Annotated in this window: 92 protein-coding genes (2 of these 92 cut by a window edge); 39 read left to right on the top strand and 53 right to left on the bottom strand. The window is 52.1% G+C overall.

Annotated elements, in window-relative coordinates; genetic code table 11:
* The 3 genes from DFER_RS21065 to DFER_RS21075 form a co-directional block, all read left to right on the top strand.
* Window positions 1-930, top strand: the final stretch of a protein-coding gene (locus tag DFER_RS21065; RefSeq protein WP_050774710.1) for a TonB-dependent receptor. It extends 1,812 nt beyond the left edge of the window; the window shows 930 of its 2,742 coding nt (coding positions 1,813-2,742); its start codon lies off the left edge, out of view; the stop codon is at window positions 928-930.
* A gap of 41 nt (window positions 931-971) precedes the next feature.
* Window positions 972-2,303: a beta-helix domain-containing protein gene (locus DFER_RS21070; RefSeq protein ID WP_041735379.1), complete on the top strand. Its 1,332-nt coding sequence runs from the start codon at window positions 972-974 to the stop codon at window positions 2,301-2,303.
* 133 nt (window positions 2,304-2,436) lie between these two features.
* Window positions 2,437-2,817, top strand: a complete 381-nt coding sequence (locus DFER_RS21075; protein ID WP_015813676.1) for a hypothetical protein — start codon at window positions 2,437-2,439, stop codon at window positions 2,815-2,817.
* A gap of 1 nt (window position 2,818) precedes the next feature.
* On the opposite strand, the gene DFER_RS21080 is transcribed toward DFER_RS21075, so the two are convergent.
* The 6 genes from DFER_RS21080 to DFER_RS21105 all read right to left on the bottom strand — a co-directional run bounded on the left by DFER_RS21080 (window position 2,819) and on the right by DFER_RS21105 (window position 11,247).
* Complete coding sequence (locus DFER_RS21080) at window positions 2,819-4,984, bottom strand: ArnT family glycosyltransferase (protein WP_015813677.1); 2,166 nt, start codon at window positions 4,982-4,984, stop codon at window positions 2,819-2,821.
* Between the two features lie 137 nt (window positions 4,985-5,121).
* Entirely contained in the window at window positions 5,122-6,069 is a 948-nt protein-coding gene (locus DFER_RS21085) for a D-2-hydroxyacid dehydrogenase (RefSeq protein ID WP_015813678.1), read from the bottom strand.
* A 10-nt stretch (window positions 6,070-6,079) separates the two neighbouring features.
* Entirely contained in the window at window positions 6,080-6,433 is a 354-nt protein-coding gene (locus DFER_RS21090; RefSeq protein ID WP_229206072.1) for a DUF4143 domain-containing protein, read from the bottom strand.
* Window positions 6,434-6,510: 77 nt separating this feature from the next.
* On the bottom strand, window positions 6,511-8,892 hold the full coding sequence (locus DFER_RS21095) for a M1 family metallopeptidase (RefSeq protein WP_015813679.1): 2,382 nt from the start codon (window positions 8,890-8,892) through the stop codon (window positions 6,511-6,513).
* Between the two features lie 27 nt (window positions 8,893-8,919).
* Window positions 8,920-9,546, bottom strand: coding sequence for a HupE/UreJ family protein (locus DFER_RS21100; protein WP_015813680.1), 627 nt, complete (start codon window positions 9,544-9,546; stop codon window positions 8,920-8,922).
* Window positions 9,547-9,753: 207 nt separating this feature from the next.
* Window positions 9,754-11,247 carry a M14 family zinc carboxypeptidase gene (locus DFER_RS21105; protein ID WP_015813681.1) on the bottom strand — a complete coding sequence of 498 codons (1,494 nt, stop codon included), beginning with the start codon at window positions 11,245-11,247 and terminating at the stop codon, window positions 9,754-9,756.
* Between the two features lie 280 nt (window positions 11,248-11,527).
* On the opposite strand from DFER_RS21105, the gene hisH reads away from it, so the two are divergent.
* The 13 genes from hisH (at window position 11,528) to DFER_RS21170 (ending at window position 23,375) form a co-directional block, all read left to right on the top strand.
* Window positions 11,528-12,115 carry an imidazole glycerol phosphate synthase subunit HisH gene (gene hisH, locus DFER_RS21110; protein WP_015813682.1) on the top strand — a complete coding sequence of 196 codons (588 nt, stop codon included), beginning with the start codon at window positions 11,528-11,530 and terminating at the stop codon, window positions 12,113-12,115.
* A 23-nt stretch (window positions 12,116-12,138) separates the two neighbouring features.
* Window positions 12,139-12,861 (top strand): 1-(5-phosphoribosyl)-5-[(5-phosphoribosylamino)methylideneamino]imidazole-4-carboxamide isomerase, encoded by a 723-nt coding sequence (gene hisA / locus DFER_RS21115; RefSeq protein WP_015813683.1) that lies wholly within the window; start codon window positions 12,139-12,141, stop codon window positions 12,859-12,861.
* 3 nt (window positions 12,862-12,864) lie between these two features.
* Window positions 12,865-13,638: an imidazole glycerol phosphate synthase subunit HisF gene (gene hisF / locus DFER_RS21120; RefSeq protein WP_015813684.1), complete on the top strand. Its 774-nt coding sequence runs from the start codon at window positions 12,865-12,867 to the stop codon at window positions 13,636-13,638.
* Window positions 13,639-13,721: 83 nt separating this feature from the next.
* Window positions 13,722-14,363 (top strand): bifunctional phosphoribosyl-AMP cyclohydrolase/phosphoribosyl-ATP diphosphatase HisIE, encoded by a 642-nt coding sequence (gene hisIE / locus DFER_RS21125; protein ID WP_015813685.1) that lies wholly within the window; start codon window positions 13,722-13,724, stop codon window positions 14,361-14,363.
* A gap of 13 nt (window positions 14,364-14,376) precedes the next feature.
* Window positions 14,377-14,712: a phage holin family protein gene (locus DFER_RS21130; RefSeq protein ID WP_015813686.1), complete on the top strand. Its 336-nt coding sequence runs from the start codon at window positions 14,377-14,379 to the stop codon at window positions 14,710-14,712.
* Between the two features lie 60 nt (window positions 14,713-14,772).
* The gene (locus tag DFER_RS21135; protein ID WP_015813687.1) at window positions 14,773-15,111 is read left to right on the top strand and encodes a phage holin family protein; all 339 of its coding nucleotides are present in this window, start codon (window positions 14,773-14,775) and stop codon (window positions 15,109-15,111) included.
* Window positions 15,112-15,208: 97 nt separating this feature from the next.
* Window positions 15,209-15,613: a hypothetical protein gene (locus tag DFER_RS21140; protein WP_015813688.1), complete on the top strand. Its 405-nt coding sequence runs from the start codon at window positions 15,209-15,211 to the stop codon at window positions 15,611-15,613.
* A complete protein-coding gene (locus DFER_RS21145; RefSeq protein ID WP_015813689.1) occupies window positions 15,610-16,383 on the top strand; it encodes a phosphoglycerol geranylgeranyltransferase in 774 nt (257 codons plus the stop codon). Before DFER_RS21140 ends, DFER_RS21145 begins: the two co-directional genes overlap by 4 nt.
* Before the next feature lie 149 nt (window positions 16,384-16,532).
* Window positions 16,533-16,715: a hypothetical protein gene (locus tag DFER_RS21150; RefSeq protein WP_041735386.1), complete on the top strand. Its 183-nt coding sequence runs from the start codon at window positions 16,533-16,535 to the stop codon at window positions 16,713-16,715.
* 34 nt (window positions 16,716-16,749) lie between these two features.
* Window positions 16,750-17,397 (top strand): hypothetical protein, encoded by a 648-nt coding sequence (locus tag DFER_RS21155; protein WP_050774711.1) that lies wholly within the window; start codon window positions 16,750-16,752, stop codon window positions 17,395-17,397.
* Between the two features lie 25 nt (window positions 17,398-17,422).
* Window positions 17,423-20,755 (top strand): type IX secretion system sortase PorU, encoded by a 3,333-nt coding sequence (porU, locus tag DFER_RS21160; RefSeq protein WP_015813691.1) that lies wholly within the window; start codon window positions 17,423-17,425, stop codon window positions 20,753-20,755.
* Between the two features lie 104 nt (window positions 20,756-20,859).
* Window positions 20,860-22,017 carry a type IX secretion system outer membrane channel protein PorV gene (gene porV / locus DFER_RS21165; protein WP_015813692.1) on the top strand — a complete coding sequence of 386 codons (1,158 nt, stop codon included), beginning with the start codon at window positions 20,860-20,862 and terminating at the stop codon, window positions 22,015-22,017.
* Between the two features lie 77 nt (window positions 22,018-22,094).
* On the top strand, window positions 22,095-23,375 hold the full coding sequence (locus DFER_RS21170; RefSeq protein ID WP_015813693.1) for a M16 family metallopeptidase: 1,281 nt from the start codon (window positions 22,095-22,097) through the stop codon (window positions 23,373-23,375).
* Here DFER_RS21170 and DFER_RS21175 read toward each other — a convergent pair whose 3' ends face one another.
* The gene (locus tag DFER_RS21175) at window positions 23,376-24,704 is read right to left on the bottom strand and encodes a cryptochrome/photolyase family protein (RefSeq protein WP_015813694.1); all 1,329 of its coding nucleotides are present in this window, start codon (window positions 24,702-24,704) and stop codon (window positions 23,376-23,378) included.
* A gap of 181 nt (window positions 24,705-24,885) precedes the next feature.
* Here DFER_RS21175 and DFER_RS21180 point away from each other — a divergent pair, with 181 nt between their 5' ends.
* Window positions 24,886-25,749 (top strand): 3-keto-disaccharide hydrolase, encoded by an 864-nt coding sequence (locus DFER_RS21180; protein ID WP_015813695.1) that lies wholly within the window; start codon window positions 24,886-24,888, stop codon window positions 25,747-25,749.
* 408 nt (window positions 25,750-26,157) lie between these two features.
* Here DFER_RS21180 and murA read toward each other — a convergent pair whose 3' ends face one another.
* From murA to DFER_RS21205, 4 genes are read right to left on the bottom strand one after another with little or no spacing between them, the layout of a single operon-like run.
* A complete protein-coding gene (murA, locus tag DFER_RS21190; protein WP_015813697.1) occupies window positions 26,158-27,465 on the bottom strand; it encodes a UDP-N-acetylglucosamine 1-carboxyvinyltransferase in 1,308 nt (435 codons plus the stop codon).
* Between the two features lie 44 nt (window positions 27,466-27,509).
* Window positions 27,510-28,313: a DUF4290 domain-containing protein gene (locus DFER_RS21195; protein WP_015813698.1), complete on the bottom strand. Its 804-nt coding sequence runs from the start codon at window positions 28,311-28,313 to the stop codon at window positions 27,510-27,512.
* Between the two features lie 14 nt (window positions 28,314-28,327).
* Entirely contained in the window at window positions 28,328-31,108 is a 2,781-nt protein-coding gene (locus DFER_RS21200; protein ID WP_229206073.1) for a C25 family cysteine peptidase, read from the bottom strand.
* 42 nt (window positions 31,109-31,150) lie between these two features.
* Window positions 31,151-31,699, bottom strand: a complete 549-nt coding sequence (locus tag DFER_RS21205; protein ID WP_229206074.1) for a dihydrofolate reductase — start codon at window positions 31,697-31,699, stop codon at window positions 31,151-31,153.
* 196 nt (window positions 31,700-31,895) lie between these two features.
* Between DFER_RS21205 and DFER_RS21210 the strand changes: the two genes are divergently transcribed.
* The 9 genes from DFER_RS21210 to DFER_RS21250 all read left to right on the top strand — a co-directional run bounded on the left by DFER_RS21210 (window position 31,896) and on the right by DFER_RS21250 (window position 40,360).
* Window positions 31,896-32,270, top strand: coding sequence for a PadR family transcriptional regulator (locus DFER_RS21210; RefSeq protein WP_015813701.1), 375 nt, complete (start codon window positions 31,896-31,898; stop codon window positions 32,268-32,270).
* 29 nt (window positions 32,271-32,299) lie between these two features.
* Window positions 32,300-34,843 carry a PspC domain-containing protein gene (locus tag DFER_RS21215; RefSeq protein WP_015813702.1) on the top strand — a complete coding sequence of 848 codons (2,544 nt, stop codon included), beginning with the start codon at window positions 32,300-32,302 and terminating at the stop codon, window positions 34,841-34,843.
* A 69-nt stretch (window positions 34,844-34,912) separates the two neighbouring features.
* Entirely contained in the window at window positions 34,913-35,608 is a 696-nt protein-coding gene (locus tag DFER_RS21220) for a head GIN domain-containing protein (RefSeq protein WP_015813703.1), read from the top strand.
* A gap of 120 nt (window positions 35,609-35,728) precedes the next feature.
* A complete protein-coding gene (locus DFER_RS21225) occupies window positions 35,729-36,574 on the top strand; it encodes an outer membrane beta-barrel protein (protein ID WP_015813704.1) in 846 nt (281 codons plus the stop codon).
* Between the two features lie 18 nt (window positions 36,575-36,592).
* Complete coding sequence (locus DFER_RS21230; protein ID WP_015813705.1) at window positions 36,593-37,111, top strand: acyl-CoA thioesterase; 519 nt, start codon at window positions 36,593-36,595, stop codon at window positions 37,109-37,111.
* A gap of 53 nt (window positions 37,112-37,164) precedes the next feature.
* On the top strand, window positions 37,165-37,533 hold the full coding sequence (locus tag DFER_RS21235) for a Rid family detoxifying hydrolase (protein ID WP_015813706.1): 369 nt from the start codon (window positions 37,165-37,167) through the stop codon (window positions 37,531-37,533).
* Between the two features lie 83 nt (window positions 37,534-37,616).
* Window positions 37,617-39,167, top strand: a complete 1,551-nt coding sequence (gene gltX / locus DFER_RS21240) for a glutamate--tRNA ligase (protein WP_015813707.1) — start codon at window positions 37,617-37,619, stop codon at window positions 39,165-39,167.
* A 107-nt stretch (window positions 39,168-39,274) separates the two neighbouring features.
* Window positions 39,275-39,532, top strand: coding sequence for a hypothetical protein (locus tag DFER_RS21245; protein WP_015813708.1), 258 nt, complete (start codon window positions 39,275-39,277; stop codon window positions 39,530-39,532).
* 48 nt (window positions 39,533-39,580) lie between these two features.
* Complete coding sequence (locus tag DFER_RS21250; RefSeq protein ID WP_015813709.1) at window positions 39,581-40,360, top strand: TIGR00266 family protein; 780 nt, start codon at window positions 39,581-39,583, stop codon at window positions 40,358-40,360.
* Window positions 40,361-40,424: 64 nt separating this feature from the next.
* On the opposite strand, the gene DFER_RS21255 is transcribed toward DFER_RS21250, so the two are convergent.
* From DFER_RS21255 to DFER_RS21280, 6 genes are all read right to left on the bottom strand, one after another.
* A complete protein-coding gene (locus DFER_RS21255) occupies window positions 40,425-42,410 on the bottom strand; it encodes a sialate O-acetylesterase (protein WP_015813710.1) in 1,986 nt (661 codons plus the stop codon).
* 181 nt (window positions 42,411-42,591) lie between these two features.
* Window positions 42,592-44,175, bottom strand: coding sequence for a RagB/SusD family nutrient uptake outer membrane protein (locus DFER_RS21260; protein ID WP_015813711.1), 1,584 nt, complete (start codon window positions 44,173-44,175; stop codon window positions 42,592-42,594).
* 26 nt (window positions 44,176-44,201) lie between these two features.
* The gene (locus tag DFER_RS21265) at window positions 44,202-47,432 is read right to left on the bottom strand and encodes a SusC/RagA family TonB-linked outer membrane protein (RefSeq protein ID WP_015813712.1); all 3,231 of its coding nucleotides are present in this window, start codon (window positions 47,430-47,432) and stop codon (window positions 44,202-44,204) included.
* 619 nt (window positions 47,433-48,051) lie between these two features.
* Window positions 48,052-49,563 carry a RagB/SusD family nutrient uptake outer membrane protein gene (locus DFER_RS21270; protein WP_015813713.1) on the bottom strand — a complete coding sequence of 504 codons (1,512 nt, stop codon included), beginning with the start codon at window positions 49,561-49,563 and terminating at the stop codon, window positions 48,052-48,054.
* A 24-nt stretch (window positions 49,564-49,587) separates the two neighbouring features.
* A complete protein-coding gene (locus DFER_RS21275) occupies window positions 49,588-52,704 on the bottom strand; it encodes a SusC/RagA family TonB-linked outer membrane protein (RefSeq protein ID WP_015813714.1) in 3,117 nt (1,038 codons plus the stop codon).
* Window positions 52,705-52,954: 250 nt separating this feature from the next.
* Complete coding sequence (locus DFER_RS21280) at window positions 52,955-54,046, bottom strand: Gfo/Idh/MocA family protein (protein ID WP_015813715.1); 1,092 nt, start codon at window positions 54,044-54,046, stop codon at window positions 52,955-52,957.
* A 386-nt stretch (window positions 54,047-54,432) separates the two neighbouring features.
* Here DFER_RS21280 and DFER_RS21285 point away from each other — a divergent pair, with 386 nt between their 5' ends.
* From DFER_RS21285 to DFER_RS21305, 5 genes are all read left to right on the top strand, one after another.
* Entirely contained in the window at window positions 54,433-55,365 is a 933-nt protein-coding gene (locus DFER_RS21285; protein ID WP_015813716.1) for a dihydrodipicolinate synthase family protein, read from the top strand.
* Between the two features lie 291 nt (window positions 55,366-55,656).
* A complete protein-coding gene (locus tag DFER_RS21290) occupies window positions 55,657-57,126 on the top strand; it encodes an aldehyde dehydrogenase (NADP(+)) (RefSeq protein WP_015813717.1) in 1,470 nt (489 codons plus the stop codon).
* 167 nt (window positions 57,127-57,293) lie between these two features.
* Window positions 57,294-58,295, top strand: a complete 1,002-nt coding sequence (locus DFER_RS21295; RefSeq protein ID WP_015813718.1) for a 4-hydroxyproline epimerase — start codon at window positions 57,294-57,296, stop codon at window positions 58,293-58,295.
* Window positions 58,296-58,523: 228 nt separating this feature from the next.
* Complete coding sequence (locus DFER_RS21300) at window positions 58,524-59,780, top strand: NAD(P)/FAD-dependent oxidoreductase (protein ID WP_015813719.1); 1,257 nt, start codon at window positions 58,524-58,526, stop codon at window positions 59,778-59,780.
* 186 nt (window positions 59,781-59,966) lie between these two features.
* A complete protein-coding gene (locus DFER_RS21305) occupies window positions 59,967-61,391 on the top strand; it encodes an APC family permease (protein WP_015813720.1) in 1,425 nt (474 codons plus the stop codon).
* An 82-nt stretch (window positions 61,392-61,473) separates the two neighbouring features.
* Here the strand turns inward: DFER_RS21305 and DFER_RS21310 are convergent, their stop codons facing one another.
* The 14 genes from DFER_RS21310 to DFER_RS21375 all read right to left on the bottom strand — a co-directional run bounded on the left by DFER_RS21310 (window position 61,474) and on the right by DFER_RS21375 (window position 83,822).
* A complete protein-coding gene (locus DFER_RS21310; protein WP_015813721.1) occupies window positions 61,474-61,968 on the bottom strand; it encodes an SRPBCC family protein in 495 nt (164 codons plus the stop codon).
* Window positions 61,958-62,284 (bottom strand): ArsR/SmtB family transcription factor, encoded by a 327-nt coding sequence (locus tag DFER_RS21315; RefSeq protein ID WP_015813722.1) that lies wholly within the window; start codon window positions 62,282-62,284, stop codon window positions 61,958-61,960. The genes DFER_RS21310 and DFER_RS21315 overlap by 11 nt, the downstream gene beginning before the upstream one ends.
* Window positions 62,285-62,382: 98 nt before the next feature.
* The gene (locus DFER_RS21320) at window positions 62,383-62,817 is read right to left on the bottom strand and encodes a hypothetical protein (protein ID WP_143828780.1); all 435 of its coding nucleotides are present in this window, start codon (window positions 62,815-62,817) and stop codon (window positions 62,383-62,385) included.
* Window positions 62,783-63,322 (bottom strand): hypothetical protein, encoded by a 540-nt coding sequence (locus DFER_RS21325; protein ID WP_015813724.1) that lies wholly within the window; start codon window positions 63,320-63,322, stop codon window positions 62,783-62,785. The genes DFER_RS21320 and DFER_RS21325 overlap by 35 nt, the downstream gene beginning before the upstream one ends.
* Before the next feature lie 135 nt (window positions 63,323-63,457).
* On the bottom strand, window positions 63,458-65,026 hold the full coding sequence (locus DFER_RS21330; protein ID WP_015813725.1) for a glycoside hydrolase: 1,569 nt from the start codon (window positions 65,024-65,026) through the stop codon (window positions 63,458-63,460).
* 26 nt (window positions 65,027-65,052) lie between these two features.
* Window positions 65,053-66,213 carry an NRAMP family divalent metal transporter gene (locus DFER_RS21335; protein WP_015813726.1) on the bottom strand — a complete coding sequence of 387 codons (1,161 nt, stop codon included), beginning with the start codon at window positions 66,211-66,213 and terminating at the stop codon, window positions 65,053-65,055.
* Window positions 66,203-69,964, bottom strand: coding sequence for a hydantoinase B/oxoprolinase family protein (locus tag DFER_RS21340; RefSeq protein WP_015813727.1), 3,762 nt, complete (start codon window positions 69,962-69,964; stop codon window positions 66,203-66,205). The genes DFER_RS21335 and DFER_RS21340 overlap by 11 nt, the downstream gene beginning before the upstream one ends.
* 484 nt (window positions 69,965-70,448) lie before the next feature.
* Window positions 70,449-71,321: an AraC family transcriptional regulator gene (locus DFER_RS21345; protein WP_015813728.1), complete on the bottom strand. Its 873-nt coding sequence runs from the start codon at window positions 71,319-71,321 to the stop codon at window positions 70,449-70,451.
* 388 nt (window positions 71,322-71,709) lie between these two features.
* Entirely contained in the window at window positions 71,710-72,693 is a 984-nt protein-coding gene (locus tag DFER_RS21350) for an arabinan endo-1,5-alpha-L-arabinosidase (RefSeq protein WP_015813729.1), read from the bottom strand.
* Window positions 72,693-73,382 carry a DUF3823 domain-containing protein gene (locus DFER_RS21355; RefSeq protein WP_015813730.1) on the bottom strand — a complete coding sequence of 230 codons (690 nt, stop codon included), beginning with the start codon at window positions 73,380-73,382 and terminating at the stop codon, window positions 72,693-72,695. The genes DFER_RS21350 and DFER_RS21355 overlap by 1 nt, the downstream gene beginning before the upstream one ends.
* A gap of 5 nt (window positions 73,383-73,387) precedes the next feature.
* Window positions 73,388-75,271 (bottom strand): RagB/SusD family nutrient uptake outer membrane protein, encoded by a 1,884-nt coding sequence (locus DFER_RS21360; RefSeq protein ID WP_041736577.1) that lies wholly within the window; start codon window positions 75,269-75,271, stop codon window positions 73,388-73,390.
* A gap of 8 nt (window positions 75,272-75,279) precedes the next feature.
* Window positions 75,280-78,477 (bottom strand): SusC/RagA family TonB-linked outer membrane protein, encoded by a 3,198-nt coding sequence (locus DFER_RS21365; protein ID WP_015813732.1) that lies wholly within the window; start codon window positions 78,475-78,477, stop codon window positions 75,280-75,282.
* A gap of 274 nt (window positions 78,478-78,751) precedes the next feature.
* Window positions 78,752-82,504 (bottom strand): PVC-type heme-binding CxxCH protein, encoded by a 3,753-nt coding sequence (locus tag DFER_RS21370; protein ID WP_041735393.1) that lies wholly within the window; start codon window positions 82,502-82,504, stop codon window positions 78,752-78,754.
* Between the two features lie 193 nt (window positions 82,505-82,697).
* Complete coding sequence (locus tag DFER_RS21375) at window positions 82,698-83,822, bottom strand: Gfo/Idh/MocA family protein (protein ID WP_015813734.1); 1,125 nt, start codon at window positions 83,820-83,822, stop codon at window positions 82,698-82,700.
* Between the two features lie 302 nt (window positions 83,823-84,124).
* Between DFER_RS21375 and DFER_RS21380 the strand changes: the two genes are divergently transcribed.
* The 3 genes from DFER_RS21380 (at window position 84,125) to bioB (ending at window position 87,327) form a co-directional block, all read left to right on the top strand.
* Window positions 84,125-84,697 (top strand): GNAT family N-acetyltransferase, encoded by a 573-nt coding sequence (locus DFER_RS21380; RefSeq protein WP_015813735.1) that lies wholly within the window; start codon window positions 84,125-84,127, stop codon window positions 84,695-84,697.
* Between the two features lie 45 nt (window positions 84,698-84,742).
* Window positions 84,743-86,173, top strand: coding sequence for a glycoside hydrolase family 125 protein (locus tag DFER_RS21385; protein WP_015813736.1), 1,431 nt, complete (start codon window positions 84,743-84,745; stop codon window positions 86,171-86,173).
* A gap of 173 nt (window positions 86,174-86,346) precedes the next feature.
* Window positions 86,347-87,327 carry a biotin synthase BioB gene (gene bioB / locus DFER_RS21390; RefSeq protein WP_015813737.1) on the top strand — a complete coding sequence of 327 codons (981 nt, stop codon included), beginning with the start codon at window positions 86,347-86,349 and terminating at the stop codon, window positions 87,325-87,327.
* On the opposite strand, the gene DFER_RS21395 is transcribed toward bioB, so the two are convergent.
* The 8 genes from DFER_RS21395 to DFER_RS21430 form a co-directional block, all read right to left on the bottom strand.
* Window positions 87,305-87,604 (bottom strand): hypothetical protein, encoded by a 300-nt coding sequence (locus DFER_RS21395; RefSeq protein ID WP_015813738.1) that lies wholly within the window; start codon window positions 87,602-87,604, stop codon window positions 87,305-87,307. The two genes, bioB and DFER_RS21395, sit on opposite strands and share 23 nt — an antisense overlap.
* An 83-nt stretch (window positions 87,605-87,687) precedes the next feature.
* The gene (locus DFER_RS21400; protein WP_015813739.1) at window positions 87,688-87,900 is read right to left on the bottom strand and encodes a hypothetical protein; all 213 of its coding nucleotides are present in this window, start codon (window positions 87,898-87,900) and stop codon (window positions 87,688-87,690) included.
* A 64-nt stretch (window positions 87,901-87,964) separates the two neighbouring features.
* The gene (locus tag DFER_RS21405) at window positions 87,965-88,348 is read right to left on the bottom strand and encodes a transcriptional regulator (protein ID WP_015813740.1); all 384 of its coding nucleotides are present in this window, start codon (window positions 88,346-88,348) and stop codon (window positions 87,965-87,967) included.
* On the bottom strand, window positions 88,336-88,638 hold the full coding sequence (locus DFER_RS21410; RefSeq protein ID WP_015813741.1) for a type II toxin-antitoxin system HigB family toxin: 303 nt from the start codon (window positions 88,636-88,638) through the stop codon (window positions 88,336-88,338). Before DFER_RS21410 ends, DFER_RS21405 begins: the two co-directional genes overlap by 13 nt.
* A gap of 111 nt (window positions 88,639-88,749) precedes the next feature.
* Window positions 88,750-89,982 carry a PepSY-associated TM helix domain-containing protein gene (locus DFER_RS21415; protein WP_015813742.1) on the bottom strand — a complete coding sequence of 411 codons (1,233 nt, stop codon included), beginning with the start codon at window positions 89,980-89,982 and terminating at the stop codon, window positions 88,750-88,752.
* Between the two features lie 24 nt (window positions 89,983-90,006).
* Window positions 90,007-92,481 (bottom strand): TonB-dependent siderophore receptor, encoded by a 2,475-nt coding sequence (locus tag DFER_RS21420; RefSeq protein WP_015813743.1) that lies wholly within the window; start codon window positions 92,479-92,481, stop codon window positions 90,007-90,009.
* Between the two features lie 218 nt (window positions 92,482-92,699).
* On the bottom strand, window positions 92,700-93,527 hold the full coding sequence (locus tag DFER_RS21425) for a sugar phosphate isomerase/epimerase family protein (protein ID WP_015813744.1): 828 nt from the start codon (window positions 93,525-93,527) through the stop codon (window positions 92,700-92,702).
* A gap of 247 nt (window positions 93,528-93,774) precedes the next feature.
* Complete coding sequence (locus DFER_RS21430) at window positions 93,775-94,116, bottom strand: META domain-containing protein (protein ID WP_229206075.1); 342 nt, start codon at window positions 94,114-94,116, stop codon at window positions 93,775-93,777.
* Between the two features lie 345 nt (window positions 94,117-94,461).
* On the opposite strand from DFER_RS21430, the gene DFER_RS21435 reads away from it, so the two are divergent.
* Complete coding sequence (locus tag DFER_RS21435) at window positions 94,462-95,322, top strand: AraC family transcriptional regulator (RefSeq protein ID WP_015813746.1); 861 nt, start codon at window positions 94,462-94,464, stop codon at window positions 95,320-95,322.
* A 28-nt stretch (window positions 95,323-95,350) separates the two neighbouring features.
* Here the strand turns inward: DFER_RS21435 and DFER_RS21440 are convergent, their stop codons facing one another.
* The 5 genes from DFER_RS21440 to uxuA all read right to left on the bottom strand — a co-directional run bounded on the left by DFER_RS21440 (window position 95,351) and on the right by uxuA (window position 100,256).
* Window positions 95,351-95,599 carry a helix-turn-helix domain-containing protein gene (locus DFER_RS21440; RefSeq protein ID WP_374754548.1) on the bottom strand — a complete coding sequence of 83 codons (249 nt, stop codon included), beginning with the start codon at window positions 95,597-95,599 and terminating at the stop codon, window positions 95,351-95,353.
* A gap of 257 nt (window positions 95,600-95,856) precedes the next feature.
* Complete coding sequence (locus DFER_RS21445; RefSeq protein WP_015813748.1) at window positions 95,857-97,290, bottom strand: Gfo/Idh/MocA family protein; 1,434 nt, start codon at window positions 97,288-97,290, stop codon at window positions 95,857-95,859.
* 42 nt (window positions 97,291-97,332) lie between these two features.
* On the bottom strand, window positions 97,333-98,190 hold the full coding sequence (locus tag DFER_RS21450; RefSeq protein WP_015813749.1) for a ThuA domain-containing protein: 858 nt from the start codon (window positions 98,188-98,190) through the stop codon (window positions 97,333-97,335).
* A 45-nt stretch (window positions 98,191-98,235) separates the two neighbouring features.
* Complete coding sequence (locus DFER_RS21455) at window positions 98,236-99,027, bottom strand: SDR family NAD(P)-dependent oxidoreductase (RefSeq protein ID WP_050774712.1); 792 nt, start codon at window positions 99,025-99,027, stop codon at window positions 98,236-98,238.
* Window positions 99,028-99,050: 23 nt separating this feature from the next.
* Window positions 99,051-100,256, bottom strand: a complete 1,206-nt coding sequence (gene uxuA, locus DFER_RS21460; protein WP_015813751.1) for a mannonate dehydratase — start codon at window positions 100,254-100,256, stop codon at window positions 99,051-99,053.
* Between the two features lie 168 nt (window positions 100,257-100,424).
* On the opposite strand from uxuA, the gene DFER_RS21465 reads away from it, so the two are divergent.
* Together DFER_RS21465 and DFER_RS21470 are read left to right on the top strand one after the other, a co-directional pair.
* The gene (locus DFER_RS21465; protein WP_041736579.1) at window positions 100,425-101,453 is read left to right on the top strand and encodes a LacI family DNA-binding transcriptional regulator; all 1,029 of its coding nucleotides are present in this window, start codon (window positions 100,425-100,427) and stop codon (window positions 101,451-101,453) included.
* A gap of 65 nt (window positions 101,454-101,518) precedes the next feature.
* Entirely contained in the window at window positions 101,519-102,073 is a 555-nt protein-coding gene (locus DFER_RS21470; RefSeq protein ID WP_015813753.1) for a Uma2 family endonuclease, read from the top strand.
* A 14-nt stretch (window positions 102,074-102,087) separates the two neighbouring features.
* Here the strand turns inward: DFER_RS21470 and DFER_RS21475 are convergent, their stop codons facing one another.
* From DFER_RS21475 to DFER_RS21495, 5 genes are read right to left on the bottom strand one after another with little or no spacing between them, the layout of a single operon-like run.
* A complete protein-coding gene (locus DFER_RS21475; RefSeq protein WP_015813754.1) occupies window positions 102,088-103,470 on the bottom strand; it encodes a DUF3748 domain-containing protein in 1,383 nt (460 codons plus the stop codon).
* Between the two features lie 8 nt (window positions 103,471-103,478).
* Window positions 103,479-105,698, bottom strand: a complete 2,220-nt coding sequence (locus DFER_RS21480) for a ligand-binding sensor domain-containing protein (protein WP_015813755.1) — start codon at window positions 105,696-105,698, stop codon at window positions 103,479-103,481.
* A 12-nt stretch (window positions 105,699-105,710) separates the two neighbouring features.
* Window positions 105,711-106,760 (bottom strand): polysaccharide deacetylase family protein, encoded by a 1,050-nt coding sequence (locus DFER_RS21485; RefSeq protein WP_015813756.1) that lies wholly within the window; start codon window positions 106,758-106,760, stop codon window positions 105,711-105,713.
* Between the two features lie 14 nt (window positions 106,761-106,774).
* Window positions 106,775-109,018, bottom strand: coding sequence for a ligand-binding sensor domain-containing protein (locus tag DFER_RS21490; protein WP_015813757.1), 2,244 nt, complete (start codon window positions 109,016-109,018; stop codon window positions 106,775-106,777).
* Complete coding sequence (locus DFER_RS21495; RefSeq protein WP_015813758.1) at window positions 109,018-110,958, bottom strand: PfkB family carbohydrate kinase; 1,941 nt, start codon at window positions 110,956-110,958, stop codon at window positions 109,018-109,020. The genes DFER_RS21490 and DFER_RS21495 overlap by 1 nt, the downstream gene beginning before the upstream one ends.
* 581 nt (window positions 110,959-111,539) lie before the next feature.
* Here DFER_RS21495 and DFER_RS21500 point away from each other — a divergent pair.
* A complete protein-coding gene (locus DFER_RS21500; RefSeq protein ID WP_015813759.1) occupies window positions 111,540-112,079 on the top strand; it encodes an RNA polymerase sigma factor in 540 nt (179 codons plus the stop codon).
* Window positions 112,080-112,155: 76 nt separating this feature from the next.
* Here DFER_RS21500 and DFER_RS21505 read toward each other — a convergent pair whose 3' ends face one another.
* The gene (locus DFER_RS21505) at window positions 112,156-112,758 is read right to left on the bottom strand and encodes a hypothetical protein (protein WP_015813760.1); all 603 of its coding nucleotides are present in this window, start codon (window positions 112,756-112,758) and stop codon (window positions 112,156-112,158) included.
* A gap of 85 nt (window positions 112,759-112,843) precedes the next feature.
* Window positions 112,844-113,674 (bottom strand): prolipoprotein diacylglyceryl transferase, encoded by an 831-nt coding sequence (gene lgt / locus DFER_RS21510; protein WP_015813761.1) that lies wholly within the window; start codon window positions 113,672-113,674, stop codon window positions 112,844-112,846.
* A 50-nt stretch (window positions 113,675-113,724) separates the two neighbouring features.
* Between lgt and yidD the strand changes: the two genes are divergently transcribed.
* Window positions 113,725-113,934: a membrane protein insertion efficiency factor YidD gene (gene yidD / locus DFER_RS21515; RefSeq protein ID WP_015813762.1), complete on the top strand. Its 210-nt coding sequence runs from the start codon at window positions 113,725-113,727 to the stop codon at window positions 113,932-113,934.
* 1 nt (window position 113,935) lies between these two features.
* Here yidD and DFER_RS21520 read toward each other — a convergent pair whose 3' ends face one another.
* Both DFER_RS21520 and prmC read right to left on the bottom strand, forming a co-directional pair.
* The gene (locus DFER_RS21520) at window positions 113,936-114,889 is read right to left on the bottom strand and encodes an AAA family ATPase (RefSeq protein WP_015813763.1); all 954 of its coding nucleotides are present in this window, start codon (window positions 114,887-114,889) and stop codon (window positions 113,936-113,938) included.
* Between the two features lie 28 nt (window positions 114,890-114,917).
* Window positions 114,918-115,343, bottom strand: the 3' end of a protein-coding gene (gene prmC, locus DFER_RS21525) for a peptide chain release factor N(5)-glutamine methyltransferase (RefSeq protein WP_015813764.1). Its footprint extends 435 nt past the window's final position; 426 of the gene's 861 nt are visible here — the last part of the coding sequence; its start codon lies off the right edge, out of view; the stop codon is at window positions 114,918-114,920.

Below are 115,343 nucleotides of genomic sequence, written 5' to 3' on the forward strand. Positions count from 1 at the left end.
ACCGTAGGTTTCCGGGGCGAATACAACCGCCAGCAGTTGCAGGGTTTCGAACGCGGAGGTGGTATTGAGGTGAATGTGGACCGCCCGGTTTTCACACCGCTGCCTTCTGTCAACCTTACTTACAAATTCAACGAGCAGCACGCCCTGAGAGCGGCTTACAGCACAACGGTGAACAGACCGGAGTTCCGCGAGCTTTCGCCAAGCACATATTACGACTTCAACTTCGACGTGTCACGGAAAGGAAATCCTAACCTCGTGAATGCAACGATCCAGAACTACGATTTCAGATACGAGTTTTATCCTAGCAAAAGCGAGCTGATCACCCTCTCGTTGTTCAACAAGACATTCAAAAACCCGATCGAAGCGGCGATCTTCTATAACGGCAGCACGGTAGCATTTACCGTTGCCAATGCGAAAAAGGCTTACGCAAGAGGTGTGGAACTGGAAGTACGTAAAGCACTTTCCAACCCCGAAAACGCCACTTTCCTGAGCAAAATGCTCGTAACGCTGAATGCATCGGTGATTACCAGCGACGTGAAAACGAACGTTACTTCCGGCAGCAGCGACCGTTACCTGCAAGGGCAGTCGCCTTACCTCGTCAATGCAGGCTTGTTCTACAACGACGACGAGCGCGGGTTCCAGGTGAATGCATTGTACAACGTGATCGGCAAGCGGATTTTCATCATCGGCGACAACGTGATCAGCGCCAACATTTTCGAAATGCCGCGTAACGTGATCGACCTCAACATTATCAAAACCATCGGAAAACGCCTCGAACTCCGCGCAAGCATTCAGGACCTGCTCAACCAGCCATTCCGCTTGTACCAGGATACCAACCGTGACAACAAGATCGATACCAAAACGGATGGCTTGTACCAGAAATACCGCAGAGGTACTTACTCGATGATTGGACTGCGTTACACACTTTGATTATAAAAAATTACAAACAAATCAATTAAAACAACCTGTAAATGAAAAAGTTAGCAACTTGGTTATTGGCAATGCTGGTACTTTCCGCATCGTTCGTAGTTGTGTCGTGTAAAACGGATGACGATGGTGAAGATCCGGGACCAACAGATCCGGTGGGTGAAACAATTACCGTAAAAGGAACCATCTCAGCCACTACTACATGGAAGGCATCAAACAAATATATTCTCGAAGGTTTCGTGTATGTCGACAATGGCGCCGTACTGAACATCGAGCCGGGAACGATCATCAAAGGCGACAAGCTGACAAAAGGCACGCTGATCGTTAAGCCGGGCGCAAAAATCATGGCGGAAGGTAGCGCTACCAAGCCTATCGTGTTCACATCTTCGGCAGCCAAAGGTTCACGTAATTACGGCGACTGGGGTGGTTTGATCCTCCTTGGAAAAGCACCGGTGAACAAGCCAAACCCGACTATCGAAGGTGAAAACGTATCGACTTTCGGAGGTACCGACGCAGCTGATAACTCAGGTGTGCTGAAATATGTGCGTATCGAGTTCGCTGGTATCGCATTTGAAACAGATAAGGAAATTAACGGTCTTACGCTGGGTGGCGTAGGTTCAGGAACTGTGATCGACTACGTGCAGGCTTCTTACACGGGTGACGATGCTTTCGAATGGTTCGGTGGAACGGTTAATGCTAAACACCTTATCTCTTACCGCACACTGGACGACGATTTCGATACCGACTGGGGTTTCAGCGGAAATGTACAATATGCAATGGCTTTGAGAGACCCGGCTGTGGCTGACCAATGCTCTTGCTCGGATTCAAATGGTTTTGAATCGGACAACGACGCTTCGGGATCTAACGATTCGCCTCAAACATCCGCTAAATTCAGCAACGTGAGCATCTTCATCGCTCCTGGTTCGGTTAACGGAAAATACCGCTCCGCTTTCCGTATCCGCAGAAACTCGGCTATCAGCATTTACAACTCGGTTGTGTCTGGTGCATATCCTAAGGGCGGTCTTGAACTCGAAGGAACGCCTACACAAGAAAACTTCGTGAACGGCAAATCGGATTACAGAGGTTTGGTATTGACTGGCATGGCAAAAGCGATCGTAACAGGTGATTCTACCAGGTTGAAAGACGCTGCCCGCAAAAACATGTTCGGCGCTGATCTCGCTACTTTGAAACTGGATGCTGCTTACAACACTTTGGGCACAGGCTTGAAAGTGCTTCCACAAGCTGGCTCACCTTTGCTGACAGGCGGCGTTACGCTTCCGGCAGGTTTTGAAGCCAACACTTACATCGGAGCTTTCGGTACAACAGACTGGACAACCGGCTGGACCAACTTCGATCCACAAAATACAGACTATTAAAATCTTATATAATTGGTGTCAGAATTTCATAAAGGCCGGGAGCATTGCTTCCGGCTTTTTTTTGGCCCGTTCACCGGTGCAATTCACAATGGCAGCCAATAATTTGTATGGATGAACATTCTAAACATTAGTCATGATGAAGTTTTTGACTGTAATAATAGTAATGCTATGCGCACTGATGCCGGCGCACGCCCAGGTGGTCGTAAATGGCGTTGATATTAACAAGGAGAAGGTCGAAGTTGTGGAGGTACTGGTTACCGAGCGGTTTTCGGGCAAAACGGTGAATGTATTTGTCGATTACGGCCAGCGGACCAATTTCCGCGCGGGCGGCATCGACGGCAAAGATTCGGAATCCAGGATCGTCGACCCGCAAACGAAGAAGGAGATTGCCTTTGCCTCTGCCGCTGCACTGTTGAATTTTATGGAAACCAACAACTGGGAGCATTACGATTCGCTTCTGTTCCGTGAGAACCAGAGTGCGACATTCTATTTTTACTTCCGGAAAAAGAAGTAGCTCAAAACGGATATTTCTCGCAGCTGGTCTTTTTCAACTCTACCAAATGCAGCGCTTCGCTTGAATAAATGCGAGCGATGTTGCCTTGGGGGATAAACGAGTCGATGAGCGTCGGGTCGTCGGAAAGGATGTATTCGTAACAGAACTTTTTCTGTGCATTTTTCAGCGGCGAGAGTTCCTTCATGTAGCGGATGTAATCCATTTGCCCGGGGCGGGCCACCTTGTTGTCGGTAGCGCTCCAGAAGTAATAGTAACCCACGTTCCGGCGGAACATCACGCCCACGCTGCGATCGGCCGGAATGTGCGGCGCAAGCTCGCGGAAGCTCAGGTAATTGTCGGGATTGCTGAGGAAATAGGCGCGGTCGCGGTTCATGGACAGGATGTTGGAGGTCCGGTCGTTGTCGTAGTAGCCGGCTTGTTCCAGCAGTCCGAAAACCTTCCTTCTTTCCACGTAATCCGGCCATTTTTTCAATGGATGACAGTTGTCTTTCCCCGGGAATTCGTAGTACTCGCTCAGGTATTTCTCATAGATTTTCCCCGTTTGCGCGCTGCTTTCACAGATCGCGATCGGAATGTGTCCCAGTGCTTTGCGCGTTACGAAATTGATCGAAACGAGCTCTTTGCTGGGGTTTCCGTAAACGAACGGAAGCGAGAGCAGCAGCAGCGGCGCGATCAGGTACACTCCTTTCCACCGCAGCTGAATGGAATACACGCAGGCGATCAGGACCGAGCCCATCGCAAAGAGCGGCATCTGCGTACGGGTGCTCCACAGCTGGAATTTCATTAATGTACAAAACAACAGAAAACCCAGTGCCGAGCACGTCCAAAACCACTTTACATCCTTTTTGACAGGTGCAAAAAGCAGCAGAAAGCCCGCTCCCACGATCAGCCAAAAGTGAATGGTGTTCGGGATCATGTCCTCGTGAACCGAGTATTTTACCGAAAACGGGTCGATACTGAGGTCCGGATCGTCGATCGCCACGCCGATGGTTTCGTGAAACGACCGGATTTTGTCGTCCAGGGCGCGGTTAAAGCTCGTGACCGGCAAGCCGATATTCAATCCCGCATTCTTGATCACATTGGAAAGTGTGAAAAGCACCGAATGCTTATTGGCCGGCAGTTCTTCGGACGCGAACGGCGTATTCCGCAGCGGGCTCATCACATGCCCGAAAAGCGAGTAGTTGCGGTAAAAAAATGGCGAGAATGTCACGGCCATCAATGCAAGCGCCACCGCAAGCACCTTCATCGCATAGGCCAGGCGGTATTGCAGCAGGATGCGGACGCCGAAGTAGATCGCAAACGGTATGGCAAAAATCAGGATCGTGTATTTGGAAAACCCTCCGAAAGCGAGCGACTGCATCATCGCTAGCAGCGCCAGCGGCGATTTTTTTTCGAGTAATTCAAAACCGAAATAAATGAATGCGATAAAAAAGAAGCACGCGCAAAGGTCTACCTGCGTGCTGGTGCTTTCGAAAATGCCGATGGGTAATGTCAGGAAGCAGATCGAGGTGAGCAATTGGCCGTCTTTCGAAAGGCCGAATTTTTTGGCGATCAGCCCAATCCCGCAGATGGAACCGATAAACGCGCCGAACTGGATGAGGCCTGAAAACTGGTCGGAGCCGGTTAGCAGCACGGTGTCCAGCACGAGGTATTCAGCAAATACATTGAGATATAATTGCTGCAAATGCATGGTAGGGAAATGATCGAGGTTACCATTATAGATCCAGATCAGGATGCGGTTCAAATGATACATGTGCGAATCGAAGTTGTTTGGCGCTGCATAAATGGCCAGAAACAACAGCGGCAGCATATAAAGCAGCGCCACGAATGCAATGATCACCCGATGCGTAGTACCGAACCCGCGAAGCGAGAATGCGCCTTTCAGCGCGCCCAGCCTGCCCAGGTCTATTTTCCCTGAACGATGCAGGTAGTAAACCAATCCCAGCAGCCCTATTGCTTCAAAAACCCAGAAAACGAGGGCTGATGTTGCATTAATCGCGTTGAAAAAGGAGGCAATCTCATTGAAAACGAACACGATGCTGGCATTGGCAATCAGCGATAGCACGAATGACCGGCGAAGGTTGGTGTAAACGCCCGCTTCGGAAGAGCGGAGGAAGAAGATTGCAAAAATACACGCAAACGAAATCAGGAGTAAACAAATACCCATACTTAAATTGGAAACGAACTGGAAAATCAGGTTCTGGGACGTGAATTTTAGAGCTGCAAAGGTACGCGATTATTTGAGCGCAGACCAGCATTTATTAGTGTACGTGCACTCTGCACGTACATTTGGAGCCCGATTTTTTACGAAACCACATTGCGCGGATCGCCATTCTGAAAACTTGCCAGATTATCGGCGACCATTTGGAGCAACCGTTTCCGCGCCTCGAAAGTGGCCCAGGCCACATGCGGCGTGATGATGCAGTTCGGGGCCGAGAGCAGCGGGTTGTCGGCTTTCGGCGGTTCCACGGAAAGTACGTCCAGCCCCGCCGCGGCGATGGCGCCGCTGCGAAGGGCTTCGGCCAGGTCGGCTTCGTGAATGAGCGGTCCGCGGCCGGTGTTGAGGATAATGGCGCCGGGCTGCATCTGAGCAATGCTGTTCCGGTTGATAATCTCCCGCGTTTCGTCGGTAAGCGGGCAATGGAGGCTAATGACGTCGCTCCGCGTGAAAATATCATCCAGCGACACCGTTTCGATCCCGCCGGCCGGGGCCGGGTGTTTGCGGTAAGCTATGACCTTCATGCCGAACGCCAGCGCGATTTTCGCCACTTGCGAGCCGATATCGCCGAGGCCGATGAGCCCCATCGTTTTGCCTGCCAGTTCGGTAAGCGGCGTTTTCCAGTAACAGAAATCGGGCGACGCCACCCATTCTCCGCTTAAAACACTCTGGCTGTGCGTTTCCACGCGGTTAACGATCGCCAGCAGGAAGGCAAATGTCTGCTGCGCCACCGACGCAGGCCCGTAAGCCTTCACATTAGTCACCGTAATCCCGTGCTTCCTGGCCGCCTCGATATCGATATTGTTAAAACCGGTCGCCATCACGCCAATGTACTTAACCTGCGGCAGCTGCGCCAGAGTTTCTGCGGATAGCACCACCTTATTGACCAGCAACACATCCGCATTACCCGCCCGCTCCACAATTTCGCCGGCCGCCGACCGGTCATAAATGGTCACATTGCCCAGTTTTTCAATCGGCGCCCAGTCCTGATCGCCAGGGTTTAAAGTATATCCGTCTAGAATTACGATGTTCATGGTTTTGTGGTTAAATGTTTTTCCAGCCTTTTACAGTATACAGCGTCCTTGACTGGTTGGTACTACCGCCGTAAATCAAAGTCTTTTCACCCGCGCTGTTTTCCGAAATCTCGTCGAAATAGCGAAGCCCGGCGAAATGCTCGGTCATGATTGTTTGCGTGGACTTAATTTCAAAAATATCATACAAATTGCCTTTCTGGGTAAGGAGGTCGACCTCATGCCCGTTCGAATCGCGCCAGAACCAATAGTCTTGATGAAGGTAGCGATGCTCGTTTTGTTTAAGAAGTTCAGCGATGATCAGGTTCTCAAATATGTTGCCGCGCAACGGACTTTCGGAGAAAATAGCCGTATCGCGGATTTGCATAAATTTCATTTTGAATTTACATAAAAAAGCCCTTCCAAATCAGACTCGGAAGGGCTTTCAACATTATCGGTATAACGCTAATTCTTGGGATCGGTACTGATCTTGCCGGCGCCTACGCCTTGCTGCTGCATCGGGTTAGGCGCTTTTCTCAGTTGTTGCTGCTTGAATATCTGGAACCTCGTAGGCTGCGCAATGCGCGGGAACGAGTTGTTTTCCGTGTCGATGTCGGCAATTTGCTGGTAAGGATCGAGCGTCCATTGAACGACTTTTTTCTTGGTCGAAATCACCTTATTAATCTGCTTGTCGTTGAAACGCCAGATTTCGGCCGGGTACACCGCCACAGAATCGGTGCCATCCTCGAAGCCCATTTTCACGATCACAGGCATCGGTACGCCGCCTTTGTTTTTGATAGACAATGTGTAAAAGTTGGTATTCTCCTGGATCAGCCGACGTTCGTTGTCCGACAGTGTCGCCAGGTATTGCTCGTACTTCTGCTTGTCGGCGTCGGTTACCTTGAACGGATCATAGCGATTATAGAAATCGGCCATCGTCGAATCCTGCGCCACCACGGTTTCACCCTTGGTTTTGGCATCCTGGATTTTGCTCATCGTCTGTTTCTTGCGTGCGTCTTCCTGGCGTGCTATTTCTTTTTCAATAGCCGGGTTTTGCGTGTCGATGCTGAACCAATCCACCGTTACCAGGTCCTGGTCCACCGGCTCGGTACCGTAAAACCAGCCTTTCCAGAACCAGTCGAGGTCCACGCCCGACGCGTCCTCCATGGTGCGGAAGAAGTCGGCAGGAGTGGGGCTTTTGAAACGCCAGCGGGTTGCATATTCTTTAAACGCGTGGTCGAAGAGCTCGCGGCCCATGATGGTTTCGCGGAGAATGTTCAGGGCCGTTGCCGGCTTGCCGTAGGCATTCGGGCCGAGGCCGATTACATTTTCAGCGGACGCCATAATGGGGCTCAGCACCGATTTATCCGACGACATATATTCTGTGATCTGGTTGGGCTCGCCGCGGCGGGTAGGGAAGTTGTAGTCCCATTCCTTTTCGGCCAGGTATTGGCAAAATGTGTTTAAACCCTCATCCATCCATGCCCACTGACGCTCGTCGGAATTAACGATCATCGGGAAAAAGTTATGGCCGACCTCGTGAATGATCACGCCGATCATGCCGTATTTCACAGCCTCCGTGTAAGTGCCATCTTCCTCCGGCCGGCCGCCATTAAAGCTGATCATCGGGTATTCCATCCCGCCGCCTGCAACCGAATGGCAGGAGATCGCAACTGGATAAGGGTATTCGAATGTGCGTGCACCGTAAGATTTCAGCGTGTGGGCCACCGCGCGGGTCGAATATTGCTCCCAAAGCGGGTTGCCTTCTTTGGGATAAACAGACATACACCAGATCTTACGGCCGCTTTTGTATACATCGCTTTGCATGGCGTCCCAGATGAACTTCCGGCTGCTCGCAAATGCAAAGTCACGCACGTTGTCGGCCTTATAAATCCACGTTTTCTTGCCCGGGTTTTTGTTTTCGCGCTTCTCAGCCTTTTCGGCTTCGGCCTGGGTGACGATCATCACGGGCGTTTTGGAAGTTTCGGCTTGTTTGAGGCGCTGTTTCTGGGTTGCCGTGAGCACTTGCGCGTAGTTCTGGCATTCGCCGCTGGCGGCTACCACGTGGTCGGCGGGGACGGTGATAGCTACCTTATAGTTTCCAAAAATCAATGCAAACTCTCCCTGGCCGAGAAACTGCTTGTGGTTCCAGCCATTCACGTCGTCATAAGGCGCCAGGCGCGGGAACCAGTGGGCAATGAAGTAATTGGCATTGCCGTCTTTGGGAAAAAACTCATAGCCGCTGCGGCCGTAGTATTCGGTGATATTGTAGTTCCAATCCACGCTGAAAACGAATGCGGTCCCGGTCTTCATCACAATGGGCAGGTCAATGCGCATCATCGTGCCGTTGATCGTGTAGGGGAGTGCCTTTCCGGCCTTGTCCTTTACGGCCGTGATTTTGTAGCCATATTCAATTTTAGGGTCCAGCGTTGCGCCGCGGGCGCTGTTCATGTCCTGCAATTGCGTGGTGGTCATGCCTTTTTCATTCACCGTGCCGGTGCGCGAGCGGGCTGCTATGCCGTCATTTTTGAAAAGGTTCTGGTCGAGCTGCATCCAGATGTATTTCAGATCATCCGGGGAGTTGTTGAAGAACGTGATCGTTTCCGTTCCGGTAATGCGCCGGTTTTCGTCGTCGAGTTCGGCTTTAATATCGTAATCGGCACGTTGCTGCCAGTACTCTTTTCCCGGAGCGCCCGAAGCGGTGCGGTAGGTATTGGGTGTGGGCAGCACGGTGCCCAGCTGTTCAAAGCGGTCGTTGGCCTGGTAATTGGGTGAGGTTGGCAGCTGCTGTGCTTTCGTGCCAAGCGACACGAGCAGCATCAGTAACGGGAGCAGCGTTCTTTTCATAATTGGTTGGTCATAAATAGTTGTTTGTCATGAATTCACAGGCATGCCTGTAAGTGTGCGGAACAGTTCGTTGTTAAGGATCAGGGATAGCGCCATGCCAAAAATAATGCCTGACAATACCTGTATCCAGCTCAGTTTCTGAACCCTCAGCAGCTCGATCATCGCGAACGCAATGACTAATATAATAAACACGATGATGAGTTGTCCCAATTCTAGCCCGACATTAAAGCCTAGCAACGGATTGAAAATGTCGGCTTCCTGACCTAAAAGTGCCCTCAGGTAATTGGAAAAGCCCAATCCATGGATCAGCCCGAAACCCAGCGCAAGCGGATACCGGAATGCCGGATGCTTTTCTTTCGGTGCATAGGAATTCTTGGGCATGCTATGGAAAAAGTTCAGGAAAGCCGTGATAAGTATTGTAACCGGAATAAGCAGCTCGATCCAGTCGGCATTTACATTCACATAACCCAGCGTGGACAACGCCAGCGTGATCGAATGCCCCGCTGTGAAGGCGGTTACCAGGATGACCACTTTTTTCCAGTCCACCAGGGTGTAGACCGCGCAGATGGCCATAATGAACAGAATGTGATCATAGCCGTTGGAATCAGTAATGTGGCTGAATCCTAATTGGAGGTAAGCCAGAAATTCGGACATTAAACTTGGATTAGGATAGTGAGACCCGACATTTTAGTTGTCAAGACAAAAATAGATAAACCCGAAGATATTTCTTTCAGTACTGTAAACCAACTAAGTCAGTAAAAAGCGACAGCCGCGGCAAAACTACGGCTACATCCAAGCGGCAATAAAAATGCCCGGTTCCGGTGGGAACGCGGGCATTTGGTATTTGAATGCGGCGCAGATCTATTCCACAATTCCCTGTCCTTTTTCCGCATTAAAGTTGTCCAGATCATGAACAAAGCCGTTGATCACGGCATATTTCACTTTTCCGGCCTTTTTGAGAATGAATGTCGCGGTGTTGCCGAGGCCGGGCGTGCCCGAAGGCGCCGCTTGACCGCTCCGCAGAATGTGCAGGGGTGTCGTTGTGAAATACAGGCCCAGCGCACGCGTGTTCGCGTCGGGGGCGAGGCGCACGTAGGTGTAGCCTTCCCTGAGCAGGTTGAGGGCGTTCAGTTTGCTGATCTCGCTCACATTTTTGTATGCCGTTGGATAAACCTTGCCTTTTTCAATGGTATAACCTGTGGCATCGAGCTCCTGGCTGCCGTATTGCGGATGCAGGTCGCCGAAATCCTCGATTTTACTGTAATAGAAAAACTTCGTCGCATTCGAGTAGCTAACTTCGTTGCGATTTATTCCAAGGTCCGATGTAAATGATTTGCCGGCTTGCCTTACCGTCGCATTTCGTACGACGAGGTCATATACCCACCGCCCGTTTTCGGGAATGTCGTAATATTCTTCGCGTTTTTCCTTCGTTAGCGAATTGTCCGAAATCTTGTCCAGTGCGGATAAAATGGCCATAAAGTTGAGCTGGCGGATATATTGCTTTTCCGGGTCGCCCACATAGCCGCCCGATTCGATCAGGACCAGGGTAGTGCCCCATTTCTGCACATTATCCCCGAATCCGCGCGGTTCGTGGTCGTCGGCGTAGCGCGCCACCTGGCCCGGGATGTACTTTTGCAGGACCTTATTCATGCCCACGATGAGCTGCATGGAGCGCTGGCGCACGTCGTTCACAGATAGCTCGTAGTCGTAGGAAGTCGCGAGGAACGAAATCGTGGCCACTTTCGGGCTGCGGCCGGCCGAGTAGCGGGGGCTCTGGTCGTGAAGGTTGAAGCCGTAATCCGGTTTCAGGCGGTCTACGAGGCCTTTCAATATCTGTGCTTCGGGCGTCTGGCGGGCGGCGGCATCTCGGTTCATGTCGATGCCCTGCATCGTGCGGCGCTGGTAACGCTCGGCGCCGTCGGGGTTGAGCATCGGCACGAAATACAAGGTGGTATTGTCCAGCAGCTTTTTACGGAGGTCGTCGAAACCGTCGTTTTTACCTTCCAGAAAGTTGAAAATGTCAAAGCTCGCCATCGTGGCGGTAGGCTCGTCGCCGTGCATTTGCGTCCACAGGAGCACTTTCTTCTTGCCGTTCCCGATTTTGATCATCTGAATGGTGCGTCCTTCGAAGGATTCGCCCACTTTTTCGATCTGGTACATGGCGTTGCCTTGCCGCCTGGCAATCAGCGGGAGAATGTCTTTTTGCTTAAAACGGCGCTGGGTAAGGGCCTGTTCGCGGTAAGTGGGATGTATCTTGAAGAGGCGATCGGCAAGGTCTTTGTTTTGTGCCTGGGAATCAACGGTAATCAAGGTAATGAGCAGGAAAAATAGTGGCAGAAAATTTCGTTTTATCATGGTTCCGGGCCATTTGTTAAACGCAAGGTACGAAGTTTTTCTAAGCAAATTTTAATGTAATATTTACGGCAGTATAGTCCGCTTATTGTAATTTTTACTTACATTTGTGGCATGTTAACAGCTGAAACATATCATTTGCATCACGGCCTCTTGGCTTTCGGACGTCTAGGGTGATGTGTTTTTGCAAGTAGTGTTGTAATAAGGTTGAATACATAGTATCCCAGAAGCCCGATTGTTAAGATCGGGCTTTTTTGTTGTCGATTTCAAGCAAAAGATTGGTATGAAAACCGTCATTATCAAATACAATGCAGGCAATGTGCAGTCGGTCATGTACGCGCTCGACCGCATCGGCGCGAGCTACCTTTACACCGACGATGAAGCCGAAATCCGCTCCGCCGACAAGGTGATTTTTCCGGGCGTGGGCGAGGCCAGCACCACCATGAGCTACCTCCGCAATGTAGGCCTCGACAAGGTGATCCCTTCATTGAAACAGCCCGTGTTCGGGACGTGCGTGGGCATGCAGCTCATGTGCCGCTTTTCGGAAGAAAACAATACCGACTGTATGGGCATTTTCGATGTGGACGTGAAGCGTTTTCCGGCGGATGCAGGCCTGAAAGTGCCGCATATGGGTTGGAACAATATTTCCGGCTACCAGTCGCCGCTCACTGCGGGTTTGCCGGACAATGCGTACGTGTATTTCGTACACAGCTACGCGGCGCCGATTTGCGAATACACCGTAGCGAGCTGCGATTATGCGTTGCCGTTCAGTGCGATGCTGCATAAGGACAACTTTTACGCCGCCCAGTTCCACTGCGAGATCAGCGGGAATGCCGGCCAGCAAATCCTCGAAAACTTTCTCAAACTCTGATAAAACAGCCTTTCCCAAGCCCCATGATCCAAATTATCCCGGCTATCGACCTCATTGAAGGCAAATGCGTGCGCCTCACCCAGGGCGATTATGGTCAGAAGAAGATTTACAACGAAAACCCGCTGGAAGTAGCGCTGCAATTCGAAGACGCCGGGCTGAAAAGGCTGCATTTGGTGGACCTCGACGGTGCAAAGGCCAAAAAAGTCGTTAACTGGAAGGTGTTGGAAAAAATTGCTTCCAAAACTTCGCTTCACGTGGATTTCGGCGGCGGCGTGCAATCGGATGACGACCTGAAAATCACATTCGGAAGCGGCGCGAAGCAGGTTACCGGCGGCAGCATTGCCGTGAAGCAGCCCGATTTGTTCGAGCATTGGCTTAAAACGTACGGCGGCGATAAGATCATCCTCGGCGCGGATGCCAAAAACGAGAAGATCGCGGTGAGCGGCTGGGAGGAAGGTACGAGCATCTGGGTGTATGATTTTGTGGAAGAATATGTGGAAAAGGGCGTTAAATACACCATCAGCACCGATGTAGCAAAGGACGGTCTACTCCAAGGCCCTTCTTTTGATTTATATAAAAACCTCCAAGACAAATGCCCCGACCTGAACATTATCGCCAGCGGCGGCATTGCGGGTATCGAGGATGTGGAGAAACTGGCAGAAATGAATATCTACGGCGTGATCATCGGTAAAGCGATTTACGAAAACCGGATCAGCCTGGCCGATTTACAGCGTTTTTCAGTTTAAAATATGCTTACAAAACGAATCATTCCCTGTCTGGATGTAAAGGACGGCCGGACGGTCAAAGGGGTCAATTTTGTGAATTTGCGGGACGCCGGCGATGCCGTCGAACTCGGGGCAATGTACGCCGCACAGGGCGCCGACGAACTGGTATACCTCGACATTACCGCGACGGTGGATGGTCGTTCGACATTTATCGACCTCGTTCGCAGAGTAGCGCATACGATTAATATCCCTTTTACCGTCGGCGGGGGCATTTCGTCGATCGCGGACGTGTCGGCGCTCCTGCATGCGGGCGCGGACAAGGTGTCGATCAACTCGGCGGCGGTGCGCAACCCCGACCTGATCAATGAACTGTCGCTCGAATTCGGCAGCCAATGCATTGTAGTAGCCATTGATACGCGTTATATCGAAACGGCAAACGGTTTTGAACACATCGTGCACACGCACGGCGGCCGGAAAGCGACAGAAATACGCTCGATACCCTGGGCGAAGGAAGTGGAAGACCGCGGCGCTGGTGAAATCCTACTGACATCGATGGATACCGACGGGACAAAGAACGGCTTCGCGCTCGAACTGACCGCCACGATATCGGGTAATGCGAACATTCCGGTGATCGCTTCCGGCGGCGCGGGCAATATGGCGCATTTTTACGACGTATTTACATCAGGAAAAGCCGACGCCGGACTGGCAGCCAGCATTTTTCACTTCCGGGAAATCGACATTCCGGATTTGAAGGAATACCTGAAAAACAAGGACCTGCCGATCCGGATGACCCGGTAGTGGCGCGGAGTTTTATTACACCAAATGAACCGGCAGGCCCCATGCTGCGGCCCGAGCGGATGTTTTAATCGAAAGAACCAAAAATGAGCGAAACGTTTTCTTCCATTGACTTTAACAAATCGGCCGACGGACTTGTACCGGCCGTGATTCAGGACGTAAATACCGGTAAAGTGCTGATGCTCGGCTACATGAACGCCGAAGCGCTGGATGTAACCCGGCAGCAGGGCACGGTCACGTTTTTCAGCCGCAGCAAACAGCGCCTTTGGACAAAAGGGGAAACGTCCGGAAACTTCTTGTTCGTAAACGAGATTGCCGCCGATTGCGACGGCGATACGCTGCTCATTAAAGCAACGCCTGCTGGCCCGGTTTGCCACACCGGCGCGGACACTTGTTTTGGGGAAAAAAATAGCCAGCCGGAAATTGCTGACACACGTGCGGGCGAGGCTGCATTCCTGAATTATCTTCAAAAAGAAGTGATCCGTGAAAGAAAACTCAATCCTTCGGACGAGTCTTATACGAGCAGCCTGTTCAAAAGAGGAATCAATAAAATCGCGCAGAAAGTAGGGGAAGAGGCGGTGGAAGTGGTGATCGAATCGAAGGATAGCGACGACGATCTTTTCAAGAACGAGGTGTCGGATTTGCTGTTCCATTTGCTCGTTTTGCTCGAACAAAAAAACATTGACTTAGATGAGGTAATTGACGTACTTCGTAGCCGTCACCAATAAAAACCGGATCCGTATGAAGTTACTCCTACGACTTGTAATCAGTACTTTGGCGATTATCGTCGCCGCAAATTTGGTGCCCGGAGTTGTGGTTGCGAGTACGGGCACGGCTTTCATCGTCGCCATTGTGTTGGGAATTCTGAACACATTCCTCAAACCCGTCCTGCAAATTCTCGCATTGCCGATCACGATCCTGACGCTGGGCTTATTCTATTTTGTCGTCAACGTCTTCATTATTTACCTCGCTGCGTCGCTCGTAGACGGGTTCCGGGTCGATGGTTTCATTTCCGCATTATTCTTTGGTTTGATCGTTTCGGTCGTTTCGGCAATCCTTGGTATGTTTTTGGATTAATGTGGAAAACGTCTGTTGTTCAGACTTTAAAACATTTCACATGATTTGAAAATTACCGCTATGTTGAGTCAACTGGAAGAAATCAAGGAAACCCTTTTTAAATATTTCGAAACACGCATCGATCTATTTAAGATTGAGACCCGTGACAAGATCGAGCGGGCAGTTGTAATGGGGATCTATGCGGCCATACTGCTCGGTATCGGTCTCACGATCCTGATTTTGCTGGTCATATTGCTGGGAACGCTCCTGAACGAGTGGCTGGACAGCGACTACCTGGGCTTCGTCATATTGCTCGGCGTTTTCATTCTCAAACTGGCAATTATCATCATCTGGAAAGAAACTTGGATTAAACTGATCCGTAAAATTATCGTTCGTTTTGTCAGCGTGAAGGAGGAATAATGCTTTTTGGCTGCTTTATTTGGCAATAAGTTTCTCTGAATTGCTATTTTTGGATTCCTTTTGAAAAATTCTCAGGCACTATTTAAACAGATATGAAATGAGTTCTTCAATAGATTCTTCGGTTAAAATCACCAAGCCGTTTTCATCGGATACGGACAAGGACAAAGAAGGTTTGTTGCAGGACGCCGATCTGTACCGCGAAAAGCTGGAAACACAATGGAGCGGGCTGAAACAAGAGGCCACTACTTATGGCAAGCAGGCGTTGGTGATCGGCGGGGTTGTAGCGACTACTTTTGTTGTTATGAATGCATTGCTGCCAAAGGGAAAAAAGAAAAAGGAAGTTTTGGTCACGCCGGTTGAGCCTGTCGAAAAGAAGGTCGCCAAAATCAAAACCCAGTCGGCGGTCGGACAAGCCGTTCAAAGTTTAGCCTGGACATTGGCTGTGGGATGGGCGCGCCAGAAGCTGAAACATTTAATTGATGACGAACGTAAAACCGAATGAAAGCAGCGAAACATCAAATCGCAGACCTCCTTTCCGAACGTAAGGCAGAGAAAAGGAAATCGTTTGCTGTTCTCTTAGATCCCGACAAAATTAACCTTTCCACATTCCCGAAATTCCTCGAATACGCGGCTGGGCACGGCGTTGACTTTTTTTTTGTAGGCGGCAGCCTCATCACTAACTACGCCATCGACAAGCTGATCGCCGCCATTCATGAGTATACCGACATTCCTGCGATACTTTTTCCCGGCAGCAGCCTGCATATCGAGCCTTCGGCCGATGCCATTCTGCTCCTTTCGCTGATCTCCGGCCGCAATCCCGAGCTGCTCATCGGCCAGCACGTTATCGCTGCACCGTTATTGAAACGAAGCGGCCTGGAAGTGTTGCCCACGGGCTACATGCTCATCGAAAGCGGTAAGCTCACCACGGTTTCATACATTAGTAATACTACACCGCTTCCCCGCGATAAGCCGGGCATCGCAGCCTGCACCGCACTGGCGGGTGAATATCTGGGCCTCAAAAACATCTTTCTCGACGCCGGCAGTGGCGCGCAGTTTCCCGTTCCCGCCGAAACCATCGCAGCCGTCCGCGGCACGGTGGACACGCCGATCATCGTCGGCGGCGGCATCGATTCCTACGAAAAAGCCGACAATGCATTAAGGGCAGGTGCGGACGTGATCGTGGTAGGCAACGGCATTGAAGCCAACCCGGAATTGTTACCGGAAGTTGCTGCCTGTGTGCGGGCTCACAACGAAAAACTGCTAAGTGTTTAGGGGGAATGGCAGAATTAATAGGACAAATTATAGTGAATTAAGAATTTTCTAAGGAAATTTTAAGTTCTTGGAAAAATACAAACTCAAAATTTAGGAATATTCAATTCGATCATATTACCTTTGCATCGAACCTTAATTACACCCAAGAAATGAAAAAATTCTTTGCATTTGCGTTTGTTGCCGGGATGGTAGCTTTCGCTGCTTGTACTAGCAAACCTGCTGACGAATCAGCTGATACTACTGCTGTAACTGTTGAAACTCCTGCGGTTGACACTACTGCTGTTGATACTGCTGTTGTTGTTGATTCTGCTGCTGCTGATACTACTAAGTAATCAGACGTACAAGTCGAAAATCTTGAAAAGCCCTATGAAAGTAGGGCTTTTCTTTTTTTATTCGGGGATGAAAAACGTGTCTTTGGGTTCGTATGTGCCGGATGGGGCAGCTGATTATTGCCAGGAGTTGTACCGCACCCACCGGTTTGATTTTTTCCTCTCGCGCCCGCGCCGCACCCGCCTGGGCGATTTCACGGTGAAACCCGGCATGGTGCCCAGGATAACCGTCAATGTCAATCTCAATCCGTACAGTTTCCTGATTACTTACCTCCACGAGGTGGCGCATTGCGTGGTACATGAGAAATACAAAGGCCGAGGCCGCAAACGGGTGGCGCCACACGGTGCCGAATGGAAGCACGAGTTCCGCGAACTGCTCGTTCCGGTAATGCACGAAAGTATTTTCCCGGCAGACATTCTCATGCATTTGCTTCGTTATGCTCAAAACCCCGCCGCGTCCACCGGCGGCGACCAGAAACTATTTAATGCGCTCAGAAGATACGATGAGCAGGAATTGAATACCGGCAAAGTAAGCCTGTTTCAGCTGGATGAAGGCACCAACTTCGTATTCCAGAACAGGACTTTCACCCGCGGCACGCTCCGCCGTACGCGCGTACTCTGCACGGACAAAGCCTCTCAGCGACTTTACACCATCCCCGCTCATGCATTGGTTGAAGCATGCTGATGTCCGGAAGATAATACTTCGCACAATGCCGGTTTGCCTGGCATTGCTGAGTTCCTTTTTTACACATGCACAAAAATCGGTATTGGCGGAGGGCACCTGGTTCAGACTGGCTGTGACCGGGTCGGGCATTTGCCGCGTCGACGCTGAACTGCTCTCCGGAATGGGCGTCGATATCGCATCGGTGAACCCGGTGGGGATCCGTATTTACGGCAACGGCGGCGGCATGCTGCCGCAGTCGAATAAGGCGGGATATGTCAATGCATTAACGGAGAATGCGATCTGGGTGAGTGGTGAAGAGGACGGCAGATTCGACAAAGGTGACGCCGTTTACTTCTACGCAGAAGGCCCGCACGTGATAAAGTATGATGCCGCCAGCGACGAACTCCGCCATCAGATCAACTACTATTCCGATTCGAGTTTCTATTTCATCACTTTTACGTCCGACAAAGGCCTGAGGATCAAGTCGCAGCCCGCTATTGCAGCAGCGAAATCACCGATAGTCGGCACATTCGACGATTATTGGTTTTACGAAACGGAATCTTCCAATTCATTGAAATCCGGTCGCGAATGGTGGGGCGAATATCTGGCCGGCTCTTCCGGTTTCAGCACCGATGTGGATATGCCGGGTGTAGTGCCCGGCTCCGACTTCAAACTCAGAACATCCACGATCGGAGCCGCCCAGGTGCCGACGCGCTTCATCTGGCAGGTGAATGGCAGCGAAGCAGGGCAGGAGGCTATCGGTACGGTAAGCACCGGGACCTACGATGTGAAAGCATTGCGATCAGGGAATACTTATCTTATCAGGAACGCGCCGGCTTCGGGCAAATTTACCATCGGTGTAACCTATCAAAAGAATGGCCAAAGCTCGGCTGAGGCCTATCTCGACTATATCGGCTTGCAGGTGAAGCGCGAGTTACGGAATTATGGAGCGCAGCAGGTTTACCATTTCCTTCCCCAACCGACCGACACCGTTACCTACCAGTTTGCAGGTCCTTCCAACGGCGTAAATCTTTGGAATATCACCAATCCGCTTCTCCCGACTGCCATTACCGGGAAAGACGCGACAGGCGCATTCCGCTGGACGGCCCGGGGAGGCGAAAGCGTTCAGAAATACATTAGTTTTCAGTTTGAGGACGCACAGGCGCCCGTTGCAATACAACCCGTACTCAACCAAAACATTGCCGCCTCCGTCACGCCGGACCTGCTGATTATCACACCCGCTGAGTGGGTCGGTGAGGCAAACCGCCTGGCCGGATTCAGGAATAGCAATGATGGGCTGGATGTGCTCGTTGTCACAACCGACCAGGTTTACAACGAATACGCATCCGGCAGTTCAGACATCACCGCCATCCGCGATTTCGCCCGAAATCTCTACCAGAAGACACCCGGCAAGCTGAAATACCTTTTGTTGTTCGGCGATGCCACGTACGATTACCGGAATCTGCTTCGCAACCAATCTCCGGCGCAGCGCGCTGCCTGGGTGCCGGTGTACGAAAGCCGCGAATCGCTTAACCCGGTTTATACGTATTCGTCGGACGACTATTTCGGATTTATGGACGAAGCCGAGGGCGACTGGAACGAGCATGCGACAGGTGACCACACGGTGGACATTGGCGTGGGAAGACTGCCGGTAAAATCCCGGGAGGAAGCAAAGATTGTGGTGGATAAATTGATGCGCTACGAGACATCGTTCGGAATGTGGAAAAATGCGGTGAAGTTCGTGGCCGACGATGGCGACGGTAACATTCACCAGCGCCACGCCGATCAGCTTGCTAACCTGATCGGGGGCAGGATGTTTGCTACAAGGTCATTTATCGACGAAGTGCCGCAAACCACCACCGATGCCGGACAAAAGGCGCCGGCTATTAACAAGGCCATCCGCCATGCGATCGACAATGGAACGCTGATATTAAACTATACCGGTCACGGGGGCGTAAGCGGCTGGGCGGAAGAGCAGGTGCTGACCCTGGCCGACATGTTGTCGAGCCGTGGAATGAATAATCTGCCGCTGCTCATCACGGCAACCTGCGATTTTGGCCGTTACGACGATCCTGGTGTGGTATCCGGCGCTGAACTGATGGTATTGAGCCCCAAAGGCGCAGCTGTGGGCGCGATCAGCACCACACGGCCGGTATATTCAAGCACCAATTTTGCATTGAACAAAGCATTTTACGAAGCACTGCTGCACGCCAAACCGGGCGAGCGGCTGGGTGATTTTTTTCTCAAAACGAAAAACAATGCGCTGGCCGGCAGCCTAAACAGGAACTTTACGCTGCTCGCCGATCCGTCCATGACCCTGAGCCCCAGTCGAAAGGGAATTCGATGGACGTCGCAGCCCGACACATTGCGTGCATTGCAAAAGGTAACCCTGCAAGCGGAAGTATTCGATCCACGCACCGGCGCGATGGACGATGATTTTAACGGAACAGCCCGGGTGGTGGTTTACGATAAGCCCATCGAATTTCGCACGCTGGGAAATGGAGGCAGTGCCGAAACGTACACGGAGTTCCGCAGCAAGCTCTTCGACGGGCATGTGTCCGTGAAAAACGGGCGGCTGCAATGCACTTTGCAAATGCCGAAGGATATCGACTATCGCCTCGGTGCGGGGCGGATCAGCACTTACGCGGTGAATGCCGACAGTACCGATGATGCCTCCGCGCAGCTCTCCGTACTCATAGGCGGCAGCGCGGTGCAGCAAACCGACAGCATTCCGCCGAAGCTCGCGGGCTACCTCAACACGCCGGCTTTCAGGGACGGCGATACGGTGGAGCCATCGCCGGTGTTGGTGCTGAAAATGAGCGACGAAAGCGGCATCAGCATTTCGAGAGCGGGTATCGGGCATGACATAACGATGACCCTGAACGACACGCTCACGGTCGTTTTAAATGATTACTACCAGGCCGATCTGGATAATTATAAATCAGGTACGATTAACTATCCGCTGGATAACTTGCCTGCCGGAAAATATATAGTCCGTTTAAAAGTATGGGACACGTATACTAACTTTTCTGAAATAGCGTTCGGGTTTCTAGTAGGCCCTGCCAAGGGAATCCGGCTCAACACCTTTAAGATTTACCCTAACCCATTTCAGAAAGACCTTACATTGGAACTCGGGCATGACCGGGTGAATGAGGACGTAGAATTAATTTTTAATATATTGCTGGTCAACGGTCAACGTTTGGGAACATATCGAAAACTTTACTATAACAGCGAGCCGATTATTAGAGAAGAATGGGACATAACGCAATGGTTGAAAACAGTACCGTTAGCCGAAACGCTGGTTTACCAATTATCGGTCAGATCGTTAAAAGACAATTCTACCGTTCAAAAAGCCGGAAAGCTGATACGGTATCCTTAGGATAATAAAACTTATCAAATTTTTAGTAATAACTATCTTTCATTGTATTTTTGACCCTTTAAAGAAGCTGATACAAAGCACTTCCTATCGCAAATCCAATTTCTATGAGACTTTTTTTTGTTACATTATCCTCACTATTCTTTTTAACATCAGGTACGCTTTTCGCTCAGCAGGATTCTACAAGAAGAATCCCGGCATCACCACTTTCCTTTTTAACATTTGCCCCTGATGCGAGAAGTGCAGCGTTAGGAGAAGCCGGTGTAGCGCTCAGCCCGGATGCGAATGCGAGTTACTGGAATGCGGCAAAGCTTCCTTACAACACAAAAGACTTCGGCGTTTCAGCTTCTTACACGCCGTGGTTGCGCCACCTGGTGGATGATATGTGGCTCGGCTACCTCACAGCTTATAAGAAATTGGGCGACCGCCAGGCAGTAGCGCTTTCTTTCAACTACTTCAACAATGGTGAACTGGATTTGCGTAACGCGCAAGGCGATAATGTTGGTTATTTCAATTCACGCGAATTTGCGATCAACGGAACGTATTCACGTCAGCTTGGAAGAAACTTCTCCATGGGCCTTACCCTGAAATACATTTCGTCTAACCTGGCCGGAAACGCGGTGATCAATAACGTTTCACTCAGCCCTGCACGTGTTGCGGCGGGTGATATCAGCGCTTATTATAAAAAGGAATTCAAAAATGAAGACACCGGCAGCGAGTTGGTGTGGTCATTGGGTGCAGTGCTTTCCAATCTGGGTGGTAAGATCAACTACGGATCAGGCACTGAAACGGAGAACTTCATTCCAACGACTTTGAAAGTAGGTACCGGGTTGTCGTATACTGGCGACGGAAGAAACCGCTTCAACTTCATCATCGATTTCAGCAAACTGATGGTGCCAACCCCGGATGGAAAGACCAACGTGAACACCAAGCCATTGCTGAACGGTGTGTTCGGTTCATTCTCCGACGCTCCGGATGGTTTCAAGGAAGAAATTCAGGAAGTAGCCATCGCAACCGGTTTGGAATACTGGTATAACAATATCTTCGCTTTGAGAGCAGGTTATTTCGCAGAGAACAAAAACAAAGGCGACCGCCAGTTCTTCACAGCCGGTGCAGGTTTGCGCTTTGCCGACAAGTACGCGGTAGATTTCGCCTACATGTTCCCTACCAGACAGAACAGCCCGCTCGCGCAAACATTGCGCATCACCTTGTCGCTCGCACTGAACAAGGCTGAAAAGCTGGACGTGACCGACTCGGAAAACTAAGCATTAGCAGAATTTAATTTTTCAGAAACGAATGGCGTTATTGCGACGTCATTCGTTTTTTTATACTCATCATTCCCATGTCACTGGACCGCACCATTGCCCCTGATTTCAAAGTCATTCAAAGCATTCATCTGCCCGAACCGCAGAGCCATATCCTCGATAACGGGGTGGCGCTGCATGTGATCAATATCGGGGAACAACCTGTGGTGCGCCTGGAATGCATTTTCGAAGCGGGCAACTGGTACGAAAGCGAACTGGCGGCGTCGTACTTCGCCATCAAAATGCTGCCCGAGGGCGTGGAAGGAATGATGTCGCAGGAAATCAGCGAGGCGTTCGACAGGCTGGGCGCATTCACCGAAATGACCCACACGTCCGATCGCGCGGGCATCGTCGTTTATTGTTTGTCGCGCTTCCTGCCCGATGTGCTCCCGCTCGTCCAGAAGCTGATCCTCGGCGCTTCGTTTCCGGAAAAGGAGTTTAAGGAGTTGAAGAACATCACCGTTCAGAATTTGAAGGTAAACAAGGAGAAAACCGCTTACCTGGCCACGACGGAGTTCCGCGCGCTGCTGTTCGGCCTGGCACATCCTTACGGGCAAAGCCAAACCGAAGAAGGAATCGACGCATTGGAAATTGATGCCGTTTTGGAACATTACAGGCGATTTATCCGCAATGGAAAATGTACGCTGGTTCTCGCCGGACAGGTCACCGAGGCGAACGTCGCCCAGGTGAATGCGACGTTGGGCCAAACCGCCATCGCGGCCGAAACGGAACCGGTGTTGTTCCAGGCAGAGTCACCCTACCAGGGCAGCGAAGCGGTGGTGGAGCGGCCGGAGAGCGTTCAGTCGTCGATCCGCATGGGACGAGTGCTTTTCAACCGCCATCATCCCGATTATTTCAAAATGCTCGTCACAAACGAAATTCTGGGCGGTTACTTCGGGTCGCGGCTGATGAAGAATATCCGCGAAGAAAAAGGGCTAACCTACGGCATCTCGTCGCACCTGGTGACGCTGCGTAATGAGGGATATCTCATGATCGGTACGGATGTAAAGAAGGATTTTACCCAGCAGACTATCGATGAGATCAAAAAGGAAATACACCGCCTGCAAACCGAGCTGGTCGGCGCCGAAGAATTGCAGACGGTCAAGAGCTTTATGGCCGGAGAGTTCGCCGGCTCGCTGAACACCGCTTTCGAGGTCGCCGATCGCCGTAAAGTGTTGCTGTTGGACAGCCTGCCGGCCGATTTCTTCAACCAGTATATCGACCGCATCCACGCCACTACGGCCGATGACGTGATGAAAATGGCAAACCGCTATTTGCGTCCGGAAGATATGGTAACCGTAGTCGCGGGAGGCAAATAGCTACTGATTCGCTTTATCGAGCGCCGTTTTGTAGGCTTGGAGGCAACGTTCGCGTGCCTCTTTGTGATCGACCATCGGCTCAGGATATTCGTCGGTACCAAACTCGGGGACCCATTTTTTGATATACTCCATTTTCGGATCGAACTTCTCCGCCTGCGACGCAGGGTTGAATATCCGGAAGTACGGCGCTGCGTCGGTTCCTGATCCTGCCGCCCATTGCCAGCCGCCATTGTTGGCTGCAAGATCGTAATCCAGCAGTTTTTGAGCGAAATAGGCTTCCCCTAGGCGCCAGTCGATCAGCAAATGCTTGGAAAGGAAACTCGCCGTGACCATTCGCACACGGTTATGCATGAACCCGATCGCATTCAGTTGCCGCATTCCGGCATCCACCAGCGGATAACCCGTTTTTCCTTCGCACCACTTCTTAAAATCGGCCTTGTCGTAACGCCATTTGATCAAATCATAGGCCTTCCGAAATGCGTCACCTTTGCCCACGTGCGGGAAGTTGGAAAGGATTTGCTGGTAGAAATCGCGCCAGATCAGCTCGTTCAGGAACGTGTCGCTGTGCGCGCGTGCTTGCCGCGCGAGGTCGCGTATACTCACGGTGCCGAAGCGGAGGTGAACGCCGATCCGGCTTGTTGCTTCCATAGCAGGGAAATCGCGCTCTTTTGCGTAGTTTTTTAGCAACGTATCATCTACATCGGCGGGCGGAAAGTCGTAGTCGGTTTTTTCAAAACCCATTTCCCGCAATGAGGGCAATGCGCTGCCGTGCCATTGGTGAAAATGCCTGAAATACTTTTTAGTAGGGTAGGATTTGAGGTAAAAATCGTTGAGTTTCTGCTTCCAGGCGCGGCTATATGGCGTAAAAACGGTGTAGGGCGAGCCCTGGCCGCTGAGTATTTCCTGTTTTTCAAAAATGACCTGGTCCTTGCAGGTTTTGAAAACGATATCCTTCTGCTTCAATATCCGGTAAATAGCTTTGTCGCGGTCGGTAGCGTAAGGCTCATAGTCGGTGTTGGTATAAACCTCGGCGATGTCATGTCCGGCCACCAAATTCTCCCAGATTTTTTCAGGAAATCCGTATTCGACCATGATATCGGCTTCCTTTTGCCGCAATGCCTGCCGGATTTCCGAAACGGCCTTGTGAATGAACGTCAGTCGCGCGTCTGTCTTTTCTTCGAGGTCGTCGAGAATGTTCCGGTCGAAAATGAAGAGCGGAACGACCGGGTAGCCGGAGCGCAATGCGTAATAGAGCCCCGCATTGTCGTGCAGCCTGAGGTCCCGGCGAAACCAGAATATCGCAATTTTGTCTTTTGTTTTCAGACCCATATTAATATTAGCATGACTTACCTACGAAGTAAGTCCTTTTTTGGATTTGGAACCCGTTGGCGGGCGGGGTTTTTAATGATTGCCGGCGTACGAGTATGGTTTATCAAATCGTATATTTACTGCCCGTGTCGCCGGATGCAATGCAGGCACGGCGCAATGCAATCTTAACATAACCATATTCATGAAATTACAACTCACGATCCTGTTCAGCCTGATGTGCCTGATGGTTTTCGGTCAAAAGAATAATGCCGACAAGCAGGAATGGAAGCAGCTTTTCAACGGAAAAAACCTGGATGGCTGGGATATTAAAATCCGCGGCTACGAACTGAACGACAATTACAATAACACATTCCGGGTGGAAGACGGCAAAATGCTGGTTCGGTATGACAAATACGACGATTTCGCGCAGAAATACGGCCATATTTTCTACAAAGGTGATTTTTCCTACTACCGTGTGGCGGTAGAGTACCGGTTTGTAGGCGAGCAGGCGCCGAAGGGCGAAGGCTGGGCGTGGCGTAACTCGGGCGTGATGGTGCATGGGCAGCCAGCCGCGACGATGGGCAAAGATCAGGATTTCCCCGCGTCGATCGAAGTGCAGCTTTTGGGAGGCAACGACAAAACCCGCACGACCTGCAACTTGTGTACACCCGGTACCAATGTGGTGATCGATGGTAAACTGGTTACGCAGCATTGTGTCAACTCCAAATCAAAAACCTATAACGGCGACCAGTGGGTACGCGCCGAAGTGCTGGTACTGGGCGATTCGCTGATCCAGCATTTTGCCAATGGCGAAATGGTGCTGGAATACAACAAGCCGCAGCTCGGCGGCGGTAATTTGGGCGGCGCCACCGATCCGGAAGTAAAAATCGCCGGCAAGTTGCTCGATCACGGTTCCATTTCACTCCAAAGCGAAAGCCATCCCGTCGAGTTCCGCAAAGTAGAAATACTGGATTTGAAGGGATGTATGGACCCGAAAGCGACGAATTACAAGTCTTACTATGTGAAGGCGGATAATGGGAAGTGCACTTATGGGCGGAAAAAATGACGTTATTTGCCTTTCCGTTTGGTCACGTATCCGATCAACAGGGTTGTCAGCAAGCTGTAAAGTGCTAGGTTAAGAGCAGATCCAATAATTGTAACTGCGGGATGGTCACTTATCAGTTTCGAGGCTATAACAGCGATAGGAAATTGAAACAAGTAAAACACGTCCGCCACTAAGTCTAGGGCGGGCTTGTTAGCGGTAGTGCCGTCATCTTGTGCAATGGCGCAAAGCATTGAGAAGTAATACATGGTTGCAAATACTGCAAATAATATATAAAACGCCGGCCTGCTGAAATATTTGGATAACATAATTTCTGATGTAGTATCACAAGAAAAAGAGATTGCCTGTTAACGGCAATCTCTTTTTCTTAATGAATACCTTACGGCAGATATGTATTATTAAAAGGTCTATTTACAACCGCACAATCTCCGCGCCGATCGCGTTCAGGCGTGTGTCGATGTTCTGGTATCCGCGGTCGATTTGTTCGATATTGTCGATAATGCTTACGCCTTTGGCCGACATGGCTGCGATGAGCAATGCTACCCCGGCACGGATGTCCGGCGAAGTCATGCGGATGCCGCGGAGCTGTGTTTCGCGGTTATGGCCGATCACGGTTGCACGGTGCGGGTCGCAAAGGATGATTTGTGCGCCCATTTCGATCAGTTTATCCACAAAGAACAGCCGGCTTTCGAACATTTTCTGGTGAATGAGCACCGTTCCCTGCGCCTGCGTAGCCGTTACGAGCACAATGCTCAGCAAATCGGGCGTGAAGCCGGGCCACGGGGCATCGGCTACCGATAATGTGGAGCCGTCGAGGTAGTTTTCGATGCGGTAGCGTTCCTGCGCAGGGATGAAAATATCGTCGCCACGGAATTCCATTTGAATGCCCAGTCTCTTGAAAACATCGGGAATAATGCCCAGCTCTGGAATCTGGCAGTCTTTGATCGTGATTTCTGATTGCGTCATCGCCGCCAGACCGATGAAACTGCCGATTTCGATCATGTCGGGCAGCATCGTATGTTCGGTACCTTTCAACTCGCTCACGCCTTCCACAATCAGCATGTTGGAAGCAATGCCGGAAATTTTGGCGCCCATGCGGTTCAGCATTTTACAAAGCTGCTGCAAATAAGGCTCGCAGGCGGCATTGTAAATGGTAGTCGTACCTTCGGCCATTACCGCGGCCATGAGTACGTTGGCTGTACCGGTTACCGAGGCTTCGTCCAAAAGCATGAAAGTGCCTTTCAGGTTCGCGGCGTCGACGCGATAAAATCCGCCGTCTTCTTCGTCGTAGCTGAACTCCGCACCCAATTTCTCAAAACCCAAAAAGTGCGTGTCCAATCTCCTGCGGCCGATTTTATCACCGCCCGGACGAGGAATGCGACCTTTGCGGAATCGCGCCAGCATCGGACCCAGCAGCATGACCGAGCCGCGCAATGCGGCCGCTTTCTGCCGGAACGAGTCCGATTCGAGGTAATCGAGGTTGATATCGTCGGCTTCGAAACGAATGGATGATTCGCTCAAGCGGGTGCGGCGTACGCCCAGATCGCCCAACAGGTTGATCAACTGGTTCACGTCGCGGATATCCGGAATGTTATGGATCGTAACCGGCTCTTTGGTAAGCAGCACGGCGCAGATGATCTGCAATGCTTCGTTCTTGGCGCCTTGCGGCACGATTTCACCCTTGAGACGTCGATCCCCGGTAATTTTAAATGATGCCATAAAGATTTTGGGCAGTTGATACGCTATAAAGTGAAATCTGGTGATTACATGCCAGATTTTTTACGGTTGTTATTCCGGTTGTTGTTGTTATTGTTTCCGTTCCGGTTGGAGAATTTATTGTTCCGGTTACGGTTCTGATTGCCCTGGTTGTTGCCGCCCTGCCTGTCGGAGTTGTGCGACTGGGCTTTGAAGTTGTTGCCGCCGGTCTGGTTTACGCGGTTTCGCTCCTGGTTATTGTTCCGGTCTTTGGGCGCGGCATCGATAGGCCCTGATTTGCGGATGTAGTCGATTTCTTCTTTCAGGCGCCCTTTGCTAAGCTGTTCCAGCTGGCTCAGCAGCACGCTATCTTCGGGATTGTCCTTGTTCCAGGCGTTGAAGAACGAACGCATCAGGCGGAAAATGTAGGAAACGAATGCGAGGCGGTCTTCCGGATTCTCCGTCTGCGACGCTTTTTCCAGAAGCAAATCGATATTGCGGCCGTAGTGGCGGAATTGCAGGTTTTGCTGGTTGTACTCGACACGAAGCGGCTTTTTGCCGAGCGCCTCCGGCGATGGCGGAGGGAAAGGACTGTCAACGTCCAACTCGAAACCGGAAATAATGTACAGGTCGTCCCACAACTTATTGGTGTAATCCTGGTTATCCCGCATGTTGGGATGTATCTGACGCATAAGCTCGACCAGGATGTGCGCGTAGAGGGTGCGCTTAGCCTTATCCTCGATCCTGACGATGTGGTCGGCCAGTTTTTGTACGTTACTACCGTATTCTTTCAATGGGATATCTATTTTATAATGGACAAAAATAATAAGTTTTTGTGGAAACAAAATGAGGTCCAGCGGTAAAACAGGCATTCTGCGGCGCTGGCTCAGGGCGTGTAAAGCAAATGTCCCCGCATACTTTCAGCAGGCGGAGCCGTGTAGCTGCCGGCAACCGTGCTATGGATGGTGTAGTTATAAAGACCGGCCGGAATCCCGGGAGAATGAACGGGAGGCGTCCAGAAACACTCATTCCGCCCGGCAAAAACAGATAACGTTTTCCGGAAGATGGTCGTTCCCAGCGTGTTCCCGATGGTCAGTTCCAGCTCGGTAGCGGCCGGTCCGGGGTTTTGGATCGTGAACTTAAACCCCCTTCGTGACGGATTTGGCGAAACCATTGCCGTAATCGGTCCTTCGTGTTCAGGTACTTCAAAACGAATCCGGTAGGGTGCTGCGGAATGCGCGGCTTTGTCGCGGCACTGGATGGTGAGCAGGTATTTGCCGGGCATGAATACAGGGTGAAGCACGATCTCATAATGCTGCCCCGGAATGTTTTTTCCAACGGCGGCGCCGAGCGGCATTCTCACATCGGTGCAGCCTGCGCATTGTCTTTTCAGCCAAATGGCGATCATCGTCGTGTCGTTTTCGGCCTCAGGAATGCTTTCGTCGAAAATGCGGATTCGGATCGTCGGTTTTGATGAAACAATATCCCCGTTGATCAACTGCCTGCCGTCCACCGAAACCTGCATGACCGGCGGCAGGTCGTCGGATGGATTATCTGCGGTGGTATCCGTGCGCATTGACGGGAAAATGCGGATGGCCGGATCGCCGTGCAGGGTCATTTGTTGTATGGTAATGCAGTCGGGCATGCCGGGACTGCGCGCTAAGTTCCGGCGGATGGCTTCCTGCTGGATGATGCCGAAGGGCGCGTTGGTGAATGCAGGGTCGGCCAGGACTTCGTATAGGATTTCGGTGTAGCGTTTGAGTGCGGTCGACGGGCCGTTGAATGTGTGTGCCAAAAAAAGTACGGCGCCGCTTTCGGGAGCAAAAATCCAGTCGCTGCTCAATGTCTGCGTCGAATAAAAAATACTTCCCGCCGCACAGCCATTCACGATCACCGCCGGATAATGCGGGTGGTTCCGGTAATTCCGAGCCGGATCGCTGGCCCGGCCGATGTCGATGTCCGTCACATCAATGGAAGAATGCCCGAACAGCGTAACGAGCCCGACGCCCTCGTTCAAATGCCCATCAATGCGCACCGGTTCAACCGGACCGTCTGTCAGTTTTGAAATCGTAGTCACTTTGCCCGCCAGCGGTGTGTTTTCAAGTTTCTTTTCAAAAGACTGCACATAATTTTTAAACACATTCAACTCATCCCTGGACCTCCCGCCGCTTAAATGCAAAATGCGTTTGCGCCAGGCTGCTGTGGCTGATTCGGCTTCCATGGCCTTCACTTTCAGCAAGTAATGCAGCAGTTGCTGCGCATTCAATGCATTAATGCGGCCAATCGGCACGAGTGGCATCCGGGAGCCTTTGGTGGTGGCCAATGCAATATCGGAACCCGGCCAGCCAGCATTGGGTACCATGTCCGTTTGCCAGGAGTCTTTCATTTTTCGTGCCTTTTGCGGGTCTATCGACCTTCCGGCGAGCAGCACAAATTGCAGGTTGCCGTGATCACACAACCAGCGGATTGCATTCCGAATACCCTGCGGGCCTGGCTGGCCGGCATTGAACTGGTCAAAAAGTTCATAACTGTAAGCAGCCGAAGTGTGGTACCCGCCACCAGCCTCCGAAGCCCGGTACTGCGCATATTCAGCAACCACATCGAGCCCATTCACAGGTGTGCGCATGAGCGGATGCGTGATGATGAGGTATTCCGTTTGCGGATCAATGCGCTGGAACTTTACAATGCGCGGCGGCAGTGTGTTAACAGGTTCGGGCGCGACTCGCGGGCCTGCCTGCGGGTAGCGTATGCGCACGTACGAAACCGAGGCGTGCCCGCCGACGCTCATGCGCAGGAGCGTGAAAGTCAGTTGTCCCGTTTCATCAAAATCGTCAATGGATATTTGAAACCGGGTAGCCTTAGTTTCGCGGCCGGTCAGGTGTAAATCGACGATTCTTCTTCGCAGGTTTTTAGCATCACCCAGCCATAATGCAAATGCATGCGCTCCCGGCGACCAGCCTGCGAGGAGTATTTCGCAATCTATACCGGACGTTTTGCCTTTAAAAAGTCCGCTGGTTTTGAATGTAATTTCAACAGGCTTTCCCGCTGCTATTTCCGGGCCTGTCCAGCCTTCGCCTTCATCGTAGTCGGTGAGCAATGAGCCGTTTTCGTAGCTGCTTTCGGGAGGGAAAAACCGGCCGGGCAGGTAATGGGAAGTGTATAGCTGCATTGCTTCTTCCCAATGAAATGCTGCGCTGTCGGTAATGGTGCTGGGGCTGGGGAAGCGGGTCCGCAGGCCGGATTTGCCGGTTTGCCACGTCAGGAAGTAGGCGGTGGTGTCGGAGTAGAGGTTGTAGTAAGGGTGCGGCATTGCGTCGGGCGTCGCGTAGAGGGCGGTGTCAGCGTGGCCGTCATTTCTTTGGCCTGCAAATACAATGCAGCCGTCGCGGCCCAGCCTGCCCGATGGTTCTCCGCGGACTTCAACAGGCAATTCGTTTCCATGCGCGAATAGCTGAATGCCCGCTGCTACGATCGAATCTGGTGAAATGCCCGCTCGCGAAAGTTCGGCCGCGGTGATCTTGTGAAGGCCCGTCGTTACCACCGGAATCCGCAGGTAGGTCAGGTTGTAATCGATCCATTCGTTGCCGTAGTGCGCTTGGGCATGGCATGCGCCGTAAACCGCCATGCAGCAGAGGATCAGTAGGGTATGTGCAAAAATCCTTGTCATCGTTTTTTAAATCTGACGCACAAGGATGGCCTGCGGAGCGCTTTACGGCTTGCGGATATACAGGTTCATGGAAAACGCATAGGCATGATCGTCATCGGCGCCATGAAACTCTGAATCCGCCAGTTGCCAATCGTCCGAGTCGAAAGCCGGGAAAAAGGCATCGCCTTCCACCTGTGCGTGTACAATGGTCAGATACATTCTGTCGGCTAGCGGGAGCATTTGCTCGAAAACACTCGCGCCGCCTAATACGAATACGTCCGTTTCGTCGGAAAGTAACGCGATGGCGCCTGAAATATCCCGGGCATATTCCACACGCGGTTCCGCCTGCGCGGGAGGGCGCGAGGTGATGATCACATTCCGGTATTCCGAATGCAGCGCGTCGGGGGCTTCGAAGCTCTTTCTTCCCATAATGAATGCCTTGCCGGCGGTTACCTTGCGGAAATGCGCCCATTCGTCGGGCAGGTGCCACGGCAAGCTGTTGTTCAGCCCGATGACATGGTTTTCGCTCATCGCGGCGATGATGCTGAGGTGCGGTTTGGTATTCAATGTCGTCTGTTTTTGAGCGTGTACAACCGGTTCACGGACGCGCAAGATAGCAACGTGTTTGGTGCCAAAATCATTTTGAACCGGTCGGCACATTAAATCAACCATTCATCCCAACCGGAAGATCTTTTTAACATGGTACCTTGCATCACAAAGTACCTGTGTATACCTTTGTATTGTTAGAAGTTTAAATTCTATCTATTAGCCATGAACATATTCATTTAAAATTAACTCATGAAACCACATGAATATTGAAAATGCCCAAGTGCAGATGCGGAAGGGAATTTTGGAATTCTGCATCCTGCACATCATATCACGGGGCGAAGTGTATGCTTCGGATATGTTGGATGAACTGACGTCCGCACACATCATGGTGGTGGAAGGCACATTATACCCTCTTCTTACCAGGTTAAAGAACTCAGGCTGGCTGGACTATAAATGGGTGGAGTCGTCTTCGGGCCCTCCAAGGAAATATTATGTTTTGACGGATGAGGGGAAGGTATTTCTGGACGCGATGCAGGCTACGTGGTTTGAGCTCGCCGACTCGGTGCAAACCGTGATTAAACGCACAGAGGAATTGAGCAAAACGGCTTCCGGTAATCTTCCTGACCCTAACTGATCACTTAGAGACATTCGATTATTTCAATCATGAAAAAGACAATCAGCATAAATATAGGCGGCATTATCTTCCATATCGAGGAAGATGGCTACGAGAAACTGAAAGGCTACCTCGCGTCTATCCAGAAATACTTTTCGTCGTTCGCGGATAGCAAGGAGATCCTTTCGGACATTGAGGGCAGGATTGCGGAGCGGTTTTTAAACAAACAAAAAGCAGAGAACAAGCAGGTAATCTCGCTATCGGATGTCGATGAGCTGATTGCCGCGATGGGTACCGTGGCCGATTTCGAGGCGATCGAAGAAGGGGGCGAGTTCATCACCGATCCGCTCGAAGCCGCTTCCACATCCACTTCGGCACCAAAACAGGAGGCTTATACTTCCTACCAGGCACCCATTCCGCCCAAAACGGAGCCTGCAAGGCCAGCTGGCCCCAAAAAGCTCTTCCGCGATCTTCGGAGAAAACTCCTCGGGGGCGTGGCGGCCGGTCTGGCGCATTACTTCTCGGTGGACCCGATCTGGGTGCGACTTGCCTTCCTTTTCGCGGTGGTAGGCCTGCCTGCCGGTTCAGGAATGCTCGATATGCATAATGCCGATGAGGTTTTCGGACCGGTGTCGGGCTTTATGGTGCTGGTTTACATTGCCATGTGGGTTGCTTTTCCGGGTACTACTACATTGGAGGAGGATACCCATATCAAAAAATTCTACCGTGATCCGGACCGCAAGGTGGTGGGTGGCGTGGCGGCCGGTGTGGCTTCCTATTTCGGGGTCGACCTGGGTGTGGTGCGTTTCCTGTGGGTGCTGTCGATCCTGCTTTTTGGAACCGGTTTCCTGATTTACATCGTGCTGTGGGTGATCGCGCCCACGGCCAATACGCTCACCGAAAAAATGGAAATGCAGGGGGAGCCTATTACCCTCTCCAATATTGAGTCGAACATCAAGCAAAGCCTCAATTTGGAAGAAAGAGGGGGAGAAGAGCATATCGCCACCAAAATTCTACTGTTTCCGTTCCGCGCCATCGGATTGATCTTCTCGGCGGCGGGGAAGCTGCTGAAAGGGCTGGGGCCAATTGTGCGGGTTTTGATCGGCGTATTCCTGATCGGTATCTCGGCATCGGGATTGCTGGGGCTGGTGGTAGCCGCCGGGATCGCGCTCGGGCTGACGAGCGCCGGGGCATTCGATAACCTGCCGCTTCCGTTCGTGATTTACCAAGAGTTGCCTGAAATACTTATCATCTCGGGGATTTTCGTAGCAGCCATTCCATTAATTACATTCCTTTTGCTCGGTTTGACGCTCGTTTCGAACAAGCGGATCGTCGGCGGGAGCGTTTGGCTTACCCTGCTCGGCCTCTGGATCGTGGGCGTGATCGGCGCGACTGTCGGCGGTGTTTCGTACCAGCAGAACTTTGCGAAAAGAGGGGAAATCGTTGAAAACGAATATTACCAGGCACCAAGAGGAACGCTGGTGCTGAATTTCGATTATGACAACGACGAGGAGAATATCGACGTCGACCTGCGGCTGACCGGCGCTAACACCAGCGACAGCATCAGATTGGAAAAAGTCCTGAAAGCACGCGGCCGGACTCGCGAAAGTGCCGAGCAGAATGCCCGGGATATCCGTTACAGCCCGTCGCTCAAAGATTCGGTATTCACATTTACCGAAGGGCCGCTTATCGCCGGCCGCACCAAGTTCCGCGACCAGGAGATTGACCTCACATTGAGCATTCCTTATAACAAACCGTTCGTGATGACCCGCGACTTCTACTTTTTGCTGAGCGATTGGGAGCCCGAGCAACGCAACCTGAAACGTTACGATCTGGGACACAATGACGAAGTGGTTTGGAATAGTCTGATATGGGAAATGCGCCGCGATTCGGGACTGGTTTGTACGAATATTCCTTTGAAATACATCCGTAGCGAGAATTCCGGTGACGACCGCTCCGACTATGGGTTCGATTACAACGACAACAGCGGCCTGGACCTGGGCGAACGCGGCAATTACAGTAAGCAGTTCCCGGTTTCGGATTTCAAAAAAGTGGACATTGGCGGGGCTTATTCCATTATCATCCGCCAGGGGACGGAATACATGGTTACCGCCGACTCGGACAATCAGGAGAATATCGACGACATCCGGGTAGTGGTGGAAGACGGTGTGCTGCGCGTGAAACGTTCGCGTGATTTCAACCTCTTCGACGATCACGACTGGCAGCGCGTAGGCCTGGTGATTACCATGCCCACCATTGAGCACTTGTCGCTGTCGGGCGCCAATAAAACGCTCGTTACCGAGTTCAAAGACCTGCCCAAGCTGGACGTAGAGGTTTCGGGCGCATCCAAATCGGAGCTGAATGTGTTCACGGACCAACTTTCAGTGAATATCTCCGGCGCTTCCAAAGCTACGCTGCGCGGTCTGGCCAAAACGGCTAAGCTCGATGCCCACGGCGCCTGCAAGCTCACGGCCACCGAAATGAATATCCAGAATGCCGATGTGAACGCATCGGGCGCTTCGAAAGTGGAATTGAGCCATGTGCCAAACCTGAACCGGCACGCCAGCGGCGCAAGCAAGATCAATGTGCAGTAATATTTTGAATGCCGGTGCAACATCGCCGGCATTCCAGTCATCTTTCCGGAAAATCTAACTTAGTATACCATGAAAAGAACGCAACTATTCCTCATCGCGGCCCTTTTGATCACCGCATTGTCTTGCCGGGTGACGGCGCAGGAAACAAGAAAAATCCAGGTGTCGGGCTTCAACAAGCTCTCAATGGGCAGTGCATTCAAGATAGATGTGAAACAGGGAGGAAGTTATAGCGTAACGGCCACGGGCCGCGCCGAGGACCTGGATGATATGGAGTCGGCTGTGAAGGGCGGCACGCTGCATTTGGGATACAAAAACAAGGGCTGGAACAGAAACCGCAAAACGGTGGAGATCAGCATCGTGATGCCGGCGCTGGAAGCGGTTGAGTTTTCGGGCGCTTCCAAGGCGAATGTGGCGCGTTTCAGCAATGTGAAAAATATGGATATCGAGGTTTCCGGCGCGTCGCAGGTAACGATGAGCGTTGCTTCGCCGAAGGTTGCGGTGGAGGTTTCGGGCGCATCGTCGCTCACGCTCAACGGCGAGGGCGATGTGCTCACGGGCGAAGTTTCGGGCGCGTCGTCGCTCAAAGGCCGCGACTTCTCTGCTAAAACGGTCAATATCGATGCTTCGGGCGCCAGCAGTGCCGCCATCGTGGCGAGCAACACTGTAAATGCCGAAGCGAGCGGCGCGAGCAGCATCCGTTACTCGGGTGGCGCGAAAGACATCCGTTCAAATACTTCCGGTGCCAGCTCGGTAAAAAGAGATTAGCATACAATCATTTTATATTCACCATGAATTGAAAAAATGGCCTGCGATTGCGGGCCATTTTTGTTTAAATCAGTTTCTTTTACAACTTGCATCACTCAACACGCATTACTGACACCACACATGAGCCGAAAACATTTACTTTCCCTTGCATTGATCCTGACATTCGTTCACCAGCTGGCGCTGGGGCAGGGTCGTTCCAAATTCGGCGGACGCTATACGGATCCATTCGGCGTGCTGAGTGTGACGGCGGGAGTGGGCGTGGCTTACTACATGGGTGATTTGAACGACGGCGTGAACCTGAAACATCTCGGCCTCGGGCCTTCCATCTCGCTTGGAGCGCTGTATCGCCTGACGGAGCACGTGAGCGCGCGCGGCGAATTGCGGTTCTATCAGGTGTCGGCGGATCAGAAATATTCCAAGAACTATCAGAATAACCTTTCTTTCAAAACCTTCAATCCCGACATTAACCTGGGCTTGCAGGCCGATCTTTTTGCATTCAACCGGCATGCGCCCATTAATCCTTACCTTTTCGGAGGCATAGGCGTTACGCACCTCAACCCGAAAGCGAAATTCGAGGGAACATGGTACAGCCTCGCGCCGCTCACCACAGAAGGAGTAAAATACAAACGAATGCCGCTCGTATTCACCGCTGGGATCGGCGCTTCCATTAAAACCACCGAACGGCTGAGCCTCGGCCTGGAACTTTGCAATAACTTCGTCAATTCCGATTACCTCGACGATGTGAGTACGGTTTATCCCAATCCCGATCAATTGCCAAGCGACATTGCCCGCCTGCTGTCCGACCGTTCATGGGAGATCGGCGAGCCGCTGCGGCAGCCGGGTTGGAACCGCGGAAGTGCCAAAAGCAAGGACAGTTACCTGTTTTTGCAGGTCCGAGCCACCTATCTCATCGGCAACCGCGCCCAGAATAAGGAGCGCAAAAAGACCCGCTGCCCCAAGTTTTAAATCCATTTTATACCCAACATGCTGAAACCAAAAAAGCCCCATCAATCCGAAGTGACCATGACCGAAATGGTGCTTCCCAACGATACCAACACCCTTAATAACCTGATGGGAGGGCGGCTGCTGCACTGGATGGACATTTGCGCGGCTATTTCGGCACAAAAGCATTCCAACCGCATTGTGGTGACGGCCTCGGTGGATAATGTGTCGTTTACGGAGCCGATCCGCCTGGGTAACATCGTGACGATGCGCGCCAAGGTGACGCGTGCGTTCAATTCCTCGATGGAGGTGTTCCTGGAAGTGTGGGCGGAGGACATCCCGGCAGGCGTGCGGGTGAGTACCAACCGCGCATTCTACACATTCGTGGCGGTGGACCAGAACGGCCGGCCCATTGAAGTGCCGCCGCTGGAACCGGAAACCGACGAGGAGAACGAGTTGTACCTGAGTGCCCTTCGCCGCCGCCAGCTGCGCCTCGTGCTGGCCGGCCGCCTGAATGCTTCCGAAGCCACCGAATTGAAAGCGCTTTTTAAGGTAGAATAAGGCGGTGGGCACGCCATAATTTGGTAATTTTGCGGCATTAACTCTTGTCACTTATGCCCAAGCAAATCATATTTTCGGACAAAGCACCGGCCCCCATTGGTCCTTACAGCCAGGCTGTTAAAGTAAATGGCACTGTTTATGTTTCAGGGCAAATCGCTGCCGAGCTGGCGAAGTCCGGGGACATTAAGGCAGAGACCGGGATGGTCATGCAAAACATCGGGCACATCCTGGGTGCCGCCGGCCTTGGTTTTCAGAATGTCGTGAAAGCCAGCATTTTCCTCCGCGATATGAACGACTTCGCCGCTGTAAACGAAATTTACGGCAGCTTTTTCACCAAAGAACCTCCTGCCCGCGAAACGGTGCAGGTAGCACGCCTGCCGAAGGATGTTAACGTCGAAATTTCCGTTGTTGCGGTTGAGTGACGTCAGTTTTGGTCAGAAAGTAGTCATGTGTAGTCAGGTCCTGACTATACCCGACAATTCCATTGAACTTAATTTTTTGAATAATGAATAATAGACCTGTCAGGGTGCGTTTTGCGCCTAGCCCAACCGGTCCGCTGCATGCGGGCGGTGTGCGTACGGCCCTGTATAATTACCTGTTTGCGCGCCAGCAAGGCGGCCAGATGCTGCTGCGGATTGAAGATACCGACCAGAACCGCTACGTTCCGGGCGCCGAGGCGTACATTCTGGAAGCGCTGGAATGGCTGGGCATCGGCATTGACGAAGGCCCGCAGCAAGGCGGCCCGCACGCGCCCTACCGGCAATCGGAAAGAAAAGAAATGTACCGCGAATACGCGGAAAGGCTCGTTCAGGAAGGGAAGGCTTACTATGCTTTCGACACGCCCGAGCAGCTGGATGATATGCGCAAGCGCCTGGAAGCCGCAAAAGTGGCTGCCGTGCAATACAATGCGATTACCCGCACGGAAATGACCAACTCGCTGACGCTCTCGGCCGAGGAAACCCAGGCACGCCTCGATAGCGGCGACCCGTACGTGATCCGGATGAAGATCAGCCCGAAGGAGGATATCCGTTTCAACGACCTCATCCGCGGCTGGGTGGTGGTGCATTCGTCGCAGATCGACGATAAGGTGCTTCTGAAATCGGATGGCATGCCTACCTACCATTTGGCCAATATCGTGGACGACCATCTGATGGGCATTACGCACGTGATCCGCGGGGAGGAATGGCTGCCGTCGGCGCCGCTGCACGTGCTGCTCTACCGCTATCTGGGGTGGGAAAGCACCATGCCGCAGTTTGCGCACCTGCCGCTGCTCCTAAAACCGGACGGTAACGGCAAGCTCTCGAAACGTGATGCGGACCTGGGCGGCTTCCCGATCTTCCCGTTGGAATGGACCGACCCCAATACCGGCGACAAAGCCCGCGGTTTCCGCGAAGAAGGCTATCTGCCGGGCGCTACCGCCAACTTCCTGGCATTGCTGGGCTGGAATGCGGGTACCGAGCAGGAAATTTTCAGCATGGATGAGCTCATCGCATCATTCAGTTTCGATCGCGTGCACAAAGCAGGTGCGCGATTCGATATTCAGAAAGCTAATTGGTTTAACCAACAATATTTGAAACAACTGGACGATACGGCCATCACCGGGCAGCTGAAACCGTTGTACGCCGACAAAGGAATTGAGGTCAACGACGATCAGCTTGCGCAGATCGTGCATTTGCTGAAAGACCGCGTGCATTTCGTCAAGGAAATCGTTTCGGAGTCGCTCTTTTTGTTCAGCGCGCCGGAGGAGTACGATCAGGATGTGGTGATTAAGAAATGGAACGAGGAGGCGGTGAATGCGATAGGTGCTTTCAAAGATGCTTTGGCTGGCTTTGAAGGCAATTTCGTGGCACACGATATTAAAGAAGTGCTTTCCGCAACCATGGAAGCGGCGGGAATCAAAATGGGTAAAATCATGCAGGCATTGCGCCTGGCGGTGACCGGCGCAGGCGCTGGCCCGGATTTGATGATCATCATGGAGATTCTCGGCAAAGACGAAGTGGTGAAAAGGCTCGAAACAGCGCTCAACCGTTTGTCAGCGCAAATCAGGCTGGCATAAGCTCCGGCAAACCGCAGGATCATTTTGCATTGGCTCCGCCGGGATCATTGCATACTTTCGTAACAAGTGAATAACGGGCCGCACAGCGGTCCATTGGCATCAAACACATGGCTAAGAAAAAACAGTCCGAAACTTCTAAACCAGCACCCGAAAAACCGCGTGTGCACAAGGATCTGGAAGGTTTTGATATCCAGATCAACTCTTTCGGGGAAATTACGACGAGCTTTGATATGGACCGTATCAATGAATTCCTGAACAAGAATGTGGATGACAAAAAGCTCCGCGACCGCGAGGATATTCCCGGTCGGAAAACCCGTAAATCGAAGAAGAAATCTTCTGAGGAAGAGGAGGAAGAAGAGGAGTAGGACGCATTCAACCCGTTTTGACCAATCAATAAAAACCTTTTACGAAAAATGATCTCACACGAAATCGACTACAAAATCATCGGCGACGATATCCAGGTGGTGGAAATCGAGCTGGACCCAAACGAAACCGTGATTGCGGAGGCTGGCGCCATGCTTTTTATGGAGGACGGCATTCAGTTTGAAACCAAAATGGGTGACGGCTCGGAGGCGAACCAAAGCATTATGGGTAAGATTTTCCAGGCGGGCACACGCTTGCTGACCGGCGAATCACTTTTCATGACCCACTTCACGAACCGTGGCGTAGGCAAGAAAAAAGTGGCATTCTCGGCGCCTTACCCCGGAACGGTCATGCCGATCGACCTGTCGAAAATTTATGGTAACGAGCTGATCGTACAAAAGGACGGTTTCCTTTGCGCAGCCATGGGTACAAGCATGAAAATCCATTTCAACCAAAGATTCGGGTCGGGCTTGTTCGGCGGAGAAGGTTTTATCCTTCAAAAACTGAAAGGTGACGGGATGGCTTTCGTCCATGCCGGCGGCGTGGTGATGGAGAAGCAGCTGAACAATGAAACCTTGCGGATCGATACCGGCTGCGTGGTGGCATTTGAACAGTCGCTGAGCTTCGATATCCAGCGTTCGGGCGGTTTGAAATCGATGGTGTTTGGTGGGGAAGGGATGTTCCTGGCTACATTGCGCGGCACAGGCCGTTGCTGGATCCAGTCAATGCCAATTTCCAAACTCATCCAGCGGCTTTCGGTTGGAGGGCCTAACAGCCGGAAAGAAAGCGGTTCGGTAATCGGAGGTTTAGGAAACCTTTTTGAAGATTAAAATCTGAATTTTGTGCAGATAAGTAAAGGCGGGCTGTTCACGACGGCCCGCTTTTCGTTTTATATCAATAAAAAACCACACTGCGGGCGCGGCTTTGGCCCTCGGAGGTGACTTGAAGAATGTACTTTCCCGCAGGCAAAGCGTAATGCGGGCGCACGGAAATTAGCCCGACGGCCTCACGTGTGGAGGTGTGAATGGGATGTTCCCGGCCGGCCGCGTCGAAAAGGCGGCAGGTGGCGTCGGTTTCGCCGGGGGGCATTACGTAAAACTGCTGGCGCATCACCGGATTGGGGAAGATAGTCAGCGGAGCCGGGGCGCCATCCCTGAACAGCGTCACGATCGTGGAATAGGCTACGGAGCCATTGGTATACGCCATTTTGATCCGGTAAAAAACGGTACCCGTGCCGGAGCCGGTGTCGGGGTAGCCGAATACGCCCGATTCGTTGTCGGCAGGTGCTGCGAATGTTTCGAGATCCTGGTAAGTAAGGCCGTCGGTTGTTTTCTGGACGGTCATGGAAGCGAGGCCCGGCACCGGTGCTACGGCCCACACCACCTGCACATCCGCCCCATCCGTGCGCACGCCAATCGCATTCACGTATTCAATAGTCCGCAACGCACGCTCGATGTATACCGGTTGTGAAATGCTGCCGGGGCAGACCGGCCCGAGGCCCGTGAGGCGGATGCGGTACGGGCCGTCGGCCAGGTTGGAAGGAAGCTGGATATTGAGCGGGCTCACGCCGCCGGTACCTACGGCGGTCACAAACTCACCTTGCGCGTCGAGCAGTTCGGCTACGATTTCCAGGCTGCCGGGCGCATTACCGGTGACGGCGAACGGCAGGTTGAAACTTGCGCCCGGATAGGCGCGCGAGGGCGTTACGCCCGCATGCAGTGCGTAAGCGGGCTGCAAAGTGGGCGTTCTCGCCAGAGCGGTATCGGCCAGGCTCCTGTTCCAGGCCGCAGCGGCGAGGCTAAGGCCCTGAACGCCGCCGGGGACATTCTCGAAATGCGCCGAGGCGGGGCGGGGAATCTGAATGGTGTCGAGATATGGCCCCTGGAACGCATTGAAACCGGGTAATGCGATGAGCCGGTTTTGTGCATTCAAAACGGGCAGGTAAGGGTCTTTCAGCTGGTTACTGGCCGAGTTGCGCGCGATGTACCAGGGAATGTCATAGCCCGAATCCCGGCGGCTATTCTGGATGAGCGTCCGGATGCCTTCGAAATATTGCTCTTCATTAAATCCCAGCTGCGCGTCGTTTTCCCCGTGCGCCCACAGGACGGCCCTCACGCCTGTTTGCGAAGTGAGGTAGCGCATTGTATTCACGATATTGGTGTACGGCTGCCTGTTTGGCCAGAATTTCCCGACGTACAGGTTGTAGGCATCTTTTCCCGAAGCGGCGTCGCGGTAGTTTTCTGCATTGGCAGCTGCCCAGGCGGTATTGAAGAACAACACAGGCGTTTTCCACCTTTCAAACAGCATATCTCCCAACTCGCCCCAATACCAGGAAGTTTCGCCGTTTGGAAAAATATTCACATCGTTTTTCAGGACTTCAAACGAAGGCGAAGGCATGGGGCCGTCGGGGGCGACGGTGATGTTGTCGGTGTTGAGGGTTTTGTTGAGTGCATTGAAGGCAACCACATTGGAAGAAGCATCTTTCGCACCCAGGCCCGGAAGACCCATCGCATTGGAGTTGCCGGTGATCAGAAACACTTCGCCTACGCCTACGCGGTCCACCACGGCCGAGTCGGCGATGCCGTTGGCAAAGCCGGTCAGTTTGAGTTTGTACCAGCCTGTGGAGGCAGTGAAGGTGAGGTGGAGGAAGCCTTCTTTCAATTGTCGGGAATCCAGCTGCTGCCCCTGCATGCCGTTCGTATTGCCTTCGATCGGAAGCAGCGCCGCGTCGATGCGCTCGTAAGGATAATGCGCATAGGCGGTGACGGAGATCGTGGCCGTGCCGGATGCATTGCGCTGCATGACCTGGTTGTGCACGGGATTTGTAATGCCCAGCTGCCCATGAGCGCTCGCAATGCCCCAGCACAGGTAAATGAGCATTATCCGACAACAGGCAAGCCGCCCTGAGGGGGTATTAATCCTTTCCAACATCTGCAATCGCTTTGGGTACCAAGGTTGTGAATATAGTCATGGAAAATGGCTTTCGGGGAAGGATGCCGGTATAAGAACGAAAAAAGCCGGCCCTCAGATGAAGGCCGGCTTTTAAGATGCAGATAAGAAATTATGGGTTGTAACCTGGGTTCTGAGGTGTCAGGTTCGGGTTGTTTCTCATTTCCTGGATGCCGAGCGGGAACAACAGGTGTTTTTCCAGCAAAGGCGCACCACCACTTACGTTGAGGTTACGGTGACCTACGAAGTCGTCGAACTTCTTGGTTTCCTCGTTGAATACCTTACGCAGGCGTACCATGTCGAACCAGGTAATGCCTTCGTAAGCGAACTCGTGCCAGCGTTCTTTCCACACAGCCTCCTTGAAAGAAGTTGCTGTGTAGGCGCCGATCGCAGGTGTTTTCAGCTGTGCGCGGTCGCGGATTGCTTTCAGAGCGTCGTAAGCCTGCTGGGTGATGGTACCCAGTTCCGCCTGTGCTTCTGCGTACATGAGCAATACATCGGCATAGCGCATCTGGTTTACGTTCAGGTTGTTGAGGCGGGTAGGGGTAATGCCCGGGCCGCCCAGCGCTGCGATGTTGAAGTATTTGAACACATATGGAGCGCCCAGATCGAACTTCGCGCCGGTACCATCGGTATAGTAGGTCGTGTAAAACCAACCTTCCTGATCTTTGGTACGAAGGTCGCCGGTTTCATACGAGTTGTAGAACGACCGTGTAGGCACCGTGCTGCCCGTTCCGCTAGGTCCTGCATAGGTTACCGCTTTGAAGTTCGGGAAGAAGTCGTTCAGCGGGAAAGCTGCCACTACGGTGTTGTACTGGATCTGGAACAGGTGCTCCAAACGGTTTTTCAGTTTTTCATCGTGCAGCTCCTTGTAGGTCGGGAACAAGCCCACCGTTGAGGGGTTAGCCTTTGCAAAATTGATTACTTCCAGCGCTTTGTCGGCTGCCAGCTTGTAGTGCGACTGGCCTTTTTGCAACGGGAAGCCCGCCATAGTCAGGTACACTTTCGACAGGTAAGCCTTCACGGCCATTTTAGACACACGTCCGTTGGCATTGAAATCTGCAAAACCCGCAGCTTCGGCAGCCAGAAGGTCGTCCACGATCAGCTTGTACACTTCTTCCTGCGGAGCTCTTGAAGGGAAGAAATCTTCCGAGCTGGCCGTCTGAGGCTTGGTGATCAAAGGCACATCGCCCCACAGTCTCACCGCGTAAAAGTAAGCCCACGCACGGAGGAAGCGCGCTTCACCGAGCAATCTCACTTTCTGCGCCTCGCTGGCAGCAGGGAACTGAATGCCGGGGATTTTTTCAATCGCGAGGTTGGCGTTCGCGATCACGCGGTAGAGGCCGTTCCACCAGTTGCTGATGTGGCCCGTGTTGCCGTCGTAAATAAGGGCGTACAGGTTGTTCAGGTCGGAGTTCTGGCCTGTTTCGGTTGTAGCCGTACCGGTTGGCGCTTCGAGCATTTGCCAGTTGGCCGAGAAGATACCCGCACTTTCACCAAAAAAACGCATTTCCGCGTAGGTAGCAGCAATGGCCGCTTCCGCGTGGTCAGGAATGGTGTAGAAGGTATCCGGTTGAAGGTTGGACGGGTCCTGCTCATCGAGGAAGTCGGAGCAGGCGGTCGGTCCCAGCAGGATCGCTCCGCAGAGCAAAAGTTGATAGAATTTTTTGTTATTAAGTTTCATGCTGAATGTCATTTTGAATGATACAACGGTCCCGGTGATTAGAATGCAACCTGAATACCTCCCATGAAAGTGGTTGGTTTAGGATAGCTGTGCCAGATCATACCTTGCGAGAATACGTTGTCGCCATCGCCACCGCGGATAGGAGTCTGCTCGGGATCGCCGAACGGATATTTGCTGATGATGAAGAAGTTCTGAGCAGAAAGATACAGTCTCAGCTTGCTCATTTTCAGCTTGCTGGCAATTTCCGACGGGAAGTTGTAGCCCAGCAACAGGTTACGGCCACGGATGAATGAGCCGTCGAAGATCCAGCGGGTATCCACGTTGGTTACATAACCAGCCTTGGTATCGCGGATTTGAGCGATCGGCGTGTTCTGGTTTTCAGGCGTCCATGCATCCAATACGGTGGTGTAGCTGTTCGCCAATGCCTGGCGGTCTTCGCTGGCGTGCAGGTTCATGTCCATCAGGTCGTTGCCGTACGAGAATTGCAGGTCGAGGGTCAGGTCGAAGTTGCCGTAACGCAGGCTGTTCGAAAGTGATCCCCATCCTTTTGGAGAACCATTACCGATAATGCCACGGTCGGCATCGGTGATCGCCTTGTCGCCGTTCACGTCTTTGTACTTCACATCACCTGGCAGCATGGTCAGGTTACCACGGTAGCTGCGGAATTCAGCAGCTTGTGCTGCCTCAGCCTCGCTCCAGGTGCCCAAACGGGTCAATCCCCAGAATGCACCCACCGGCTCGCCGATACGGATTACGCTTGTTTGGTTGGTGATCGAAGGACCGCCCACGCCGAAGATATCCGCAGGAGTTGCCAGCGTCAACACTTTGTTTCTGTTCAAAGAGATATTGAAGCTGGTATTCCATGAGAAGTTTTGGTTTTCGATGTTCACCGTGTTCAAGCCGAATTCGAAACCTTTGTTCTCCATCGAACCGATGTTACGACGGATGGTCGCGTAACCGCTGGTGCGTGGCACCGGCGCATCGAGGAGCATGTCGGTTGTTTTGCGGTAGTAGTAATCCGCTTCGAACGAGATTCTTCCCTTGAAGAAGCTGATTTCCAGACCACCGTCGGTTTGGGCTGTTTTTTCCCAGCGCAAGTCGTTGTTGGCAAGCCTGTTGATACCGGTACCACCGAAGCGGGTGTCGCCGTACACAGTTGCATAGTTCGAGCGCAGCAAGCCGAGTGAAGAATATGCAGGGATTTCCGAGTTACCCGTCAAACCGTAGCTGGTACGAACTTTCAGGCTGGAAATAACCGTGTTGCCTTTCAGGAACTCTTCATCAGACACTTTCCATGCAACGGCCGCCGACGGGAAGAATGCAAATTTGTGGTTATCACCGAATTTCGACGAACCATCCGCACGTCCTGTCACAGTGAACAGGTATTTATCCAGCAAGGTGTAGTTCAAACGACCGAAGTACGAGTTAAACGCGAAACGCGACGCGCCCGATACGTATGGGTTGGATGAAGGTGCAACCGATCCCGCCGCGAGGTTATCAAAGCCGTAGTAGTCGGTAGAGAAGTTCTGAGAACCTACGTTGGTTGTAGCCACATTGGTTTCCTGCCATGAAATACCGGCAAGGGCATTGATCGAGTGGATACCGAATGTTTTGTTGTAGGTCAGCAAGTTTTCCCATGACCAGAAAGTCTCTTTTCTGTTTTCTTTTCTCGCTGTACCCAGTTCATTAGGCGTCAATGTACGCGTTTGCGACTGGTTTACTTCCTGGTTGATCACGTTCACACCCAATACCGAACGGAATTCGAGTCCTTTGGCCAATGTTACGTTTCCGTAAAGGCTACCGAGGGTAGTTTGGGTATTGAGGTTGAATTTACGTCCCATCAAACGGTGTACCGAGCTGAAAGAACCTTCTGCACCCGGATAATCACGGTTGTTGGCATAAGTTCCGTCCGGCCATTTAACAGGAAGGAAAGGGAAGTCCTCCACCATCTGGCGAGGCACGGCGTCGTTGATATCGACGAGGTTTTCAGCCTGGTTGTTGTAGCTCAAAGTACCTCCGAGGCGCAGCCATTTTTTCACCTGGTCGTCGATGCTGAAACGGGTTGAATAGCGTTTCAGGTAAGACGTTTTGATGAGACCCTGGTCGTCGCGGTAGTTGAGCGACAGCGAGTAGGTAGTTCTTTCATTACCGCCGCTGAAACCCAGCTGGTGGTTTTGAGACACACGGTTCTGGGTCGATTCTTTGAACCAGTCGGTGTCGTAGTTGGGAGCAAAAGTGCCGTCCGCGCGTTTGGTGAACACGTCGGGGTGGGCTGCTGCCAGCTGTGCACGACGTACGAGCGGATCGTGGGTTTTGTATTTACCTGCGTCCCAGCCTGCCTTGTCGAACTTCTCCATGTTCCGGAAAGCGAGGTCTTCCACGTCCATATATTGCTGGGCGTTCAATACTTTCGCTCTTTTAGGGCCGGCGGTCGGTACGCTCAGGTCAAGACCGTAGGTAATAGTGCTTTCGCCTGACTTACCTTTTTTGGTCGTGATCATGATCACCCCGTTGGCACCACGCGCACCATAGATCGCCGTCGACGACGCATCTTTCAACACCTCCACCGACACGATGTCGTTCGGGTTGATGAAGTCGATCGCCTGGCTTTGCTGGTTCTGGTTACCTTGCGGGAGCATTACACCATCCACCACGTACAACGGGTTGTTGGATGAGTTGATAGAGCTGAAACCACGGATACGCACATTGGCACGACCACCCGGACGACCCGAGTTCACGTTCACCTGCACACCCGAAACCCGTCCCTGCAATGCCTGGTTCAATGAAGGCGCCGGACGTTCTCTGAGTTGTTCTTCTTTCACGGAACCTACGGAACCGGTAAGGTCGGATTTCTTCGCGGTACCGTACCCGATCACGACTACTTCGCTAAGCGCCTTGGAGTCGGAAGCAAGTGATATGTCGAGGGTGGTGCGGTTTCCGACGGGAAGTTCCTGGCTGAGGTAGCCCACAAAGCTGAAAACCAATGTTGCATTATCAGGAACGGAAAGTGTATAATTACCTTCTCCGTCGGTGGTTGTACCGGTGCTGGTTCCTTTCACCACCACGTTCACACCGGGAAGGCCATCGCCGGTTTCCTTGTCGGTTACTTTTCCTTTCAGGGTTTTATCAATGCGGATGGTAGTAGCAGTTCCGGAGTTGGCGAGGGCTGCGTTCACAATCACAGGGCTTGCGAGCGCGGGCAGGAGCAATAGAGAATTACGGATGCTCCGCATTTGGAGCAACCATTGATTGGTATCGGTATTTTTCATGTAAAGGCTTGTTAAACGTTTCTCATGCAGTCTTGGAAAACACGAATTTTAGTCATAGATCTCTGTTCGTTAGGCGTTTGCGTTTTTTGTTTAATCATAGTTTGCGGTTTACAGTTTAAAAATGTTCGGTTTAATGAAATAATTACAAAGGGTATTCAATAAATTACATTTCGTCAGAGCCGTAGCGATTTCTGCCAAGTTTTTTGAAATCAAATCATGATCACAGATCCTGACTGCACTATGTCAAAAAAGGCATTGAAACGGTACGTTTTCCCTGACGGAGAATGGAATGGATGGCTGGCATACGGGACTGCACCGAGGGCCGGCCGATGATACTCTAATAAGTGGCGTCAGTGTGGCATTAATAAAAGTCTTTAAGAAAACGCGTTGCAATATTATAATATTTAACAATAGATTTCGAATAATGGGAAGGGAAAATATGTAAATATTTATGCAAACGTTTGCATAATATTAGCATAAAATTGGCAGTTTAATGCAGTAAATCAGTCAGTTACCATATGTTCCAGAAGCTAAAAAAGCCACCTTCGGAGGGTGTTTCCGACAGGTGGCTTTGTGCAAAAATCCTATAATTTTAGGATAGAATCTCGCCGGTTTGGAGCTAAAATCCTACATTCTGTTCCAACGATTTGTTATTGTCCGTTTCGCGCTGCGGGATGGGCAAAAGCAGGTTTTTTTCGGCGAATGTTTTGCCGTAAACCGTCTTGTGACCTACAAAATTATCCCATTGTTTCGTGAGGTCGTTGCGGACCTTACGCGTGCGGATCATATCGAACCACATCTTGCCTTCATAGCAAAGCTCGAAGTAGCGCTCCGCCCACACAGCCTTTTCAAATTCATCCACATTCGTAGTGGTCACAGCCGGTAACTGGGCGCGTTTGCGAACGTCGTTCAATGCCTTTTGCGCCTGCGCATTCGGTTTGCCTTCCACGCGGTTGGATGCTTCGGCGTACATCAGCAGTATTTCCGCGTAACGGTATATCGTATAGTTGATGTTCGCCTTGGCGTCGTTGTCAATGGCTTGTTTATCAAACCACTTGTAAATATAGTAGCCGCCCAGGTTCAGGCTGTCGCGCCGCGGGTCGCCGGCGGGGTAGTCGCTCGGGTGACCTTTGTAATAAGTGTAAAAGAATTGCTTCTCTTTCGCACGCTTGTCGCCCTTTTCGAAGCTTTCCACGAACTCTTTCCGGGGCAGCAGGCCGCCGTATTCATCGGAATAGGACGCAATGCCGGTGAATGCAGGCAGGGTTACCGGTGTAAGGCCATTGTTACGAATGTCCTTTTCATGCTGGACCTGGAAAATAAACTCGGTCTGGTTGCGGTTTGCAGGCACGATCATGTCGGTGTATTCCGCAAAAAGCGAATAGGTGCCATTGTCGATGATCTCCTTCGAGCGCTTCGCCGACTCGGTGTACGCGGGCACGCCTGCGCTCACGGGAAAGCCCGCGTAGGTCAGGTACACGTGCGCGAGGAGGGCTTTAATCGCGCCCATCGACATCCGTCCGGCAGTGTCGCGCCACGGCAAGGTCGATTTCTCGGCTTCCAGCAGGTCGGGGATGATGATCTCGTCGTAGATTTCCTTCACCGGAGAGCGGGGCGTTTGCACATCGTCGAGCGAGGTGATGAGCGTGGTGATTTTCGGAACATCGCCAAACATGCGCACCAGCTGGAAGTAATACAATGCACGCATGGCCCGCGCCTCTGCGATCATGTTGGTTTTGGTAGCAGCCGGCAATGTGCTGATTTCGCCGATCTTCTGGATCGCCAGGTTAGCCCGCGCAATGCCCGAGTACATCCCCGACCACCAGCCGTCGACATAAAATGCGCGCGCGTCGTATTCGAGGTTGAAGAATTTGAATGCCTCGGTTTGCGAGTTGCCGTCGGCCTTTCCGGTCATGAACTCCACCAGCGAAGCATTGTTGCCGCCCCAGCCGCCGCCGCCGTTATTGAAGGTCGTAATCTGCGAATAGGAGCCATCCACGAATGCGCGGGCGATTTCCGGACTGGATACGGACGAGCCGGTCGTAAGCTGGCCGGTGGGATTTTCGGTCAGGAAGTCGTTGCAGGCGGACATTCCCAATATCAGACAAGTATAAAGAATATGCTTTTTCATAGTGAAAGTCAGTTTTAAATCACCTTAAAAAACAATGTTCAAACCGAGGTTGTAGGTGCGCGGACGCGGATATTGGAAGAACTCCATATTCGCATTCAGCTGTCCGCCGAAACCTGTGAGCGCCTCCGGATCGTAACCCGAATAGTTGTCGATCAGGAAGAAGTTCTGCGCGCTCGCATAAATGCGCAGGCGCTGGAAATTAACCTTTCCGAACTTGGTCGGCAGCGAGTAGCCGAGCACGATGTTCTGGCCGCGGATAAACGAGCCGTCTTCCACCCACCAGTCGTCCATGTGCGTATCGTAGCCGGCATTGTAATGGCGGATTTGCGCGATGTGCGTGTTCTGGTTCTCGGGCGTCCAGGCGTTGAGTACCGAGCGGGAGCTGCTGGCGATGGCCTGCCGGTCTTCCACGGAGTGCTTGGTGGCATTCACGGTGTTTACGCCCATCACAATGCGGATATCGAACGAAAGGTCGAACTTGCCGAGCTGGAATGTGTTGGAAACGTTCAGGTTCCATTTCGGGTAGGAGCGGCCGATAATGGTTTCGTCCTTGCCGTCGATTTTGCCGTCCTTGTTGATATCCTCCCATTTCAGATCACCGGGCAGGCGGTTGTATTTCGCTGCTTCATCGGCTTCGGCGGTGCCCCATGTGCCCAGGCGGCGGTAACCCCACAGTGTACCGATCGCGTGCCCGATGCGCAGGATGTTGGTATTGCCGAGGAAGTTAGGACCCGGGAAAATGTCGTCGCCGTTGCGGCCGAGTTTCAGTATTTTATTTTTGTTGGCAGAGAATGCGACGTTGGTGCTCCATGTGAATTTTTCGGTGGAAATGTTACGGCTGTTGACGCCGATCTCGATACCGGTGTTCTGCACCGAGCCGATGTTCTGCGTTACGGAGCCCAGGCCGGTCGACCAGGGAATGGGCGCATTCAGGAGCAGGTCTTTGGTTACTTTTTTGTAGTAATCAAAAGTCAGGTCGATGCGGTTGTTGAACAGGCCGATGTCCGCACCGATATCCAGCTGGTTGGTATATTCCCAGCGCAAATCGGGGTTACCGAACGAGCTCCGCCACACGAACGTCTGCCGCGAGCCGCCCAGGAGCACATCGCTCGTTCCGAGGAACTGCTGCGACGCATATTGCCCGATTTCCTGGTTACCGGTTTTACCATAGCTTGCCCGGATTTTCAGGTTGGTGAGCGTGGCGTTGCTTTTCAGGAACTCTTCGTTCGTCACGTTCCACGCAATGGCCGCCGAAGGGAAAAATGCATATTTATTGTTCACCCCAAATTTCGACGCGCCATCGTAACGGCCCGTGAAAGTAAGCAGGTAGCGGTCTTTGAAGCTGTAATTCAACCTGCCGAAGTAGGAATTCAGCGACCATTCCTGATCACTCGAATTCGGTTTCACGAGCGTGTTACCGACGTTGATATTATGCCAGCCCCAGAAATCGTCGATGAAGTTCTGCGCAGTCACGCCGAAGTTCTCCCAGGAGCGTTTTTGCCACGACAAACCGAGCAATGCGGAAATGTTGTGGTCGCCGATGGTTTTGTTGTAATTAAAATAATTCTCGAACTGCCAGTAAAACTCGTTGTTGGCCGAAATGCTCGCTGACCCCTTCTGATCTGCCGATAACGCATTCAGATCGCGGCCGGAGTAGAAATTGTTTTTATCAAACCGCAATTCATAGCTGTAATTCGTACGCAGGCTCAGGTCCGGAGTGAACTTGATATTGGAATACAAACTACCCAGGATTTCGGTGCGGGGGTTGGTTTGTGTACGTTGGTCGGCAATGCGGACGGGGTTTTCTCCGCCTTCCATGCCCGGCCAATCCTTGTTGCGTCCCCAGCTGCCATCGGGATATTTGATAGGCAGGATAGGAACGGCCTCGAACACCATCCGCGGCACGTTCAACCCGCCCGATCCGCCGTCGACTTCCTTGATCAGCGCCTTGTTGATAAAAATGCTGCCGCCCACTTTCAGCCATTTGGTAGCATCGTTATCGAGCGTCAGCTTGGCCGAGTAACGCGTCAGATTTGAATTCCGCATCAGACCGCCCTGGTCTGTATAGCCCACCGAAATGCTGTAAGCGCTTTTTTCACCGCCGCCGCGCACGGCCAGCTCGTGGTTTTGTGCCCAGGTAGGTTTGTAAATTTCCTTTTCCCAGTCGGTATTGTATTTCGGCTTGCCGTTGGCGTCGAACAGGTTAGGAAAATTGGCGGGCAGGTTGCGCACATATTTGCCGTCTTTGAAGCCCTGCTCATCGAACTTCGCCGCATTGTCGTAAGCCGTGTTGTATACCTGCATAAACTCGTCGGCGGAGAGTGTTCCCAGGCGGCTGGCCGGCGTAATGTAGGAGCCCCACACGTCGTAGGAAATCTGGGTGGTGCCCGATTTGCCGCGTTTGGTGGTAATGATAATCACCCCGTTGGCGCCGCGTGCGCCGTAAATGGCCGTTGCCGATGCGTCTTTCAGTACTTCCAGTGACTCTATATCGTTGGGATTGAGTAGGTTGGGGTTACTCACGCCCACAATACCGTCGATCACATACAACGGTTCAAGGCTCGAATTGATGGAGCCTACCCCACGTATGCGCACCCGCGGCTGGTACCCCGGAGCGGAGGAGTTGACCGCCACGTCCACACCGGGAATACGTCCCTGCAACGATTGCGCTACGTTGGTCGCCTGCCTGTCGAGCAGCTTTTCGCCTTTAATGGCACCCACCGAGCCGGTAAGATCGCTTTTACGGACGGTTCCGTAACCGATCACCACCACTTCATCCATGCTTTTGCTGTCCACTTTCAGGGTCACGTCCACGGTGGTGCGGTCACCCACGGGCACCTCCACTTTTTCGTAGCCAACGAAGCTGAAAACCAGAACTGCGCTATTGTCATTCACATTAATTTCATAATTCCCGTCCGAATTGGAGGAGGTACCCTGGCTGGTGCCTTTCACGATGACGTTCACACCGGGTAGTGCCGAGCCGTTTTCGGAATCGGTGATCTTGCCCTTGATGGTTTTATCCTTGGGGCCGGCCGCCAGCGTGGCGACCGAAAAGAGCAGGAAAATGATGAGCTGAGGCAAAAAAGAATGGGGTATAACGCCGGACGGCGCTACACGCAAAGGAGTAGTTTTCTTTTTCATTGGTTAGGTTTTTGGAGTAGTAATGAAAATAAGAAGTACTGGCTGGCGCGGCTGCGCGAATCACGCGTAGGGATGTTGCATAGGCAGGAATACGGGTTAGGTTTGTTTGAAATGCAAAAAATCTTCTCAATATAATGCAAGAAGATGGGCGCCCTGCATTTTTACCTGCGCTTGTAGAAGTATCCCGAAACAAAAAGCCCTGCCTGCGGCTGATCCGCAAACAGGGCTTCGGTAAAAGAATGTAATATAGTTAGGCGAGATCCACCGTGCGGCCGGTTTTTACCGACTCGTCGCAGGCGAAAGCGATCTGCAAGCTCGTTACTGCATCCGACAGGTGGTCGGTCAGGTCGAGGTCCTCGGTGATCGCGCGCAGGAAGTAGCGCTGTTCGCGGTTGCAAAGTTCCTGGTGATCGGGCTCGTCTTCGAGGTTGATCCACGTATCTTCTTTCACAAACTCATCCGATTCGTTCAGATCGGCGTGGTGCACGCGGATGGATTCGGTTTTCGTGTGCGCTTCCACGGACGACGATTTTCCGGTGCCGCCCGCATCTTTGGCCACGATCGACGCCGAGCCTTTCGGCCCGATCACGTCCTTCACAAAGAATGCCGTTTCGCTGATCATCGGTCCCCAGCCGGCTTCATACCAGCCTACGGAGCCGTCTTCAAACCAGATTTGGAGCTGGCCGTAGTTATAATTTCCGGCTGGAATATCGTCCGTCAGCCGTGCACCGATCGCATTCACGCGGAGCGGCTTCGAGCGGGTCATCTGGCACATTACATCAATATAATGCACGCCGCAATCCACGATCGGGCTGAGGCTCTTCATGAGGTTGCGGTGCACGCCCCACATGTAGCCGTGGCTCTGCTGGTTGAGGTTCATACGCATCACCAGCGGCTTACCCAGGCCCTGCGCTTCTTTCACGAAACGCTCCCACGAAGGGTGCACGCGGAGGATATAACCAACCACCACTTTTTTATTGGCTTTTTTGGCAGCTTCTACTACGCGTTGAGCGCCTGCTACGGTATCTGCAAGCGGTTTTTCGATGAACACGTGCGCACCGGCTTCCAGCGCCTTGATCGCGAAATCCTCGTGTGTATCGGGATAGGTGGAAATACAAACCGCGTCGGGTTTGGTCTCTTTCAATGCAGTTTCATAGTCATTGAAGAGCGCGTAACCGCCGCCAAGTTTTTCATTGAGCACTTCCTTGCTTTTTCCGGTGGAAACAATTCCGCAGATCTCGAAACCATCCAGCAGCTGATAGGCAAAGGCATGGGATGCACCCATATTCCCGCAACCGACTACCAGTACGCGGATGGGGCTTTCGTTTTCAAAAGATGACATAGATGAATGATAAATGTTAAGATTATGGGTTTGCAGGAACGGGCGGCAATGCGATGGTACCGCCCTGTTTGAATGTCAAAATTAGGCATTAAAATCCGTTTTCACCGACAGATTTTCCCGCCTGCCCGCGAATTGCCCAGGCAAGCCGAAAAGCAAAGCAAAAACCGATTTCAAAAAGAACTTTACCAATTTTGATGCACCGCATTCTGCGCCTGCTGCCTCATATATGGATGAAACACTATTGGCACAAGTAGCGTTCGTCGAAAACACGCTTCGGGCGCATTTTCGGGAGTATGTTAAAATATGTAAGGAATTGATTAAAACATGTGAATATCCGCATGCAAGCATGGATTAATTTTGGACTAAAATTTTAACATAAGCAGGATATGAACAAAGAAGCATGGTCTGGCATTTTCCCAGCGTTGGTGACGCCATTCAAATCAGATGATACAATTGATTTTGAACTGTTCGGCAAGAACCTCGACGCGCAGGTTGAGGCAGGTATTACCGGGGTAATCGTAGGCGGTTCGCTCGGGGAAGCCAGCACGCTCACCCGCGCCGAGAAAATGGAGCTGGTGAAATATGCGAAACAGGCACTTCCTGCTGGTTTGCCGGTAGTATTAGGCATCGCCGAGCAATCGACCGCCGAAGCGGTGAGCATTGCGAAAGAAGCGGAAAGCGCAGGCGCGGACGGTCTGATGATCCTCCCTCCGATGCGTTACAAAGCCGATGATGCCGAAACCGTACATTGGTTCAAAACGATCGCGCAGAGCGTTTCGCTGTCGATCATGATTTATAACAACCCTTACGATTACAAAATCGAGGTGACGCTGCCCATGTTTGAGGAACTTGCCAAGATCCCGAACATCCACGCCATCAAGGAATCCACGCGCGACGTGAGCAACGTTACGCGCCTGTTCAACCGCTTCGGTGACCGTTTCCGGGTGTTCTGCGGTGTGGATACATTGATTATGGAAGAGGTAATGCTCGGCGCCGACGGCGTGATCGGCGGCCTCGTGGATGCATTCCCGAAAGAAACGGTAGCGATCTTCAACCTCGTGAAGGCGGGCCAATACAAGGAAGCGCTGGCGATTTACCGCTGGTACCTGCCATTGCTCGAACTGGACATTCATCCTAAATTGGTTCAAAATATCAAACTCGCCGCTGCCAAAATGGGCATTGGTTCGGAATACGTGCGCGAGCCGCGCCTGCCGCTGCAAGGCGCAGAACGCGAGCGCGTGATCGCGATCATCGACCAGGCCATCGCTACGCAGCCTGAATTGCCGGATTATCTGAATCTGGCGGTTGACGTGGCGTAAGAGGCGGTAATGCGTGGAAGGAGGCTCCTCGGGAGCCGAAGCCCGGTAACGATCATGGGTTGCTATAAACAGGTGGCTCCTCCGAAGCTCTGACTCGAATCGATGAACAATTGCAGCGCAATCTCCTGTTTATAGCAACCCGATCGTACAAATATCCCGAACCCCAGCCGGGTTTCCTGTCATCGCAATGGCCGTAACCCGACCGGTAACCGTAATATTGACAAAAAAAGCACCGTATAGTCGTTAGATTTCCGGTGCGGGATTGTTACCATTTTGTCAAAACATCAAATTATGAATTCATCCGATTTAGACCTTATTCTTGAAAAAGCCCAGGCGGCATTCGTGGCGATGAACGCCTATGCATTGCGCCGCCGGGTCGCATTGATGAACGCCATTGCCGACGAGATCGAAGCGCTTGGTCCGGAACTGGTGCAAACCGCCATGGCCGAATCCAACCTGCCCGAAGCACGCCTGAACGGCGAAAAAGCGCGGACGGTGTTCCAGTGGAGAAGCTATGCCGATGCGGTGGAAAAGGGCTATTCGCTCGATGCGAGCATTGATACGGCCAACCCGCAGCGCGCGGTGCCCAAGCCCGATATCCGCAAAACGAATGTAGGATTAGGTCCTGTGGCGGTATTCGGTGCGAGCAACTTCCCGTTTGCATTCTCGACGGCGGGAGGCGATACGGCCAGCGCCATTGCGGCGGGATGTCCGGTAGTTGTGAAAGCGCATCCGGGCCACCCGAAAACGTCGCAGATCATGGCCGACGCCATTAGCCGCGGGGTAGCCAAAGCGGGTTTTCCCGAAGGCACATTTGCACACATTTTTACAGAAACCAATGAGGAATCCCAGGCGCTCGTAAGCCATCCGGTGATTAAGGCGGTGGGTTTTACCGGTTCCAACCGCGGCGGTTTGGCTTTGGTTGAGATCGCCAACAAGCGGAAGGAGCCGATCCCGGTATTTGCCGAAATGGGCAGCATTAACCCTGTGTTCCTGCTGCCGGGCAAGCTGGCAACTGCCGGCGCCGATCTGGCCAAACAATATGCCGGTTCGCTGACATTAGGCGTGGGGCAATTTTGTACCAACCCCGGCTTGCTGATCACGGAGCAAAATCCCGCATTGGACAGTTTTATCGAAGCATTGAACCAGGAAATCGTAAACATTCTTCCGGCGCCGATGCTGAATGCAGGCATTGCTGTTGCTTATCGCGGAAATCGCGAGAAAGTGATCGGCCAAAGCGGCGTGGAACTGGTAGCGGTAGCGGCGAGCGAAGCAGCCGACGGTCATGGTGCTGCTACGGTGGCGACGGTTTCAGGTGTTGATTTTTTGATTAATGATGAACTGCAAACCGAAGTTTTCGGGCCATTCGCATTGATCGTAAAATGCCGGAATGCGGAGGAAGTGCTGGCGGTTACCGAAAAGCTGCACGGCCAGCTCACGGCCACTTTGCTGGCCACGAGCGAAGACCTCGCCTCGCACCGCGAACTGGTGGCGGCGATTCAGAACAAATGCGGCCGCATTATCTTCAACAACTTCCCGACGGGCGTTGAAGTCTGCAAATCCATGCACCACGGCGGCCCATTTCCGTCGTCGAGCAACAGCCAGTTTACGTCCGTCGGTCCGGACGCGATCAAGCGGTTTACCCGCCCATTGAGCTTCCAAAACTGGCCCGACGAATTTTTACCCGATGAATTGAAAAACGCCAACCCGCTGGGGATTTGGCGGACGGTGGATGGGGAGGTGACGAAGCGGGAAGTTTGAGGTTACTTCGGCTGTCGGCTGTCAGCCGTCGGCTTTTCCGTCTGATTTGTTCGTCACCGCTTTTATTATAAAAATTACTGTAACAAAAAAGCCGACAGCCGACTGCCGAAGGCCGAAGTATATAAAAAGGCCGAAAGTCGATGGCCGACTGCCGAAGTCAATAAACTATGCGCAAAACTTTTTTCTGTATCGACGCCCACACCTGCGGTAATCCTGTCCGGGTAGTTGCAGGTGGCGGGCCGCTCCTTGAGGGCAACAGCATGATGGAGCGCAGGCTCCATTTTTTGAGGGAATTCGACTGGATTCGCAAGGGCCTCATGTTCGAGCCCCGCGGGCACGATATGATGAGTGGCAGCATTCTCTACCCGCCCATTGATCCCGCCAACGACATTGGCGTACTCTACATTGAAACCAGCGGCTGCCTGCCGATGTGCGGCCATGGGACGATCGGGACAGTTACCATTGCCATTGAAGAAGGCCTCGTAACCCCGAAAGTACCGGGCAAGCTGCGCCTCGAAACGCCTGCCGGGTTGGTGTTAGTGGAATATGTGCAGGAGGGAAGAAAAGTGAAATCAGTGAAATTGATCAACATTAAATCCTTCCTCGCAGCCGAAAAACTGACCGTCGAATGCCCCGACCTGGGCACATTGACGGTGGACGTTTCCTACGGCGGCAATTTCTACGCGATCGTCGATCCGCAGGAAAATTTCAAAGGCATCGAAAACCACACCGCCGACCAGCTCATCAGTTGGAGCCGCGTGTGCCGCCAGCGGATGAACGAGCAATACACGTTCGTTCACCCCGAAAACGAGCATATCAAAGGCCTCAGCCATTTTCTCTGGACCGGCGCGCCGATTGATCCTACGTCCACAGCCCGCAATGCAGTTTTCTACGGCGATAAGGCCATCGACCGCTCGCCATGCGGCACGGGCACGTCCGCACGTATGGCGCAATGGCACGCGAAGGGCAAGCTCAAAAAAGGCGACCGTTTTGTACACGAAAGCATTATCGGTTCCAAATTCATCGGCACCGTGGAAGAAGAAACGACCATCGGCGACAAACCCGCCATGATCCCCGGCATCGAAGGCTGGGCAGTAATCACGGGCCACAATACCATCTTCATCGACGACGAAGAAGACCCTTATGCGTTTGGTTTTCAGGTTATTTGAGGCTGTCGGCAGTCGGCTATCGGCTATCGGCTGTCAGACTTTTTTAAATTGATTTAAAAGCGCATAAAAGCCGACTGCCGACAGCCGAAGTATTTTTTCACTCATTAGCATAAAAGCCGACTGCCGATAGCCGACAGCCGAAGTATTTTTGCATTCATTAACCTAAAAGCCGATAGCCGACAGCCGAAGGCCGAAGTACTTTCCCCTGTCGTCATCGAACACAACCAAATGTCAAAAAAAGGCACCTCCGTCATCATTGGTGGCGGGATTTCGGGTCTGGCTTCGGCCTATTATTTGCTTAAAAGCGGGTGGAAAGTGACGTTGCTCGACAAGGGCGACCTGTTCGATAACTGCTCCATCGGCAATGCGGGTATGATCGTGCCGAGCCATTTTATTCCGCTTGCCGCGCCGGGTATGGTTTCGAAGGGGATTAAATGGATGTTCAACAGCCGCAGTCCTTTTTATGTAAAACCTTCCCTCGATTTCTCGCTCATTTCATGGGGTTTGAAATTCATGAAAGCGGCCACGGAAGCCAATGTGGAACGCGCCGCGCCGCATTTACGGGATTATCATTTATTAAGTAAAAAACTCTACGAAGACCTCGTCCGAGACGAAAACCTGGACTACGGGCTGGAAGAAAAGGGCATTCTAATGCTCTACAAATCCGATAAAACAGGCGAAGAGGAAATTCACGTAGGCAAGCAGGGCCAGCAACTCGGCCTGGATATCGATATGCTCAGCCGCGAGCAGGTGCAGGCCTTGGAACCGGGCATTCAACTGGACGTTGCCGGCGCCGTGCATTACCGCTGCGACGCGCATTTGTACCCGACGGCATTAGTAAAAGGTTTGATCCAAAGCATTACACAGCTCGGCGCCGAAATTGTCACAAACACCGAGGTGACCGGTTTTGACATTCAAAACGGGGAGATCAAACGGGTGAAAACCGTCGCCAAAACCTACGAAGGCGATCTGGTGGTGATGACCGGCGGCTCGTGGCTGCCGCAATTGGCAAAACAGGCCGGGTTGTCCATTCCGGTCATGCCGGGCAAGGGTTATTCCTTCATGGAACCGAACTCGCAGCATCCCATTGTTCATCCCGCTTTGCTTCTTGAAGCGCGTGTGGCCGTGACGCCCATGAACGGACAGGTACGCTTCGGCGGCACGATGGAACTCGCGCCGCTCAACAACCAGATCAATATGAACCGCGTGGAAGGCATTGTGAACTCCATCCCGAAATATTACCCCGAACTAAACGTGGCCGTACCGCAAAAAGACCGCATCTGGTACGGTTTCCGTCCTTGCTCGCCGGATGGCTTGCCGTATTTGGGCTATTCCAAAAAGCTCAGCAACCTGATCGTCGCCGGCGGTCACGGGATGATGGGCATCAGCCTCGGGCCTGGAACGGGTAAAATAGTTGCGGAACTGGCCGAGCGTGCGAGACCTTCGGTTAACATAGGTCTGTACGATCCTGAACGGTACCAGTAATCGGCATATCGGGTAAGTGTGCCAATGAGCGATCGTCGGGGGCTGCGTTATCCATCGGCGCCAGGGATGGCAATGTGCCGGCATGAAGGCGCCATTTTAGCGAGCGGCAGGGTGGGAATATTGTGAGTAGTCCAAATACTTCGTAGTTTACACAGTTTAAAACCTGACCTAATAACCTATTACCCTATGCCACAAGAAAACACTTCTTTCAAGCCCTCACTGGGACTTGTTGACGCCACGATGCTCGTTGCCGGCAGTATGATCGGATCGGGCATTTTTATTGTCAGCGCCGACATCATGCGCAATACTGGTAGCGTGGGCTGGCTGATGTTCGTGTGGCTCATCACTGGTTTCATGACGCTCACGGCCGCATTGAGTTACGGCGAGCTCAGCGCCATGTTTCCCAAAGCGGGCGGCCAGTACATTTATTTGAAAGAAGCATATAATCCATTAATCGGTTTTCTGTACGGTTGGAGCTTTTTTACGGTAATCCAAACCGCCACCATTGCCGCCGTGGCTGTGGCGTTTGCGAAGTTTACGGCCTACCTTGTTCCGGCATTCAGTGAAGATTTAGTCGCGCTGGACCTTGGCTTTCTTAAAATAAGTCCCGCGCAGCTACTGTCTATTGTCGTGATTGTGCTGCTGACGTTTACGAATACACGTGGTGTCAACAGCGGTAAAATAATCCAGACTACATTCACATTAACAAAGCTCCTGAGCTTGCTCGGCCTGATCGTTTTCGGGTTAATTTTCATGAAGCCCGAAGTGTGGGCGGCCAACTGGGGTGAAGGCATGTGGGATTTGCACAAACTCAGCCCCGACGGCAGCATTGCGTCGTACACCACCATTGCCGCATTCGGTGCCATTGCCGCTTCGATGGTCGGCTCCATTTTTAGCTCCGATTCGTGGAATAACGTAACGTTCATCGCCGGCGAAATCAAAAACCCGCAACGCAATATCGGCCTCAGCCTCGCATTGGGGACGATTATCGTAACAGTGATTTACGTACTCACCAACGTCATGTACACCGGCGTGCTCTCGTTGCAGGAAATTGCGGCTTCCGACAAGGACCGTGTGGCGGTAACCGCCTCCCACGTCATTTTCGGTAATTCCGGCACGATCGTAATCGCGGTCATGATCATGATTTCGACCTTCGGCTGCGACAACGGCCTCATTATGTCAGGTGCGCGGGTGTATTATTCGATGGCTAAAGACGGGCTGTTTTTCAAAAAAGTAGGTCGGTTGAACAAGAATGCGGTGCCCGAAATAGGCCTCTGGCTGCAATGCGTGATCGCCTCGCTGTGGGCGTTGAGCGGCAAATACGGCAACCTGCTCGATATGATTTCGTTTGTGGTCGTGGTATTTTACATGCTCACGATCATCGGCATATTCATCCTTCGCAAAACCCGCCCCGACGCCCCGCGGCCTTACAAGGCGTTTGGTTACCCGTTTTTACCGATCATTTACATTATCATGGGCATCGCGTTCTGCGTGCTGCTCATCATTTATAAGCCAGAATACACCTGGCCGGGGCTCATTATTGTGCTGCTGGGCATTCCGGTTTATTATATGGTTGCCAGGAAGGAAGTAGCGGCGGTAGAGCAGGACTAGTTAAAAAAAGCATGTCAGTCAAAACGGGCGGGGCTATCCTGTCCGCTTTGACTGACATTTGTTTGTTGATGAAATGGCCGGATTACTTATCCAGCAGCTCGTCCAGATTACCAAGTGCCATGGTAAACCCTTCCTTGAAGCCCATCTCGATCATTTGTTCGAGGTCTTCCAGTTTGTCGTATTGAATCGCCACGGAAACGGTGGTGGTACCGTTAGCCTCGGTGAACGTGTTCGTCCAAAGCGCTTGTGCGAACTCGTTGTTGATTGTTCCGTTTTCATCGCAGAATGCATCATTCGCGGTGAATTTTTGTTGCGGATCAATCGTCTTGTATTCTACTTTGGCCCAATGCTCTTCACCCTCGGGGCCCACCATGGCGTACAGCCAGCTGCCGCCTACGCGGAAATCCATGGACTTGGTGCGTGCTTTCCACGGGCGGGGTGCCCACCATTGATCGAGCAGCTCACTTTGCGTCCACGCGGCCCACACTTTGCCCACGGGTGCCGCAAATTCGCGCTCTACTTTCACGCGGTTATTCTCCTTGTCTACCGAAAAATTCATTAACAGGTTACTTTTCATTTGGACTGGAATTTAGGTTGATTAATAATTCATCTAACTGACTAAAACGGTCTTCCCAGTGTTTTTTGAACTGCGTTAACCAGTGGTCGAACTCTTTCATTTTAACTGGATTGAAATAATAATGAATCTCCCTCCCGACCTTGTTCTGCTTCACCAGGTCGCAGTCGGCGAGTACCTTAATGTGCTTGGAAACCGCCTGCCTGGAAGTATCAAAATGTTCTGCCAGGGCATTAGGCGTCATGGACTGCGCAGCGATGAGCACCAGAATAGCCCTCCGCGTAGGGTCAGCAATAGCCTGAAAAATATCACCTTTCATACACGATCGAAATATGCAACTTGATGGTTGCAAATATATATGCAACTTTTGAGTTGCGCAAGGGTTTTGTGAAAAAATTTAGTTGATCGTACTGAAAATTAGATCATCGTACTAAAATCAAGCAGTTCTCCCATAACAGTCACTTGATATAAAGTCCTGTCTTTGATGGCTTTTGCTATGGTTTTGTAGAATTCAGTGCGTGCTTCGTTTGTTGTATTCGGCGAACCGTCACTTCCAGTTTTAGGATGAATGTAGGCAAGATAAATGCACTTCGCCGCAATTATCGCGAGGTAGTACATGCGATAGCCACTTCTACCGCCAATGTCGTGCTTGATGTACGGGTGCGTGATGCTTTTATTAAGGAGCGTTCCTGTGCGAAAGTGATCGATGTCTTTGTCACGCAGGAAGCGAATCAGCAGCTGATCGATATCTTTATAGCAGTTGTTTTTTCTCAGATTTTGTATCTGCTTTTTGAACGGTTCGATACAATAGATTTGGTCATTGCAGTGATTCAAGTTGGTGTGTGGTGTCATTAAATCCTTGACTATTTGGAAGTTTAAAGAAAACGGATTCAATATCGTCGAGTACCTCAGCCAAGTGTTGGCTCACTTCTTCGAACGCCCTGATTTCGATGATAATAACTCCCTTCTGCCATAGCGGCTGGTAAGTGTTAACAATCGAGGCGGAGCCTTCCAGTAATTTCCGGCCGAGATTGATTAAGTCTGCGATCAACTTTAAATCATCGGGTGTTGCCTCAACTAACGTCCAGGTGAGCGATTGGAGTTTATGAATAATATCCTCCATCGTTTCTCTCGATCCAACAAAGTTGACTCTCACTTTATTGATTAGGTCGAGGTTTTCATCGCACGGGTTCTCGAGCAATGCGTTCAGTGAGTTCTCAAAGTCGGCATTTCTTGACGATTCCGATGTTACCTCTTCTCTCAGTCCTCTCAAATCCGCATTATTTGTCGCCATTTTCGATTTGTTTAAAGACTTTAAGTTAACGAAATCCTGTGGGAATACCAGCTGCGTTTTCATCTTACGAAATACAAAGATAATTTGCGCTATTCGCCAAGTGAACTTGCTTAATAAGTCAAATCGACCGGTCGTTCATTGCAAGCCTATATAATGGTTGTAATTCTTCTCAACAGGAAGAGCTTTTGCTATGTAACGCTACTTCTGCAACACCACCGTCACCATCCCCCGAGCCGGCACTTTCACCCCATCCTTCAATTTCCTGACCTTCGATCGCTGCATGTCCACTCCCTTTTCCCCGGTAGTCAGATAAATGTCTCCGCCACTAGCCTTAAATCCGCTGATTTCCGGCTTCAAAATCCGCTCTTCATTGGAATAATTAATGGCTACCAGCACGACCTGTTTCTCGCCCGCGTAAGCCGAAACCATCAAGTCCTGCGCGATTTGCACAGGGGAGAGGCCGTCGTTGCGGGTGATGTGCAGCCGGTGCATTCCGGGGCGGATGAAGCGGCTGTAATGGCCGAGGGCCCAGAGGTTCTTGGTAGCGGTGATGGTGCCATCCACATATTCCGGCGACGAGGGTTTGAGGGCGATCACGTAGTAGCGCGTGTCGAAATCGGGGTTGCCGGGTTCCCAGCTGTTCCACAGTTGCCAGGCGGCGGCGTTGCCGTGTACGAGGTCGTCGTGGATCACTTTGGAGAGGAATAATGCGCAGTCGATGGCGGGGATGCGGCCGGTTTTGCCTTCGCGGTAGCCGTCGGCAAGCATTGAATATTCGGTTTGCCAAAAGGTTACGCCGTATTTGGCGGTGGTGTCGGCTACGTACTGGCGGATGGCGATGCGGGCGCTGTCGCCTTTATCGGTGAAGTAGCTGTGGCCGCCGATGATGCGCGGCAGGTTTTTGAGATTGGTGAGCGCAAGCTTGCTTTCAGGGGCAAAAAAGGCCTGCGTTTGCCGGTTTGCATTGCCGGTTTTGGTGTACAGGTAATCGAGCTGGGCGGCTTCGGTGAGGAGGATTTTGGATGCCGAGCCGGTGGCGGTCAATGCGCTGTCGAGGGCTTTGGCAACGCGCGCGATTTCGTCGTTGCGCCACGGGCTGCCTTCCTGCTTGGCGCCCTGGCCCGGAGCATGGTACCAGTCCCATTGCGGTTCGTTCACCGGGCTGATGTAGTTGAAATGCAAGCCTTCGCCATCAAAATGCTTCAAAACCGTTGCCAGAAAACCCGCATAGTCGCCGTAATGCTCTGGTTTGAGGTTTGAAACGTAGTCTTTCGTGGTTTTGTAACCCCGGCCGTTTTTAGTGAACTGCACCGGCGGCGTGTTCGAGAATGCAATCAGGTTTTCGACGCCGTATTCCTTCGCTTTTTTTGTAAACCATATATAACCCGCTTGCTTGGACCAATCATACGTGCCGTCCGGCCGCAGGAAGCTCTCGACGCGTTTGCGGAAATCGGTGATGCCGCTGCTGTCGCCCTGCTCGGCTGTGCCGCCGCCGATGTTGAAGCGCCACGCAGATAGTCCGATGCCTTTGGGATTGCCACTGGCGTCGAAATCCTTGCTGAATAACCATTCAGCCATTTGTTCGCGGTTTTTGGTAGGCCAGTTTTTCGCAATGCCTTCGGTAAACCATGCTCCTGCCGCACCGAAATTGTCGATCTGCTGGGCCTTGTTTTGGGGGTTTATTTTAATGATTAATGCTTTCGGTTTTTGGGCAAAACCGGCAGCAGCTGTAAGGAGCGAAAGGATTGCAAGAACTACTTTTTTCATGAATCAAACGGTAAGCGTAAATCAATTTAAAATACATTAAAACCCATGGCGAGCAGGATCAGTACCACCAGCCAACCGGCCATTTGCAGCCACGCCGAATGCCGGTAACTGCCCATAATCCGCTGTTTCCGACAAGCCAGGAGCAGAATGGCCAGGGCAATGGGCAATACAAAGCCATTTAAAGTACCCACAAATACCAGCACCTTCACAGGCCGGCCTATGAGCAGGAAAATGATGGTGGAAATGAGAATAAAGGCGATGGTAATGTAAGCGTGGTAGCGATCGATCACCGGGTGAAACGACCGTACGAACGAAATGGAAGTATAAGCCGCGCCGACCACCGAGGTAATGGCCGCAGCCCAGATCATCAGGCCGAACAGCTGCTTTCCGAATGCGCCCGCGGCATTTTCAAACACCGAAGCGGCCGGGTTACCGGGATTAATGCTCGCTCCGGTGAGGATGATGCCGAGCGTCGCCAGGAAGAGCAGGTAGCGGATGAGGGCCGTGATGAGAATGCCAGTGGATGCGCCGCGGTTTACTTCTTTCAATGCGCATTGGCCGCGTACGCCGAAGTCGAGCAGGCGGTGCGCGCCGGCAAACGAAATGTATCCGCCCACGGTGCCGCCTACGAGCGTGAGGGTGGCCACGGGGTCAAACTGTTCGGGCAAAAACGTGTGCCGGATGGCGCTTCCCAATGGCGGGTGCGAGGTGAATGCAACGTAGAGAATGAGGCCAATCATGACAAAGCCGAGGATTTTGGCAAAAACGTCGATGGCCTTGCCGGCTTCCTTAAACAGAAAAATAGCGATGGCGATGCCTGCGCTGAGCATCGCGCCGGTTTCTACGCTTATGCCCGTCATGGCCTCAATACCCAAACCCGCGCCGGCCACATTGCCTATGTTGAAAGCCAGTCCGCCGGTTACGATCAGGAATGCAAGCAGGTAGCCCAGGCCGGGTAGTAACTCATTGGCGAGGTCCTGGGCGCGTTTGCCGGACACGGTGACGATCTGCCAGATGTTGAACTGCACGGCCAGGTCGATCAATATTGAGATCAGGATGATGAAACCGAAGTTCGTGGCCAGCTTTTCGGTGAAGACGATCGTCTGGGTCAGGAAGCCGGGGCCTACCGCGGAGGTCGCCATCAGGAATGCGGCGCCCAGCAGGGCGTTTTTGTGTTTATGCGCCATATCCTCCACCCCCAGGCGTTTCGATAGTCAAAATATCGCCCGCCTGCACTTTCAGGCTGCAAATCCCCGGCAGCTCACTCGTTGAACCGTTTGAAAAAAGCAAATGCCGCCCACAAAGCCCATCCGCACCGCCTGCTAATCCATAAGGCGCATGCCGCCGATGCTGGCCGAGCAAAGTCACCTGCAACGGCGCCAGGAATTGCAGTTTCCGCACAATACCGTCGCCGCCCCGCCAGCGTCCCGCGCCGCCCGAACCGCGCCGAATGCCGAATTCCAGCAAACGCACCGGGTATTTTCGTTCCAACGGCTCGGGGTCGGTAATGCGCGTGTTGGTCATGTGCTGGTGCACTGCCGCGCGACCGTGGAAGCCATTTCCCGCGCCCGCACCGCCGCCGATCGTTTCGTAGTAGCCGAATTGCTCATTGCCAAACAGGAAGTTGTTCATCGTTCCCTGGCTGCAAGCGGCTAACCCGAATGCCTTCAATAATGTATCCACCAGCCGCTGGCTCACTTCCGTGTTGCCGCCTACCACGGCCGGGCATTGTGTAGGATCGTCGGAAAATTGGGGGTGGAGGAAGCTGTTTTCGGGTAGTTTGATCTCCACATCGCGCATCAGGCCATCGTTCAGCGGTATTTCTTTATCTACCAAAAGCCTCAGTACATACAAAATGGCGCTGTACAGAATGGAAATGTTGGCATTCAGGTTATTCGGGTGCACGGGCGATGTGCCTGTGAAATCGAATACCTGTTTGTGATCGGTTATGGTAATTTTTACAGCAATCCGATGGTCGTCATCGAGCCGCTCCGACGCCTCGAAAACCTGCCCTTGCAGCGGCTGTAATGCATTCCGAAGCTGCGACACGGCCGTTTCTTTCAGCATTCCCATGTATTTTCGCACGGTTTCCAGCCCGTGGTTTTCTACCAGTTTCAGCAACTGCGCGCTGCCTTTTTTCAATGCTGACAATGCCGCGATAATGTCGGCTTCATTGGATAGGAACGACCGGGTAGGGTAGGGCCCGCCCGTAAAAAGCGTACGCAATGCATCCCATTGAAATTCACCCGCTTTCACCAGATACTGCGGCACAATCACCACGCCTTCTTCGGCAAGGCAAGTGGCGTCCGGCGGCATCGAGCCGGGTGTTTTGCCGCCCACTTCCGCATGGTGCGCGCGGTTGATCACATATCCTAGGCACGTTTCGTTATCCGCGAAAACGCCCGAAATAAGCGTAATATCAGGCAAATGCGAGCCGCCGTAACGCGGATGGTTTGTGATCACGACGTCGCCGGGGCCGATGGGAATGGCCTCACGTACGAGGCGCCCGCAAATGCCCATGCTGCCCAGGTGCACGGGAATGTGCCGCGCGTTCACGAGGAGTTCGCCGTCGGCATCGAGCAGCGCGCAGGAGAAATCGAGGCGTTCTTTCACATTCACGGAAAAGGCGGTGCGCTGCAATTGTACGCCCATTTCGTCGGCAATGGCCTTGAAACGGTTGGTGAAAAGCTGCAAAGCTACTTCTTCGCTTTGCCGGGAATTGTCCTTTTCAACGACTTCGGTGCGCCAGGCAATGGCGTCCTGATCGCGCTGGATAACCAGTTTCCAGCCTTTGGGTAAATAGGTGGTGGAAGTGTTATTTAAAAGAATGGCAGGACCGTCGAGCTGATCGCCGGTTTGCAGGCTGTCCCATTCGAACACCGGCGTCACGGAATGGGTTAGATCGGGTGAAAATGGGGTGCTATGTGCCTTCGCAGCCGATTCTGGGCCATTTTGAATAGGTGAAACCGGTTCAATGCGCAGGCTCCTTTCCTGCACTTTCAACTTGATACTTTCGAGCTCCACCACCGCATTGGCAGGAAAATAACCAAATTGTGCCAGGTAGGTTTCTTCAAATGCACGCAGCGTCTTTTCACCCTCATAAGGTAGTTCAATCGCATTTTCCTGACCTGCGAAGCGGAGGTACACATAACAGAATGCTGTTTCGAAGGCGGTAATGCCTTGTGCTGTCAAAATCGCTGCCGCTTGTTTTTCCAAAGTGTCCCGCCACTCATTCACATCGGCCGCTGTCTCTTTCCAGGGGCGCAGGATTTGCCTGGAAACAATGGTGCTGATCAACGCTTCACCAATGCCCGCCGCGCTGAACAGTCCGCCGTCGTACGGCAGCAGCACAGTGTCCATGTCAAGCAATTCGGCAAGCTGGCACGCGTGTAACCCGCCTGCACCTCCGAACGTGACGAGGGCGAATGCACTGGGGTTAATGCCTTTTTCGACGGAAATTTTTCTGATCGCGTCGGCCATCTTTTCGTTCGCAATGCGTTCGAGGCCGGTGAGGATCTCATGGCGGCTAAGCAGGTTGCCGGTTTGGATTTGAATAGCGCTTTGCAGTTCATCCAGCCTATGAGTGGCGGCATCTGGGTTAATGGGAATGCTGAATTTCGATGTTTCCAGCTTGCCCAGCAGCAAGTTTACGTCCGTGACCGTCAACGGCCCGCCTGCACCGTAGCAAGCCGGGCCGGGCGATGCGCCCGCACTTTCCGGGCCGACCTGCAAAGAAAAGCCATCGAACCAGCACACCGAGCCGCCGCCTGCTGCCACCGTTTCGATGGCCAGCGTGGGATTATGGAATTCAATGCCGTCGATTTCAGTAACATATTTCAGTTCCGGCTGGCCGTCAATCAGCGCGGTATCGGTGCTGGTGCCGCCCATATCGAAGGTGATTGCCTTGTGAAAACCCAGTTTCCGGGCAAAATTCGTGGCCGCCACCATTCCGCCCGCCGGACCGCTGAGTAAGCTGTCCTTGGCACGGAAGCCGCTCACTTCGGCCAGGCTGCCGGTGCTGGTCATCACTTGCAGGCTGCCGCCATGCAATGCATTCCGGATGTTGGATAGGTATTGATCCAGGATCGGATCGAGGTAGGCATTCACAACGGCAGTTTGCGTCCTGCGCAGGTAATGCGAAAACGGGAACAGATCCGACGACGCCGAGACGTATTTTGCACCATTATTCCGGAACCATGCGGCAAGTTGAGACTCATGCTGCGAATTTTGGTAGGAATGCAAGAAAGAAAGCGCTACTGACTGGTGATCAGCAGGTTTTTGTTTTGATTGAAAATCATTCAAATCCAACGCTTCAATGACATTTCCCGCGGCATCCATTCGCTCATCGACTTCCAGCACTTCGCTGTAAAGCAGTTTAGGTTCAGGAATATCCAGCTGAAAAAGCGACGGGCGTTGCTGGTTACCAATGTAAAGCAGGTCTTTGAAACCTTTGGTCACGACCAGCAACGTCTTCGCGCCTTTCCTTTCGAGCAATGCATTAGTACCCCTGGTGGTGCCCAATCGCATGGCAATCGGCGGGAGTGGTTGATCAAGCGGCGTTTGTGTGATCAAGCGTGCTGCCAGAATGGGCGCTTCTTCGGCGGTGGTTATTTCAAAATCTACGGGCTGGGTGAATGCGAGATCGTCGGCTAGTGTAATGCTATGAGCTTCTCGGTCAACGTGTTCAATGCGGCTTTGCGCGTCGTTACCGTAGAATTTGAATATGTAGTTTTTGAAAAGTGAACCATCGAAGGGCCACCATGCCTCGAAGCGGTAAGTATGCGGAGCGACTTTCGAGGTAATGCACCCGCGAAGGCAGCTGGAACTGAGAACTTTGATGCGGGTCTTTTCCCCGGCCGGATCAATGGCCAGGCAATCGGTAAACGTCCCGCCGGTATCGATCCAGATTTGCCAGGCGGTTGCAGGTATACTTTTCAAAATGATGTTTAAGAATAGGTAATACGTTCCAATTTAGCCAATTCAGGGAATAATGCAGGTATTTGCGGCGCATTAAGTGGCTAGTTCCCGTTCGGCCGTTCGCTAATCAGGAGGCTCCCCCGGAGCCGTGGCGTAGTCCTGTTGTCTGTTTGCTATAAACAGGCGGCCATTCCATGGCCTTGGCGAAACAGGGACCGCGGCGCAGGTGAAGTTATGGGAACCTTGTACTGGTAACTTGCATGGTTGTGTGTTTGGCACAATCGTGCAGGCATTGCATGGCCTTGGAGAAACAGCGACCGCGGTGCGGGTTGAAGTTATGGAAACCTTGTACTGGTACTTGCATAGTTACGTGTTTAGCATAATCGTGCAGGCATTCCATGGCCTTAGCGAACGATTGACAGCGGAGCGGTTTCCTGTTTATAGAAAAAATTGCATCAAAATGTCCCTGGCCCCGGCGGGGCCTCCTGGCAGCCGCTGACGTAACTCAAATATCCCGAAACCCCTTCTGATACTCTCCCGGTGACATGCCGGTTGTCTTTTTGAATACCCTATTGAAATTCGTGACGTGGTCGAAGCCGGTCTGGTAGCAGATGTCCGAAAAGCTGTCGAATTTACCGGAGAGGATGATCTTGCAGGCTTCGTTGATGCGGACTTCGTTGAGGAAACTGACGAAGGTTTTGTCGGTGTGTTTCTTGAAATACCGGCAGAATGCCTGGGGCGTGAGGTTCGCGATTTCGGAGATTTCGGCCAGGGAAATGTGGCGTTTGTAGTTCGTGACCAGGTATTGAAAAATGCGGTCCATGCGGATTCCCTCGACTTCCGATATGACCTGCTCGCTGTTGCTCGTCGCGAGGGGTTTCAGGTCGCGGGTTGTAGAAAACTGGTAGAGTAGCTTGATGAACGAAGCAACCCGCTGGCTTTCTTTGTGTTGTATGATTTCCGAAATGATTTTTTGCACCGCCTCCCGCGCTTCTTCCGGGATTTGGAAACCATTGTGAACGCCATGGACGAACTTCCGTATGTTGGCCATCTCCGGCAGGCTCAATATATTTTGCGACAGATAGTTAGGGTCGAAAAAGATAGATACTGAATGGATTTGCCGGGGTTCGTCGGGGTTGAAATAGGACTCGTCGTTCTTGAAAATATGCGACTGGTTGGCGCCGATGATGTAGATATCCCCCGACTCGAACCGCTGCATATAATTCCCCGCTACCAGGATTCCCGAGCCTTCCACCACCCATTCGATCTGCACCTCGCGATGGCGGTGCAGATGCGGGTAGTAATGCGGCAATGTTTCCTCCTGGACAACAATTGTACTTTCGCGGGAAACGGGAATGGTGAACTGTACGACTTTCATAACATTAAATATACGCAGGAAGGTTGATTAATGCTTCATGCTGCGGGTATTTGTAATAGGGTTTTTGTATTTTTCAGATAGTAGCGGTATGCACGATGTATGGGTCGACGTTGTGTTAGTTGTTACATGCCTAGCGGCATTTAGCATTGCGGCGGTGTACATTTGCTACCAGTGTTACATGCCTAGCGGCATTTATGCATTCTACCCATGTACCATTGCTACCAATGTGCCATACCTAACGGTATTTATACATCGCGGCGGCGTACATTTGCTACCAATGTGCTATCCCTAACGGCATTTAAACCTTGCGCCTTAATCGCGTAGCGATGTAATATTGGTAGCAAAGTAATAGCCTCTCCGTTACCTGAATCCCGTCAGGGATGTAACATCAACGCGTACGCAACGCAGGCCAATCACCCTGCCAGTCCAATGGCTCCACGCGTAACTTCGAACGGCCTTTGTCCTTTGCATCGTACCCATGAAATACTAGGTAATCCGCGCCATCGAATGTGCATACCGCATTGTGCCCCACACCGTGCCATTCTGCATTGCCTTCGAGCAGCAATGTGCCGCCGCCTTGCGTCATCGGCTGTCCGGTTTGGTCGAGGTAGGGGCCGGTGAGTGTTTTGGAGCGGCCTACCCGCATTTTGTAGGTACTTTTCTCGCCGCGGCAGCAGTAATCGTAGGAGGCAAAAAGGTAGTAATAATCCGTTTTTTTGAAAATAAATGGTGCTTCGATGGCCCCGTTGCCGGCTGTGGAATCGCTGCCCGGCTTTGTACGCGGTACGCTGGCGAGGGTAAACCAGGTTTGCGGCTGGGCAATGCTGCGGGCGTCGGCGGTGAGTTTTACCACCTTGATCCCATTCCAGAACGAACCGAACGAGAGCCACGGATGCTGCTGGTCGTCCACGATCAGGTTCGGGTCAATGGCGTTCCATTCGTCGCGGCCGGGCACCGATTCTATCAGCGCGCCATGGTCGGTCCAGCGGTAGTCGGGGCTCGCCGGGTCGAGGGTTTTGTTGGTGGCCAGGCCAATGCAGGAGCGGTTTTTTCCGAATGTGGAAATGGAATAATAGAGATGGTACACGCCGTTGTAAAGCGAAATGTCAGGCGCCCAGATGTGCCCTCTGAAACCCGGCACGGCTTTCATCGCCCATCCGGGCGGCGCGCTGAACACCGGCTTCTCCTTCTTCCAGTTTTGCATGTCCTTCGACGACCACATGGCTATGCCGCGACCCGTTGCGAAAAGATAGTACGTGCCGTTTTGCCGGATCATCACCGGGTCGTGAACGGGAATGTTCGTTTGCAAAGAATCCTGGGCGCGGCTCATTGGCGCGCCCAGGATGAATAGTAAGAGAATCGCCAGCCTCATTATTTCAGCATAATCTTTTGAGGCATGCCGAACAGCATTTCACCAACCCCGGAAGTTTTTACGCCCACACGCGCATAAATGTACTGGCGCGACGCGTGCGCGGCCGGGATGTTCACAGTCAGCGTCACAGGTTTGGTGAGGTCGGTCAGGTTTGCGGCTACTTCCTGCGCGTTGCCCACATTGTTGTTAGGGTCTACGATTGTGGTCGTGCCGATGTACAGGTTAACGCGTTCGAGCGTCCGGCCGGCCGCTACTTGCTGTACATTGAAAGTAGCCGAAACTTTGCCTTCGCCTTTGGAATACACATCGTTTTTAACCACAAAATAAGGGTTCACCGGCACGTCGATCTCTTTGGAGCCTTTTAGCTCCACATCGATGGAATCGGTGTTGTCCGTCCACGGACCGTTGCCACGGAGGCGCACCAATTTATAGTTCCCGTCAAACAGCGACGCGGCAAATGTGCCGTCCTGGTTCACATGGACCGGGATTTTGGTGAAAAGCTGGTAGCCACGCTGCCAGATTTCGAGCTGCACGCCGTTGGAGCGGACGCCCACAGGCTGGCCTTCAAATACGACCCGGCCTTTCAGCACCGACTTCGGCTCGGTGCGGTTATCTTTTTCACACCCCGCCAAACCGACTATCAATGCCAGCAACAGCGCGGGAATGCACGTTATGATTCTTTTTTTCATTGCGATTAATGGAATGGGTTGCGGATAATTTTCGGGTTATTGTCGATCACGCTCTGCTGGATGGCCGAGTAGTAATTGCCCATCTGGAAGAACCGCGGCGTGCGGAAACGGGGCGCTACCAGCTTATCGAACACATATTTTCCGTGCGTGGCATGGCCCGGGCGCACCACGCGGTACGGATACAACGCGTACATCACCGCATCCGGATTGGACGCGTTGCCGTTCCAAACCTCGTGCGCAATGCGCCATCTTTTGAGATCCCACACGCGGTGGTCTTCAAATGCCAGTTCCACGCGGCGCTCGTTTTGCAGTTTTTCCAGCGTAAGCGTTTTCAGGCTGTTCGCAGGGAAGCCGGCGCGTTCGCGCAGGGTGTTGGCATATTTCAATGCATTGGCATTCTGGCCCAATTCGAAAGCGGCTTCGGCGGCATTCAGGTAAATTTCACCCAGCCGGAAGCGCACCCACCACATGTCGCTGCGGATACCGCGTGTGCTCGACATGGCGGTTTGGTCCACATATTTGCGCAGGTAGAAACCGGTGTTCGAAACCTCCGTTTGCGAGCGCTGCGGGCCCGACGAGCCGGTAAGCAGGCCCCCATCGTCATACACCGAGCCGAGCACATTGGATTCCACCGTTCTGAATGCATTGGTAGCATTATCCCACACTTTCACACCCGCCTGGATCTGCACTTCTGAGCCGCGGAAGGTGGTGCCGGGGAAGATGATCGTTCCGTAGAGGCGGGCATCCTTGTTGGCAAAAATATCCTGCAACTTGTCGTAATAAACGTAGTCCGTATTGCCGGCATTGCGGTTTTTGAGCTCGCCCGAGGTGCCGTCGAGGTATTCGTAATCCTCCACGAGGTTCAAAGTAGGCGTAATGGACGATGACGACAGATTGTCTTCCCGCACATTGCGCGCGATGTTGTCGTAGGTAAATCCGTGGCGCTTATCCTTGCTTACGAGGAAGTCCTGTGCCCATATCACCTCGCGGTTGGCGCTTTTCTTGGTAACGGCTTCATAAAAATTCACGCCCTTGTCGGGGTTCGTCTTGTACAGCTCGTAGCTGCCGCTGCTGATGATCTCCTCCGATGCTTCCAGCGATTTGGTATAATAATCATTAGCCCTGGAAGCAGGAATGCCCACTTCGCCGCCGGGCGTGGAGATTGGCGACGCCATGCGGCCGTTGTATTTGGCAATGGAAGCGGCATACAGCATGGCGCGGCTTTTCACGGCCAATGCAGTGAACTTGTTGGCGCGCGTGTTGCTCGTTCCGTTTCCAAGCTGGTCTTTCACGGCATCGAGCTCCGAGGCGATGAAGTCGTACACTTCCTCCTCCTTGTTGCGCGGCTGCTGCAATGCGCCGGGGTTGCCGTCGAAGTTGTAGATCAATTGCTTCGTCACCAGCGGAACGCCGCCCATGCGCTTTACGTGCTCGAAATACACATAGGCACGCAGGAAGCGTAGTTCGGCAGAAAACTGGGTCTTTTGGGCTTCTGTGAGCTTCACCGCGTAGGTCTGGATGTTTTCCAGGGCCAGGTTGATGTCGCGGATGAGGCCGTAATCCCACAGCCGCCAGCGGTCGAAGGCATAGTTGATGAGGTTGTTACGCGCATCGTCGTTATTGGACCACATCGCTTCGTCGTATGCGGCAAAGTCCTGCCAGCCTTCGCGATTGATCGCGTTTATATCGCCGTTCGAGCCGTGGCTGAGGTCGGTGTGGTAGGGCAGGCGGTCGTAGTAGTTGGCGAGCAGGCCGGTGATCATCTTCGGGTCGTTCCATACCTGCTCTTCGAGGATGATATTCTGCGGCTTGCGTTCGAGCCAGTCGTTGCAGCCCGACAGGAACAGCAGCGAGGCGGAAACGAATATATTAATGGATATTTTTTTCATGATTAGCATTAAAAAGTGAGGTTGAAACCTGCATTGAACAAGCGCTGCTGCGGATACACGAGCGCATTACCCGATGAAATTTCCGGGTCGATGCCGTACTTCTTCACATTGTCGATTGAGAAGAGGTTAGAGGCATTTACATAAATGCGTAGGGCCGAGAGGCCGATTTTTTTCGAAATGTTCTGATCGAAGCTGTAACCGAGCTCGATGTTACGCAGGCGGATGTAGCGCACGTTGGTGATCCAGAAATCGCTTTTGCGGAAGTTCACGTGGCTGGTGTTATCCTTGCGAATGGCCGGGTAAGTACCTTCCACCCATTTGCTGTTCGGATCGAACGGATCTTCGCGGTGCCAGCGGTCTTCGAGCATGTAGTTGGGCGAAGTACCGTTGTTTTGGTAAGGGATTTTCAATTCCCAGTTGCGCTGGAAGCTCTGCAATGAAGCACCTGCGAAATCGAAGAACATCGAGAAGCCTTTGTAAGAAACGCTTCCGTTCAATGCAAAGCTCAGGTAAGGGTTGGCGCCTTCTGCGTAGCCGATCGGACGTTCGTCGAGGTTGTTGATAATGCCGTCGCCATTCACATCCTTGTAAATGAAGTCGCCGGGAAGGTGAGAGCGGTTGCCCTGGCCGTCGTTATCCACCGCATGGCTCTCGATCTGCTCCATGGACTGGAACTGGCCTACCACCTGGTAACCCCAGTTGATATTTCCCCAGCGGTCCACAAACGAGTCGCGGTATTCGTTATAAGAATTTCCGAAACGCGGTTTGTAGAAATCCAGGTCGCGGCGGCGGGATAAGGTTGCGTTGGCGCTCAATGTGTAATCCACCTGGCCTACATTGCTTTTGTAGGTCAAAACACCTTCCAAACCTCGGTTCGTGTCCGAGTTGAGGTTTTCGTTCGGCAGCGAGTAGCCCACTTCCGACGGCAGCAGCACATCGTAACGCGCCGCAGGCAATCCGGTGCGTTTTCTTTCAAAAATATCAAACTGACCCGACAACCGGCCGTCCAGCAAGCCGAAATCGATACCGATGTTGCTCGTGATGTTGGTAATCCATGAAAGCGTGGTGATCGGCAAACCGCGCGGGCGCACGCCGATGTTGTAGTTACCATCGAAAATCGCGCTGCCTTGCAGGAAGTTGTAACCCGGCAGGTAGCTGAATGGCGCTACTACGAAATCGTTGTTGGCATTGTTGAGACGGTCGGCACCGGTGCGGCCGTACGAGGCACGGAGTTTCAGGCTGCTGAACACATTTTCCAGCTTGCCTTTGAAGAAATCCTCCTCCGAAATACGCCATCCGGCCGATACGCCCGGGAAGAAACCGTAGCGTTTGCCCGGCGCATAAAGGAACGAGCCATCATAGCGGCCCACGAGTTCGAGCAGGTATTTTTGTTTGAAATTATAATTAACCCTACCCACATACCCGGCCCGCGCCTCGGTGCTCCATTCGTCGATGAGCAAATCCTGGTTTGCGAAGGACATTAATGGAATGTAGTTGTTTGGCGGAACGGTGTGCACCACGAGGTAAGTATTCACATTGTCGGAACGCTCGTAGGCGGCTACTGCGGAAATGTCGTGGTCGCCGAATGCTTTCGCATAGCTCAGCTGCAACTGGGCGAAGCGGTCTACGATGTTACGCTTGCGACGTTCGCGCCACGGGTTTTGGTTACCGCCGCCGGGCACTACGTTGTAAGTGTCGGTCTTTTCGTCGTAGGTGTAAGCGTCGTACGTATATTCGAAACCGTCGAAGTCGAAATTAGAGAATCCGTAGGAATAGGTTCCTTTCGCTTTCAGACCGAATTTGAAATCATATTCGGCGTAGAAGTTGCCTTTTACGGCCCTGGTGATCTCGTCGATGTAGCCGGTCACGTCCTTTTTGTAGGTCGCCGGGTTCACGTTCACGTTGTGGGTCTGGTTAATGTAAGCCGGGTTGTCGTTGGCGTACGGACGCTCGGTGGGCCACATGGTGAAAATGCTGAGAAAGGGGTTGAAATAATCATCAAGCCCCGGCACACCCACCTGGAAGCGGTCTTCGATACGGCCGCTGATCTGCGTGCCCACTTTGAGGCCCTTCGTGAGGCTCGATTCGAGGTTGGCCTGGATGTTGGTCCGTTTAAAGTTATAGTCGCGGATCAATGCGTCCTGGTTCAGGTGGCCGATCGACAGGAAGTAGTTCATCTTTTCGGTACCACCCTGGACATTGGCATTCCCAAAATACTGCGGCACGTTGGGGCGCATGACCATGTCATAGTAATCAAAGCTCTGATAGCCCTTTTCTGTGCCCACGCGCCATTTTTCCAGTTCAGCTGGTGTAATGGACGGCGTCCGGCCCTGGTTCACATCCGATTCCACGAGGCCACGCATGTGCTGGTAGGCATTGGCCGGCTTGGGGTAGCGGGTGAAGTTTTGCAAACCATAGTAGCCCGAGAGGTTGATCTTCGTCCCGTCGCCCGCTTTGCCGCGCTTGGTAGTCACGAGCACCACGCCGTTGGAAGCCCGCAAACCATAAATGGCTGCCGAGGCGTCTTTCAGGATCGACACGCTCTCGATGTCGTTCTGGCCAAGGTTGTTGAAGCTCGCCGCGTCGGAAGGAATGCCGTCGATGACGAACAGCGGCGTTCCCATGTTCCGGATCTGGATGGTGGTGGCTGCTCCGGGGCGCGCATCGGCTTTCCGGGCGGTGATACCCTGCACCCGGCCTACCAATGCATCGGCCGTTCCGATCGATGGCGTACGCACGAGGTCGCGCGCCTGGATGTTGCTTACCGCACCGGTCACCGCGGCGGACGACTGCGTTCCGTAACCTACCACCACTACTTCCGTCAGCTCCTCGCTGCTCGGCAGCAATGTTACCTGGATGTTGGACTGGTTGCCGATCGTGATTTCCTGCGAGGTGTAGCCGATGAACGAGAATGCGAGTGTTACGGCATTGTCGGGGACATCGAGCGTGTAAGTACCGTCGGTGCCGGTAATGCTTCCGGTGGTGGTGCCTTTCACGACCACGCTCACGCCGGGGAGCGGGTTGTTCTTCTCGTCGACTACCTTTCCGGTGATGGTTTTGTCTACCGGTTTTCGGTACGTCACGGCCGGTTCAAAGCGGAGTTTTTCCGACCAGACCTCCTGAGGCGACAGGCATCCAGCTGCCAAAAGGGCAAAAAGAGGCCTGCGAAGCCCCATCAAGGGGTTTCGTCTGTTTTGGTTGTTCATTGTTAACCTGGGTTAGATGTGAGTAGTTATAAAAGCATTGTAGTAGTTTGTTGGTATTTCTAATTAATTTTTAATAAAATATTGAATTAATGCTATTTAAAAAGTGGTAAAAAAATAGGCTCTCCGTCGGGTTGTGGATACCCGTCGTCTATTTGCTTCCCGAAATCAGCGATCCAGATTCGCAGAATGCATTTTAAATGCCCTGCGAATCTGAACGCTAATTATTATACGTAATTCTGAATTGCTTTTCTAAACCATAGGCTTGCAGTTAGAATTATAACCCTTTGTCCTTCACAACTTTCATGACCCCGGTCATCAGACGCCAGTGGCCAGGGAACGTACATACATACGGATAGTCTCCAACCTGATCCGGTACTACAAACTTCAAGCGGTAGGTTTGGCCGGGGTTTACGAGCGGTGTCGCAGCCAGAACCTGAGGGATATTGGGTACATAATTCTTCTCTGCACCGTCTTTGGCGGTGATCATCTTGTCGGCAGCAGCGCCGATGATCTCGGTAGACTTGGGACGTCCTACCACCACATTATGCTGCATCGCATCCGGGTTTTCGAATACGATTTCAACGGTTTTTCCAGCCACCGCGGTGAATTCGGTGACGTTGAACTTCATTTCTTCACGAATGGCCTTAATGGTCACGACCTGTACATTCGGATCTGCCACTACTTCTTCCTTGATGCCGTAAGATTCCAGCAAAGTCGTGTAGCGGCTGCTCAGGTCGTCAGGAATGGTGCCTTTTACGGTAGCCAGCAGTTTTTTGCCTTCGTCGTTGGCGGTTTCCTTGCGTTTTGGATTCCAAGCACCGAGCACGCCTTTGATCATCGCATTGCGTCCCTGCGCATCGAGTGATTGTGCGGTTTGAAGCAATTTCAACACATCGTCGCCGCTGGCGTAGGAAGTGTAGCCGCGTACGGTACGCTCCAATGCGAAATCGGAGAGGCGGTCGAGGCGACGCACTTCGAACGACTTGCTCATCGTGTTGTTCTTGTTCTCGTCTTTTTCAGGAACTACATTGTCCACGTCCACAGTCGCGGTCACATTCACTTTGCCCGCTTCGTCGGAAGTAAAACCGAATGCAGTTTTCCAAGGGCCGTTGTTGCCTTCTACGAGCTTGACGGTTTCACCCGGCGCAATGCCGTTGGTGAGCTGGCGGCTGATGTAGTTGGTATTCAAAGAACGGCTGCGGATGCCCACATTCACGGTCGGCACCTGCTCTTTCGTCACAGGTACGGAACCGATGTTGGTGATTTCAATGGTCACCCGTGCGTACTCGCGAACGTAAGGCGTTTTCGGCTCTACGGTGATGTTGGTAATCGCCAGGTCGGCTGATCCCTGAACAGTCACTTTGCTGGCGCCGTGACCTTCGTGGTTCATCTCTGAATGATCGGCGTGGTTGGCGGCGGCAGCGGCAGTTTGCTGTGCTGCACTTGCGGAACCCGCTTTGGCAATACGTTGCGCGAGGTATTTGGTGCGCAATGCACCGTCATGCGCATTGAGGACCGCGGCGAATGCGTCCGGCATCCAGCGGTCTTCTGCATTGGAATACGTATCGAGCAATGCAAGCACTGCGGTTTCGATCTGCGGGGTCAATGGTATTTCGGTGAATGCGAGGAGCGTGTTCAATACTACCAACGGTTCTTTGTCGTGCAATGCATCGGCGGTAAGCAATGCTTCTCCGCTGGCTGCGGTGCGTGGGAGCACTTTCACAGCGGTTTTGCGTACGTCGTTGGATGGGTGTTTCAATGCTTCCACTACTGCTGGCAGCACTTGCGCGTCGCCGATGGCATTCAGGCCTTCCAATGTCCACAACGCGTGGATGGCAGCGGTATTCAGGCCGATTTCGTCAACGGATTTGTCTTTAACGAGCTCAACGAGTTTCGTTACTACATCTTTGTTGCCGCGTTCCACGAGAAGGCGTTGCGCGTGCTGGCGCCAGAACATGTTGGTGTTTTTCAAAGTCGCTACCAATTCATCCGGGCGGTTTTTGCTCAATGTAATCGGCGTATATTTCGGTGCATTCTTCCAGCCGATGCGGTAGAGGCGGCCGTGGGTGAAATCGCGCAACGGCGTTTCGTAGGCGTTACCTTTTCCGTTTTCCGAGCCCTTAGGGGTTGGGTTGTGCTGGATAATGTAGCTGTACCAGTCGGCTACCCACACGGCGCCGTCCGGGCCAACTTCCGCGAAAACGGGAGCAACCCATTCATCGGCACCTGCGAGGAGGTTAAAGCCGAGTTGATCCTCATAATCCGTACCTTTTTTCACCATCACGTTCTGGTGCAGAATGTGGCCGGTAGGCTCGGAAACGAATGCGACTTTATTCCAGTATTGTTTCGGATACGCGCGGGCGGTGTAGAAGTTGTGGCCTGCTGCGGCGGTAAATCCACCGAACACGTCCACCTGGCGCACTTTCGGCGTGATTGGCTGCATGTCCTTGTGGGTATCGGTGCTGCGGCTGCCGTTATCGACTTTGCTTTGGCCGAAATAGCGGTTCGGAATGGCGCTGTACCAGCCGTGCGAGTTGTTGGCCGTTGAGCCGAACAGGTCACCAGCCTCATTGAAGCCCAATCCCCAGGTGTTATTCGAAGTTTTAGCGACAATTTCCATATCCGAGCCATCCGGTTTGAAACGGAACAGTGCCTGGCCGAAATCCAGCTGGTCGCTGTTGCCTACCTTGCCTTTGAAGCCGGAGTAACCCACCGAGCCGTAAACCCAGTTATCGAAGCCGTAGTGCAGGTTGGAAGGACCCGCGTGCGTATCGCCGGTACCGAAGCCGGAGAAGAGGATTTTCTTCACATCGGCCTTGTCATCGCCATTGGTGTCCTGCAAAAACAGCATATGCGGCGCCTGCGAAACGACCAGACCGCCGTTCGCGAATGTCATACCGGTAGGAATGCTCAAATCATCGGCGAACTTGGTGAATTTATCGGCTTTGCCGTCGTTGTTCGTGTCCTCGCAGATGAGGATGTAGTCGCTACCGCCGGTGTCTTTGCGTTCGTTGGGATAATCTTTCGTGATCAGCACGTACAATCTGCCGCGCTCGTCCCAGGTCATTGCGATAGGGTGCATCACGTCCGGCTCATGCGCGAAAACGCTCAATGTAAAATCAACAGGAACCTGAATGTGCTTCACCGACTCTTCCGGTGAAAGCGGCAACTGCTGCAACTGCGGGCCGGGGCGCTGCTCGTAGTTGGGCAGCTGTGCCTCGCGGTATTCGAATGGTTTCGGAGCCAATGCCGCCAATGCTTTGCGTGCATCGTCGTTTACAGCCCAGAGGATACCTTTTTCGATCAGGTCCTGGAAGCCTTGTGTGCCCCAGGTGCGCTCGTCGTGGCCGTAAGCGGTGTAGAAAATCCGGCCTTTGCCGTGGGTTCTTACCCAGGTGTAAGGCTCTTTCTGCTGTCCGGGACGGTCTTTTTCCTGGTCTTTCTGGATCAGGCGCTCGGTGAGGACAATGTTGTCGGGTTGCAGCAACGTGTGCAGGTACGTTTCATCCACGGTTTTGAATGGCTGCACGCCTGCGATGGCCGGGTGCTCAGGCTTGGTCCAAACCGGCTGGATCGTGTCCCAGGTATGGCGCCAGAACTGTCCGCCGATGAGCTTCACCACTTCTGCATTGTTGCGGAAGCAGTACGAAGCGCAGTGAATGGGGATAAAGCCTTTTCCGCTGGCCACATAGTCGAGCAGCGACTTCGCCTGCTGCGGCGCAATCGAGTCCCAGTTGGCGTACAGCATCAATGCGTCGTACTTGGCGAGCGTTTCGGGGTTCAGGTCGTTGAGGTTATCCGTGTAGGTAAAGTTGATGCCTTTGGGACCCAATGCAGCCATGATCTGCGGAACGCGCTCGGCGGGCTTATGATGGCCCTTGTCGCCCAGGAACAGGATTTCCAGACGGCGCGCCTTTGCCTCGCCTTTTGCGGAAGCAGTTTTAACCGACGCGTTCTGGGAGTTTTGCTGAGAGGCACATCCCAGCAGGACAATACCTAAGATAAAGGATAACGCTTTGGTCTTCATTGAGATTAATTTTTCTTTATTGTATTTGGGACTAGGTAGATTAGTGTGTGCGATAAGGTATATTAGTAACATCGTGCAAGCCCTTCGACTTCGCTCAGGGTGACAATACTAATGTATTCTCTTGTTCACTTCGCTCAGGTGACACCCGTATGGTCACCCTGAGCGGAGTCGAAGGGCAATGCACAATGCCGCTTTACAAACTTTGAAAATCAGGCAATTTGATAATCGCGCCGCCTTGCATTGCCGACTCGTGCGCAAGAATACCTACGCTCGTCCAGTTGGCCGACTGCCATGCGTTCGGGAAAGGCTCGCGGTCTTCGATCAATGCGCTGATGAACTCGTGCGCCAAATGCGGGTGCGAACCGCCGTGGCCGCCGCCTTGTACAAACGACAAGTGGGCGTTGTCATCCAGGTTATAAACGCCGTGACCGGTGAAATGACGGATCTCCTCCGGCAAATAATGTGCATAATCCGGCGTAGTCACTTTCTCAGCGATTTCGTGCTCAGGCTTTTTCGCGGTGTGGATCACGGGATCTTCGCCTTCGATCAATGGCCATTCGAATGATTTTTTGCTGCCGTACACCTCGAAGCTCTCGCGGTACTGGCGCGCCACGTCGAACAACGAGCGGTACACGTACGCCGACAAGTCGCTGTCTTTGAACTTAATATGTGCCGATTCTACCGCGAATGGCGAGTTGTGGATCTTGATCAGGTCTTCGGAAATCGTTCCTGAACCGAAGCATGAAACGTATTCTGCTTCGAGTTTCAGCAAGCCGGCTACCGGGCCTACGCAGTGCGTCGCGTAGTGCATTGGAGGCAATCCCGGCCAGTAGTCGGGCCATCCTTCCATATCCTGCTGGTGGCTCGCTTTGAGGAACTGAACTTTGCCCAGCTCGCCTTTTTCATACAATTCTTTGACAAACAGGAATTCGCGTGCGTACACCACGGTTTCCATCATCATATATTTTTTGCCCGTTTCGCGGGTCGCTTTCACGATTTCAATGCAATCCTCTACGCTGGTTGCCATCGGCACGGTACAAGCCACGTGCTTGCCGGCGCGGAGGGCTTTCAATGTCTGCTCCGCGTGGTTGGGGATAGGGGAGTTGATGTGGACCGCGTCGATGTTCGGGTCTTTCAGCAGCTCGTCATAGTCGGTATAGCGTACGTCAATGCCGTACTGGTCGCCGATTTCATTCAGTTTCGATTCCGTACGCTGGCAAATCGCGTACATATTGGCATTGGGATGTTGCTGGTAAATGGGGATAAACTCGGCGCCGAAGCCTAATCCGATAATGGCAACATTAATTTTTTGAGACATATTGATTAACAGGTTAATGATTCACAGATCAGTGGTTTAGCAGAAAAAACGGATTGATTCGGCATAAACGGCCGGTGGTGTGCAGCCCGGCAAAAAGTTCAGTTGGTGTGGATAGTAATCGACAATACAATTTTAAAGCAAAATAGTGCTAAAAACTTTTCAGGTTTTGATTAGTACTGTGCGTATTTTGACCTATTTTTAAGCTAATATCGGTTTTAATGCAAAAAATAGCTAGAAAAAGCCCGCCAAAACGCCGATTTTGCGATAATTGAGCCGTTTTCTTTACCAAAATTCCCATTTACATGATCCGACCCGCCCGCCCCGCCGATGCCGAAGCCGTAGCGCCGCTACTTGTGCTGGCGATGGGCCACATTGCGGGCATCTTCGCACGCTCCACGCGTTACGAGGATGCGATCCCGTTTTTCGAAGCGTTTTTCAAAGACGGCGACAATCAGTATAGTTATGCCAATACACTTGTGTACGAAACCGAAGCAGGCGTGATCGGCGCCATTACCGGCTACGACGGCGGCCGGCTCCACGAGCTGCGCCAGCCGGTGCTCGACAAGCTCCGCGAGGCCGAACCGGATTTCAATCCCAACGACGAAACCGAGCCCGGCGAGTATTACATCGACTGTGTGAATGTGGATCCCGGGCACCAGGGCAAGGGAATTGGCAAAGAATTGATCCGGGCTTTTTGCGAGCATGCCCAAACGCTCGGGTACGGACGCGTGGGACTCATTGTGGACATGGTTAACCCCGCTGCGAAGCGGCTGTATGAAAATTTGGGCTTCCAGGTGGCTGGTGAAAAGGACTTTATGGGTCACCGGTATTTTCATATGGTGCGCCAGAGCCCGTCGTATTCCAAATTTGCCTAAATTGCTTCTTTAATAGTTATTGAGCGCCCATCATAAACCTACCTCATGTTTGAAAGAAGAGATTTCATAAAAGCGGGTGCATTGGCAGTCGCAGGATTGGCCATGCCCAAATGGTCGTTTGCCAAAAGCGCCGACTTTCCGGTAGTCCGCATACCGGCCGATAAACGCAGCTTCACCAGTCCGGCCGTGGAGGCGACCATCGCCCGCATGAAAAAAGTCATCAAAGACCCCGAGCTGGCGTGGCTTTTCGAAAACTGCTTTCCCAACACGATCGATACCACTGTACATTACAACCCGGTAGACGGCAAGCCTGATACTTTTGTGATCACGGGCGACATCGATGCCATGTGGCTCCGCGACAGCACGGCGCAGGTGTGGCCTTACCTGCCATTGCTGAAAGAAGATGCGAAGCTGAAAGACATGGTGGCAGGCCTTATCAACCGGCAGACCAAATGCATTATCATCGATCCTTACGCAAATGCATTCTACGACCGCCCGAAAGAGAGCGAATGGAGCAAGGACCAGACGAAAATGAACCCCATGCTCCACGAGCGCAAATGGGAGCTCGATTCACTTTGCTACACCATCCGTTTGGCCTATAATTACTGGAAAACCACCGGCGATACCAAGCCATTCGACGCCGACTGGCTGAAAGCGATGGAGCTCGTGCTGCAAACCTGCAAGGAACAGCAGCGCAAAGACGGGCCGGGGCCTTACAAATTCGGCCGCGTTACGAGCTGGTCCACCGACACCGTGCCGGGCAATGGCTACGGTAATCCGATTAAGCCGGTGGGACTTATTGCCAGCACATTCCGTCCTTCGGATGATGCTACTATCTTCCCATTCTTCATTCCTTCCAATTTCTTCGCCGTCGTTTCCTTCCGCGAAGTAGCCGAAATGCTGGAAAAAGCGTCTGCGACCAAAAACGCGAAACTGGCGGCCGATTTCCGGGCGCTGGCGACGGAAGTGGAAGCGGCGATCAAGAAACATGCGGTGATTGACCACACCCAGTTTGGCAAAATCTATGCATTCGAAGCGGATGGTTACGGAAACCATGTGATGATGGACGATGCCGGCATTCCGGGGCTTATCAGCTTGCCTTACCTGAATGCGGTGTCGGTTAAAGACCCGATTTATATCAATACCCGCAAATATGTGCTGAGTGATTCCAATCCTTATTTCTTCAAAGGCAAAGCCGGCGAAGGATTGGGCAGCCCGCATACGCTCGTGAACCAGATATGGCCAATGGGCATCATCGCACGCGCGATCACTTCCACGAGCGATAAGGAGATCGAAGCGCAGTTGAAACTGCTCAAAACGACGCATAACCACACCGGTTTCATGCATGAGTCGTTTGACAAGGATGATGATTCGAAATTCACGCGGAAATGGTTCGCGTGGGTGAACACGCTGTTCGGCGAGCTGATTCTCAAACTTGAAAAAGAGCGCCCGCATTTGCTGGCGAAGGTCTACTAACTACCCGTGCATTCAGCACAAGCATATTCAGCAAAGCAAATGCCCATTCAAATGCCTTCCGGACTACGAGCCGGGAGGCATTTTTGCTATCCCGGACTATTGCTTTTATTCCAAACCGGACGCAAGCCTGCGCCGGCACGCCGCCTACTTTTGGCTTCGAAAACAATGCCGCTATGCTAACCGAAACCATCCGCAAAGACTGGACGCCCGACGAGATCGGGGCCATTTACAACCGCCCGCTCATGCAGCTTATTTACGACGCGGCCACCGTGCACCGGCAATGGCACGACCCGGAGCGCATTCAGGTGTGCACGCTGCTGTCGATCAAAACCGGCGGCTGCCCCGAAGACTGCGCCTATTGCGGGCAAGCGGCGCGTTACCAAACGGGTATTAACGTAAAAGCATTGATGAGAAAGGACGACGTGGTAGCCATCGCCCGCCGCGCCCGCGAGGGTGGTTCGAGCCGCTTCTGCATGGCTGCCGCCTGGCGCGAAGTAAAAGACAACCGCGATTTCGACCGCGTCCTTGATATGGTGACAGAAGTGGCGGCATTGGGCCTCGAAGTATGCTGCACCCTGGGCATGCTCACCGAAACCCAGGCCGCAAAACTCAAAGCCGCCGGTCTCTACGCCTACAACCACAACCTGGACTCCTCCGCCGAATATTATGAGCAAATCATCTCCACCCGCACCTACACGGACCGCCTGAACACCGTCGACCACGTCCGCAAAGCCGGCATATCCGTCTGCTGTGGCGGCATCATCGGCCTCGGCGAAACGCGCGAAAACCGCATGCAAATGCTCCATACCCTCGCCACGATGCCCGAGCACCCGGAATCCGTGCCCGTCAACGCATTAGCCCGCGTACAAGGAACCCCGCTCGGCGACCGTTCGAAAATCGACACCTGGGAAATGGTCCGTATGATCGCCACAGCGCGCATTATCATGCCGGCAGCGATGATCCGTCTCAGCGCCGGGCGCATGGAAATGAGTGAATATGAGCAGGCGTTCTGCTTTATGGCCGGGGCGAATTCGATTTTTACAAATGAAAACGGGGAGCTGCTCGTGACGCCGAATCCGGGGATGGGGGAGGATAGGGGGATGATGGAGAGGTTGGGGTTGAAGGCGCTTGTCAGTGGGGAGGTGAATGCCTGACAACGGCTTCGTTGCTGGCGCCCAGCTTCGCAATCAACGTCGCCACGCGCAGTTGGTTGACGATATGCTCCCGCATTTCGGGCGTGACGCGCGTGAGGTTTTCGGTGAAGAGGTAGGTTTCAATTAGCGTGTTGAGGGATTCGATCATTTCGGGGCCGCTGTCTTTTTGGAAGAAGTCCTTGATGATTTGCTGCAACGGGCTGGATGGTTCTGTTGCGTCGATGCTGCTTGGAGATTCGGATTTTTCTGGTGATTGGAAGTTTTGAAGTGTGTCCATAGTTTTTGTAAAGTTTTAGGTTAAATGAGAAATGGTATCCTGATTTCGTGTGGGATATTCCCACATTTGAGGGCGAAAATTTTTTATTTCAACTTAAAAGTGATGATGGTCTTCTCATGAACGTCTCCAAACTCGGACAGGATTTCCTTCATGCGTTTGTGTGAAATGCCTTTTTTGAAAGTGTAATCACGCCACGCGTTGCGGTATCTGCCTTCTTTGGTTTCTGCGGGGATCGCGGGGTAGATGTTTTTAAGCCACCACTCGAACGCTTCCTCCACAGAACTGAAAGTCTGCATGCAGCGAAGTTAATGATTTGTGGGAAAAGTCCACCAAATATTTACTATGATTATCTTGTTAAGGTTAAACGTGATTAAGTACGAGATTCTCCGGAATGTCAAGTTTCTCTCTGATCACATTAAGAAGCGAAACGTCCGGCCAATGATCTCCATCGATTATCCTTTGAAGCTCGTCGTTTGAAATACCCAGCGTTTCTGCGAGGTCTTTGCCTTCGCACATCATATCATACCTGCGAAGTTCTAAAATACCTTCGAGTGTTGACGGCTCTGGAATATCGTAGATGCTTTGCTCATAGGCCATTATGGCCTCTGCCATAGCATGTATTTCGGCGCTTTCTTCGGCGGTGGTGTCAGCCTCGTCTTTTTCCATCAGAGCTCCCACTTTTTCGATCAAAGCAGCGTACTCATCGTCGTTGGTAACCGTGTAAGTCGGTGTTAAGTTTTCCATAGTGATTGAACGTCTATTTTGTCATACTGTTGATGAGTTCCGATAAATCGGATGAATACCGTGCGGCTTTTGAATTTGATCTTCACAATCAATCTGTAAGCGTTGCCCCGGATGTTAAACACATACAGTCCGCGGCCAATTGCATCCACGGAGTTAAATGCTAGTTTCACATCATGAGATGTTGAGAAGCTAGCCTTTTCTGTTATTTTGTACCAGCTGATAAGCGCATCTTTCGCATCAGGATATTTTTGAAAAAAATCACGGAGAGTTGAATAACTAAATATAACCATAATGTGTGATGAAGTGCTAACAAAAAATCCCTGATAAAATTAAGACAGCCTTAATCTTATCAGGGATTCATTTACCAGGTAACCCCACTCAGTTATTCGCCGGACGTCCGGTTAGCTGGCGGCAGCCTTCGCGCGGCTGGCGACTTTGCCTGGCGCGGAAGTTCGTTTCATCACCTTCTCCTTCTTCTTAAACTTCCTCCCAATCCAGATAATTACCCCCGTTACCGGCAGCGTAGCCGTGATCAAAGCCACCAGCAATGCCAGCACTTTCGTAGGCCAGCCCCAAATGCTTCCCGTATGGATCGGGAACACGAGCCTCCGCACTTTCATACCGGTGGTCTCCTCACTGTAAAGCCGTTTGCTGATCAAATGGCCGTCGTGACGGTCGAAATAGAGGAAATCGACGACGTTGGCGATCGCCGCATTGTCGTTCACTTTGGAAACGGTGATGGAAATGCTGTCGCTTTCCGGTAGCGTGAACAGGACGCGTCCGGGGTGGGGGAGCAGACGGTTGGTTTCCACCGTGATTTTGGCTAGCGTGCCGGGTGTTCCGGAAATATTGGTCCATAATGCGGCGCCATTGGCTAACGCATTGCTGCCCGAGGATAAGGCATTGTGCGTGCTGGCATTCGCCGGGGCCTCGCGTTTTTGCTGCGCCTTGCCGTCTAACGTAAGAAAAATCATCCCATTCACCCATTTGTAGCTCCAAACAAGCCCGGTGACGGCGATCAGAAAGGTGAACGGCAACACGTAAAAGCCAAACACAGCGTGCAAATCCCACTTCAGCCGTTTGAATTTGGCGTTCCATTTTACCGTAAGGCGCTGTTTGGTTTGCTTGCGGTTGGGCCACCAGAGGACGAGGCCGGTGATCATGATCACGATAAACATGACCGTGGCGACGCCGGTGATGGCTTTGCCGGTGTCTTCCAGGCACAGATAACGGTGCAGTTGGAGAACAATGTGGAAAAACGAGTCGTTTTCGCGGCGGGTATCTGTGATTCCGGCCGTGTATGGATTTACAGCGACGGAAAGGACATCCTTTTCTTTCTTGCCTTTTACCAAATCGAATAGCACCGTCCGGTCGGCGTGGTGCTCTATGGCAATGCGGGCGATGCGTTGGTCGGGATATGCATTCGCAACGGTGGCGCGGAGATTATCCAGCGGAAGCGGCGATTGATCTTTCGGGGCTTCGACGAGGTGAAATTTTGGATAAAACACAGGTTCCAGCTCGTCTTCGAAAACAAGGATGCTGCCCGTGAGCGCCACGATAAAAACCACAAGGCCGGAGGAAACCCCCAGCCATAAGTGTAGTTGCGATGCAATTTTCTTGAATGTCTTTTTCACAGATTTTTATGAAATAGCACGCATTTAAAAGGTGTAAGAAATAGTCGCCATGAAGTTCCGCGGCGCGCCGGGGAAGAGGCGCAGGTAATCGTAACCGCCTACCCAATACGTTTTGTTGCCGAGGTTATTGAGGTTTACCTGGAACTGGAATTTGTCGATTTTGTAATAAACGGCGCCGTTCAGCAAGGTGTACGCCGGCAGCGTTTGCGTGTTGTTCAGCGATAGGTTACGCTCCGTAACGAAGTTCCCGCCGAGGCCTACACCGAAGCCATTCAGGAAGTTACTCACGAATGTGTATTTAGTCCAAATGCTTCCCTGGTTTTTCGGGGCATTCGGTTTCTGCAAGTTTACGAGCACCTGGTCGGCGGCGCGGGAGCCGGCGTCGGTGATCTTGGCGTCGTTGTAGCTGTAAGTCGCGATCACGTTCCAGTTGGGCAAGATGTTCCCGGTAACATCCAATTCCACACCTTTCGCAGCTTCTTTACCTACCTGGATCATCAGGTCTGGACGGTCGGCGGCATTGGCAGAGTACAATGTGTTCGTTTGCGTAATTTTGTAAACCGACACGTTTGCGGTCAGGCGGCCGTCTAGCCATTCTGTTTTCAAACCGGCTTCCGACAAGCTGCTGCGGATCGGGTCAAACGGCCCTCCCGACAACGGATTGCTTTGCACGATCGGGTCTTGCGGGTTGTAGCCTTTGGTATAAGTTCCGTACACATTGATATTGTTCGTAAGCGAGTACACCGCCCCGATGCGCGGCAGCAACGCATGCTGCGTGATATTCTGCTCGTTGTTGGTGGTGTAGCCTTTCTTATCAATGTAAGTATCATAGCGCAAGCCGAGCAGGATTTGCAACTTCTTGATTTTCAATTGTTCTTGCAAATACAAGCCGTGCAGTTTGTACAGCACCGGCGTGGTTGCCGAGTTGGCCGTCACGTTGTAAATGTACTTGGAAGGATCTTCCATGTTGTTGTTTTGCAGCGTGATATCGTAGTGCGAGATGTTCGGCTTCGGAATGCTGTAAGTCACACCGTTTTCTACATAGTTGTAAAACACGTATTTCTCGGGCGTTTTGGCATTGTAAGCCGCCGCGCCGCCCGCTTTGAGCAGGTAACCATTTGCAGTTTGCTGGCCGGAGCCTTTCGGTGTCGACGATTGGATGAAGTCATAGCCCGCCACCATTTTGTGCTCCACAATGCCGGTGTTGAAATTGTGGTTAAAAAACAGCGACACGTTGTCCATGAACGACTTCGTCTTGCGCACAAATACCTGCCGCGCCACCAGGTTCTCGATCGGCTTTCCGGCAGAATCCACGGCATTCACGTTGCTGCTGCGGTGTTCGAGCAGGTCTTCGGAGTAGCCGGTGCGCAGGTAGGCGACGTTGAAGGACGTGTTTTCGGTAAACTGGTGGTTCAATGAAGTCGTGATCAGGTAGGTTTCTTCATTGAGATAATCATTCACCGCATTGAGCGAAGTGCGGATAGAGCTGGAATAAAGGTCATTTCCTTTTACCGACTGGCCACGGTCGAGACGGCTGTTGGAGCGGTTGAAAACCAGGTCGAAATTGATGCGGGTTTTATTCGTAGGCAGGAACGATACCGACGGCGCAACGATGATATTTTTATCAAACTGCATATTCCGGAAGTTCTGCGCATTCACATAGCCCAAATTCAGGCGGTAAAGCAGGGTTTTGCTCTCGTTCATCGGACCGGTAAAATCGGCCAGCGTACGCAGCGTATTGAAGCTCCCGGTCGTGAAACTCAACGATTTCCGGGGCGTTGCGAGCGGTTTTTTGGTAACGCGGTTAATCGTCCCGCCTGGCGATGTGTTGCCATACAATGCCGATGCGGCCCCTTTGATCACTTCCACGCGTTCGAGGTAATTTACCGGTGGTTGTTTCCAGAAACCTGAGAAAGTGCGCAGGCCATTCACGAGCTGGGTAGTGCTGCCGCCGTTCATACGGAATCCGCGGATCGTTAAATCGTCATAAAAAGTAAACTGGTTCACACCGCTCATGTTTTTCACTGCGTCGCCCATCAAAAATACGCCCTGGTCGCGCATTACTTCCTTAGTAATGTAAGATATAGCCTGCGGCACATCCTTGATCGGCGTCGCGGTTTTGCTCGCAATGAACGAAAGGTCATTTTTATAGCTTGTCCCGCCGTTACCAATGATCTCGACGGTTTGCAATTCCTGTACATTCTCTTCGGAAACGATTTCCAGGTTCACGGTTTCGTCGGCCTTCACGTGAACGTTACGGTCGATACGCCGGATGCCCAGGCCCGTTCCCACGAGCTGATAATGGCCTGGCGCCAATGCATTAAATTCGAAATTTCCCTCGGCGTCGGTCAATGTCCCTTTGCCGGTTCCTTTGAGGATCAGGTTGATAGCCTCCACGGGCTGGTCCGCGGCATTTTTAATATTGCCTTTGATCTGGCCCGTTTGCGCATACGCGAGCGAGCAGAAAAGTGAAAGGATGAGTAGATAAATAATCCTCATGATGTAGGGGTTAAATAAGAAAGCTAGTGCCAAAACGGTGGCAAAAGTAGTCTTATTTAGACCAATCCCAAATAAATGAGTTTTGATATTATTTGCTCATTTTTTAATTCGTTCTAATTATTCAATTTTTTCTCCTAAAACTTTTATTGCCAGCTAAATGTCTCTTAAAGTTACATTTAGCTGGCAATAGAGATGAATGAACAAACGGCGGGAATGAATTATCCCAAGTTGGATTTGATGAATGCTAATCCATCACGCATGAGCTGTTCTTCCGAGTCGAACATTTTGCGCCAGATGTTCGCTACCGGCAGTTTCGGGCTGAATGCCTCGATGCTGATCCAGCCGTCGTATTTGATGTCGCGGATCGACTGGAACACGCCTTCCCAATCCACATTGCCTTTTCCGGGCGTGGAACGGTCGTTTTCCGACAGCTGGATGAACGAAATGCGGTCGCCAGCCTTGCGCATAGTGTCGCCGATATTTTTCTCTTCGATGTTTGCGTGGAACGTGTCGAACATGATTTTCACATTCGGATGGTTCACTTCATCTACGAATCGGATGATCTCGTCGCCGCAGCTGGTGAGGTACAGTTCGAAGCGGTTGAGGTATTCGAGGCCGAGGGTAATGTCGAGCGATTCGGCGTAATCGGCCACTTCGCGGATGCCTTCAATGCCCCATTGCCATTCTTCTTCCGTGGCCGGCTTTCCGGTAAAAACGCCCAACGCGGAGTGGTAAGGGCCCATTAGCCGGCTAGCGCCGAGCACGAGCGAGCAGTCCAATGCACTTTTCAAATGGTCGATCGTGTGGCGGCGCATGGCAGGGTCGGGGCTAATGAGGTGCTCCGACGGTCCGCAGATCGTGTCGCTCTCGCAGGCCAGGCCCAGGCTGTCGAGTTTCTGCCGGAACTTGAACCAGTGCTCAGGATTTGTATTGAAAATCGGCACCTCGACGCCGTCAAAACCGATCTCTTTAATGAGTTCGAGGGTAGGAAATAGGCTTTCGTCAATCTGGTTTCCCCACAAAAGGAGGTTCATACTGTACTTCATCAAAAATCGAATTTATCTCGCTGGCGAATGGATAAGTCGGGAGTCAGGCGCCCGTGTCTTTTCAGTATACAATCTTAAAGTAAAAAAGTACTGTTCAATATACACGTTTTGACGATTACTTAGCTGATATTGATAAGTTGGCGCCAGCTTGCACGAATATCCGGGTAAAATCGACTCATAGCATAAAATAAGAAATGGCAACCCCCGCGAGGGAGCTGCCATTTTAGAAGTTTATCGTAAATGCTATTTACTGCACCCGGCTGAAAATGAGCTGGTTGCCATTGTCGTAATACAGGATCAGCTTGTTCGCTTTCAAATCGTACAGGTTTACATTCGGCAACGCATTCACAAACAGGTTGCCCCAGGATGTTTCTGCGCGTTCGGTGCCGCCACCGCCGAGCTGGATCGTATTCTGCTGAGCGGTTTCGTAAAATCCTGTGAGGATATTGGTGGAAGTAGTCCCTTCCAGCTCGCCTTTTTCTTTAAAGTTGAGGCCTATGTCCATCACGCCTTTTGTGGTGGCTGGTTTTTTGATGATTACATCCTCCTGCACAATGCTGTCCAATTGCCATTTGCCGGTCAACTCCATGTTACTGCTGATTGTGGTAGTTTTTCCACAACCAATCAACAGTGAAAAAAACAGCACGTATGCTGTCGGAATGAGAAGGCCTTTCATACACGTAAATAAATTTCAGAACTACCTATGATTGACATCGTACTCGCGAAAAAGGTTGCAAAAAAGTTAAGCGGCTCAATAAATTTACAAAAAATGTGCCAGCCTTTCGGACACCGTTGGTATAATTTATAACGGTTCCAAAGCCATATTCTTTTGCCGTTGGCTCAATCTATTTTCGGGAATAAATGCTTGTAATGATCATATTTTGATAGTAATATCGTAATATTGCTAATATTTTGGGTAAAATCCTGACAGAATATGAAAGCACCCATCCATAAAAACATCGAGAGCCAGGTCCGTACGGTAACGGTCCACGAGCTGAAAGAGCCCCATTTCGATCCCAATTGGCATTTTCACCCGCATTACCAATTATTTACCGTTCTAGAGGGAACTGGCAAACGGTTAATTGGCGATTCCATCCAAACGTTCGGTCCGGGTGATACGGTGTTCCTTGGGCCCGATGTGCCCCACCTGTGGCGCAGCGATCCCGCCTATTTCGAAGCGGGCTCGTCGCTGATGACCCACGGCATCGTGCTTTATTTTCAGGAAGATTTTTTAGGGAAAGACTTTCTCGAAAAGCCCGAAATGCTCGGGCTGCGCCAGCTGCTCGCCGATTCCAAGCGGGGCATCTGCTATAAAGGCGAGCTCTCGGAGCACATCCGCGAACAACTGATCTCGCTCACCAGCGTCGAAGGCTTCAAAGGCATTCTCCAACTGCTGACACTCCTCGACAAACTCGCCCACGACAACTCGGGTGAATTCATTTCGAGCTATGGCTATGTGAACAACTTCAAGGTTTCTGAAACCGAGCGGATGCAAAAGGTGCATAACTACGTGCTACAACACTTTTTCCAGGAAATACGCCTCAGCGACGTCGCCTCCCTTGCCGGCATGACCGAAGCCGCATTCTGCCGCTATTTCAAAGCCCGCTCGAACAAAACCTTCATCGATTTCGTCAACGAAATCCGCATCGGCCACGCCTGCAAGCTTCTCCTCGAAGACAAATGGACCATCGCCCAAATCGCCTACGACAGCGGTTTTGACTCGTTATCGAACTTTAACCGGAATTTTAAAAAGTATATCGGGCACACGCCTAGGGAGTATAAGGGGAATTACTAAAGATCCTCCGATGTGTCAGGATTGGTCGTTATCGAATGGTCAACGTTTGTTGATCAACGGTGATATTGAACTGTATTTCTGCTTTTAATGCACTGAAAACTTTCAGTATCGTGTCGATCGTCGCACTGTTGTTGCCGTTTTCGAGTTTAGATATCTGTGCTTTTTGCACTCCGACCAGCTCTCCAAGTTGCTCTTGTGTAAGATTACGTTCTTTCCGAACGGTCCGGATAGCGCGCCCGAGCAGGTCCACTTTTGAGCCGATGCTCAAAAGTGTCACGTCGCGGGGTGCCTATTTCACCTACATGTTCGTCAATCAGCTCATCTAGCGTGTAGACTTTCATTGCCTCCTTTTTCATATATCTATTTGCTTTTATCAAAGTAAGAATCTCCGATTTTTAAGGCACGCTGAATTTCCGCAGGCGGAATCTTCCAGGGTTTTTTAATAGAAAAGATAATGTGTGTTTCTAAATTTGGAAACTTATAAGTTATAAAAAATCCTGACCGGTCGATGCCAGATCAGGATATTTCAAAGGATCAACCCTTCACATTATTAGTCCCATACTTCCCGCGTTGCGGCCGTGAGAGCATTGCTGTCGCTTCTTTGTCATTAATGAACTGCTCCTTTTTCGGGTCCCATTTCACTTTGCGGCCCAGTTTCATGGCCGTGTGGGCGAGGAGGCAGGCGGTGCAGGAGCGGTGCGCGATTTCGGCGTGGCTGATCGTCTGCTTGCCGCTTTGGATGCTTTCGATCCAGTTCTGGTGCTGTTCGGGACTTTCGTAAAGGTGGATTTCTTTTTCGCCGATTACAGAGCCGAGGATTTTCGGGTCGCTGGCGTAGAATGCCTTGTTTTCTTTTGCGCTTTGGGCAGCAACCGGGTCGGAGGCAGTTACGCCCACATTGCCGCGTGAAACGAATATCCAGCCGTCGGTTCCTTCGAACTTGACGCCATTCGGGTTGGTACCGCCGATCTCCATCTGTACTCCATTTTCATATAATGCATTTACGAGGAAATCGCCATGCACGTCCCAAAGTCCAGAACCTTTTGCGGGGAATGTGGCTTTGCCTTCGATCTCGATAGGGCCAGTAAGCTCGGTATCCATGCCCCAATGCGCAATGTCGATGTGGTGGGAGCCCCAGCCGGTGATCATCCCCGCCCCGAATTGTTCGAGACGCAGCCAGCCCGGACGGTCGTTGATGTCCGTTTGCGAATGCACGCGGTCGAGCGTGTAGTAAACCTCGGGCGTCGAGCCGAGCCACATATCGTAGTTCAGGTTGGACGGTACGGGCATTTGTGCTGTATTTCCACCCGCAGGATCACCCGGAAGGCCCACATACACTTTTTTCAGCTTGCCGATCCGGCCGTTCCGCACCAGCTCGCAAGTCCGTTTGAACTGCGGCCACGGATTCACCGAGCGCTGCTGGCTGCCTAATTGGAATATCACCCCTTTCTTTTTGATCATATCGGCCATCTGGCGGCCTTCGCGGATCGTGAGGGAGGTCGGTTTTTGCATGTAAATGTGCTTGCCGGCCACCGCGGCTTCCATGGCAGGCTGCGCGTGCCAGTGGTCGGGCGTGCTGATGATGACCGCGTCGATATCCTTGCGGCCTAATATTTCATGGTAATCGTCGTAAGTTTTGACCTCAAGATATTTCTCTTTCCCCGTGCGTTCGGCATATTTTCGCTCGATCCATTCCTTACCTTTTGCCAACCGGTTTTTGTCCAGATCAGCCACGGCGATCACGTGTGCAGCTTCATTTTTGATCACTTCCGGCAAGTCGTGCGTGGAGCCGATGCGGCCGAAGCCGATCTGGCCGATGTTAATTCTGTTGCTAGGGGCATTTTTGCCAAAAACGGATGCCGGAACGATGGCCGGGAACATCGAAGCCGCGATAATGCCTGCCGTCCCTTTCGCCGTAGCTTTCAAAAATGACCTTCTGTCCTGATTTTGTTCCTTGTGATCTCTCATTTTGTATGCAGATTTAGGATTTGATGACTGATATGTTCGTGATTATTTTGAAAGCGCAGGAATCGTGTTTCGCACGGCATCCTGCGGAGAGGTTGCATAAGCTTTGCTGTAATTCCGCGGTTTCTGCGGCCCGATGGCCCATTCGATGGCTCCGAGAATGTGCTGGCGCAGATCCTCTTTTTCATAGTCTTCTTTCTGATGGCCGAGCGAGGTGTAGAACGACCGTCCGCCGTCGTACTCATGCCACCAAACCGACGGAAACACGTCTCCAAAAGTATCCAGCGCTTTGCCGGCCGGTTTTTGGATGGTCGAGTGGTCGTTAACCGCCAGCACATTCAGATTAACGCCCAGTTCTTTAATAAAGTAAAATTCATCGGTCTGCCGCGGCCAAGTCTTGCCCAAATGCGCCAGTGAAGGGTTTTTCGGGTCAAGGATTTTTACGGAAAAACTCTGTCCGGGCTCGTGCCAGAAGAATGTGCCTCCCAGCAAGTCTTTGAACCAGCGCCACTTACGCTCCGTGCCGGACGCCGAATGCAGCCCCACAAAGTTGCCGCCTGCCTGAATATACCGCATCAGCGCAACCCGCTGCGCATCGGTATCGAACACATCGTTGTTAGTATTGGAAAAAACGAGGCAGTCGTATTGTTTCAGGTTCTCGTCCGTAAACTTCGAAGGGTCGGAAGTAGTGTCTACGGCAAAGCCATTTTGTTTTCCCAAAGCCAGGATCGCCGTTTTGGAATTGGCGATGTTGTCATGCACGTAACCCTTTCCGTTTTTCGTGTAAACGAGGATCCTGACCTTGTTCCATTTAATTTTTTGCGCGTGTGTGCTCACCGGCCACCCCAGCCCGACGAAGAGCAGGCAGAGCAGGGTTTTTCTTAATTGAATGTATTTTCTCATGGGTATTGGTTAAGAAAAAATGGTTTGTGATTCAGGTTTGGTCTGCTAAAATCCGATGGAATTTCCTCCGTCCACCGGCAGGGTAACACCCGTAATGAACTTCGCGGCTTCCGAGCTGAGGAACACGGCCGCCCAGCCGATATCGTCTGGCTTGCCCCAGGTTCCCATCGGCGTGCGGTCCATCGCTTTATCGCGGCGCGACGGGTCGCCGTTCATGGCGGTGAGCATCATCGGTGTTTCGATAAAACCCGGCGCAATGGCGTTTACGCGGACATTATAAGGCGAGAACTCGGTCGTTAATGCCTTCACCATCCCGCCCACAGCCGATTTGGATGCGGTGTAGGCCACTACGCGGTCGATACCGTATAATGCAGCCATTGACGTGATCATCAGGATAGTGCCGCGCCTGCGTTCCACCATGCGCTTGCCGCATTCGCGGGTGATCGAAAAAACAGCGTGCAGGTTGGTTTGCACAATGCGGTCGAAGTCCTCGTCGGTAACTTCCACGGCGTGCTTTTTCATATTGATACCCGCATTGTTGACCAGAATATCAATCTCCCCGACCTCCTTTTCGATCGCCTCGATCAGTGCCGGGATGGATTTCAGGTCCGTCACGTCATTTACAAAGTAATGCGCGTCGGGGCCAAGTCGGGGCAATGCTTCTTTTAAAACATCCTCACGGCGGCCGGTGATGACGAGCCTGGCGCCCGCTTGCGCTAGGCATTGTGCAATGTAAAAGCCGATGCCGCTCCCGCCGCCGGTTACGAGGGCGATTTTGCCTTGGAGCGAGAAGGCATTCAAGCCGGTTTCTGAATGGTGCTGGTTACTAACAGACATGTATTTTAAAATCAAAAATTCAACTAAAACTCGGTTACCGAACGTGCAATGCTCATTTCCAGCCCGCGCAGCTCGGCGAGCGCTTTGAGCCGGCCGATCATGGAATAGCCCGGATACGTCTTTTTGTGCAGATCATCGAGCATCTGGAAGCCGTGATCGGGGCGCATGGGTAGCAAAGCATCGGGATAATCGCCGGATTTGCGGCGCAATTCCTCCTGATGGAGGGCCTTAACCACCTCGTACATGTCCACATCGCCGTCCAAATGCGGCGCCTCGTGGAAATTACGCTGGTCCTCGGCTTCTCGCCGGGTGGTCCGCAGGTGTACGAAATGAATGCGATCTCCAAACCGCCGGATTATCCCAGGCAAGTCATTATCCGCCCTTACGCCCAGTGATCCGGTACAGAAAGTGATGCCGTTTGCGCGGACGTCACAAGCACTCATCAGCTGCGCGAAATCAGCCTCGGTACTCACTACCCGGGGCAGGCCCAGCAATGGTCGGGGCGGGTCGTCGGGATGAATACAGAGGTTAATGCCCACTTCCTGCGCCACCGGCGCCACTTGTTGTACGAAATAGTAGAGGTTTTCTCTCAGTTCTTTGTCGCTGATCTCACTATATGCATTCAGAAGTTCCTGGAAATTAGCGAGTTCAAAAGCTTCTTCAGAGCCGGGGAGGCCCAGCAAGACGGTGTTTGTGAGAAGCTGGATTTCGGCGGGCGACATGCGTTGCAGCTTCTGGCGAGCGGATTCGCGCACTTGTTCGTCGTAATCCTCCTCCGCGCCGGGGCGTTGCAGAATGTAAAGGTCGAACAGCGCAAAGTCCTCCCACACGAACCGCAGCGTTTTGTGGCCTTCGGGATAGGTGTAGGTCAAATCCGTGCGCGACCAGTCGAGGACCGGCATAAAGTTGTAGCAAATCGTCCGGATACCCGCCGCCGCCAGGTTCCGCAGCGATTCCTGGTAATTTGCAATGTATTGCTCGCGGGAAAACAGGCCTTTTTTTATGTGCTCATGCACAGGCAGGCTTTCCACGACGAGCCATTTCAATGCCGTATGCCGGTCATTACCCGCTTCTACCAACGCGATTCTTTCCTGAATGGCTTCTGGTGTCCAAACGTCGCCCACGGGCACCTGATGGAGCGCCGTAACGACGCCACTGCATCCCGCCTGCCGGATATCCATCAGCGAAACCGGATCATTCGGGCCGAACCAGCGCATGGTTTGAATCATAACTCAATTAAATTTTATAAAAATATAAATATAAACTTGTATTGCAACCGATTGCATTAAATTGCCGTAAATTTTGGCCACAGAGATGTCTGTTGAAAAACGGCGTTAAATTCAAAGCATATTCAACAGACGGAAAACGTCCCTGTGATCCCTTACAGCAAAAGGATGATGGAAAAGGAAATTACCATTTACGACCTCGCAAAAATACTCGCGATTTCTCCTGCGACCGTGAGCAGGGCATTGAACGACCATCCGGCAATTAACGCTAAAACCAAGTCGCTCATTGCGGAGAAGGCCGCCGAGCTGGGTTATCGGTCCAATACGTTCGCGAGCCATTTGCGGACCCGCAAAACCAACACTTTTGGCGTGATTGTGCCGCGGCTGAACAGTAATTTTATGTCCACGGTGCTCGCAGGAATGGAAGAAGTTGCGAATAATTTTGGGTATAACCTGTTGATAAGCCAGTCGTTAGAATCGGAAATAAAGGAGCAGGCGAATGCCAGAACGATGTTTAACAGCCGGGTGGACGGTTTGCTCGTGTCCGTGGCTTACGACACAGAATCTTTCGAACACTTTTCCACATTCATCAGTCGGAACATCCCGGTATTGTTTTTCGACCGGGTAATGGACCACCCGCAATGCGGCACGGTGGTCATCGACAACGAGCAGGCCGGCTACGACGCAACCAGCCATTTGCTGGATCAGGGCTGCCGGAGGATCATGCACGTCACCGGTGACACGCGAAGAAATGTGTACGCGCACCGGCTGGAAGGCTTCAAACGCGCGTTAGCTGGACAAAACCTGCCGTTAGATAATCAGTTAATTTTACAAACCGACCTCAGCCAGGAAGCCGGCCGGATGGTGGCGGCGCAAATCGACCAGATGCAGGAAAAGCCCGACGGCCTGTTCATCGCCAACGACCTCTGCGCGGCTGTTTGTATGCAAGCCTTGAAGGAGATGGGCCATCTCGTTGCTGCCGATATTGCCATCGTCGGTTTCAACAACGACCCGGTTTCACAAGTGGTATCGCCCCAGCTCACCACGGTTTATTACCCCGGCTATCAAATGGGCAAAACCGCCATGACCACAATGATCGGCCAACTAACTGGAACCAAATCACCAGATAATTCAGAAGCGATTATCCTACGCTCGGAACTGATTATCAGAAGGTCGTCGATTCGAGTGGGGGATTTCTAAATTGCACTCGCATTCAACGTTTGCCAATTTGATTCCTATATCATTAACTTTAAACAAAGCAGAACATGGAAGCTGTGGCTGAAAAACTCTATTCGCTGGAAGAATACTTCGCCTTTTGTGAAACGCACGAAGGCCGGTTCGAATTCGTCAACGGGGAAATCATAGAGATGCCAGGAGAAACAACTACTTCCAATCGTATTGCTAGCAATGTCCACTTCCACCTGCGAGGGATTTTGGAGGGACGCCCTTACGAGCTTTACCAAAATTCCGTGAAATTGAAAGTCGAGGACGGAAGAGTGGTCCGTATCCCGGATTTTATGGTCTGTGAGGAAAAGGGCGATGCCATTAAATACACTACTTTCCCGATCCTGATAGTGGAAGTATTATCTGAAAGTACAGCCAAAACCGATCGCATTGATAAGCTTCGTGAATATTCCCACGAGCCATCGCTCATCTATTACCTGATGATCGAACAAGCCAAATGTGGCATCGAAATGTACACCCGTGATGGAGACCACTTGTGTTTTGAGTTTTATGATAAAATGGAGGATGTGATCAAACTGCCGTATTTCAATGCTGAACTGCCGGTGAGTGCTATTTATAAAAAGATTGTTTTTTAGGATACCACTTCGTCTTAGTTTCCTTCCAATTTTAATATAAACACCTGCTGCATCGCTTTACCCGTATCATTTTTAACCAGCCGGTTGAACGCCAGCACTTTCCCGTCCGGTGACCATACCAGGTTGCTGGTAGCAAATTCCGAAGGCTCGGTTAGTACCTGAATTCTTTCCCGAAAAGGTCCGTCGCCAACCTCGCAAAGTACAATGCTACCTTCATAAACATAACTGACATGCTTCCCGTCCGGATGCCAGCGGAGATTGCCGGTAACGTCGGAGGTGCATTCGGTCACTTGCCGCGGCTTGCCTCCGAGGGGCGAAATGGTGAATATTTGACTGACACCTTTGGCATCTTTGGCTAAGAAGGCAAGCTGGCTACCATCCGGCGAAGAGCGAACAATGCCTGCACAACCTGGATATTTTGTTTCGGCAGTAAATGTAAGCCGACGCTGAACGGTGCCCTTTGGAGGCATTGGGAAGTCAGTAGCGGTCCCCTCCAATGGTCCTAGCGGGCCGGGCATACTAATATCATCGGGAATGTCTACTATATATACTTCCGGGACATCTTGGCCTAATTTATTTCTTACCGTTCCCAAGAATCCCCGTGCTATCTTTGGTTGTCCTTCTTCCTTATTCCAATAACCATATAAACCGACCCAGCTATCGTTTGCTGCGTGACTGATTTCGTCGCTACCTGCGACCGGATTTGGTACAACTCGTACAATAATTGCACTAAACCATTCTCCCGCAACGCTTTCTTGATTTTTGTTGACATTAATAGTAGCACCAATATTTCTTGAAACTCCGATTGTTCTTAGATTGCGTTTTTGTCCAGTAGAATCTTCTAATTTTTTTAAGACGGCATCATTGTAGGTAAATCCGATCCATTGGCCGTCGCCACTCCATTCGTGCCTATGTGTGCCCCCACGTAGCGCACCTTGGGTGTACGGTGGAATTACGTCACGCGCATCTATATAAATAGGGACATTTGGTTCAGAGTCAATAACCGCCACTCCTGTGCGCCGCCATTGTTGGTAGGGATTTTCCTTAGTACAGTTGGCGAGGCCATGAATAAATATCACAGCATTTTCTTTTGGATGGTAACTCACTGCTCCCGCTCCGGGACCCCAAATTGCATTGTTTGGAATATCAAAAAGTACTTGTTTCTCTCCTGTTTCAATATTTACGCGTTCTATCCGCGCCGATTCTGCGATACCTCCGTCGTCTGTCCTTGTGTCGTATACAAGCCATTTGCCGTCTGGCGAAAAATTATCGTTGTTGTCGAGATCGTGGTGGTAGGTTAAGTCATGCGTGATCTGTTTTTGGCAATGTGATGTTTGTGTGCGTAGCATACAAAGAAATGTTAAAAATGTTAAAACCGGGATTGAAACAAGTTTCATAGGCAAATCTACTTTTGAGGAGCCGTGATAATGCCGAGGTAGCGGCCCATCCAATAGGGCAGGAGCCAGATATCGCCGGCGCTATGCTCACCCGAACCATTGCCCCCATTCCGGTCGAGATTGAACATATTGCCGTTGTGGCGTTGAACAGGCCGCTCGTCGGGCGGCAGCACTTCTTTGATAGTCTGTTTGCGGAAGTTCGGTTCAAGCTTTTCGATGTCCTTTCGGTGGCTGTTTTTGATCACCCAGTCGATCAGGTCCATCGGATGTTCCTGCAAGTACCAGACGGCTTCATTCAGGTCAAACTCCTTCGTGCCGGTAAGGGCTGTGAAAATGTTCCAGGCGCCTTCTTTTTCCGGTCTTTCGGCTTGCCAATGGTCGATGATCTGCTTTTTGTACTTCGTTTTCAGGGTGTCGTTTAATGCGTAGCGGTAAAGCCCCCAGTAGCCAAGGAAGTACATTTCATCGTCAGAGTGGTTCCAGCCGTCGGACATGTGCTTCGCGTGCTCGTCGGCGTCTGCCGGCGCGCGGCCGATCACGCTCATAGGGCGCATCATGTTCTCGAAATAGCCGTGCTTGTTCATCAGTTCAAATGCTTTTGCCTTGTATTTCTCCTTTTTGGTGAAATGATAGGCGGTTTGCAGCATCGCCACGATGTTCGAAGAGTTGAGTTTGCGGTCGCCGACGTTAATGGGAAACGAGTTCACATAGTCGGGATGCCATTTGCCCCACATCGTAGGTTTGCCATCGTAGTCTATCAGGTACATGTTGTTTTTAACAATGTGCGACATGACGGTATCGATGAGCATAATGGCCTGCTTCTTGATTTTAGGGTCGTCGACGAGCTCAGCGGCCGCGCCGAATGCGAAGATATGGCCGATCACCTCGTCGCTGCTGGTGGTGGCTTTCCAATCCCATTCCTTTTCAGGGGAATGTTGCCAGCGTTCGATGTCATGCAGCTCATTAATATGCCCCGAACGCTCAAAGGAACGCGCCGGAAATCCTGCAACCGGGTTCACGGTGTAAAGGCGCTCCATGGCATCCATCGATTCGCGGCAGTTTTGCAATGCGTCGGGATCTTTGGTGGCGGCATATCTGAAAATCTGACCGCCGAGATACATGGCGGTCCAAAGACCGTCGTTGTCGGAGTCTTCGGTAAAGCCGGTCGATAAATCGCCGTGGCTGAGGCCGGTGAGTTGTGCATTAAATCCGTTTCGGATGTGGCGCAGCCGCACCTGCTGGTCAAAAACCTTCGCCTTGTCTTCCAGCGTCATCGGTTTGAACTGGATTTGTCCCAGCCCTTTCGAAGTGAGTACCAAAACCGAGTTTTTTGGACCTTTTTCAATATCAATCACCGCATTACCGGGCAGCCAGCGCTCGCCGAAGTAATAGTCGAACTTGCCGTCCGTACGCGATGCAAATGCACCAAGATCGGAGCCGAACCATACTTTTCCATTCACTTCTTTCACCGTCGTGATTTTGGTAGCAGGCAGTTTGTGGTTGATGCTGCCGGTTTGTTTTCCGGTTGGAATATCCAAAGTAAGATAACCGTCCAGCGTACCGATGACGATTTTGGTGTCTTTGGAAGTAATGTCAAAGGCTGTAAAATCGGAGCCAGTGAGCACTTTGCTCAGCTTTTTGTCCTCAACACCCAGTTTATAGACGGATTTGTTCCCCAAAATCCAGAACTGGTTTGCATTCTTTTGGAATGCTAATCCAATCACCGAATCGTCCGGCAGCTTGCCGTTCCAGAGGCTTTTCGAATCTTTGATCAACTCCAACGATGCGCCGTCCGAAACCAGGAATGTGAAGTTTTTTCCGCCTGCCACAAGGCTCGCTTTCGGGAGGTTATGTTTTGAAAAAAGCGTCCCGGCCCAGGCATTGCTGAATACCACCTGGTCGGTCAGGTACACCAGCTGATCTTCGTAATTGATAAGTGCGCTGATCTTTTTGTCTTTCATATACCGGTAATTCCGGTCGGGTACGACTTTGCCCGGGTATAGGAATTGGCCGGCAGACGTGTGCCGCAAGCCCTCCGAGGAAAGCATTTGAACAATGCCATTGCGGTCGGAAGCAACATTCCGGAGCGAGCTCTGGGTTGTATCGGCGTAATATTTGACGCTGAAATCCTGCAAAAAGGGCTTGTCCTTATAAACCGGCTGCACCTGCGCATGAGTGTACTTGGCGCCTGTCAGCAATAGGAGGGATAACAAAAGGGACTTTCGCATTGTATTGATTGGTTAATTAACTTTTTTCCTTCTTTCCATTAGCTCTTTCCAGGTGGTCAGGATAATGCCTTCCGACCGGATGAAGCTTTTCAGCTCCGGGTCGAGCATGGAGAGCATATCCGCATACCGCGAGCCTCCTGACGCGCTGATGTGTTTGAAATCGTCGGTGACGTCGCTGCTATGAACGATCATCATGGCCACACCGGGCTGCATTTTGCGGATCGTTTCGATGAATTTCTGTGCTTTGTACTTGCCCCATTCCGCGGGCGTCACGTCGTCGCCTTCCGGTTTCCAGTCGCCGCTGATCGTGTGGAGGTCGTCGAGTACAGGCAAGCCGGCCGCCCAGATTTTTTGTCCAAACTCGCCCGAGCGTTTGGTGATCTCGGGTTCAGGCAGTTCCATGCCTTCCTTCCATTTACCTTCGGCTTTCAGCTTTTTGATCAAAGGATTGTTCAGGCATTCCTTCAAAAGCTGGTTATTTCCGCCGGGAAACATGACCGGAATGCCGTATTCCGCCCCTACTTTAATGTACCGTTCCAGATAGGGAATATGCGCGAAAAGCGTTCCCATGTGCGAATCCATATGCGTTGGTTTCAGCCCGAGTTTCAATGCCCGGCTCAGCTGCGCGCGGATTTCCTGTTCCACCACATCCGGGCTCGCGTGCCGGATTACATCTTCCACGGTGTGCCACATGCAGCCTTCGTCGTCCACCAGTCCTTCCGAATGCGCAATGCCGTTCAACGGCGGCCAGCGGTAGTCTTTCCATTCGGAGGTGAGCGTCAGGTGCAGGCCCGCGTCCATACCCGGATTAGCCAGGGCATATTTGGCAAAACTCGCGGCCCAGGGGCAGGGCATCATGATGCTGCACGAGGTCGCGATGCCGTTCTGTATCGATTTTTTAGCGCCTTCATTCGAGTAATGCGACATTCCCGCGTCGTCCACGTGGAATATGATGACCTTCGCGCCTTTCGGCCAGCCGAGTTTTTCGGCGTAGGTCTGTTGTGCTGATGTTTCTTGCATGATCAGTAATAGCAGGTTGATGAACAAAAGATAGGTTTTCATATCGAATGTTTGGTCTATTTCGAGATCATTCCAAGATACCGGCCCATCCAGTAGGGCAAAAGCCAGAAAACCGGCTCGCGCTCCACGTGCGGATCGCCGCCGGAGAGCGTCCAAGGGTTTTTATCCCAACGAACGGTCAGCCGTATGCTGGCCGGTTGCAGTTCATGAACTTGTTCGTCTTCCAGCACCGGGGTGCGTACCACTTGAATGTCTTCCCGTTTCCGATGATCGATCGGCCAGTCTACGAGATCCAGCGGTGTGTCGACGAGGAAATCCACCGAGTTTTCCAACTCCGCCTTTTTGCCGAGGCATTCATTGTAGATAAAGTTGATGAGCGGGTTATGGTCGCCCTTGCGCTTCTGAAACCACGCTTCAAGGTGGTTTCTGTAAAACTTCAACCGCTCCGGGTCATTTTCGCAATGGATGAGGATCGGGTAGAGGTAGGCTTGCAATACCACGTCGAAATAGATGAACCAGGCTGGATTTTGCTTCGTCACCTCTTTCATATTGTCGAGGTAATGCTCCTCTTCGATCAGCCGCAGGTATTCGTTCTGGTATTTGGCCTGGCCGGTCATGAAATGCGCCAATTTCAGGAATGCGAGCATTTCCATGGAGTTCTGGTTGCGGTCGGGCAGCCATTCGGGGTCGCGGTTCAGCTGGTCGGGCGACCACACCGACCACCGGGTAGCCGTGCCGTCGACGTCTGCAAAATTTAGGTTATGCTGCATTAAATAATCCACAATGCGGCCCACATGTGCGGCAATCACCTTTTTCTCTTCGGCGTCGGCCGCGAGTGTATAATAATAGTAGTAGCCAAACATGTGCCCGCACATTTCATCGCTGCTCGTATCGCCTTTCCAAAGCCACTTTTTATCGGCCGACAAATGCCACCGCGTCTCCACGGGTTTGAAACGCGGCTCCTTCACCAGCTCGTCCGCTCGCTCGCGCTCCGTGTAGGTGCGGTTGCCGTCGTGCATGCGCGTCCACGTGGCGGGAATGATCGTGCGGGCGAAGAAACCGTTCGTGCCGGTCACTTCCTGCAACATTTTCAGGAAGCCGAATGCTTTTTTAGCATGCTCCCTGGCTACCGGATCCTTGGTGGCTGCATAGCGGAAACTCTCCATCGCGAGGTAGTTGCCCGTATATTCGCCGTCGTTATCATCATCCTCCGGTTCCCAGGTGGTAGTGTCTCCGGCGACATGCAGATGTGCCTGCCCGGCGATCCACGGTGCGCGGATGTGCCTTTTCATTAATACATCATAAAAGAATGTACTTTTCGATGCCAGCGTCATCCTCCGTTTTTTGATGGCACTTACACCTTGCGGCGTGGCTATCCATGCATTGTCCTCATTATCAAATGCAATGTCGTTCACCTGGTCGTCTACGAGCCACCTTCTGGAAAACAGCAGCGAGCGGCGCCCGTCTTTCCAAAAACGCACCACGCCGTTTTGCGTGCCTACCCACATCGAGCTATCGGGTGCGAGACGCACGGCTGTCACGTAAGTCGAAGGAATACCGTCGGTAGTCCGCAATTCGGCTTCTTTTCGAGCATTATGTTGAATGGTAACCCCGCCCAAACCACCGACCCAGAGCTTACCGTCGTGGTTGTATGCCAAGCCTTTGGTATAAGCGGCAATCAATGCGTCGGTTTTATAGGTGTGTTCCAAATGCGTAGGCGTCCAATGGTAAAGTCCCACATCGGAAGCTATCCAAAGTCCGTCCTTCCCGTCGCTGATCACATCGCGTACTGATCTGGCAATGGCCGCTTTTTGTAATGTAAAACCATTGGAATTACTTGTCCAAAAGCCATTCGGGCCGAGTGCGCAGACCGTGCCGGCTTTTGCGCAAATAGCTGAAATGGGGCCAGCAGGGCCATTTGCTTTTGAAATAGTACCGTTTTTGTATTGGTACAGCCCATTCCACATCCCGAGCCAAATGGTGCCGATGGAATCCTGGGCGAGTGCAAACGACGGGCCATTCTCATCGCCATCCAATACAGGTACCCAATTATTGTAACCCCTCATTTTTCGAAAAACACCCTTTGCCGTGGCTGCCCATACGTTGCCGTCGCGATCGGGCAGAACAGCCCGAACGTCGTTGCCTTCCATCGCATGCGCTTCGTGAAATTCCTGTGTGAATGGCTCATCCTGGTAAAAGGAAGCGCCGTCATCGACGGTCTTTTCACTCCGGCACGAGTAGAGCAACGGCAGCAAGGCGCAAAGCAGCCCGGCAATCAGTTGTTTTTCAGTCGGGCGCATCAGGCTTCCGCGTAGTTTTCGCTTTCCTGAAACAGCAGGCTGATCAGCTTCTTGTGTTGTGAAAAATCGGGGATCAGCAGCTGCGCACCGGCCCGCACGAGTCGTGGGCGCTTGGCTGGGTTATGCCCGAATCGCTGCACTTCGTTGCTCGTAATGCCTACCGAAATGCCGCCTGCACGCCGTCCTTCGCGGATTTCGTCGGGGCCGTCGCCGAACACCGCCAGCTCTTTGCCTTGCAGGTTATTATCCCGGATGATCTTTTCGATCACCATTTTTTTCGAAAACTTGGTGTAATCGCGCAATGCACCGTAAATGCCGCCGTCGAACAAGTCGGCATAGCCCAGCATTTGTGCTTCGTTCCTTACGTCGTCCACGTCGGTACCACTTGCGAGGTACATCGTCACGCCGCGCTCTTTGAGCTGTTTCAGGAATTCAACGGCGCCTTTTAATGTGTAATCTTCCTGTCCGAGTTCTCCTTTGGCGAGCTTTTCCATGCGCTTGTTCACCATTTCCATCAGGCCGTCGTTGTAAATTTCCTTGTACTGGAATTTGTCGAGGATCTGGTCTTCGGGCACAAAACCGAACTCGCGGACGAGGTTCACGAGGCCTTCCATCTGGTAAATGGTTTGGATGCCGGTGGTTTTGTGGATAAATGCCTTGCATTCCGCCTGTACTTTGTGGAAGGTTCCGGCGTCGATGGTTTCGTAATGTTGACCGAGGATGGATTTCATCATCACGGGCTCCATAATCTCCTCCCAACCCTGCCGCAGCGAACTGATCGTACCGTCGTGGTCGAAAACGGCGTAGCGGATATGCCCGAGCTTGTCGAGGATTTCGGGGACGCAGATTTCGAACTCGGTTTCAGGATAATAAGTCGCCACACGCCGGGTGCCGGACCACTCGTTTTCGGCGAGGTCGGCATTGTAAATGTAATCCGGGTCCTTGGCTATCACGGCGATTTCCTCGCCGGTAGCCGTGCCTGTCGTGAAAAGTTTCTGAACCGTTACCGCAGCGGCAAAGTTGCCGAATTGTGCGGCCTCTGCCGGCGATAATCCGGCGGCGAGGCATAATGTAATGGCGCTGATCGCCGTGTCGCCTGCTCCCACGGTGTCGAGTTTTCCTTTCAGCTGAATGCCGGGGACCTCGTGGCAACCTTCTTCATCAAAAGCAATAATGCCCCGCTCGCCGCAGGTCACGAAAACGGGCTTGTGGTAACGCCCGAAAACTTCGGCCCCGTAGCCTTTCACATCGCGCACCGGCACGTTTTCCCCAGGCACCACGTCCAGTCCGTTCAGCGAAGCGATTTCACGATCATTGCATTTGAGGCAAGTATTCCGGAAGCTGTCGTTGAAATGGCGCGAATCCAGCATTACGGTTTTTTCAGGGTATTGGCGGAAAAGCTCGTTCACTTCACCGATAAACGATGTGTTGGTAATGCTGCCCGTGACCTGCTGGTTGAAAATCAACGCGTCGCATTCCTGCAATGCTTTTTCAAGCGCGGCAACCAGTTGCCTGTCCGTGTCGGTGCTTCTTTCATTATATACACCAAAATCAATGCGCGGCTCTTCCTGGCCATCGACGAGGCGTTTGAGGTAACTATATGTGTTGAAATTGTCTTTCTGAATAATGAATGCACTGGTGTCCGCGCCGAGCTGTTGGAGTTGCGCCGTCAGTTCGCGTCCCTGCATATCGTCGCCTACCACGCCTATCACCCGGATGCCCGCCGGTTTCAGTGCGGCCAGGTTGGCCACCACGTTGCCAGCGCCTCCCGGCGTATAGTAATGCCGGGCAACGGCCTGAGCCTGCAAACCGGTTTCGATGGACACTTCGGAGGTGCGGTCGTCCATGACCCAGTACGAGTCGAGACAAAAGTCGCCATACACGGCGACCTGAACGGCGGAGATATTCTCCAAGATCTGATTGATGCGGCTTTGATCCATGAGCAAAGGTGATACTGGATTTAGGATAAAACGGATTCGAATTCTGAGCTCTTTTCTGGTAATACTTTCGATCGTCGGGCGCGGGCTATCACGCCTGGCGGCATTCGTCGCAAATGTTATGAAATCGTTACCCGGGCTGACGGAAAACCGGGCGGAAAGTGAGGGCTGTTTTAGTCGTTTTTCTGTAAAGAAGTGACTGTAAATGAGGAAATATGTAATAAATGATAAGTTAATATTATGTTATGTTTAAATCGTACAACGTTGCGCAAATTGAAGATATTTTTACGCAGTTTGCGATTCGAAATAGCGGGCTGAGCGTGTAGCTTTATCCAAGAATTACAAGTACGCCGCTCAATAGAAAACATTACCGTTTGTTTCGAAGGCAAAATTTTCAGTTGCCGGGGTGATGTTGGAAACAACTTTATTTTAATACCTGACTGATTGTCAACAATTATAACAAGTCCTTTTCAAAGAATTTAATGCCGGTTGATAAATAGGACCTATCCAAGAATAAAAGTTTTTTTATTAATACCATAATCTCTTTACCTAGTCCCTTTTCTATAAGTTAAACCTGTAAGACTGTGGCCTATCCCGACGAAAATACCCTGATCAGAGTGACGCAAGGCGACGAAGCCGCTTTTGCCGAGCTGTACAACTATTATAAAACGCCTGCACTGCGGTTTACGGTTTCATTGCTCAAAGACGAGGAGGAAGCTGAGAATATGGTTCAGGATGTGTTTATCAAGATCTGGGTAAGACGTTCCCAGATCAAGCCCGACTACAATTTCAATTCCTACCTTTTTACATGCCTGCGCAACATGGCGTTCGACCATTTCAAAAAGCTGGAAAAGAGCGAGCAGCTGCGTAAGCATTACATGGAGGCGATCCGCGTGGCTGGGGAAGAGGAGAGAGAGGAAACGGAAAGACGCCTGAGCGTGGTCCAGGCCGCGGTTGAATCGCTGTCGATCAAGCGCCGGCAGATTCTGAAACTGAATATTGAAGAAGGAAAATCCTATCAGGAAATAGCGGAGTTTTTAAGAATATCCAAAAACACGGTTAAAAACCAGCTCGTAAAAGCCAAGCAAATCCTCCGCGAAAAGGTGGATCTGGCAACGATATAGCAGCGGTTACCAGCATTGATATATTCCTAAAACCTTGAAAAGCAGAAGCCCGGGCTTCTGCTTTCTTTTTGTGGGGTTATTTCAATTCGCCCAGTTTGGCTAGGTCGATGTCCTTTAATGCTTCTTTCAATTCGTCGACGCTCACATTGTCGCCTTCGACATTCACCACGTAGCGGTCGGCTACGAGCACGTTGACTTCCCCGGACTTGCTTTCGTTGTTATACTTTTCAAAAGCCTTGTGGCCGTCGATCTGCGTGGTGCGCTCATATCCGGTGGTCGTTTCCTTGTCGATTTCGGCGATAGACCAGGCTGCGAGCGCCATCGTGGAAACCCCGGCGATACCGCCTGTATCGACGATCTCGATGTTCAATGTATTGTCGGAACCCTTGTATTTAGCCTGCGCCGTTGAAACGGTAAACCCCATGGCGCCTGTTTTCTCGCCGGTGGCTTCGGTACGCGCCATGCCCGCTACTTTTTCGGGAAGGAGGTCTTTCAGCTTGCGAAAATCGACCGGTTCGACGGCCTCGCGGTCGCCCATGGCCTTGGCCTTGTCGGCAATGGCCTGAAGAGCGTCGGCCGGACTGTCGCTCGCAGCGGCTTCTTTTTCTTCCTTGTTACTGCCACAACCGGTCAGGAGGAGGGTGCAGGAAAGGAATGCGGCTATAAAGGATGTTTTCATCTGACAATTGTTGGAGTTGGTTCAAACTAATTACAATGTAATGAAAACACGGCATTGATGCACGCCTGTTGTCGCCGCTGCCGGGTTAGCTGATCCGCTCCAAAGGATTTCTGCGCGATTGAATGATAAAATACAGGCCGAGCAACACCGCCGGAATACTGAGGATCTGGCCCATATTCAATGCGTAGTTGGCTTCGAAGGCTTCCTGGTTTTCTTTTAGGAATTCGTACAGGAACCGCAACGTGAACACCCATACGAGGAACACGCCGACCATGAGCCCGCGTGGCGTAGCAGCCTTGTATTTGTTCCAGATCGCGATGAGGACGAATGTAAGGATGAAGCACGAAATGGATTCGTAGAGCTGCGCCGGGTGGCGCGGGATTTGCAGGAATTCGGTATTTTGCTTGAAAATGAATGCCCAGGGTAGATCGGAAGGTTTGCCGACGATCTCGGAGTTCATCAGGTTACCGAAGCGGATAAATGCCCCGCCTAATGCAAATGTGATCGTAAGGCGGTCGGTTACCCAGAAGAACGTTTGCCCCGTACCGCGGCGTGAGCGCGCATAAAGCCACAGCCCCGTTACCGTGCCGATTACCGCACCGTGGCTGGCGAGGCCGGCATAGGGCGGTAATATCACTTCCAGGGGATTTTTAAAGAGCACTTCGGGTTCATAGAAAAGAAAGTGGCCGACGCGGGCGCCGATGACGATCGAAAGCACCATATAGAGCGTGAGCGAGTCGATATCTTCCAGCGTTCTTCCTTCTTTCTTGAAAATATAGATCATAATTTGCTGACCGATCAGGAAGCCGGCAGCGAAGAGCAAACCATACCAACGAACAGGGAAGGGACCAAAACCGGCTATTTCCGGAATGGTGAATATTTCGGGACTTGCGTCCCACATGATATATGAAAGCATGCGGTTGTGGTGTTAATGGTCAAATATACTAATATGAGACAAGACGCGAAATGAAATTTTTACTCATAGCCTTCGTGCGGTTTTATCAGGCGGCACTTTCGCCTTATTTGCCGAATTCCTGCCGTTACACGCCTACCTGCTCGCAATATATGATCGAGGCCGTGCAGAAACACGGCCCGTTGAAAGGCGGCTGGATGGGGCTGAAACGCTTTGCCCGCTGCCATCCCTGGGGCGGCCACGGCCACGACCCGGTGCCGTGAATTAACCAATGGCGACTTTCCGGAGAATGGAGTCGATGATCGTCATCGTGCGCACGCCATCGGCTTCGGCCTCGTAGTTGAGCAGGATGCGGTGGTTCATAATGTCGGGCGCGAGCTCTTTAATGTCCTCCGGCAGCACGTAGTCGCGGCCTTCGAGGTAGGCCAGTGCTTTGGCGGCACGGTTGAGGTAAATGGTCGCCCGCGGCGACGCCCCGAACTGAATGTAACGTGCCTCGTCGCGCAGCCCGTAATCGAGCGGGCGGCGGGTGGCAAACACCAGTTCAATAATGTAACGTTCGAGCGTGTCGGAGATGTTGACCTTGTTGACATGGTCGCGGATCGCGAAAATGTCTTCTTTATTCAGAATTGGGCGGATTTGGTAATCATAATTAATGTCCGACATCCGGCGCATCACTTCCAGCTCCTTCATTTTGTCGAGGTAATCGACGTACACTTTCATCATGAAGCGGTCGATCTGTGCCTCGGGGAGCGGGTAGGTTCCTTCCTGTTCTACGGGGTTCTGGGTGGCAAGCACCACAAACGGGCGGTCGAGGAGATAGGTTTCATCACCGATCGTGACCTGCTTTTCCTGCATCGCTTCCAGCAATGCGGATTGCACCTTGGCAGGAGAGCGGTTCACTTCGTCGGCGAGGATAAGGTTGGAGAAGATGGGGCCCTTTTTGACCTCGTAATCACCTATTTTAGGTTTATAAATCATCGTCCCGATCAAATCTGCCGGGAGCAGGTCGGGCGTGAACTGGATGCGTTTGAATTCCAGGTGCAAAACTTTGGCCATCACGTTGATTGTGAGCGTTTTGGCGAGTCCCGGAACGCCTTCGAGGAGGACATGCCCGCCGGTAAAAAGGCCGATCAGCAGCCGGTTCAGCAGTTTGTCCTGCCCCACCACTACCTTGCCCATTTCGTCCAGGACCTCCCTGATTTTTTCTATATACATGAAAATGCGGTCAAATTTTGTAAATGGATCAGTCCCAGATGGCCCTTACGAACCGGTCTTTACCATTGATATCACGGAGGATTTCCACCTTTATGTAATTTCTTTCTTCAAAAACCTGCTTCGTTTCCGCACCGAAATGCTCGTTGATCTCGACATAGCATTTCCCGCCATGTTTCAGGTGGTGCGTGCCGAAATCGGCGATGGCTTTATAGAAAAGCAGCGGATCATTGTCTTCCACAAACAGCGCCTCGTGCGGCTCAAACCGCAGCACGTTCGGGCGCATGCTTTCAGCCTCCGAATAGGTTACATAGGGTGGGTTGCTCACCAGGCAGTCGAACTGGACGATATTGCCGGGCAGCGGAAATGCCACATTGAGCATATCCTGCTTCGCGAAAGTGACGTCGGCAATGAGCTGGCGGGCGTTTTCGCGGGCTACTTCCAAGGCCTCGTCGGA

The organism is Dyadobacter fermentans DSM 18053 (genome assembly GCF_000023125.1).
GTDB classification, from domain to species: Bacteria; Bacteroidota; Bacteroidia; order Cytophagales; family Spirosomataceae; genus Dyadobacter; species Dyadobacter fermentans.

What these genes read in the sequence shown, in the direction of transcription:
- bioB (WP_015813737.1), top strand. Translation starts at nt 86,347, where the DNA reads ATGCTAACCGAAACCATCCGCAAAGACTGGACGCCCGACGAGATCGGG.
- DFER_RS21225 (WP_015813704.1), top strand. Translation starts at nt 35,729, where the DNA reads ATGAGCCGAAAACATTTACTTTCCCTTGCATTGATCCTGACATTCGTT.
- DFER_RS21265 (WP_015813712.1), bottom strand. Translation starts at nt 47,432, where the DNA reads ATGAAAAATACCGATACCAATCAATGGTTGCTCCAAATGCGGAGCATC.
- hisA (WP_015813683.1), top strand. Translation starts at nt 12,139, where the DNA reads ATGATCCAAATTATCCCGGCTATCGACCTCATTGAAGGCAAATGCGTG.
- DFER_RS21445 (WP_015813748.1), bottom strand. Translation starts at nt 97,290, where the DNA reads ATGAGAGATCACAAGGAACAAAATCAGGACAGAAGGTCATTTTTGAAA.
- DFER_RS21085 (WP_015813678.1), bottom strand. Translation starts at nt 6,069, where the DNA reads ATGAACATCGTAATTCTAGACGGATATACTTTAAACCCTGGCGATCAG.
- DFER_RS21080 (WP_015813677.1), bottom strand. Translation starts at nt 4,984, where the DNA reads ATGGGTATTTGTTTACTCCTGATTTCGTTTGCGTGTATTTTTGCAATC.
- DFER_RS21310 (WP_015813721.1), bottom strand. Translation starts at nt 61,968, where the DNA reads ATGAAAAGTAACCTGTTAATGAATTTTTCGGTAGACAAGGAGAATAAC.
- DFER_RS21475 (WP_015813754.1), bottom strand. Translation starts at nt 103,470, where the DNA reads ATGAAACTTGTTTCAATCCCGGTTTTAACATTTTTAACATTTCTTTGT.
- hisIE (WP_015813685.1), top strand. Translation starts at nt 13,722, where the DNA reads ATGAGCGAAACGTTTTCTTCCATTGACTTTAACAAATCGGCCGACGGA.
- DFER_RS21470 (WP_015813753.1), top strand. Translation starts at nt 101,519, where the DNA reads ATGGAAGCTGTGGCTGAAAAACTCTATTCGCTGGAAGAATACTTCGCC.
- DFER_RS21320 (WP_143828780.1), bottom strand. Translation starts at nt 62,817, where the DNA reads ATGACACCACACACCAACTTGAATCACTGCAATGACCAAATCTATTGT.
- DFER_RS21280 (WP_015813715.1), bottom strand. Translation starts at nt 54,046, where the DNA reads ATGTCATCTTTTGAAAACGAAAGCCCCATCCGCGTACTGGTAGTCGGT.
- DFER_RS21345 (WP_015813728.1), bottom strand. Translation starts at nt 71,321, where the DNA reads ATGAAAGTCGTACAGTTCACCATTCCCGTTTCCCGCGAAAGTACAATT.
- DFER_RS21430 (WP_229206075.1), bottom strand. Translation starts at nt 94,116, where the DNA reads ATGGAGTTGACCGGCAAATGGCAATTGGACAGCATTGTGCAGGAGGAT.
- DFER_RS21360 (WP_041736577.1), bottom strand. Translation starts at nt 75,271, where the DNA reads ATGAAAAAAATATCCATTAATATATTCGTTTCCGCCTCGCTGCTGTTC.
- DFER_RS21385 (WP_015813736.1), top strand. Translation starts at nt 84,743, where the DNA reads ATGTTTGAAAGAAGAGATTTCATAAAAGCGGGTGCATTGGCAGTCGCA.
- DFER_RS21070 (WP_041735379.1), top strand. Translation starts at nt 972, where the DNA reads ATGAAAAAGTTAGCAACTTGGTTATTGGCAATGCTGGTACTTTCCGCA.
- DFER_RS21370 (WP_041735393.1), bottom strand. Translation starts at nt 82,504, where the DNA reads ATGAAGACCAAAGCGTTATCCTTTATCTTAGGTATTGTCCTGCTGGGA.
- DFER_RS21150 (WP_041735386.1), top strand. Translation starts at nt 16,533, where the DNA reads ATGAAAAAATTCTTTGCATTTGCGTTTGTTGCCGGGATGGTAGCTTTC.
- DFER_RS21375 (WP_015813734.1), bottom strand. Translation starts at nt 83,822, where the DNA reads ATGTCTCAAAAAATTAATGTTGCCATTATCGGATTAGGCTTCGGCGCC.
- DFER_RS21435 (WP_015813746.1), top strand. Translation starts at nt 94,462, where the DNA reads ATGAAAGCACCCATCCATAAAAACATCGAGAGCCAGGTCCGTACGGTA.
- DFER_RS21075 (WP_015813676.1), top strand. Translation starts at nt 2,437, where the DNA reads ATGATGAAGTTTTTGACTGTAATAATAGTAATGCTATGCGCACTGATG.
- DFER_RS21480 (WP_015813755.1), bottom strand. Translation starts at nt 105,698, where the DNA reads ATGCGAAAGTCCCTTTTGTTATCCCTCCTATTGCTGACAGGCGCCAAG.
- DFER_RS21245 (WP_015813708.1), top strand. Translation starts at nt 39,275, where the DNA reads ATGGCTAAGAAAAAACAGTCCGAAACTTCTAAACCAGCACCCGAAAAA.
- DFER_RS21140 (WP_015813688.1), top strand. Translation starts at nt 15,209, where the DNA reads ATGAGTTCTTCAATAGATTCTTCGGTTAAAATCACCAAGCCGTTTTCA.
- DFER_RS21195 (WP_015813698.1), bottom strand. Translation starts at nt 28,313, where the DNA reads ATGCCTGTTTTACCGCTGGACCTCATTTTGTTTCCACAAAAACTTATT.
- DFER_RS21380 (WP_015813735.1), top strand. Translation starts at nt 84,125, where the DNA reads ATGATCCGACCCGCCCGCCCCGCCGATGCCGAAGCCGTAGCGCCGCTA.
- DFER_RS21275 (WP_015813714.1), bottom strand. Translation starts at nt 52,704, where the DNA reads ATGAAAAAGAAAACTACTCCTTTGCGTGTAGCGCCGTCCGGCGTTATA.
- DFER_RS21180 (WP_015813695.1), top strand. Translation starts at nt 24,886, where the DNA reads ATGAAATTACAACTCACGATCCTGTTCAGCCTGATGTGCCTGATGGTT.
- porU (WP_015813691.1), top strand. Translation starts at nt 17,423, where the DNA reads ATGCCGGTTTGCCTGGCATTGCTGAGTTCCTTTTTTACACATGCACAA.
- DFER_RS21090 (WP_229206072.1), bottom strand. Translation starts at nt 6,433, where the DNA reads ATGCAAATCCGCGATACGGCTATTTTCTCCGAAAGTCCGTTGCGCGGC.
- DFER_RS21255 (WP_015813710.1), bottom strand. Translation starts at nt 42,410, where the DNA reads ATGCTCATTTACCTGTGCTGGGGCATTGCGAGCGCTCATGGGCAGCTG.
- DFER_RS21495 (WP_015813758.1), bottom strand. Translation starts at nt 110,958, where the DNA reads ATGGATCAAAGCCGCATCAATCAGATCTTGGAGAATATCTCCGCCGTT.
- DFER_RS21410 (WP_015813741.1), bottom strand. Translation starts at nt 88,638, where the DNA reads ATGGTTATATTTAGTTATTCAACTCTCCGTGATTTTTTTCAAAAATAT.
- DFER_RS21300 (WP_015813719.1), top strand. Translation starts at nt 58,524, where the DNA reads ATGTCAAAAAAAGGCACCTCCGTCATCATTGGTGGCGGGATTTCGGGT.
- DFER_RS21290 (WP_015813717.1), top strand. Translation starts at nt 55,657, where the DNA reads ATGAATTCATCCGATTTAGACCTTATTCTTGAAAAAGCCCAGGCGGCA.
- DFER_RS21400 (WP_015813739.1), bottom strand. Translation starts at nt 87,900, where the DNA reads ATGCAGACTTTCAGTTCTGTGGAGGAAGCGTTCGAGTGGTGGCTTAAA.
- yidD (WP_015813762.1), top strand. Translation starts at nt 113,725, where the DNA reads ATGAAATTTTTACTCATAGCCTTCGTGCGGTTTTATCAGGCGGCACTT.
- DFER_RS21465 (WP_041736579.1), top strand. Translation starts at nt 100,425, where the DNA reads ATGGAAAAGGAAATTACCATTTACGACCTCGCAAAAATACTCGCGATT.
- DFER_RS21330 (WP_015813725.1), bottom strand. Translation starts at nt 65,026, where the DNA reads ATGAAAAAAGTAGTTCTTGCAATCCTTTCGCTCCTTACAGCTGCTGCC.
- DFER_RS21130 (WP_015813686.1), top strand. Translation starts at nt 14,377, where the DNA reads ATGAAGTTACTCCTACGACTTGTAATCAGTACTTTGGCGATTATCGTC.
- DFER_RS21285 (WP_015813716.1), top strand. Translation starts at nt 54,433, where the DNA reads ATGAACAAAGAAGCATGGTCTGGCATTTTCCCAGCGTTGGTGACGCCA.
- DFER_RS21490 (WP_015813757.1), bottom strand. Translation starts at nt 109,018, where the DNA reads ATGCGCCCGACTGAAAAACAACTGATTGCCGGGCTGCTTTGCGCCTTG.
- DFER_RS21420 (WP_015813743.1), bottom strand. Translation starts at nt 92,481, where the DNA reads ATGAGGATTATTTATCTACTCATCCTTTCACTTTTCTGCTCGCTCGCG.
- DFER_RS21455 (WP_050774712.1), bottom strand. Translation starts at nt 99,027, where the DNA reads ATGTCTGTTAGTAACCAGCACCATTCAGAAACCGGCTTGAATGCCTTC.
- murA (WP_015813697.1), bottom strand. Translation starts at nt 27,465, where the DNA reads ATGGCATCATTTAAAATTACCGGGGATCGACGTCTCAAGGGTGAAATC.
- DFER_RS21235 (WP_015813706.1), top strand. Translation starts at nt 37,165, where the DNA reads ATGCCCAAGCAAATCATATTTTCGGACAAAGCACCGGCCCCCATTGGT.
- uxuA (WP_015813751.1), bottom strand. Translation starts at nt 100,256, where the DNA reads ATGATTCAAACCATGCGCTGGTTCGGCCCGAATGATCCGGTTTCGCTG.
- DFER_RS21355 (WP_015813730.1), bottom strand. Translation starts at nt 73,382, where the DNA reads ATGAAAAAAAGAATCATAACGTGCATTCCCGCGCTGTTGCTGGCATTG.
- lgt (WP_015813761.1), bottom strand. Translation starts at nt 113,674, where the DNA reads ATGCTTTCATATATCATGTGGGACGCAAGTCCCGAAATATTCACCATT.
- DFER_RS21315 (WP_015813722.1), bottom strand. Translation starts at nt 62,284, where the DNA reads ATGAAAGGTGATATTTTTCAGGCTATTGCTGACCCTACGCGGAGGGCT.
- DFER_RS21170 (WP_015813693.1), top strand. Translation starts at nt 22,095, where the DNA reads ATGTCACTGGACCGCACCATTGCCCCTGATTTCAAAGTCATTCAAAGC.
- DFER_RS21270 (WP_015813713.1), bottom strand. Translation starts at nt 49,563, where the DNA reads ATGAAAAAGCATATTCTTTATACTTGTCTGATATTGGGAATGTCCGCC.
- DFER_RS21325 (WP_015813724.1), bottom strand. Translation starts at nt 63,322, where the DNA reads ATGAAAACGCAGCTGGTATTCCCACAGGATTTCGTTAACTTAAAGTCT.
- DFER_RS21505 (WP_015813760.1), bottom strand. Translation starts at nt 112,758, where the DNA reads ATGAAAACATCCTTTATAGCCGCATTCCTTTCCTGCACCCTCCTCCTG.
- DFER_RS21260 (WP_015813711.1), bottom strand. Translation starts at nt 44,175, where the DNA reads ATGACATTCAGCATGAAACTTAATAACAAAAAATTCTATCAACTTTTG.
- DFER_RS21485 (WP_015813756.1), bottom strand. Translation starts at nt 106,760, where the DNA reads ATGAAAACCTATCTTTTGTTCATCAACCTGCTATTACTGATCATGCAA.
- DFER_RS21135 (WP_015813687.1), top strand. Translation starts at nt 14,773, where the DNA reads ATGTTGAGTCAACTGGAAGAAATCAAGGAAACCCTTTTTAAATATTTC.
- DFER_RS21250 (WP_015813709.1), top strand. Translation starts at nt 39,581, where the DNA reads ATGATCTCACACGAAATCGACTACAAAATCATCGGCGACGATATCCAG.
- hisH (WP_015813682.1), top strand. Translation starts at nt 11,528, where the DNA reads ATGAAAACCGTCATTATCAAATACAATGCAGGCAATGTGCAGTCGGTC.
- DFER_RS21100 (WP_015813680.1), bottom strand. Translation starts at nt 9,546, where the DNA reads ATGTCCGAATTTCTGGCTTACCTCCAATTAGGATTCAGCCACATTACT.
- DFER_RS21305 (WP_015813720.1), top strand. Translation starts at nt 59,967, where the DNA reads ATGCCACAAGAAAACACTTCTTTCAAGCCCTCACTGGGACTTGTTGAC.
- DFER_RS21230 (WP_015813705.1), top strand. Translation starts at nt 36,593, where the DNA reads ATGCTGAAACCAAAAAAGCCCCATCAATCCGAAGTGACCATGACCGAA.
- hisF (WP_015813684.1), top strand. Translation starts at nt 12,865, where the DNA reads ATGCTTACAAAACGAATCATTCCCTGTCTGGATGTAAAGGACGGCCGG.
- DFER_RS21200 (WP_229206073.1), bottom strand. Translation starts at nt 31,108, where the DNA reads ATGACAAGGATTTTTGCACATACCCTACTGATCCTCTGCTGCATGGCG.
- DFER_RS21145 (WP_015813689.1), top strand. Translation starts at nt 15,610, where the DNA reads ATGAAAGCAGCGAAACATCAAATCGCAGACCTCCTTTCCGAACGTAAG.
- DFER_RS21155 (WP_050774711.1), top strand. Translation starts at nt 16,750, where the DNA reads ATGAAAGTAGGGCTTTTCTTTTTTTATTCGGGGATGAAAAACGTGTCT.
- DFER_RS21220 (WP_015813703.1), top strand. Translation starts at nt 34,913, where the DNA reads ATGAAAAGAACGCAACTATTCCTCATCGCGGCCCTTTTGATCACCGCA.
- DFER_RS21175 (WP_015813694.1), bottom strand. Translation starts at nt 24,704, where the DNA reads ATGGGTCTGAAAACAAAAGACAAAATTGCGATATTCTGGTTTCGCCGG.
- DFER_RS21335 (WP_015813726.1), bottom strand. Translation starts at nt 66,213, where the DNA reads ATGGCGCATAAACACAAAAACGCCCTGCTGGGCGCCGCATTCCTGATG.
- DFER_RS21210 (WP_015813701.1), top strand. Translation starts at nt 31,896, where the DNA reads ATGAATATTGAAAATGCCCAAGTGCAGATGCGGAAGGGAATTTTGGAA.
- DFER_RS21520 (WP_015813763.1), bottom strand. Translation starts at nt 114,889, where the DNA reads ATGTATATAGAAAAAATCAGGGAGGTCCTGGACGAAATGGGCAAGGTA.
- DFER_RS21365 (WP_015813732.1), bottom strand. Translation starts at nt 78,477, where the DNA reads ATGAACAACCAAAACAGACGAAACCCCTTGATGGGGCTTCGCAGGCCT.
- DFER_RS21295 (WP_015813718.1), top strand. Translation starts at nt 57,294, where the DNA reads ATGCGCAAAACTTTTTTCTGTATCGACGCCCACACCTGCGGTAATCCT.
- DFER_RS21450 (WP_015813749.1), bottom strand. Translation starts at nt 98,190, where the DNA reads ATGAGAAAATACATTCAATTAAGAAAAACCCTGCTCTGCCTGCTCTTC.
- DFER_RS21425 (WP_015813744.1), bottom strand. Translation starts at nt 93,527, where the DNA reads ATGAAGTACAGTATGAACCTCCTTTTGTGGGGAAACCAGATTGACGAA.
- DFER_RS21095 (WP_015813679.1), bottom strand. Translation starts at nt 8,892, where the DNA reads ATGAAAAGAACGCTGCTCCCGTTACTGATGCTGCTCGTGTCGCTTGGC.
- gltX (WP_015813707.1), top strand. Translation starts at nt 37,617, where the DNA reads ATGAATAATAGACCTGTCAGGGTGCGTTTTGCGCCTAGCCCAACCGGT.
- DFER_RS21215 (WP_015813702.1), top strand. Translation starts at nt 32,300, where the DNA reads ATGAAAAAGACAATCAGCATAAATATAGGCGGCATTATCTTCCATATC.
- DFER_RS21405 (WP_015813740.1), bottom strand. Translation starts at nt 88,348, where the DNA reads ATGGAAAACTTAACACCGACTTACACGGTTACCAACGACGATGAGTAC.
- DFER_RS21395 (WP_015813738.1), bottom strand. Translation starts at nt 87,604, where the DNA reads ATGGACACACTTCAAAACTTCCAATCACCAGAAAAATCCGAATCTCCA.
- porV (WP_015813692.1), top strand. Translation starts at nt 20,860, where the DNA reads ATGAGACTTTTTTTTGTTACATTATCCTCACTATTCTTTTTAACATCA.
- DFER_RS21350 (WP_015813729.1), bottom strand. Translation starts at nt 72,693, where the DNA reads ATGAGGCTGGCGATTCTCTTACTATTCATCCTGGGCGCGCCAATGAGC.
- DFER_RS21105 (WP_015813681.1), bottom strand. Translation starts at nt 11,247, where the DNA reads ATGATAAAACGAAATTTTCTGCCACTATTTTTCCTGCTCATTACCTTG.